Here is a 106209-nt window from a genome sequence, read left to right on the forward strand (position 1 = left end):
TACGGGCGGGATCTCGGCGACTTCGCCGCCCACCTCTCCGCCCGGGGCCTGACGCTGGCCGGGGCGGAGGAGGCGGACATCTCCGGCTACCTCGTCGCCTGCGAGGCCGCGGGGCTGGCGAAGACGACCCGCGCCCGCCGCCTCTCCGCCATCCGCCAGCTCTACCGCTTCGCCTACGAGGAAGGCTGGCGGGCGGACAATCCCTCCATCAAGCTCAAGGGCCCCGGCCGCTCCAAGCGCCTGCCGACCGTGCTGAGCGAGGCGGAGATGACGCGCCTGATCGAGGCCGCCTCCTCCGGCCGCGATGGCCTGCGCCGGGCCTGCCTCTTGGAGCTCGCCTACGCCACCGGCCTGCGGGTGACGGAGCTTGTCTCCCTGCCCCTGACCGCCGCGCGGGGCGAGCCGGCGATGCTGCTCGTGCGCGGCAAGGGCGGGCGCGAGCGGATGGTGCCGCTCGCCGGCCCCGCCCGCACCGCCCTCGCCGCCTGGGCGGCGGAGCGGGAGCGGCAGGAGGATCGCGCCCGCGCCGAGGGAAAGCCCGCCGCGAAGGCGCTCTTCCCCTCGCGCGGCAAGGCGGGGCACCTGACCCGGCAGGGGTTCTTCACCCTCCTGAAGGACCTCGCCGTGGAGGCCGGCGTCAGCCCGGACAAGGTGACGCCCCACGCGCTCCGCCATGCCTTCGCCACGCACCTCCTCGCCGGCGGGGCGGACCTGCGCTCCATCCAGCTGCTCCTCGGCCATGCGGACCTCTCCAGCACCGAGATCTACACCCATGTGCTCGACGAGAAGCTGAAAGAGCTCGTCCTCACCCACCATCCCATGGCCCGGCGCGGCGCTCAGGCTTGAAGCGCCGCCCCGACGGCCCCATAACTCCCAATCATCATTCACACATCGGACGCCATGCCCGCTTCCCTCGATGCCGCCTTCTGGATCACCTCGGCCGCGATCCTCCTCCTCCTCGTCTGCTCGGGCTTCTTCTCCGGCTCCGAGACCGCGCTGACCGCCGCCTCCCGGGGCAAGCTGCGGGCCCTTGCCGACAAGGGCTCCAAGGGCGCCGACCAGGCGCTGAAGGTGACGGAGGACAGCGAGCGGCTCATCGGCTCCATCCTCCTTGGCAACAACGTGGTGAACATCCTCGCCACGTCGCTCGCCACGGCCATGCTCACCCGGGTGATGGCCGGCGGCGGTGTCGGCGTCGCCACGCTGATCATGACGCTGCTCGTGCTGATCTTCGCCGAGGTGCTGCCGAAGACCTACGCCATCACCAATGCCGAGAAGACGGCCTCGGTCGTCGCGCGGCCCATCGCCGTGCTGGTGTTCATCTTCTCCCCCATCGTCAGCATCATCCGCGCCATCGTGCGCGGTGTCCTGCGGCTCTTCGGCGTGCGCCCCGACCCGGGCGCCGCCGTCCTCGCCGTGCGGGAAGAAATCGCCGGCGCGCTGCACCTCGGCCATTCGGAGGGCGTGGTGGAGAAGGAGGACCGCGACCGCATCCTCGGCGCGCTCGACCTCGCCGACCGCACGGTGGAGGAGATCATGCGCCACCGCTCGGGCATCGAGACCATCGATGCCGACCTGCCCGTCTCCGAGATCCTCTCCGTCGTGCTGGAGAGCCGCCACACCCGCCTGCCGCTCTGGCGGGGCGAGCAGGAGAACATCGTCGGCGTCCTCCATGCCAAGGACCTGCTGCGCGCCATGCACCGGATGCTGGGCGACGGGCAGATCACCTCTGCCGAGATGACGGCCTTCGACATCATGGACGTGGCGATGGAGCCCTACTTCATCCCCGAATACACGACGCTCGACGACCAGATGCGCCAGTTCCTGCGCCGCCACACGCATTTCGCGCTGGTGGTGGACGAGTACGGCGCCCTGCAGGGGCTGATCACGCTGGAGGACATCCTGGAGGAGATCGTGGGCGAGATCGCCGACGAGTTCGACGAGCCGGAGGACAAGCCCGCCGCCGTCTCGGCCGACGGCTCCTACGAGGTGGACGGCGCGATGACCATCCGCGACCTCAACCGGATGTACGACTGGCAGCTGCCGGACGAAGAGGCCAACACGGTGGCCGGACTGGTGATCCACGAGGCCCAGATCATCCCCGCCGAGGGGCAGGTCTTCTCCTTCCACGGCTTCCGCTTCGAAGTGGTGGAGAAGGAGGAGAACCGGCTCAGCCGGTTGAAGGTGACGCCGTTGGAGGGGGTTGGGGAGTAGGGAGGATTTTGTGTCTTAGCGATTTACCCGAAGAACTTTATATTATGCTTGGCTGAGCAATATCCTGTCGAATAATCTCTGACGAGAGTAAATATAGGAACTGGGCAGGTTGCCCCGTCACAAAGTCTTGGAACCTCGAGCCGTACTTTCCTGCCAAAATATCATCGTAGTCTTGGGGCCTATATCGTGTAACCGACCCAAGATAGTAGGTTAGCGCGTAAACCGAGAGTAGTTGCGGAAGTAGCGAACCTCGCTCCGGTTGCGGGCATAAATACGCATAGTATCTACGATAGGGTGGAACAGTTGCGACCGTCGCCCAAAGATTTTCTCGAAGGCTGTGGGCTAACTCCTCAAGCGAGTCGGCAGGGTGGTTAGCTTGATACTTAGTTACCTCAATCTCTTCAAAACAAAGCAACTTGCGACCATCAATCGAAGCATCCGACTCCACCTCGTGGAAGTTATTCTCAAGACCTGAGTCGGACAGAAATCGTTTATGGCTTATGCTCAAGCGTGAAAGATCATCCGCGAACACATAGATTCGGAGCCATATTTCTTGGTCGCCTCGGTTCCGCCAGAACTGAATATCCTGGATGGAAATGAAACGCTCCTGCTTTTCACTTGCGTGGGCCCAAAGTCGATGGCCTGGCAGAACCTGCGGCAGAATCTCTGCGATACGCAGATCCTTTTGCGTTTGCACGCCGGATCCGGTCAGTACTTCTAGGATTTCAGAGAAGTTCTGAAGCTTCCCTCTGTTCGGCGAGGGAAAGACCGTCAAGAAGTCATCTTCGAATAAGCTTTGGGAACGCTCCCAAATTCCATGCTGCGCGTTATTGAAACTATCTTCATCACCCCAGCTTAAGCAAAGCACCTTTGCGAGGTTCATGTAGCAGTAATACAGAGCAAGTGGCCGTGCAGCTTCAATGCCGGGTTCTGTTCCGACTTTGTAGAAATCGTGCGCCTGCCTGAGGCACGCCAGAGCTTCGAGCTTTTTAGAACCTTGAGTCCAATCATTGACTGATTTTTCGATTATGCCCCATGGCTCAAGTGCGAAGAGCTTAGTCTGAATCTTCGCGTGAGCCCTTAAACGCCGCGTAGGCCAAAAAGAAAACTCAGTAGGACGACCCTTGGTTTGCAGCCTTTCACCGTCGTATGGTTGCGGTAATCTTGGCATCCGACGAATCCTAAGCGCTGATTACCTAGATGATTGCTTGCAACCGGTCTTTGGTCAATTGCGCATGGCCAATTGGGGGTAACCCTCAAACCCGCCCACTCCCCGACAGCAGTACCGCGATCGGCCGGGTCTGGCGGATCTCCGCCAGCACCAGCACCAGGCTGGCCGTCATCGGAACCGCCAGCACGGCCCCGGGGAGGCCCCAGAGGGTGCTCCAGACCGCCAGCGCCAGAAGCACCACGAGGGGGGAGAGGTTGAAGGCGCGGCCCATCATCCGGGGCTCCAACCAGAAGCCGACGAGCAGCTGCGCCGCCGTCAGCGTCACCGCCAGCGCGATGGAGACGCCGAGGTTGCCGTATTGCGCGAGGCTCAGCACCACCGGGAAGATCACCCCCACCAGCGAGCCGATATAGGGCACGTAGTTGAGGAAGGCGATCAGCACCGCCCAGAAGAGCGCGAACTCGATCCCGAAGAGCAGGAGCAGCGCGAAGGAGAGAAGGCCGAGGATGACGTTCAGCGTCGTCTTCACCAGAAGGTAGCCGCCGATCCGCTCGTTGATCCGCTCCAGCAGGGTCAGCGTCTTCGCCCCCTCCTCCGCGCTGCCGCGCGCCATCACCACCTTCTGCGCCAGCCCCGTCCGCTCGGCCATGAAGAAGCCGGCATAGAGCACCATGAGGAAGAGGAACGTCCCCAGCCCCCGCAGCGACAAGAGCGCCGGCGTGATGAGCGAGCTCAGCTCGATCCGGTCGATGGTGGCGCGGCGCACGTTCTCCCACGTCGGCTCGTCCTCGATCCCCATGAGGCTGGCGGTCTGCGTCACCAGCGCCTCGAGGTTCGCCTCATACCGCGGCAGGGCGCCGGCGACCTGAGCGAGGTTGTTGATGATGAGGATGAAGAACAGCGCCACCGCCAGCGTGAACCCGGCGAGCACCAGGAGGTGATGCCCCCAGGGCGGCAGGCGGCGCAGCACCGGCAGGCGGGACATAGCCCGCGCCGCGGCAAGCAGGATGTAGACGGAGATGAGGGCGGCGATGATCGGCAGAAGCACCGGCCGCCCGACCCAGAGCAGCCAGCCGATCATCAGCGTCATGGCCGTGCCATAGGTGAGATTGCGCAGGTTGGGCTCTGACATGGCGCCGCGGGATATCCTGTTGAACACGCTCATGGGGGAGATGATGCCACCCGGCATCGCCACCGGCCACGCCCCTGCCGGAATTTCTGTGCCCGCGGCCGGCCCTGCCCGCCCGCGCGGCCCGGTTTTTCGGCAGCGACGGGGCTAGAGCCGCACGACGACGACCTGCCGCCCCTTGGCCGCCAGCGCCACCTCGCCGGCGCAGAGGCTCAGCGCCTCCTCCCCGAAGACCTCGCTGCGCCAGCCTGTGAGGCAGGGCAGATCACGGTCTCCGGCCGCCAGCGCGTCGAGCTCGGCCGAGTTGGCGATGAGCTTCTGCGCGACGTCCGACGCCTCGGCGCGGGCCTTGAGCAGCACGCGGAGGAGATCGGCGAGCGCCGGGTTCACCTGCCGCTGCTCGCGGGTCTTGTCGACGCGAGGCAGGTCCTCGGCCGGGCACTCCACCCCGCGGGTCACGGCGGCGAGGATGCCGTCGGCGATCTCGCCGCGCCGCGCCTCGCGCAGCAGCAGGCGCGAGCGGGAGAGATCCTTCTCGCTCCGCGGCTTGGTGGAGGCGAGCTCCACCAGCGCGTCGTCCTTGAAGACGCGGCTGCGCGGCACGTCCCGCTCCTGCGCGTAGGATTCGCGAAAGGCGGCCAGCTCCCGCACGATGGCGAGGAACTTGGGGCTGGTGGTGCGGGTCTTCACCCGCACCCAGGCCTCGTGAGGCTCCGTCCGGTAGGTGGCGGGATCGGTGAGAACGGCCATCTCCTCCTCAACCCAGGCCTTGCGGCCGGTCTTCTCCAGCCGCTCGGCGAGGCTCTCGTAGACGACGCGCAGGTGCGTGACATCGGCCAGCGCGTAGCGCTGCTGCGCCTCCGTCAGCGGGCGGCGCGACCAGTCGGTGAAGCGGGAGGATTTGTCGATCTCCGCCTTTGCGATCTTGCGCACCAGCGTCTCGTAGCCCACCTGCTCGCCGAAGCCGCAGACCATGGCGGCGACCTGCGTGTCGAAGAGCGGTGTCGGGATGATGCCGGCGGCGACGGAGAAGATCTCCAGATCCTGCCGGGCGGCGTGGAAGACCTTCACCACGCTCTCGTCGCGGAAGAGCTCGTAGACCGGCTCGAGGCTCAGCCCCTCGACCAGCGGGTCGACGAGCACGGCGCCCTCGTCCCCCTCGCCGGGATGGGCGAGCTGGAGAAGGCAGAGCTTGGAGTAATAGGTCCGCTCGCGCAGGAACTCCGTGTCGACGGTGACATAAGGGTGGGCGGCGGCGGCGGTGCAGAATTCCGCCAGATCCGCGGTGGTGGTGATAACGCGCATTCGGGTCCTGCCTTTGCTTGCCCAACGGCTTAGGCGAATTGCGGCGCATTGAAAAGCGCCGGGCGCCAACGCCTTGCCTCACAAACGCCAAGACTTCCCTTCCTGCGGCCACAATGCTTCTGAAATCATTCGCCACTAAAGGGCGGCCGGCCCGATGAGCGAGGATTGACAGACATGACGAGCAAGACGCTCTACCTGACCGGCAATCAGATCGGCACCTATGACAGCCTGAGCTCCGGCGGCAACGGCGACGACATGGCGGTCACGCTGAACGGCACCCGGCCGCTCGGCGGCGCAGAGGATGTGTATCGGCTGGAGATCATCCAGGTCGGCGAGGGCGTGGATGACTTCAGCAACGGGCAGTTCGTCTCGATCTACCCCTATCCGGAGAGTGACCCGCCGGCGGAGCCCATCGTCACCCGGCTCAACCCGCAGCATGACATGTTTCAGGGCCGCGCCTCCTCGGAAGAGCACCAGATCTTCACCTCGCCCGAGAACTACGTGATCGACCTCAACGGGGTCTCGTCCGGCTCGATGCAATACAGGCCCGGCCTTGAGCCGCCGCGCGCCGAGCAACTGCCCTTCTCCGGCCTGCCCTCGCAACCGCCGAGCGTGCCCTGCTTCGCCGCCGGCACCCTGATCGCGGCGGAGGGCGGCCTTCGCCCGGTGGAAGAGATCGCGGCGGGCGACCGGGTGATGACCCGCGATGCCGGCCTGCAGAGCGTGCGCTGGGCCGGGCAGGCCCGCCTGCCGGGCCGGGGCGCGCTGGCGCCGGTGGAGATTGCCGCTGGCGCACTGGGCAATACCCGAAGCTTGCGCGTCTCGCAGCAGCACCGGCTGCTGGTGACGGGCTGGCGGGCCGAGCTGCTCTTCGGCCAGCCGGAGGTGCTGGTGGCGGCGCGGCATCTGGTGAATGACCGGACGATCCGCATCTGCCCCTGCGACGAGATCACCTACGTGCATCTCGCGCTCGACAGCCACGCCGTGCTTGAGGCGGAAGGGCTGGGGGCGGAGAGCCTGTATCTCGGCCCCGGCGCCCTCGCCTCGATGCCGCATGCGGCCCGCGCGGAATTGCTGGCGATCTTCCCCGGGCTGGAGGAGGAGGGCCCCATGCCGCTGGCCCGCCCGGGCCTGCGCGGCTGGGAAGGCGCGCTCCTCGCCCCCTAGAGGCTGTGCGTCTCTTCCTCGCTCAGCAGAAGCGGGCTGCGCTGGCCGCTGACAAAGCGGCGCAGAACGGCCGGGTAGAGCCGGTGCTCCAGCGGCAGCACGCGGGCGGCGAGGCTGCCCGCGCTGTCCTCGGGGAGGATCGGCAGCCGCGCCTGGCCGAGGATGGGTCCGCCGTCGAGCTCCGCCGTGACCTCATGCACCGTGCAGCCATGCTCGGCATCGCCGGCGGCGAGGGCGCGGGCGTGGGTGTCGAGGCCCCGGTGCTTCGGCAGCAGCGAGGGGTGGATGTTGAGCATCCGCCCGCGCCAAGCATCGATGAAGGCCGGCGTCAGCACCCGCATGAAACCGGCGAGGCAGATGACATCGGGCTCCGCCGCCTCCAGCCGCTCGGTCAGCGCCGCCTCGAAGGCGGCGCGGTCACCAAGGAAGGGGCGGTGGTCGATGACGGCGGTGCGGATGCCTCGCGCCTCGGCCTTGGCGAGCCCGCCCGCCTCCGGCCGATTGGAGAGCACCATGACGGGGCGGGCGGGGTGGTCGCCGGTCATCGAGTCGGCCAGCGCCACCATGTTGGAGCCCGAGCCGGAGATGAGGATGGCGACCCGCCTCATGGGGCGAGCGAGCCGACGTAGCGCACGCCCTCGCCGGCGGTGACGCGGCCGAGGCGGTGGACGGCCTCCCCGGCTTCGGTGAGCGTCGCGGTGACGGCCTCGGCGGTCTCTTCGGCGACGACGACGACCATGCCGATGCCGCTGTTGAAGCTGCGCAGCATCTCCGCCTCCGCCACGCCGCCCTGCTCCATCAGCCAGGCGAAGACAGGCGGCAGGCGCCACGAGGCGAGGTCGATCTCGGCGCCGAAGCCGGGGGTGACGCGGGGCAGGTTCTCCGTCAGCCCGCCGCCGGTGATATGGGCGAAGGCATGGACGCCGCCAGCCTTCAGGGCCGCCAGCGCCGGCTTCACGTAAAGGCGCGTCGGCGTCAGCAGCGCCTCGCCGAGCGGGGCATCGGCGAAGGGCGCCGGGGCGTCCCAGCCGAGGCCCGTCTGCTCGACGATGCGGCGCACCAGCGAGTAGCCGTTGGAATGGACGCCATCAGAGGCGAGGCCGAGCAGCACGTCGCCCTCCGCCACGCCCTCGGGCAGACCCCTGCCCCGCTCCATCGCGCCGACGGCGAAGCCGGCGAGGTCGAAGTCGCCGCCCTGGTACATGCCCGGCATCTCGGCCGTCTCGCCGCCGATCAGCGCGCAGCCGGAGGCCTTGCAGCCCGCCGCGATGCCCTCGACGATGCGGGCGGCGCGCTCCACCTCCAGCTTGCCGGTGGCGAAGTAGTCGAGGAAGAACAGGGGCTCGGCGCCCTGACAGACGAGATCGTTGACGCACATGGCGACGAGATCGATGCCGATGCCGTCCACCAGCCCCGTCTCGATGGCGATCTTGAGCTTGGTGCCCACGCCATCCGTCGCCGCGACCAGCACCGGGTCGTCATAGCCGGCGGCCTTGAGATCGAAAAGCGCCCCGAAGCCGCCGAGCCCGGCCATCACGCCTGGGCGGTCGGTGGCCTTGGCGGCGGGCTTGATCCGCTCCACCAGCGCGTTGCCGGCATCGATATCCACACCCGCGTCGCGGTAGGACAGGCCGTTGCTGCGGTCCATCAGGCGCCCCCTAGTTCTTTGGGGCCGCGCCTACCCGATCCGGCGCCGCCGCGCAATCGGCGGGGCCCTGCCGATAGGCCGCCAGCATGCGGCCCACGTTGAGTTCCACGATCTCCGCCGTGGGGTGGATGCGATCCGGCCCGTAGGCGCGGGAGCGGTCGGTCAGCGTCACCGACTCGTAGCTGGGGAAGTAGTCGACGAACGCCAGCCGCTCGCGCGCCATCTCCGCCGCCACCCGCAGGAGCGACTTGGAGTAGCTGTTCGCCTCCAGCACGTCCTGCCCGGTGAAGCTGCGCACCATAGGCACGGGCGAGACGGTCAGCACCGTCCGCTGCCCCTTCGGCCCCGCGCGCCATGGATGAGGCGCAGGACCGCCTCCACCTGCGCGATCACCTCCGTCGGGGCGGGGCGGAAGAAGGTGAAGCGGCCGGGATGGGCGGCGACGAGCGGCGGCGGCGGCGCGATGGTCAGCACCCGGCCCGTCTCCTCGTCGAGCCAGCTCTCGATGAGGCCGAGCGTGACGATGGCGACGCGGCAGGAGCGCAGGGCATGGGCGAAGAGGGCGGAGATCTCCGCCCGCCGCGCCATCGCCCGCGCCTGAGAGACAGGGTAGCTGGCGTTCAGCGACAGGTCGATCCAGCCCTCGCCATGGGGCACGACGAACTCCTGCCCGCTGTCGCCGCCGTCGAGCGCCATGGTCAGCTCCTCCAGCATCGAGGCGGGAGTGTACTTGTTGAGCAGCCCCGCCGGCTGGCGGGCGGCGCCGAAGCGGGCCTGCTCCTCGGCCGGCAGTGCGAAGGAGAGCATGGGAGCCGGCTGCCCCGCCTCGGCCAGCGTCGCCTCGATATGCCGCGCGAAGCAGGAGCCGATGGCGAAGACCGGCTCATCCGGCGCGATGTGGAAGCTCGGGATGAAGACGGGCCGGCAATCGGGCGCCAGACGATCCTCTGCCGATGCCGGGGCGGGCCATCTGCTCTGCGGGCGGCCCCGGGCGAGGCGCAGGGCGTCGGGGGCGCTCATCGACAGGCGGGTCGGACTCATCATGCTCCTTCTGGCGCCGTGGCGCCGCTTGACCGCTCCCGCGCCGCTCCGTAGGCAAGGGCGGCGGGGGCCCGTAGCTCAATGGTTAGAGCAGACCGCTCATAACGGTTTGGTTGGGGGTTCGAGTCCCTCCGGGCCTACCACGCGCATCATAGAACCTGACCTAGGGTCATGTCTGCACCCGATGCAAGTTGCCATAGGGTCAGTTTCGCCTCGCGCCGCCGGAGGGCACATGACAGACCAGCCCCCCATGCGCACCTATGCCGACAGTGCCGGGACCTCCGGCATCGAGGCCTATGCCGTGGGCCCGGACCATATCGACATCGCCTTCCGGAGCGGCGGCACCTACCGCTACTCGCTGGACTCGGTGGGGGAGGAGCGGCTGGCGACGATGATCGAACTGGCCGAAGCCGGGAGCGGCCTCAACACCTACATCAACCAGCATGTGCGGGAGGATTACGAGGCGCGGCTGTCTTGAGAGCGCCCCTGAAGCAGTCCGCGGCTCAGGAGCCGAGGATCGCCACCACGTAGCCCTGCGTCTCCGCGTAGGGCGGGATGTCGCCGTAGCGCGCCACCGCCTCCGGCCCGGCATTGTAGGCGGCCAGAGCCAGCCGCCATGTGCCGAAGCGCTCGTATTGCCGGCGCAGGTAGCGGGCGCCGCCCTCGAGGTTCTCCGCCGGGTCCGCCGCGTCGACGCCGAGGAGGCGCGCGGTGTCGGGCATCAGCTGGGCGAGGCCCATGGCCCCCTTCACCGACAGCGCCCCGGCGTTCCACCCGCTCTCCTGCTGGACGAGCCGCAGGAACATGTCGGAGGGGATGCCGTGCCGCTGGGCGGCGGCGCGGGCGAGCGCGAGGTAGGGGCCGTTGTAGCTGCCGACGAAGGCGGGCGCGGCGGCCTCCTCGGCGATCTCCGGGCGGATCGGCTGCAGCCGCGTCGAGTCGCGGTACTGGTCCGCCGCGCGGCCATCGAGGACGGAGAGCTGGCTGGCCAGCAGATCGGCCCGCGACATGGTGGAGAGCGTTTCCGCCCCCGCAGGTCCCCCGGCAAGGAACGTCAGGGCAAGGGCGGCGGGCGCCAAAAGGCGTGTCATCGTCATCACGGCTCTGTCTGTAGCAGCCGCCGGGCCCTTCGCCAATTGGATTCAACTTTCTCGTTCCGCCCCGCCCCGCGGCGCCGGCGGCGTCCCGCCGAAGGGCGTTCGGGCGGCCCTCCCCCGAATTGGCCCTTTCCGCTGCCCCGCCTTTTTGCTGTAAGGTGCCCGAGACCGCGACCCGTAACAGCGACAAGGGGAGAGACATGGCCGGCAGCGTGAACAAGGTGATCCTCATCGGCAATCTCGGCCGCGACCCGGAGGCGCGGACCTTCCAGAACGGCGGCAAGGTCGTGAACCTGCGCATCGCCACCTCGGAGACCTGGAAGGACCGCAACACCGGCGAGCGCCGCGAGCGGACGGAGTGGCACTCCGTCGCCATCTTCTCCGAACCGCTGGCGCGGGTGGCGGAGCAGTACCTCAAGAAGGGCTCGAAGGTGTACATCGAGGGCCAGCTCGAGACGCGCAAATGGCAGGACCAGTCCGGCCAGGACCGCTACTCGACCGAGGTCGTCCTGCGCCCCTTCCGCAGCGAGCTGACGATGCTCGACGGCCGCGGCGAAGGCGGCGGCGGTGGCGGCCCCAGCTATGACGACCGTGGCGGCTCCGGCGGCAACTACGGTGGCAGCAGCGGTGGCGGCGGCGGCAGCGCCCAGAACTCCGGCGGCTACGGCAACGACATGGACGACGAGATCCCGTTCTGAGGGAGACGCGGGGCGCCACGGGCGCCCCGTTTCGTTTCTGGCGGGAGGGCCCGTAGGCCGGGCCTCAGCCCGGCTCTTTGGGCGCCACGGCGGAAACGAATCCTGCAGAGGGCCTGTGACGTCCGTGCTGAGCTGAAGCCCGGCCTATACCGTCGACTTCTGCTTCATCCTCAAAAACCCTGGCGCATCGCCGGCCAGAGGCCCCGAGGGCGACCGGCCCGCAGGCGCAGGGCGAGCCTGCCCGTGAGGTTGGCGCCTGCTCCATCTCCGCTGAAGCGCTTTATGCCAGCCAAGCCCCTCCCCGCACGCCGCTCGCCACCAAGCTCAGCCAAAGCGCCAGCCCGCCGGGACGGGCAGGCGCTTGCCCTGCGCCCTTGGCGCGTACCGGGCGGGGAGCAGCGGCACTGGTGCACGAAGGTGGGTTACAAACCCACCCCACGGATCGCACGCACCATAGGGTGGGTTTTCAACCCACCTTCCTCCACGCAAGGCCCTACCCTTCCGCCTTCTCCGCCAGCTCCAGCCATTCCTCCTCGGCGGAGGCCAGCGCCTCCTGCCGGGCGGTGAGCGCTTCGGTCGCCTTGCGGAACTTCACCGGCTCGCGGCTGAAGAGCTCCGGATCGGCCATCAGCGCCTCCAGCTTGGCGATCTCCGCCGTCAGCCGGTCGATCTCCGCCGGCAGGGCCTCCAGCCGGTGCTTCTCGGTGAAGGAGAGGCCATTCTTCTTCTCCGCCGGTGCCGCCGCAGCCGCAGCCGCCTTCGCGCCCTTGTTCCCCGTCGGCCCCGCCGCCTTCGCATCGCCCGCCCCGCCGGCCATCGGCGCGCCGCCCTGGGCGGCGATGTCGCTCCAGCCACCGGCGTAGAGCGTCGCCTTGCCGCCCTCCAGCGTCAGCGTCATGCTCGCGACCCGGTCGATAAAATCCCGGTCGTGGCTGACGAGGATCACGGTGCCCGGGTAGTCGCCCAGCACCTCCTGCAAAAGGTCCAGCGTCTCGATGTCGAGGTCGTTGGTCGGCTCGTCCAGCACCAGCACGTTCGATTCGCGCGCCATGATCCGCGCCAGCAGCAGCCGCGCCTTCTCCCCGCCCGAGAGCGAGCCCACCGGCGCACGCGCCTGCGCCTCATCGAAGAGGAAGTCCTTGAGATAGCTCACCACGTGCCGCGGCTGCCCCCGCACCATCACCTGGTCAGAGCGGCCGGAGACGCGCGACTCGCCGGTCGTCATCGCATCCCAGAGCGTCTCCTCGGGCTTCAGCGCCGCCCGGGCCTGATCGAAATGCGCCATCTCTAGGTTGGTGCCGTAGCGGATGCTCCCCTCGTCGGGCGCCTCCTCTCCCAAGAGCACCTTGAGCAGCGTCGTCTTGCCGGCCCCGTTCGGCCCGACCACCGCGAGGCAGTCGCCCCGCTGCAGCGTCAGGTCCAGCCCCTGGAAGAGCTGCCGCCCGCCATAGGCCTTCGCCAGCCCCTTCGCCTCGATGACCTTCTTGCCGGAGGTCCGCCCCTCGCTCAGCTCCATCGCCGCGGTGCCCTGCCGGCGGATCATGCCGGCCCGCTCGGCCCGCAGATCCCCCAGCGCCCGCACCCGGCCCATGTTGCGCTTGCGCCGGGCGGAGATGCCCTCGACGGCCCAGCGGGCCTCTTCCTTGATCTTCCGGTCGAGCTTGTGACGGGCGAGGTCCTCCTCCTCCCAGGCCTTCTCGCGCCACGCCTCGAAGCCGCCGAAGCCCGCCTCCTGCCGGCGCAGCACGCCGCGGTCGAGCCAGAGCGTCGCGCGGGTCAGCGCCGTCAGGAAGGCCCGGTCGTGCGAGATGAGGACGAAGGCGGCCCTGGTCGCCTTCAGCTCGTCCTCCAGCCAGCGGATGGCGTTGATGTCCAGGTGGTTGGTCGGCTCGTCGAGCAGCATCAGCTCCGGCTCCGACGCGAGCAGCTTGGCGAGCGCCGCCCGCCGCCGCTCGCCGCCCGAGGCGGCGGAGACGGGGCGATCGAGGTCGAAATCCAGCCCCTCAGCCACCTGCTCCACCTTGTAGCGCTCCGCCTCCTCGACGTCGCTCGCGGCGAAATCGCCGAGCGTCGCGAAGCCCTCCATCTGCGGGTCCTGCTCGAGATAGGCGACGGAGGTGCCGGGGCCGAGCGAGCGGGCGCCGCGGTCGGGCTCGATCCGCCCGGCCATGAGCTTCATCAGCGTCGACTTGCCGGAGCCGTTGCGCCCGACCAGAGCCACCCGGTCGCCCTCCTGCACGACGGCGGAGAGCCCGTCGAAGATCGGCTCGCCGCCGAAGGTGAGGGAGACATCGGTGAGTTGCAGAAGGGGTGCGCGTGCCATGCCCGGCAGCTAGCCCGCCCCCCTCGCCCCCGCAAGGCCCCCCTCTCTGCCCGCCCCTGTTTCATCTGGCCATAAATACCTTCGGCGGTCGCCATTGGCGGCGCCATAGGCCCCGATGGCGCGGGCAGCGCCCCTAGGCTCTCCCCTTATCCCGCCACCGCCCGCAGCGCCTTCACCCTTGCCGGCGGGATCGCCCCGATCTCCACCCCGGTGAAGACGTGCAGCGTGTCCATCTCGTGATCCACCACCGCGTGGTCGCTCACCCACCCGCCCATGGCGAGGTAGCTCTTCAGGAGCGGCGGCATCCGGCGCAGGCCCTGCCTGCGGTCCGGCTCCCTCCGCCGCAGCGTCTCGGCAAAGCGGAAGACATGCGGCGCCTTCACCCCCGGCCCCCAGCGGCGCGGGGCGAGGTGGCGCTCCCCCAGCATGGCGAAGGCGTCGAGATAGGCGCTCGAATCGGTGCCGGGGAAGGAGGAGCAGCCGAAGAGCATCTCGGCCCCCTCCGCCTCGACGATCCGCGTCACCGCGCCCCAGGCGATGCGCAGCACGTCGGGGTGGCCGGCCTCGGGGTGCACGCAGAAGCGCCCGACCTCCACCATCGGCCGGTCGAAGCCCGCGAGGGCGGAGAGGTCGTAGGAGCGGGCGGCGTAGCTGCGCCCGATCTGCCGGCCGTCCGGCAGAAGCAGCAGGCGGCAGCCGGCGACGAGCCTCTCGCCGCGCAGATCCTCCACCATCAGGTGGCGGCAGGCGGCATCGAAGGCGGCGTCATCCTCCTGCGCCCGAAAGCACAGGCTGCGCAGGCGCCGGCAGGCGTCGAGGTCGGCGGCGCTCTCCGCCAGCCGCGCCCGGTACCGGCCCCTGACCAACATCTCGTGATTCTCCCGCCGCCTCGCCGCCGAAGATAGGGCTCCGGCGGCACTGCGGTGCAGGATTTATTCCGATCCGACGAAGTCGCTGGCCTCGAAGCGGCCGATCCCGCCCACCAGCTGGGCGAGGAAGGAGACGTCGGAGAGGTTGTCGTCCGTCACCCGGCGCTCCAGCTCGACGACGCGGCCATCCTCCAGCGCCAGAAGCTCGATGTTGCGCAGGATGCCGGCGGAATCGAAATCCAGCACCAGCACCTGCCGCTGCACCTCCTCGGGCTCCAGCAGGCCGTAATGGCGGAAGCGGGAGGCGACGTAGTAATAGCTCTGCCCGCGGATCACGCCGCCCGTGGTGGGCGTGCCGACGCGCTCGGCGATCGTCTCCATCGTGTCCTGCCCGACGGCCAGGCTGGCCCGCGCCTGCGTGCTCGGGATGTAGCCGTGATCGCGGAACTGCGCCACGCAGGCGGACAGAAGACCCGCCGCCGCCAGCGCCACAGCGCTCTTCCACATCCCTGCCAAGCGCATGCTGTTCCCTCGCCTCAGGCCCCGGGCGAGCCGATCCGGCCCGCTTGCCGCCCCGCGCGCGATGGCCTAGGGCTTCCAAGAAGGGGGCTTACAACAGCGGGCGGCCCCTCTTCAAGAAGCGGTCCCGCCGCCTTGCCGCGAGGCCGCCTTGCCCGCCGCAGATACTGGAGCCTGGAAAGGACGCGCCCTGCCCTTCCTGAACCGCAGAATCGAGCAGCTCACCGGCCCCGCCGCCGGCCGCACCCCCCGCCCCGTCGAGCTGGTGGCCGAGCCGGCGGAACTCGCCGCGCTGGCCGAGGGGCTCGGCATCCTCGGCATCCGCAAGCTGCGCTTCACCGGCACGCTCAGCCCCACCGGCCAGCAGGACTGGCGGCTGGACGGCACGCTCGGCGCCACCGTCGTGCAGGAATGCGTGGCGACGATGGCCCCGGTGACCACCCGCATCGATGAGCCCGTCGCCCGCCGCTACATGGCCGACCTGCCGCCCCCGCCCCCCGGCGAGGTGGAGATGCCGCAGGACGAGACGATCGATCCCCTGCCCCAGCGGTTGAACCTCTCCGAGGTGGTGGAGGAGGCGCTCTCCCTCGCCCTGCCGCCCTGGCCCCGCGCCGACAGCGTCCCCCCGGTGGAGCTGCATGCCGGCGAGGGAGAGGACCCCGGCGAGGAGGAGCGGGAGAATCCCTTCGCCGCCCTTCAGTCCCTTCGCGACCGGATGGACGGCGAGAGCTGAGACGCGCCCGCAAGGGAGCGGCGAAGCGTCTCCCCTGCGACCGCTACCCCTTGCGTCTTTCGCCATCGCGGCTATTGTGCGCGCTCTTTCGGACAAGCGGCTCGACAAGGCGCGACTCGGCGGCTATGAGGCGCCGCACCGAACAAATACGGAATTTCTCGGGCCACGGCCCGCACGATCAGAGGTTGAGACATGGCCGTCCCACAGAATAAAGTTTCCAAGTCGCGCCGCGACATGCGCCGGTCGCACCACGCCCTCTCCGGTGCGAACCCGAACGAATGCCCGAACTGCGGCGAGCTGAAACGCCCCCACCACGTCTGCCCGTCCTGTGGCCACTATGCCGACCGTGAGGTCGTCGCCGCGGGCACCGAGATCGATCTCGACGACGACGCGGCCTGAGCCGCGCGTCCCCGGACAGATCCGCATGACGACCCAGAGCCCGGAGAGCTCCATGACGGCGCCTCCGGGCTCTGTTGTCCTCTCGGTGGATGCCATGGGCTCCGACGCCGGCCCCTCCATGGTGGTGGCCGGGCTCGCCAAGTTCCTCAAGGCAGACCCTGAGGTCCGCGTGCTCCTGCACGGGCCGAAGGCGGAGCTCACGCCCCTCCTCGCCCGTCGCAGGCTCGAGGGGCAAGTGACCCTCGTCGATGCCTCCGGCGTCGTCTCCATGCACGACAAGCCGAGCCAGGTGATGCGCCGCGGCAAGGGCACCTCAATGTGGTCCGCCCTCGATTCGGTGCGCGAGCGTGAGGCCGCCGTCTGCGTTTCCTGCGGCAATACTGGCGCGCTGATGGCGCTGGCCATGCTCCGCCTGCGCAAGGTGGAGGGGGTGAACCGCCCCGCCATCGCCGGGCTCTGGCCGTCGCGCAATCCCTCCGGCTACAACATCCTGCTCGACGCCGGCGCCGATATCCGCGCCGATCAGGATGACCTGCTCACCTATGCGCTCATGGGCACCTCCTATGCCCGCAACGGCCTCGGCATCGAGCGCCCGCGCGTCGGCCTGCTCAATGTCGGCGTCGAGGAGCACAAGGGCCGGGCGGAGCTGAAGGTCGCCCACGAGCTGATCTCCCGCGCCGCCCCGCGGGCGGAGTTCGAGTTCGTCGGCTTCGTCGAGGGTTCCGAGATGGCCTCCGAGCGCGTCGACGTCATCGTCACCGACGGCTTCACCGGCAACGTCGCGCTGAAAACGGGCGAAGGCACCGCACAGCTCCTCGGGGGCTTCATGCGCGAGGCCTTCATGAAGACGCCGCTGTCGCGCATCGCCTCGCTCCTCGCCTATACCTCCATCCGCCGCCTCCGGCAGCGGATGGACCCGCGCCGCGCCAATGGCGGCGTGTTCCTTGGCCTCAACGGAACGGTGGTGAAGAGCCACGGCTCCGCCGATGCCACCGCCATGGCGGCAGCGCTGCACCTCGCCGCCAAGCTCGCCCGCTCCGGCTTCGCCGACCGGCTGGCGGCGCGGGTTGCAAGTGCGGCGGCCCTGGCTCAGGATGCCGGGGAGGCAGAAGCGGCGCCGGACGAGCCCGCAACGAGCAAGGCAGACACATGACCGTCAGGGCAGTGGTGAGGGGCGTCGGGCATTACCTGCCCGAGCGGGTGGTGCCCAATGCCGAGTTCGAGAAGTCCCTCGACACCTCCGATGAATGGATTCGCAGCCGCTCCGGCATCGAGCGGCGCCATTTCGCCGCCGAGGGCGAGACGACCTCCTCGATGGCCACCGCCGCGGCTGAAAAGGCGCTCTCCGCCGCCGGGCTGACCGGGGCGGACATCGACGCGCTGATCCTCGCCACATCCACCGCCGATTTCACCTTCCCCTCCGCCGCCTCGATGGTTCAGGCGAACCTCGGCATGAAGGGCGGCTTCGCCTTCGACGTGCAGGCCGTCTGCGCCGGCTTCGTCTATGCCCTCTCCCAGGCCAACGCGCTGATCATCTCCGGCCAGGCCAGCCGGGTCCTGGTGATCGGCTCGGAGACCTTCTCCAAACTCATGGACTGGACGGACCGCTCCACCTGCGTGCTCTTCGGCGATGGCGCCGGCGCCTTGGTGCTTGAGGCGCAGGAGGGTGAGGGCGCCCCCTCCGACCGCGGCATCCTCGCGACCGATCTGCATTCCGACGGCAGCTACCGCGAGCTCCTCTACGTCGACGGCGGCGTCTCCACCGGCACGACCGGCCACCTGCGGATGCAGGGGCGCGAGGTCTTCCGCCACGCGGTGGAAAAGCTCGCCGCCACGGCCCATGCCGCGCTCGGCAAGGCCGGGCTCGGCGCCGACGACGTCGACTGGATCGTTCCCCACCAGGCCAACCTGCGCATCATCAGCGCCACCGCGCAGAAGATGGGCCTGTCCATGGACAAGGTGGTGGTGACCGTGCAGGACCACGGCAATACCTCCGCTGCCTCCATACCCCTCGCCCTTTCCGTCGGCGTCGAGCGCGGGCAGATCGCCGAGGGCGATGTCTGCGTGACAGAGGCGATCGGCGGCGGGCTGGCCTGGGGCGCGGTCGTCCTGCGCTGGTAGCGGCGAATCCCGCCTGCAAGGGGCGAGCCGCAAGCCATTGTATTGACTTTCTTTCATCCCGCACTCACTCTCCGGTGAAAACGGGGGAGTGATATGTCTGGTAAGACACTGACGCGGATGGATCTTGCCGAAGCCGTCCACAACGAGGTTGGCCTGTCCCGCAACGAGAGCGCGCAGATGGTCGAGACCGTTCTCGGCCACATCTCCGACGCGCTCGTTGAGGGCGAAAGCGTCAAGATTTCCTCTTTCGGCACCTTCTCGGTGCGCGACAAGGCGGCCCGCGTCGGCCGCAACCCCAAGACGGGGGAAGAGGTGCCGATTCACCCGCGGCGTGTGCTCACCTTCCGGGCGTCGCACCTGATGAAGGACCGGGTTGCCGACGGCAATCGCGGCTAGGGTCGTCAGGGGGCGGCATGGCAAAGTCGAAGGACGCCTTCCGCACCATCAGCGAGGTGGCAGACTGGCTGGAAACGCCGGCCCACGTGCTGCGATTCTGGGAGTCCAAGTTCACGCAGGTCCGCCCGGTCAAGCGCGCCGGCGGCCGCCGCTACTACCGGCCGGACGACATGGCCCTGCTTGGCGGCATCAAGGCGCTGCTCCACAACGAGGGCATGACGATCAAGGGCGTGCAGAAGCTGCTGCGCGAACGCGGCGTCGCCCACGTTGCCGCCCTCGCCCCGCCTCACCCCGGCGACGACGACATGGTGGACGTGCAGGCGCCCCGCCCCGACCTCAGGCTGGTGCATGACGAGACGGCCGAGGAGGCTCCTGCCCCCGAGGCGGAGATCGACGACGCCGAGCTTGTCCCGGAGATCGAGGCGGAGCTGCCCCCGGAGCCGGGCCCCGTTGCCGAAGAGGAACCGCCGGCAGACGAGCCCCCGGAGGAGCCCGCGTTCCAGCACCGCGCGGACCCTCTCCCGGAGGAGCCGCCCGTCGCCGAGGCCCCTCCCCCCGAGCCCCTTCCCGACCCCGCGCCTGAGCCGCCGCCCCCCGCCCCGCCGGAGGCGGAGCCGGAGCCGCAGCCCGTGGAGCCGCCCCCGGCCCTCGCACCCGTCACGCCCCTGCCCCGCCGGCAGGAGCATGTGCTGGGACGTCTCGCCCGCCTCACCGCCGCTCAGCTCGGCCCGCACAGGGGCGCGCTCGGCTCGCTCGCCGAGCGGCTGGCCACGCATCGCGAGGCGCTGGCACACGGCGGATGATCGGGCGGAAAATCGGGTGTGGTTTCGGCTTGCGTGGGGGCGGTTACTTGGTCATAAGGCCCCCGGTGTCGGGCTATAGCGCAGCCTGGTAGCGCGTCCGTCTGGGGGACGGAAGGTCGCAGGTTCAAGTCCTGCTAGCCCGACCAATCACCGCTCCGCCCTTGCTATCGGGGCTCCGGCCCGAGGAGGTTTGGATGAGCGGCGTTTTGCCCTGCCAGCACATCGAGGCGATGCTCGCCCGCGGCGAGATCGCCGCCGGCCGGCCCGTCCTTCCCGAACAGGTTCAACCCGCCAGCCTCGATCTGCGTTTGGGCACGAAAGCCTGGCGCCTGCGCGCCTCCTTCCTGCCCGGCGAGGGCCGGCGGGTTGAGGATCGGCTCGCGGACCTCGCCATGCACGAGATCGATCTGCGCCCCGGCGCCGTGCTGGAGAAGGGCTGCGTCTATCTCGTCCCGCTGATGGAGCGGCTGGCCCTGCCGGAGGGCATCTCCGCCGTCGCCAACGCCAAGAGCTCCACCGGCCGGCTCGACCTGCTCACCCGGGCGATCATCGATGGCGGGGCGGAATTCGACCGGATTCCAGCGGGTTATGATGGCCCGCTTTACGCAGAGATCTGCCCGCGCAGCTTCTCCGTCCTCGTGCGGCCGGGGATGCGGCTCAGCCAGATCCGCTTCCGCGAGGGCGAGGCGCGCCTGAGCGATGGCGAGCTGCGGGCGCTCCATGACCAGACGCCACTGGTGGACGGCGCGCCGCATATCGACGAGGGGCTCGGCTTCTCCGTCGATCTGCGCGGCAAGCTGGCCGGCTGGCGGGCCAAGCCGCATTCCGGCGTCATCGACCTCGACCGCATCGCCCACTACCCGCCGGAGGCGTTCTGGGAGCCGATCCGCCCCGAGCGGGAAGGCGCGCATGGCGCCGTCATCCTCGATCCCGGCGCCTTCTACATCCTCGTCAGCCGCGAGGCGGTGACGATCCCACCCAGCCACGCGGCGGAGATGGCGCCCTACCTCGCCATGGTCGGCGAGTTCCGCGTCCACTACGCCGGCTTCTTCGACCCGGGCTTCGGCCATTCGGAGGCCGGCGGCGCCGGCAGCCGCGGCGTGCTGGAGGTGCGCTGCCACGAGGCCCCCTTCGTGCTGGAGCATGGGCAAATCGTGGGGCGGCTGGTCTACGAGCGGATGGCAGCGCCGCCGGACCGCCTCTACGGGCGGGAGATCGCGTCGAACTACCAGGGCCAGGGCCTGCGGCTCGCCAAGCATTTCGCCGCGCCGGAGCTTTAGGGCCCAGGGCTCTTCGGCCCTGTCCACGCGCCGCCTGACCGACCGGTCTCGCCGGCCCCGCCCGCCGGAGCGAGGGCCACCTCCCCTGCCGCGGCCTCAGGCCGGCACCGTATCCGCAGGCTCCTCGGCGACGTTGGCCGGCACCTCGCCGCCAAGTCCCTCCTCCTGCACCGGCGCGGGCTCCACCCGGTTGCGACCGCCGTCCTTGGCCTTGTAGAGCGCTGTGTCGGCCCGGGCGAGCAGCTCGGTGAGCGACGTCGTCTCGCCGGTCATCTCGGCGCAGCCGAGCGAGGCGGTGACGGCGCTGCCGCAGGGCAGGAAGATCGACGTCTCCAGCGATTGCCGCAGTCGCTCCGCCGTGGCGAGGGCGCCGGCCAGCGCTGTCTCGGGGAGGATGAGCAGGAACTCCTCCCCGCCCCAGCGGGAGATGACGCTCGACGGGCGCAGGATCGACTGGAAGAGCTGCGCGACGTCGGCAAGGACCTCGTCACCCACATGATGGCCATGCGCGTCGTTCACGCACTTGAAGCCGTCGATGTCGATCATCACCACGCTCAGCGGGCGCGCATGCCGCTGGGCGGCGCGGAAGGTCGCCTCCGCGAAAGACTGCGCGGTGCGGCGGTTGGCGAGGCCGGTCAGCTCGTCGGTGGAGGAGAGCTGCTCCAGCCTCAGCAGGTGGCGCTGACGTTCCGCCTCCGCCGCCGCCAGCCGGCCGAAGGTGGAGCCGATGCCCAGCATTGCGGCCACGATCATCGCCGTCGCCACCAGCGGCCCCGGCTCCAGCCAGTCGGATGGCTTGATCCAGAGGACCAGCACCGCCAGCCCCCAGAGCCCGGCGAGCGAGAAGATCAGCTGCCGGCGCAGGATCAGCCCGGTCTCACCCTGCGAGCGCAGCAGGCGAATCATCGTGGGGCAGCCCTGCCGGCAGAGCGCCGCGATGGTCAGCAGCGCGGCGGCGGCGATGGTGGCGGGGGTCGTGTGCCCCAGCGACGGGACACCTTGGGCATATCCGACCAGCAGGCAGGTGATGAGCGACGCAGCACCAAGGGCGAAGCTGAGGCCGAAGGCCGAGCGGCGGCGATCCATGAGAGACATGGCCGTCAGCCCGAGCAGCAGCAGGGCGGGCGGCCCCGTCGCGGTGACATCCGGCACCTTGGCCCCCGCCCCGGCCGGCGCCGGCCAGAGGTGGCCGAGCAGCTCCATGGGATCGGTCAGGGGCGGGTAGAACAGGCCGAGGGCGCGCCACAGCAGAAGCGCGGTCACCGCGAGCGCAATCGCGCTGCGCAGGTGATACCCCTCCCCCAGGCGGCGGGGCAGAACCATGGCAAGGGCAAGGGCCGCGGCGCAAAGCATCGTGAAGGGGTGGGGCCCGCCTTCGGTGCCGAGCCCGGGCAGCGACAGATCGACGGCGTAGCCGACCAGCGAGAGGGCGGCGACCGCCAGCCCCATCGTTGCGAAATCGGGCCCAAGTCGCTCCAGCCCACGTGAGATGCGCAGGGCGCGCCGGACTTCACTGATCCCCCGGGTCGATCGCCGCCATGCCATCTTTTCGAGCATTCTGCCCTCCCTCTCGCGCCAACCGGCGCTCTATGGCGAGCATCGTGGACATGGCTTTCTTAAGAAAACGTCACCTGGCTCCTGAAATGACGGCGCTTCTTTCCGGACGATCCTCTGATTCCCGGGCCTTTAACTTTCGGGCCCGTCCTCGGCCTCCTCGCCGAACATGTCGCCCTGGCTGTCATCGGCCTGCGGCCCCTCCTCCGCCTCCGTCCCGGGCGGCGGGCGATTCTCCAGCAGGCCGGCGGCGCGCAGCTCCCGCAGGCCGGGCAGGTCGCGCGGCGTCTCGAGGCCGAAGTGATCGAGGAAGGCCGGCGTCACCACGAAGGTGACTGGCCGGCCGGGGGTCATCTTGCGGCGGCCGAGGCGGATCCAGTCGAGCTCCAGAAGCTGGTCGATCGTCCCGCGGGAGACGGAGACACCGCGGATCTCCTCGATCTCCGCCCGCGTCACCGGCTGGTGGTAGGCGATGATGGCCAGCGTCTCGATGGCGGCGCGGGAGAGCTTCTTCTGCTCCACCACCTCCTCGCGCATCAGGAAGCCGAGGTCGGGCGCCGTGCGGATCGCCCAGGCCTCTCCGACGCGCACCACCTGCACGCCGCGCCCCTCGTAGCGGCGGCGCAGGTGCTGGACAGCCTCCGCCGGCTCGGAGCCGTGGGGCATCCGCCCGATCATCTGCTGGATCGTGAGCGGCTCGGCGGAGGCGAAGAGCATCGCCTCCACCATCCGCTCCTGCTCGCCCATGGGCGGCGCCTCGAAGAGGCTCTGCTCGCGCTCAGCCATCGCGGCCGCTCTTGCCGCGCACCTCGATGGGGGCGAAGGTCTCGCCCTGCCGCAGCTCCGCGCGGCCCTCCTTCACCAGCTCCAGCATCGCCGCGAAGGTGGCGGCGGTGGCGGAGCGGCGCTTCTTCGGCTCCTCCGCCCATCCGGCGGGGAGGAAGCGGGAGATGTCGGACCAGCTGTGCTGGGCGCCGATGATGGGGCGCAGGTCGGCCAGCGCCTCCTCCATCGTGTAGATCGACTCGCGGTCGAGCACGAAGGGGCGGAACTCGCCCTTCGTCTGCAGCCGTGCATAGGCCTGCATGAGGTCGAGGAGGCTTGCCGTCCAGGTGATGCGGCGCACGCGGGTGACGTCCGCCGTGATGCCGCGGGCAAAGAACTCGCGGCCCCGCCGGTCGCGGGCCATGAGGTCCGCCGCGCGCTCGCGCATTGCCGCCAGCCGTTCCAGCTGGAAGGCGAGGTGCGCCGCCAGCTCCTCGCCCGAGGGCCCCTCCTCCGCCGGGTCGGGCGGCAGCAGAAGGCGGGATTTCAGGAAGGCCAGCCACGCCGCCATGACGAGGTAATCTGCCGCCAGCTCGATCCTGAGCGCCTTGGCCTCCTCAACGAAGGCGAGGTACTGCTCGGCGAGGGCAAGGATGGAGATCTGCCGCAGGTCGACCTTCTGGGTGCGCGAGAGCATGAGGAGCACGTCGAGCGGCCCCTCGTATCCCTCGACATCGACGATGAGCGCCTCGGCCGCGCGCCGCGCCTCGATGGATGTGACGTTGCTCTCTTCCATCCTACTCCAGACGAGCTACCCCAGAAGGTCGGCCAGCTCGGCCCTGAGGCCCGAGATATCCGCCGGCTCCGGCGCGTGGCGCTGCGCCAGCGCCGCCTCGCCCCGGGCCTCCGCCTCGGGACCCATGGCGCCGGCGGCGGCGATCACCTCTTCCATCTCCGTCATCCTGCCGTTGGAGTGGAGCACGAGGTCGCATCCGGCCGCAATGGCGTTGGCGCATCGCTCCGGCAGGGAGCCGGAGAGCGCCTCCATCGAGATGTCGTCGGTCATCAAGAGGCCGGTGAAGCCGATCTCCTCCCGGATCAGGGCGATGACATCGGGGGAGAGGGTGGCCGGGCGGCCCGCGTCGATGGCGTCGTAGATGGCGTGGGCGGTCATGCCGATGGCCATCCCGCGCAGCTCGCGGAAGGGCGCGAAATCCCGCGCCCGGAGCGCCTCGGCGGAGGCGGTGACGCGGGCCGGCTCGAGGTGAGAATCGACATTGGCGCGCCCGTAGCCGGGAATGTGCTTGAGCACCGGCAGCACGCCACCGGCCAGCAGCCCCTCCGCGGCGGCCTGGGCGGCGGCGACGACGGTGGGAATGTCGCCACCATAGAGGCGGTTGCGGAGGATCGGGTGGGTCTCCGGCTCCACCAGATCGGCCAGCGGGGCGCAATCGGTATCGATGCCGACGCTGTGGAGGTCATGGGCGATGAGGCGGTGGCGCAGCCACTGGGCGCGGAGCGGATCGGCGGCGCGGGCCATCTGGTCCAGCGCCGGCAGGTATTCCGGCCAGTGGGGCGCGCGCATCCGCTGCACGCGCCCGCCCTCCTGGTCGATCAGGATGGGGGCGTCGCGGCCGACGCTCTCCCTCAGTTCGCCGGTCAGCGCGGTCAGCTGCTCGGGCGTCTCGACGTTGCGGGCGAAGAGGATGAAGCCCCAGGGCTGGGTCTCGGCGAGGAAGCCGCGCTCCGCCCCGGTCAGCCTCGTGCCCTCGACGCCGAGGATCGCGGCGGCGGGCATCAATCCACCAGGTAGGGGATGCAGCCGGCGTCTTCGGCGGCGAGGGCGGAGCAGAAGCGGCGCGCGTCGCCGAGGGCGTCGAAGCCCTTCATGCGCAGGCGATAGAAGGTGGAGCCGCCGGCCTGCGCCGTCTGCACCACCGGCTCGCGCTCGCCGATCAGCTCTCCGAACTGGCTGGTGATCGCCGCCCAGGCGTCGTTGGCCAGCTCCGCCGAGGCGAAGGCGCCGAGCTGCACGAGAACGGTGCCGGCCGGCAGCGGCGTCTCGGCGACCTGCAGATCCTCCGTCTGGGCCGGGGCGGCCGGCGTGGCGGCAACGGCGGTGACGGTCGCGGGCCGCGATGGCGGGCGGAGGGAGCGGGCAACGCCGGGGACGGACGGGTCGACGAGCGCGACGACAGGCAGCTCCTCGGCATCGGGCACGGGCTGAAGCTCGCCGGGCTCGACCTCCTCCACCTGGACGGCGGCCCCGTCCGGGCCGGCGGTGATCTCGTCATCCTCGGGCGCGGCGGCGGCCACCTCCTCGGCCGGCAGGCCGGCCTCCTCGGCGCCCTCGGGCGCCGCGGCGAGGGCGGCGATGGCGTCGGCCATGGCGATGACGCCCTGGGCGTCGAGCGTCTCGCCCTCCTCAGCGGAGAGCGAGGTCAGAATCGGCGTCTCCGCCTCCTCCTTCTGCACGGCGCCGCGGGTGTCGTCCGCCTCGGCGGTCATGACGTGCTTGAGGTCCTCATCCGCCAGCGTCAGCGGCTGGGGGGCGAGGATAAGGGCGTCGGAATCGGGAGCGGCGGTGCCGAGCGCGGCGACCTCGTTGACGGAGAGGCCCATATGCGGGGCCACCTCGCCGCCGGGGCTCGCCGGCGCCTCTCGCATCGGGCCGGACATGGCGCGCACCACCGGCACCCCGGTCGCGTCGCGCAGCATCACCTTGTAGCCCCAGACGCCGATCCCGGCGACCAGCGCCAGCGAGAGCGTCGCCCCTGCAAGTTGCACCACCGCGCGGGGGCTCACCCCACCGCGCCCCGGCATCGTGCCATCGGGAATCGCCGCCATCTCTGCCTCACTGCCCCGGCGGTCTCGCGCCGCCGCTTGCCTGGTCTCTCTCCTCAAACCCCGGCGGATGCGGCGCGTTCTCGCGCTCTGGTCCGAGAGGCGCCCCTAGCGCATCTCCTCCACCGGAGTGACGCCGAGGATACCCAAACCGGCCGCAATGACAATCGCCGCCGCCCGGGCGAGGCCGATCTTCGCCTGCGCTGTTGCCATATCGTCCTGCAGGAAGCGCAGCGAGGGCTCGTCGTTGCCCCGGTTCCACAGCGCGTGAAAGTCGCTGGCGAGGTCGTAGAGGTAGAAGGCGATGCGGTGCGGCTCGTGCGTGCGCGCCGCGATCTCCACCAGCCGCGGCCATTCGGCGATGGAACGGGCGAGCTTCAGCTCCGCCTCGTGGCCGAGGGAGGAGAAATCGGCCCGTGCCAGCGCCTCCGGCGTCACCTCCACCCCCTGCTCGGCCGCCTTGCGGAGCACCGAGTGCACGCGGGCATGGGCGTATTGCACGTAGAAGACGGGGTTTTCCTTGCTCTGCTCGAGCACCTTGTCGAAGTCGAAATCGAGCGGCGCGTCGTTCTTGCGGGTAAGCATGTGGAAGCGCACGGCATCCTTGCCCACCTGCTCGACGAGGTCGGCCAGCGTGATGAAGGTGCCGGCCCGCTTGGACATCTTGAACGGCTCGCCGTTCTTGTAGAGCCGCACGATCTGGCAGAGCTTGACGTCGAGCGGCACCCGCTCCTCCGACAGGGCGGCGACGACGGCCTTCAGCCGCTTGACGTAGCCGCCGTGATCGGCGCCGAGCACGTCGATCAGCTGGTCGAAGCCGCGCTCGATCTTGTCGTAGTGATAGGCGATGTCGGGGGCGAAATAGGTCCATGCCCCGTCGGACTTGCGCACCGGCCGGTCCACGTCGTCGCCATGGGCGGTGGAGCGGAAGAGCGTCTGCTCGCGCGGCTCCCAGTCCTCCGGCATCTTGCCCTTCGGCGGCTCCAGCACGCCGCGGTAGATCAGGCCCTTGCCGTCCAGCTCCTCCAGCGCCGCCTCGATGCGGCCGGTGCCGTAGAGGGACTTCTCGGAGAAGTAGACATCCATCTCGATGCCCACGGCGGCGAGATCGGCGCGGATGAGATCCATCATCCGGTCGGTGGCGAAGGGGCGCACCAGCGGCAGCCACTGCTCCTCCGGCTGGCCGAGGAGGCTGTCGCCGTATTCGGCCTTCAGCGCCTCGCCGACGGGGATCAGGTACTCGCCCGGATAGAGCCCCTCGGCAATCTCCGGGCTCTGGCCGCAGGCCTCACGGTAGCGCTCGAAGACGGAGCGGGCGACGACGTCGACCTGCGCGCCGCCGTCGTTGATGTAGTATTCGCGCGTGACGTCATGGCCGGCATAGGCCAGCAGCTCGGCCAGCGCGTCGCCGTAGACGGCGCCGCGGGTGTGGCCGACATGGATGGGCCCCGTCGGGTTGGCGGAGACGTACTCGACGTTGACCTTCTGCCCCTGCCCCACGGTGGAGCGGCCGTAGCCCTCGCCCCCCAGCGCCGCGCGCAGGATGCCGTGCCACGCCTCGGGCGCCAGCCGCAGGTTGAGAAAGCCCGGCCCCGCCACCTCGGCGGCGGCGATGCGCCCGTCCTCGGCCAGCCGCGTCGCCAGCGCCTCGGCGATGTCGCGCGGCTTGCGCCCGGCCGGCTTGGCCAGAACCATGGCGGCATTGGTGGCCATGTCGCCGTGCCCCGCATCTCGCGGCGGCTCGACGGTCACGTTGGTCAGGTCCAGTCCGGCGGGCAGCTCGCCCGCCGCCATCATCGCCTCCAGCGCGTCGGTGACGGCGAGGCGGATATCGGCGAAGAGATTCATCGGGTGCTCCTTGTCGGGCAAACCCTCTGGCAGATGCGCCCTGCCCCGTCAACGCGGCGCCGCCCCGCCGGCCGCTCCGGGCGCGACGTCAGCCCCCCACCCCGGCTCTCGCTTTTCCCGAAGTATTCCTCGGGGGGGCTGGCGCAGCCAGCGGGGGGCAGACAGCCCCCCTCCGACATCCGCCATCCCGCGCCCCCGGCCCCGCGGCGCGCGGAAACCACATGGTTTCCGCCTGCGATTTCCATATGGAAATCGCCGCCCGGAACGGCCCTCAGGCGCGGCGTTCGGCGTCGCTCGCCCCGGCCTCCTGCTCGGCATCCTCCAGCTCCGCCTCGGCATCGGCGGCCTGCTCGGCGGCTTCCTCCTCGTCGGCGGAGCCCTCGGGGAGCGGCTCGCGCTCCTCGGCCTCCTTCTCCTCCTCGATCGCCGGTGCCGCGTCGGGGGGGACGAGGGCGACGAGGCGGGTGCCGTCGGTGGACTTCACCTCGTCCTCGGGGCCGAGGATCTTCAGCCCGTCGTCATTGATCACCGCGAAGACCAGCGCCTCCGGCTGGCGGGCGCGCCAGTCGTCGAAGGTGAACTCCTCGGTCAGCTTCGTGACGCGGGCGCGCCAGCCCTCGGCCATCATGCCCTCCAGCTCGCCGAGGCTCTTCTCGCCGAGCGGCGTGCGCCCGCCGAGGCTGGCCGGCAGCGCGTGGCGGGGGCTGTCCTCGCGGGCCCGGCGCAGCTGCCAGACATTCTCGCGGCCGAACTCGGGCGCGAGGTCCGTCGCCACCAGCGTGTTGTGCGCCTCGTTGTCGGAGGCGGCGAGGAGCGTGTTGTAGCGGATCAGCTCCACCCGGTGCTCGGCCGCCTCGGAGAGGATGTCGCCCGAATAGGTCTCCACCCCCGCCTGCCGCGCCGGGCCGAGGCGGTAATGGTTGGTGTCCGTCAGGATCACCGGCACCTCCGCCTTGGTCAGCGCCTCGGAGAGCGCCAGCGTGAAGCGGTTGGCGCCGAGGATCATCAGCCCCGGCACGGCGCGCGACAGGCCCAGCGCCTGCGCCAGCGGCTTCAGCGAGAAGCCGTGGATCACCACCGTCGCCGCGACGAGCAGGAAGGCCAGCGGGATGATGTCGTAGCCGTCGGCAACCCCCGCCTCCGTCAGCCGCTCGCCGAAGAGGCCGGCGACGGCCATCAGCACCACGCCGCGCGGGCCGGTGAAGGCGACGAGCACCCGCTCCTTCTGCGGGATGTCGGTGCCCAGCAGCGACAGGAACACCGCCGCCGGCCGCACCAGCAGGATCACCACCGCCACGAAGAGCGGCGCCCGCCAGTCCAGCCGCTCCAGCGCCGCGACATCGAAGCTCGCCGCCAGCAGGATGAAGACGCCGGAGACGAGCAGCACCGTCGCGTGCTCCTTGAAGCGCCGCACCTCCTGCAGCGAGGCGAGGCGCGAGTTGGCGAGGACGAGGCCGAGGATCGTCACCGTCAGCAGGCCGGATTCGTGGAGCAGCGCGTCGGAGAGGCTGAAGGCGCCGAGCACGGCGACGAAGATCACCGGCACCTTCATGTATTCCGGCACCCGCGCATTGCGGAAGGACCATGCCAGCCCCCGGCCCACGGCGAAGCCCAGCCCCGTGGCGAGGAGGATGCCGAGCACGAGGTCGCGGATCGCCGCCGGCGCCGTCTCCGCCGCGCGCGCGACGAGCACGATCTCGAAGGCCAGCACCGCCGCAAGCGCGCCGAGCGGATCGTTGGCGATGGCCTCCCATTGCAGCAGAGCCGCCGGGCGCCGGGCGAGCCGCGCCTGCCGCAGCAGCGGCGCGATCACCGTCGGCCCGGTGACGATCATGATGCCGCCGAAGACCCATGACGTCTCCCAGCTCAGCCCGGCGACGTAATGCAGCGCCAGCACCGAGAGGACCCAGCCCAGCACCGCGCCGGGGAAGATGAGGCGCCTGACCCCGCTGGCCGCGTCGCGCAGGCCCCGCAGGTTCAGCGTCAGCCCGCCCTCGAAGAGGATGATGGCGACGGCGAGCGAGATGATCGGCCCAGACAGGTCGCCGATCGTCTCCTGCGGGTTGAGCACGCCGAGGACGGGGCCGAAGATCAGGCCGACGATCAGCATCAGCACGATGGCGGGCAGCTGCATCCGCCACGCGATCCACTGCGCGCCGACGCCGGCGACACCGACGAGCCCGATGGCGCCGAGGGCCGTCAGCCCCTCACCGTGCATTCATCACCCCCGGGGCGACGACGGTGGGGCGGCCCGTGAGCCGCTGATGTTCCTGAATGGCGAACCGGTCTGTCATCCCGGCAATGTAGTCGCAAACGATCCGGGCCAGCGCCGTATCTCCTTCCGCCTCCGCGACATCCTTGCGCCATTGGCGGGGCAGGTTCTCGGGGGCCGCCATGTAGAGCGGGAACAACTCCTCGACCACCTGCGTCACCTGCTCGCGCATCTCGACGACGGCCGGGGCGCGGTACATGCGGTGGAAGAGGAAAGTGCGGATCACCTTCAGATCCTGCCACAGTGGCTCGGAGAATCGCACCACCATCTTCCCGGCATGGCGCACCTCGGCAACGTTCTGTGGCGAGAGATCTCCCAGCGTCTTCAGCGCCAGGTCGATGACGTCCTCGACGAGGATGCCGAAGAAGCGCCTCAGCGCCTCGTGCCGGCGGCGGTAGTAGTTGAGGTCGGGGTACGTCTTGTCCACCTCGGCGAAGCACTCCCGCAGCACCGGCAGCTCGGCCAGCTCGTCGGTGGAGAAGAGCTCCGCCCTCAGCCCGTCGTGCAGGTCGTGGTGCGAATAGGCGATATCGTCGGAGAGCGCCGCCGCCTGCGCCTCGGCGCTGGCATGGGTGGAAAGCTCGAGGCTCTGCAGCCGCTCGTAGGCCTCCAGCGCCCAGGGGAGCGGCGGCAGGACGGGGCCGTTGTGCTTGGCGATGCCCTCCAGCGTCTCCCATGTCAGGTTCAGCCCGTCCCACTCGGCATAGTGGCGCTCCAGGTGGGTGACGATCCGCAGCGCCTGGGCGTTGTGGTCGAAGCCGCCATAGGGGGCCATGAGCGCATCCAGCGCCTCCTCCCCCGTATGGCCGAAGGGCGGGTGGCCGAGATCGTGGGCGAGCGCCACCGCCTCCGCCAGCTCGGTGTTGAGGCCGAGGGCGGCGGCGATGGTGCGCGCGACCTGCGCGACCTCGATGGAATGCGTGAGGCGCGTGCGGAAGTAATCGCCCTCGTGCTCGATGAAGACCTGTGTCTTGTGCTTGAGCCGGCGGAAGGCGGAGGCATGGATGATGCGGTCGCGGTCGCGCTGGAAGGGCGAGCGGTAGCGGCTCTCCTCCTCGGCATGAAGCCGGCCGCGGCTCTCGGCCGGGTTGGTCGCGTAAGGCGCGGGGCCCTCGGGTCGCATACGGCGCTGCCTCGCCTTGGATGTCGGTGCCTGCGGCCTTATATGAATCGCATGTGCCGAGACACAAGCAGGCTTGCCAGATGCTGACCCTTCCGCCCGAAGTCACCCCCCGCGCCTACGAGCGCCTCTCCGAGATCGGTGCCGCCGCCTCCGGCAAGGCACTGCGCGTCGCCGTCGAGGGCGGCGGCTGCTCGGGGTTCCAGTACCAGATCACCCTGGACGATCCGGCCGAGGACGACCTCGTGCTGGAGAACGACGGCCAGAAGGTGGTGGTCGACTCGGTCTCCCTTCCCTTTCTGGCGGGTGCGAAGATCGACTTCACCGACGAGCTGATCGGCGCCCGCTTCGTGATCGACAACCCCAACGCGAGCTCCTCCTGCGGCTGCGGGACGTCGTTCTCGATGTGAGGTTGGGGCTGGTTCCGCCGGCCAGCGGCGCGTCCCCGGCGGCTTCCGGGTAGACCGGTTGAGCCCACCCGACGACGCACCGCCGCCGCTCTTACCCCCGCGCGGAATCAAGGCCGCAGGCCGCCGCGCGAGCGCCGGCCCGTCCCCGCGGGCTGGCGCTCTGGCTGGGCCTGGTGCTCCGCTCAGGGCTAGGAGGGGCGTGGCTGGCATAAAGCGCGCCGCACGAGCACCGGAGCGCCACCCCACGGGCCGGCGTGAGAGGACGGTGCCCGTGGCGGGCGGAGCAGGCACCCGGCCTGTCCGTCTTCCCCCGAGACCAACGTCCCCGCTCTACCCCCCGCGCGGAATCAAGCCGAAGGCGCCGCGCGAGCGCCGGCCCGTCCCCGCGGGCTGGCGCTCTGGTTGGGCTTGGAGCCTCGCTCGAAGCAGGGAGGGTCTTGGCAGGGATAAAGCGCGCCGCACCAACGTTGCAGCGCCACCCCACGGGCCGGCGTGTGAGGGCAGCGCGGATGGAGACGTCTCCCGAGCCCCCGCCCCTTTCCACGTGACCTCCCCGCCTCCGACGCTATGCTCCCTCCCGAACCACCACCGGAGAGCGGCATGCGACTGGCGACCTACAACATCAACGGCATCCGCGCCCGCTTCGAGACCGCCAGGACCTGGCTGGAGGAGCAGAAGCCCGACGTCGCCATGCTGCAGGAGATCAAGGCGCAGGACGAGAGCTTCCCGCGCGAGCTCTTCGAGGACATGGGCTACAACGTCGCCACCCACGGCCAGAAGAGCTTCAACGGCGTCGCCCTCCTCTCCCGCCTGCCGCTGGAGGATGTCACCCGCGGCCTGCCCGGCAATGCCGAGGACGACCATGCCCGCTGGATCGAGGCGACGGTCATGGGCGACGAGCAGGCGGTGCGCGTCTGCTGCCTCTACCTGCCCAACGGCAACCCCGCCCCGGGCCCGAAGTTCGACTACAAGCTCGGCTGGATGGCGCGGATGGAGGCGCGGGCGGAGGCGCTGCTGACGCTGGAAGCCCCGGTCGTCTTCGCCGGCGATTACAACGTCATCCCGCAGGCGGAAGATGTCGCCCGTCCCGACGACTGGCGCGAGGACGCGCTCTTCCGGCCGGAGAGCCGGGCCGCCTTCCGCCGGTTGCAGAACCTCGGCCTGACGGAAGCCTTCCGCACGCTGGAGCCGCGGCCCGGCTTCTACTCCTTCTGGGATTACCAGCGCGGATCGTGGCAACGCGACGACGGCATCCGCATCGACCACTTCCTGCTCTCGCCCGAGGCGGCGGACCTGATGAGCGGCTGCTGGATCGAGAAGGAGGCGCGGGGCAAGGACAAGCCGTCCGACCACGTCCCCGTCTGGCTGGAGCTCGCCGCCTGAGCCCCGACGGCGCGACCATATGCGGGCGCGGGCCCACCCGGGACGCCCCCGCCGCGATCAGCCCCGGGCCGCCGTCTCGTCGTGATCGTAGATCCAGCTCACCCGCCGACGCATGAGGCGCGGGGTGAGACTGCCGGAGGCGCGCAAGGCAATATGGGCGCCCGCCCGCGGCAACCCGCGCAGGTGGTAGAGCCCGGCCTGCCCGCGGGAGGCGGCAACGACCGCCGCCGCGCGGGGCTGCCGCCGGGCCTGGAAGCGCACCAGCGCCGCCTCGATATCCTCGCCCCGGCCCACCTCGTCCGCCAGCGCCCAGCCATCCTCGATGGCCATGTTGGCGCCCTGCGAGAGGAAGGGCAGCATCGGGTGCGCCGCGTCGCCGAGGATGACGGAGCGGCCGCGACGCCAGACCTGCGCCACGTCGTGGCGGAAGAGGCCCCAGAGGTGCACCTCCTCCACCCGCGCGAAGATCCGCTGCAGGTCGTCCGAGGCATCGGCGAAGGCACCCTGCAGGGCGCCCGGCGCGTCTCGGTGGTGCCAGCCCTCTCCCACCCAGGCCGCCTGCTCGCGCACGGCGACGAGGTTGGTCAGCTCCGGCCCCAGCGGGTAGCTGACGACATGGCGCCCCGGCAGCAGCCAGATCTGCGAGCGGGGCACCGACGGCCCGGGCAGGACGGCGCGCCACGCCACATTGCGGGTGAAGACCGGCGCCGTCTCCCCGTTCAGCTCCATCCGCGCGAGGGAATGGATGCCCTGCGCCCCGACGGCGAGGTCGGCGGCGACGGTGGCGCCCGATTGCAGCTCCACCCCGCCATCGGGCAGCAGGTGCCGGACCCCGCGGTCGAAGCGGATCTCGGCCCCCGCCGCCTCCGCCGCCTCGGCAAGGCCCTGCGTCAGGCGCGAGCGGTGGACGAAGCGGTAGGGGATGTCGCCGCCGATGGGCATGTGGAAGAGGGTGCGCCCCCTCAGCCCGTCGCGGGCGAGGACACCTTCGGAGCGTATGCCGATCTCGTCCAGCATCTCCTCCAGCCCCAGCGCGTGCAGCACCCGGGCTCCGTTGGGGGTGATCTGCAGGCCGCCGCCGGCATCGCGCAGCGCCGGGCTCTGCTCGCAGACCTCGACCTCGGCGCCCGCTCGGGCAAGGGCGAGGGCCGCGGTGAGGCCGCCCACACCGGCGCCGGCAATGATGACCTTCACGTCGCGGCTCCGCCCAGGGTCAGCCGCCCGGGCCGGCGTCGCCGCCGCCGGGCCGGGATCAATCGTCGCGGTGCACCTTCTCGCGCCGCTCATGCCGCTCCTGCGCCTCGAGGCTCATCGTGGCGATGGGGCGCGCGTCGAGCCGCTTGAGGGAGATGGGCTCGCCGGTGATCTCGCAATAGCCGTACTCGCCCTCCTCGATCCGCCGCAGCGCGGCATCGATCTTGGAGACCAGCTTGCGCTGGCGGTCGCGGGTGCGCAACTCCAGCGCCCGGTCCGTCTCTTCGCTGGCGCGGTCGGCGATGTCGGGGATGTTGCGGGTGGAGTCCTTCATCCCCGTGATCGTGTCGCGACTGTCGGAGAGAAGTTCGTTGCGCCATGTCAGCAGCTTCCTGCGGAAGTACTCGAGCTGGCGCTCGTTCATGAACGGTTCATCTTCGGCGGGACGATAATCGTCCGGCAGAAATGTCTCGGCCTTCATCGCTGCTCCCTCTGCGCGACCGTCGCCGGGTTCCTTGAGTTCCCCAAACATACGGTACCCCCTTCTGACTGCCGCTGCTTTACCCCGGTCCTTGAAATAAGTCACCCCTCTTAACCTGCCCTAAACCTATCGCCTGCCAGCGGAATGGGGCAGGTAGGGGAAAGGCCCCGCAAGGGCAGCAAGAAGGAGGCCCGCCTTGCGCTTCGACGGCACCGACGCCTATGTCGCCACCCCCGACCTGATGGTCGCCGTGAACGCCGCCATCACGCTGGAGCGGCCGCTCCTCGTGAAGGGCGAGCCGGGCACCGGCAAGACGGAGCTGGCCCGCCAGGTCGCCGCGGCGCTTGGCCTCCGCCTCATCGAGTGGCACGTGAAAAGCACCACCCGCGCCCAGCAGGGGCTCTACGAGTACGACGCCGTCAGCCGCCTGCGCGACAGCCAGCTCGGCGACGAGCGGGTCCACGACGTCGCCAACTACATCCGCCCCGGCAAGCTGTGGGAGGCCTTCGCCGCCCCCGAGCGCTGCGTCCTGCTCATCGACGAGGTCGACAAGGCGGATATCGAGTTCCCCAACGACCTGCTGCAGGAGCTCGATCGCATGGAGTTCCACGTCTACGAGACGGGGCAGACGATCCGCGCCGCGAGGCGGCCCATCGTCATCATCACCTCCAACAACGAGAAGGACCTGCCGGACGCCTTCCTGCGGCGCTGCTTCTTCCACTTCATCCGCTTCCCGGACATGGAGACGCTGCGCCGCATCGTCGCCGTCCACCACCCCGGCGTGAAGGAGGAGCTGCTGGCCATCGCGCTCACCCGCTTCTTCGAGCTGCGCGAGACGCCGGGCCTGCGCAAGAAGCCCTCCACCTCCGAGGTGCTCGACTGGCTGAAGCTGCTGCTGGCGGAGGATCTGACGGCGGCGGACCTGCGGGCCGACCCGAAGGAGGCCCTGCCGCGCCTCCACGGTGCCTTGCTGAAGAACGAGCAGGACGTCGCGCTCTTCGAGCGGCTCGCCTTCCTGAACCGCGGGCGCGAGTAGCGGGCGGGCGCGGCGCCGCGTCATTGCCTCAGCGCGTAGTCGTCGGGCCAGTCGAAGAAGGGGCGGCGGCCGCTGACGGCGGCCATGTCATCCTCGAAGCGGCGGCGGACGAGGCGGATGTCGTCGGCCAGCTCGGTCAGCGGCCTGTCCTCCGGGCACATCCACTTCGGGCCGATGCCGCCGCCGGTGACCACCATGATCTCGTCCATCAGCCACATCCCCTGCGCCCAGGACAGGGCGTGTTGTTCGAGCGTCACGCGGTCGGGAAAGCCCGTCTGAAGGAGCTGCAGCTCGGTGCCGCCGCTCGTCCGCTTCAGGGTGATGCTGATGATCGACATCAGCATCACCTCGTCGATCTGGTAGCTGAAGGCGAGCCGCTTGCCCGGCACCACCTCGTGGTAGGCGCCGTGGATCCGCGACAGCGGCTCCATCCCCGTGGCCGTGATCGCCCAGCGCCCGCCGACCTGCGGGGTCATGCGGCAGGTGGTCGCGGTCAGGCCGTGTGCGGCGCCGAACCAGGCGCTCACCAGCTCCGCCCGCGTCCAGTAGGCGAAGACCGCCTCCGGCGTGGCGGGTACGGTGCGCGAGATGCGCAAGGCGTTGTCGGGGTTGTCTGCGGGTTGCATGAAGCGTCCTCCTTGCCGAAAGAACAAGGCGCGCCCCTAGCAGCCGATCCATGAACAGGATGTTGATGCGCCCCGCGCCTCGCGCCTTTCAGGTCACGCCGCCGGTCAATCCTTTGTGCGGGGCCAGATTGTCCGTGCATGGGCGCCCCGCCCGTCGCATCATCGCCCAGTCGCCGGCCGGGCAGAGACTCGGGGAGCGGCCCGGGGACCGGACCAAGTGTCGGACCGGACCAAGTGACGAACCTGCAAGTGACGGGGCGGCATCGAGGGAGCGAACGTGAGCGACAGGCAAATGGTCATCCGCCCGCTTGAGGAGGCAGACGCGCCGGCCTGGCGCCAGCTCTGGCAGGGTTACCTGACCTTCTACGAGACCGAGCTGCCGGAGGAGATCTACGCCGCCACCTTCGCGCGCCTCATCGATCCCGCCGAGACGGCGATGCACGGGCTGCTGGCGCTCCAGGGCGACAGGCCGGTCGGGCTGGCCCATTACATCTTCCACCGCCACGGCTGGCGGCTCGATGATGTCTGCTACCTGCAGGATCTCTTCGCCGACCCCGCCGTCCGCGGCCAGGGCGTCGGCCGGGCACTGATCGAGGCGGTCTATGCCGCCGCCGACGCGGCCGGCGCGCCGCATGTCTACTGGATAACGCAGGACAGCAACGCGACCGCCCGCCGGCTCTATGACCGCATCGGCGAGCTCACGCCCTTCATCGAATACCAGCGCCCCGCATGATCCGCCCCCTCCTCACCAGCCTCGCCATCCTTCTGGCCTCCTGCGCACCCGTGCCCGATGCCGGCCCCGGCTCCAGCGGCGTCGCCGGCAGCGGGGGGGAGGTGTCGCGCAACATGCCCATCTCCTCCTCGCTGCCGCCGATGCGCACCTTCCCCGTGCGCGCCGCCGCCCCGCCGACGCGCAGCAATGCCCAGATGGCGGAGGATTTCCTCGATCTCGCCTTCAAGCTGGAGAGCGGGCGCAACCTGCCGATCCTCACCCGCTACGAGGGGCCGATCACCCTGCGCCTCGCCGGCGACGTGCCGCCGACGATGGCGACGGACCTCAGCGGCCTCCTCGCCCGGCTGCGCAACGAGGCCGGCATCCCCATCTCGCTGACGAGTGACGCCAACGCCTCCATCATCGTCGAGGCGGTGCCCCGCGCCGATCTCTCCGCTGCCGTGCCGCGCGCCGCCTGTTTCGTCGTGCCCCGCATCCAGGGCTGGCAGGATTTCCTCGCCAACCGCCGCTCCGCCGCGCTGGACTGGGCGACGCTGAATGTCCGCCAGCAGGCGTCGATCTTCATCCCCGCCGATGCCGCGCCGCAGGAGATCCGCAACTGCCTCCACGAGGAGCTGGCGCAGGCGCTGGGGCCGCTGAACGATCTCTTCCGGCTGACGGATTCCACCTTCAACGACGATGACATCCACGCCGTCCTCACCGGCTTCGACATGCTGATGCTGCGCGCCTTCTACGCGCCCGAGCTGCGCTCCGGCATGTCGCGGGCCGAGGTGGCGGCGCGTCTGCCCGCGCTCCTGGCGCGGCTCAACCCCGCCGGCCAGCGCGTGCCGGTCGCCGCGACGCCGGCGATCCCCCGCGACTGGCAGCGGCTGGTGGAGACCTCCCTCGCCTCGGCCGCCTCCCCCGGCGAGCGGCGCCGCTCCGCCGCCGCAGCCGTCAACCAGGCGCGGGCGCTCGGCCTCGGCCCGGCGCAGCAGGGCTTCGCGTGGTATGCGCTCGGCCGGCTGGAGCTGGGGCGCGACCGGGGGCGGGCGCTGACCGCCTTCCAGAACGCCGCCCTTCTCTTCGCCGCCGCGCCCGACACGCGCCTGCACGAGGCGCATGTCTCGCTGCAGCTTGCCGCCTTCGCCCTCTCCGACGGGGATGCGGAGGAGGTGCTGGCCCTCACCGGCCCGGCGATCGAGGTCGCCACGCGGGCCGAGAACGCCGCCCTCCTCGCCACGCTCATGCTCTTCCGCGCCGAGGCGCTGCGGCTCCTCGGGCGTGACGCTCAGGCAGATGCCCTCGTGGTGGACTCGCTCGGCTGGGCGCGCTACGGCTACGGCGCCGACGGCATCGTCCGGGCGCGGCAAAGAGAGATCGAGGGGCTGCGCCCCGACGTCAGCGGCTAACCAGCGGATCGTTTTCATGCTCTTTTCCCTCGCGGGTCTTCTCATCGGCGCCGCCCTCGGCGCATGGCGCGCCCGCGCTCGTGGCGGCGTCGGCAAGGACATCGCCCAATGGGCCGCCGTCTGGGGCATGATCGGGCTGGTGCTCGGCACCCTTCTCACGATCATCGTGGTGCGCACCGGGGGCTAGGCCCATGTTCCTCCCCTTCTTCGAGGCGTTGCGCGAAGCGGGGGTGCCGGTCAGCCTGCGCGAATTCCTGACCTGGCTCTCGGCCCTGCGCGCCGGCATCGCGCTTTATGACATCGACGGCTTCTACCACCTCGCCCGCGCGGCGCTGGTGAAGGACGAGCGGTACATCGACCGCTTCGACCGCGCCTTCGCCCGCAGCTTCGGCGGGTTGGAGGAGATCCCGGCCGCGGCAGTGCTCTCCGCCCTCGACCTGCCGGAGGACTGGCTGGAGAAGCGGGCCGAGCTCATCCTCAGCGAGGAGGAGCGGGCTCAGATCGAGGCCATGGGCGGCTTCGGCGCGCTGATGGAGACGCTGCGCCAGCGCCTCGCCGAGCAGCAGGGCCGCCACCAGGGCGGCAGCAAGTGGGTCGGCACCGCCGGCACCTCCCCCTTCGGCGCTTACGGCGACAACCCCGAGGGCGTGCGCATCGGGCAGGACAAGGGCCGCCGCGGCCGCGCCGTGAAGGTCTGGGACCGGCGCGAGTTCCGCGATCTCGACGGCGAAGTGGAGCTGGGCACCCGCGCCATCCAGGTCGCGCTCCGGCGCCTGCGCCGCTGGGCCCGCGACGGCGCGGCGGAGGAGCTCGACCTCCCCGGCACCATCGGCGCCACGGCGAAGCAGGGCTGGCTCGACGTCAGGACCCGGCCAGAGCGGCGCAACGCGGTCAAGGTGCTCCTCTTCCTCGATGTCGGCGGCTCGATGGATGCCCATGTCGGCCGGGTGTCGGAGCTCTTCTCCGCCGCCCGCGCCTCCTTCTCGTCGCTGGAGCAGTTCTATTTCCACAACTGCCTCTACGAGGGCGTGTGGCGCGACAATCGCCGCCGCTGGCATGAGCAGGTGCCGACGCAGGAGCTGCTGCGCACCTACGGGCCGGAGTGGCGGGCGATCTTCGTCGGCGATGCCTCCATGTCCCCCTACGAGATCGCGGTGCCGGGCGGCGCCAACGAGCACTGGAACGAGGAGGCGGGGGAGGTCTGGCTTCGCCGCGCCTTCGAGCACTGGCCGCAGAGCCTGTGGATCAACCCGGTGCGCGCCCCCGCCTGGCAGTACACGCAGAGCATCGGCATGGTGCGCGGCCTCATCGGCGCGGACCGGATGGTGCCGCTCACTCTCGACGGTCTCACGGATGGGATGGGACGGCTGGCGCGATAGCCCCGCCCACCCCATATTGGGGTCATGATCCGCGTGCTCCTTCCCCTTCTCATCGCCCTCGGCTGGGGGATCGTCGTCTGGCGATTCTCCGTCTGGAAGACGGCGAAGGATCTCGACCAGAAGTCCGTCGAGCTGGTGGACCCGGCGCTCCGTCCGGTGATGGAGCGGATGGCGCGGGCGCTCGATCTGCCGCGCGTGCGCGTCTACCTCTACGACGTGCCGCAGGTGAACGGCCTCGCGGCGCCCGACGGGCGGATCTTCATCACCCGCGGCTTTCACCGCGAGTTCCGCGCCGGCCGAGTCAGCGCCGAGGAGCTGGCCTCCGTCATCGCGCACGAGCTCGGCCACGTGGCGCTCGGCCACGGGCGGCGGCGACAGATCACGTTCGCGGTGGAGAACGCCCTGCGCGCCGGGCTGGCGCTGACGATCGGGCGGTTCATCCCCCGCTTCGGCGGCATGATCGCCGGCTTCCTGACGAGCCTCGTCACCTCCCGCCTCTCCCGCGGGGCGGAGTTCGAGGCCGATGCCTACGCGACGGCCCTGCTGGCGAAGGCGGGCATCGGGGCGGAGCCGCAGAAGAGCCTCTTCGCCAAGCTGGAGAAGCTGACGGGCACCGCCGGCACCCCCGCCGGCGCCATGCCCGCCTGGATGATGAGCCACCCGAAGACCTCGGAGCGCATCAAGGCTATCGAGGCGAACCAGCGGAAATGGGGGATCGAGGGGTAGCCCTGGATCGACCGCGCCGCCGGTCGCCGCCGCCGCATCCTCGCCCGCCAGCCCGCTTCGTAGGGTGGGGTTTCACCCCACCGTCCAATGCGCCGTCCCTCCTCCGCCAACGCCACGTCCTCCGGGAGACGTTTCCGCCTGGCAACCCCGCCTCACGCCGGCCCGTGGGGTGGCGCTCCGACGCCTCCGCGGCGCGCTTTATGCCCGCCACGCCCCTCCCCGCTCTGAACGAGGCACCAAGCCCAGCCAGAGCGCCAGCCCGCGGGGACGGGCCGGCGCTCGCGCGGCGGCCTGCGGCCTTGATTCCGCGCGAGGGGATAGAGCGGCGACGTTGGTCTCAGGGGAAGACTGATACGCCGGGTGCCTGCTGCCCCGCAAAGAGAGCTGCCCTCGCACGCCGGCCCGTGGGGTGGCGCCCCGACCTAGCCTCCGGCGCGCTTTATGCCCGCCACGCCCCTCCCCGCCCTGAGCGAGGCACCCAGCCCAACCACAGCGCCAGCCCGCCGGGACGGGCCGGCGCTCGCGCGGCGGCCTGCGGCCTTGATTCCGCGCGGGGGGAAAAGCGGCGACGTCCGTCTCCGGCTTGATTCCGCTCCGGGCGACACTCCCGAACCGGCCCTCAACCGCGGAGGGCATCCAGCCGCAGGCCGGGCGTCAGCCCGGCCCCCCCGGCCCCGCCCTCAGGCGATCCCCAGCTTCGCCAGCCGGTTTGCCCGCAGCCGGGCGAAATCGTCGCCGGCGTGGTAGCTCGAGCGGGTCAGCGGCGTGGCGGAGACCATCAGGAACCCCTTGCCATAGGCCGTCCGCTCGTAGGCGGCGAAGGCCTCCGGCGTCACGTAGTCATGCACCGCATGGTGCTTGGCGCTCGGCTGCAGGTATTGCCCGATGGTCAGGAAATCGACGCCGGCGGCGCGCATGTCGTCCATCACCTGGTGGACCTCCTCTCGCCGCTCCCCGAGGCCGACCATGAGGCCGGATTTGGTGAACATCGCCGGGTCCAGCTCCTTCACCCGCTGCAGCAGGCGCAGGGAGTGGAAGTAGCGCGCCCCAGGGCGGACGGAGGTGTAGAGCCCCGGCACCGTCTCGAGGTTGTGGTTGAAGACGTCCGGCTTGGCGGCGACGACCACCTCCAGCGCCTCCGGCCCGCAGCGCAGGAAGTCGGGCGTCAGGATCTCGATCGTCGTGCCCGGCGCCTGCCGGCGGACGGCGCGGATCGTCTGGGCGAAATGCTCGGCGCCGCCGTCATCGACATCGTCGCGGTCGACGGAGGTGATGACGACGTGGTTCAGTCCCAGCTTCTTGACCGCATCGGCGACACGGCCCGGCTCGAAGACATCCAGCGCGTCGGGGCGTCCGGTGGCGACGTTGCAGAAGGTGCAGCCGCGCGTGCAGATCTCGCCCATGATCATCATGGTGGCGTGGCCCTGGGACCAGCACTCGCCGACATTGGGGCAGCCCGCCTCCTCGCAGACGGTGGAGAGCCGGTGCTCGCGCATGATGTCCCGCGTCTGGCGGTAGCCCTCGGAGCTGGGCGCCTTCACGCGGATCCATGCCGGCTTCTTGGGCTGCGGCTGGTCGGGGCGGTGCGCCTTTTCCGGATGGCGCTGGCCGGGAATCTTCAGATCGCGCAAAGCGGGTCTCCTCCTGCCTGTCCCCCGATCTAAGCCCTTGCGACGCCAATGTCCAAGCACCCTGCCCGCAAGGCGGCCATGCACGACGGGGGACGGAGGGGGTGGACCTCGGGAGCTTGGCCTCGCCTGCCACAGCTACCGTCCTCTCACGCCGGCCCGTGGGGTGGCGCCGCAACGCACCCGCTCTGCGCTTTATACCCGCCACGCCCCTCCCCGCGGCCCGCTCAGCGCTTACGGCAACCAGAGCGCCAGCCCGCGGGGACGGGCCGGCGCTCGCGCGGCGCCTGCGGCTTGATTCCGCGCGAGGGGAAGAGCGGCGGCCGGGTCACCTCGCGCCTGCCACCGAGCTGGTCCCGTAGGGTGGGTTTCCAACCCACCGCTCCCGGTTTCCCCCGGCTGACGCATCCGCCGCACACCGGCCCGCCATAAGCACCACCCTCGCACGCCGGCCCGTGGGGTGGCGCTCCGACCGCGCCGCTGCTCGCTTTATGTCAGCCACATCCCTCCGTGCGGCCCGCTCAGCGCCAAGCTCAGCCAGAGCGCCAGCCCGCCGGGACGGGCCGGCGCTCGCGCGGCGCCTGCGGCTTGATTCCGCGCGGGGGAGAGAGCGGAGGCCGGGTCTACTCGCGCCTGCGACTGAGCTCGTCCCGTAGGGTGGGTTTCTAACCCATCGTCCCCGGTTTCCGCTGGCTGACGCGTCCGCCCCACACCGGCCCTCCACAAGCACCACCCTCGCACGCCGACCCGTGGGGTGGCGCTCCGACCTCGCCGCGGCGCGCTTTATGCCCGCCAAACCCCTCCCCGCGGCCCGCTGAGCACCAGGCCCAGCCAGAGCGCCAGCCCGCCGGGACGGGCCGGCGCTCGCGCGGCGCCTGCGGCTTGATTCCGCGCGGGGGGACCCAACGGCAGCCCGCCTACCCCCGCACCTCCACCGTCACGTGGCCGATGCCGAACTCCTGCTCCATCACCCGCTTGATGCCGTCTCTCACCTTCTCGGACTCCGCCCCCTCGGCGAGGTCGGCCTCCAGCGTCGCCATCAGCCGCTCCTCGCTGATGCACCAGGCGTGCAGGTGGTGGATGCAGGCCACGCCCGGCACCGCCTCCGCCAGCCGCTCCTTCGCGGCCGCCGGGTCGAAGCCTCCGGGGGTGCCCTCCAGCAGGATGTGGCCGCTCTCTCCCAGCACGCGCCACGCCGAGCGCAGGATCAGCAGGGTCACGAAGACGGAGAGGATCGGGTCGATGGGTGTCCAGCCCGTCGCCATGATGATCAGCGCCGCCGCGATAGCGCCGACGGAGCCGAGGAGATCCCCCATCACGTGCAGCGCCGCGGCGCGGGTGTTCAGCCCGCCCTCGGCGCCGTGCAGGATGCGGAAGGCGATGATGTTCACCACCAGCCCCGCGACGGCGACCCAGAGCATCAGCCCGCCCATGACCTCTCCGGGGTCGAGGAAGCGCTGTACGGCCTCGACCGTGATCCAGATGGCGATGACGAAGAGCGCCAGCCCGTTGACGAAGGCGGCGAGCACGGAGACGCGGTCGAAGCCGTAGCTCCTCTGTGCATCCGCCGGCCGCTGCGCCATGCGCACGGCGAAGAAGGCGAGCAGCAGCGAGGCGAGATCGGTCGCCATGTGCCCGGCATCGGCCAGCAGCGCGAGGGAGCCGGAGACGAGGCCGCCCGCCACCTCCGCCAGCATGAACAGACCGGTCAGTCCGGCGGCGAGGCCCAGCGCCTTCGCGCCCCCCGGATGATCCGGCTTGGGCCCGTGAGAATGCCCGTGATGCCCGTGGGCGTGGCCGTGGCCGCCCGCGTGCTCATGGTCATGCCCGTGACCGCTGCTCTCCTGATCGTCCGAAATCTCCGCCTCCCTGCTTGCCGCCGGCCGCCCGGGCCAGCCCTACGGGTGCGCCGCCTCGAAGAGCGCCGCGTCCAGCGCCGCCAGCCGCTCGTCGGGCGGGCAGTCGTTGTGCAGCACCACCACGACCCAGCCGTTGCCATAGCTGGCGAAGTAGCTGCCGTCGCCCCGCCCGTCCCAGCAGAGCTGGCCGAAGCCCCAGTAGAGGCGCCGCCCCTCTAGCTCTCGCGAGAGCGCCCCGCCCAAAGTCGCGAAACCATCGCCGAGGTCGAGCATCGGGGCGCTGGCCGGGTCGACGCTGCCCTCCGGCCCGAAGGTCGCCTCCACGAAGCGGGCGTAATCGGCGGCGGACATCTGCCAGCCGCCCCACGGCCCCTGCCCGACCCATGGCCCGGTCAGCGCCGCGCTCTGCAGCCCGAGCGGCGCCATCAGCGCGGCGTCGCAGGCCTCGGCGTAGCTCTCACCCGTCGCCGCCTCGATCATGGCACCGACCAGCGCGTAATTCTCGTTGTTGTAGGCGTAGCTGCCGGGCTCGCCCTCCTGCTCCGCCCTCGCCAGCGCCACCCGGGCCACCTCGCCCGTCATCGGCTCTTCGGAGAGGACGATGGCGGCGTTGCCCTGCGTGGCATCCGGCCAGATGCCGGCGCTGTGGGTGAGGAGCGCGCCCAGCTCCGCCTCCGCCGCCGTCCCCTTGCCGCCGAGCAGGCTGCCCACTTTGGTCTGCGCCGTCAGCTCCGGCAGGGCCAGCGCGCAGGCAGCGGTCAGCGGCTTGGAGAGGCTGGCGAGCGGCAGGGCGGCATCCGCCCCGGCGCCGAGGCCCTCCTCCACCACCAGCTCCCCGTCGTGGAGCACGGCGAGGGTGGCGACCTCGGTCCCCCCCTCCTCCACCCAGCCGCGCCAGGCCTCCTGCAGGCGGGCGCCGATATCCTGCGCCTCGGCGGCGGGGGCGGTAAGGCAGAGCGAGATGGCGAGCGGGCGCAGCATGGCATCCTCCGGGGGTGTCTGTGGGCTCTCAGGCAACACGGGTCACAGGAACACAGGTCTCAGGCAACACGGGTCTCACGCAACACGGGCATGGTCGGCGCGGGCCCCGTCGATCAGCTCCGCCGCCGCCTCCTCAAGTAGCGCCCCCAGCTCCTCCATCCAACCGGTATCGCTGGAGCTTTCGCGCCGCACCAGCGCCAGCTCTCGCGCCGGCTCCGGCGCCGCGAAGCGCAGGAGGGCGAGCTGCGGGGCGGCGGCGCTCTCCATCCGGACCGCCAGCTCCGGCAGGAGCGTCACGCCGTAGCCCTCCGCCACCAGCCCGACGAGGGTGGAGAGGGAGGAGGCGCCGAGATCCACCTGCCGGCGCGACGACAGGCCGCAGACCTCCAGCGCCTGATCGGCGAGGCAATGCCCCTCGTCGAGGAGGAGCAACTGGTCCGGCGTCAGCGCCTTCGGCCGCAGCGCCTCGGCGCCGGCGGCCATGGCGGCAAGGCGGCTGCGGGAGCCGGCGAGGAGGAAGCGGTCGGTGGCGATGGGCCGGGCGACGAGGCCGGGCGCCGGCAGCGGCAACGCCATCACGGCGGCGTCGAGCCGGCCGCGCCGGAGCTCCTCCACCAGCCGCTCCGTCTGCGCCTCTCGCACCCGCAGCTCCATCGTCAGATCGCGGGAGCGGATGCGGGTGAGCGCCAGAGGCAGAAGATAGGGGGCAACCGTGGGGATGACGCCGAGGTTGAGCCGCCGCGCCAGCCCCTCCCGCCAGCGCACCGCCTGCGCGAGCTCGCCGACCTCCGAGAGGATGTGCCGCGCCCGGCCGAGCACCTCGTGCCCCGCCGGCGTCAGCAGAACCTCGCGCGGCAGCCGCTCCACCAGCCGGGCGCCGAGGCTCTCCTCCAGCGCACGGATCTGCTGGGAGAGCGCCGGCTGGGTGACATGCACCGCCTCCGCCGCCCGCCCGAAGCCGCCCTCCTCCGCCAGGGCGACGAAGTAGCGCAACTGTCTGAGGGAGAGGCTGTCCATAAGGCAGACTTATCGCACGGCGCCCGCTTTGCCATGCCCCCCGGCGCGCGCCCTGTCGCCGCAGGCAGGGCCCCCTCAGCAGGCGCTGCCGATGACCATCACGTAGTAGCCCTCCGCGTCGGCCAGGCCGTAATAATCCGTCCCCTGCGCCAGGATGTTCGCCCGGTGCAGTGGCGACTGCAGCCAGCCGGCCGCGGCGGCGTCGGCACTCTGCTGGCCATAGGCGAGGTTCTCGCCCACCGGGCCGCCCATGCAGAAGCCCGCGCCGCGCACCCGGTCGCCCAGAGTGTTGCCGCCCGGCCCGGTGTGGGAGAACTGGCCGGTGGAGACGACATGCGACAGCTGCGTCTGCGCCGCCGACATCAGCTCGGCACTGCCGGTCAGCGGCACCAGCCCCGCCTCGGCGCGGGCGGCGTTCATCGTCGACAGCGCGGAGGCATAGCCGGCGGGCGTCGCCACGGGGGTGTTCTCCCCCGATTCCGCCGAGACGGTGTACCTGACGGTGCAGGCTGTCAGAGCGGTGGCCGCCAGAACGGCGAGAACGACATGGCGCATGCGATTCCTCCCTTTGGGTGACGTGACCTTAGGGACGCTCGCGCCGCTGTCAAAGCCCCGTGATCGCCCGGCAAGGACGAGCGGGCCGATCACGCGCCTCACTGCCCGCGTGCCAGCGCCCCGGCCAGCCGGCGCTGGTGCTCCAGCACCCGCGGCAGGTCGAGCGTCGCCAGCTCGCCGCCCCGCACCACCTGCCGCCCCTCGACGATCAGATCGCGCACCCGGCGGGGGCCGGCCAGCAGCAGCGCCGCCGGGTCCCACGAGCCGGCGGCCTCGACGCCGCGCGTGTCCCAGATGGCAAGGTCGGCGCGGTAGCCTTGGCGGATCTGCCCCAGCTCCCTGCCGCGCCCCAGCACCTCCGCCCCGCCGCGGGTGGCGAGCATCAGCGCCTCGCGCGGGCTCATCGCATCGGCGCCGGAGCGCACCCGCTGGAGGAGCATCGCCATCCGCGCCTCGCCGATCAGGTTGCCCTCGTCGTTGGAGGCGGAGCCATCCACCCCCAGCCCGACGCGCACCCCGGCATCCCGCATCGCCCGCACAGGCGCGATGCCCGAGCCGAGGCGGCAATTGGAACAGGGGCAATGGGCGACGCCGGTGCCGCTTCTGGCAAAGAGATCAATCTCCTGCCCGTCGAGCTTCACGCAATGGGCGTGCCAGACATCCTCCCCCGTCCAGCCGAGATCCTCGGCATACTGGCCGGGGCGGCAGCCGAACTTTTCCAGGCTGTAGGCGATGTCCTCGTCGTTCTCGGCGAGGTGGGTGTGCAGCATCACCCCCTTGTCGCGGGCGAGGAGCGCCGCGTCCCGCATCAGCTCCCGGCTGACGGAGAAGGGCGAGCAGGGCGCGATGCCGATGCGCAGCATCGAGGCAGGGGAGGCGTCGTGGTAGCGGTCGATGAGGCGGATCGCGTCGTCCAGTACCTCCGCCTCGCGCTCCACGAGGCTGTCGGGCGGCAGGCCGCCGTCGCTCTCGCCGATGCTCATCGCCCCGCGCGTCGGGTGAAAGCGCAGGCCCACCTCCGCCGCCGCCTCGATCGTGTCGTCCAGCCGGGCGCCGTTCGGGTAGAGATAGAGGTGGTCGCTCGACATCGTGCAGCCCGACAGCGCCAGCTCCGCCAGCCCCGTCTGGGCGGAGACGCGCATCTCCTCCGGCCCGAAGCGCGCCCAGATGGGGTAAAGCACCTGCAGCCAGCCGAAGAGCAGCGCGTTCTGCGCCTGCGGCACGGCGCGGGTGAGGCTCTGGTAGAGATGGTGGTGCGTGTTGACGAGGCCGGGCGTGACGACACAGCCCGCCGCCTCGATCACCTCCGCCCCCTCCGCCGCCAGCCCCTGCCCCAGCGCGGCGATCTCGCCGCCGCGGATGCGGATATCCGCGGGCTCCTCGGTGCCGGCATCGTCCATCGTCAGGACGGTGTCGGCGCCGCGGATGAGGAGGTCAGCCACCCTGCCCCCGCAGGATCGCCAGCGCCTCGGCGTGGATCTGCGGGTTCGCCGCCGCCAGCACCTGCCCGCCGCCATGCGCCGGGCCGCCCTGCCAGTTCGTCACCACCCCGCCCGCCGCCTCGATGACGGCGATCGGAGCGACGATGTCATAGGCGTTGAGGCCCGCCTCGATGACGAGGTCGACATGCCCCGCCGCGACGAGCGCATAGGCGTAGCAATCCATCCCGTGGCGCGTCAGCTTGGCGCGGGCCGAGACGGCCTCGAAGGCCAGCCGCTCCGCCTCGGTGCCGACACCGGGGAAGGTGGTGAAGAGGATCGCCTCGCCCAGCGGCCGGGGCGCGCGGGTCGCCAGCGTGCCGGCGCCCTGCGGCCCCTCCATGCGGGCAAGGCCCGGGCCGCCTTCGAAGCGCTCGCCGATATAGGGCTGGTCGATGATGCCGAGGACAGGCCCCTGCCCGTCCGTCACGCCGATCAGCACGCCCCATGTCGGGGTGCCGGCGATGAAGCCGCGCGTGCCGTCGATCGGGTCGAGCACCCAGGTCAGGCCGGTGCTGCCCTCCTCCACCCCGAATTCCTCGCCGAGGATCGCGTCATCGGGCCGCCGCTCCGCGAGGATGGCGCGCATCGCCGTCTCGGCGGCGCGGTCGGCCACGGTGACGGGGTCGAACCCCTCCTCCGCCTTGTTCTCCGCCGTCATGTCGCTGCGGAAATGCGGCAGCACCGCCGCCCGCGCCGCATCGGCAAGGGCGCGCGCCGTGGCGATCAGCTCATCGGCCAGCTTCGGGTCCATCCGCTCCATGGCCTCCGGGGTAAGGAGCGGCGGGAGGGCGGTCAAGCTCAGGCCGCCGCCGAGAGGACGCGGGCCAGCTCGAAGAGCCGGCGGCGCTGATGCTCGGGGATGGCGTAGTAGGAGCGCAGCAGCTCCAGCGCCTCGCGGTCGGAGAAGATGTCCGCCGGCAGGCCGCCGGCCGCCTGCGCCGTCTCCCCCTCGCCCTCCTCCAGCCCCTCGAAGAAGAAGGAGATGGGCACGCCCAGCGTCTGCGAGATCTCCCACAGCCGGGAGGCGGAGACGCGGTTCATCCCCGTCTCGTACTTCTGGATCTGCTGGAACTTGATGCCCACCTTCTCGGCGAGCTGCTGCTGTGTCGTGCCGTTGAGCCAGCGGCGGTGGCGAATTCGTTTCCCGACATGAACATCGACCGGGTGCTTCATGGTAAAACCTATCTGCGTCCTGCGCGCACCAACATGGGCCGCGAACGGCCGCCTCCGGTGCTTCCCCGTTACTGTGCCGGCGACGGCGGTGAGGACGCCGCCCCCGGTAGTCATGCTCGCATCAGACACGTCTCGGTTGCGGGAGTCATCCTGACCTTTTGGATAGGTCGGCAATGGCTCGCCACCGCCTCGCGCCGCCTCCTCCCGCGTCCATGGCGGGCCCGGCCGTCATCCCGGCCCCGCCCGGCGACGCGCGTCAGGAGAGGTCGAGCGCCAGTGCGTGGATGCGCCCCATCACCTCCGGCCCGAGGGCGGCGTGCACGGCGCGGTGGCGCTGCAGGCGGCTCATCCCCTCCAGCTCCGGCGCCGCGAGAACGACGCGCCAGTGGCTCTCGCCCGAGCCGTCGTCGCCGGCATGGCCCGCGTGGTGGGCGCTCTCATTGACGATCTCCAGCCGCGTCGGCGTGAAGGCGCCCCTCAGGCGCGTTTCCATCTCGTCTGCCATCGCCATTTTTCGCGAAGCTCCTTCCATCTGCCGTCCAAGGGGCTACACTCTCGCCTCCGAGTCGGAAAGGAGCCCTCACATGCCCAAGGCTGACCCTTTCGGTTTCGACATATCCGTGTCGGCCTCCAAGAAGAAAAACCCCCGCGGGCGGCGCGGCATGTCGGGCGCTTTCGAGACCTCGACGCGGGTCTGCGACCATCCCGGCTGCCAGGAGGCGGGCAAGTACCGCGCACCGAAGAGCCCGGACTCGCTCGACGACTTCTTCTGGTTCTGCAAGGACCACGTGCGCGAGTACAATCTGAAGTGGAACTTCTTCGAAGGCACCACGGAGGAGGATTTCGAGCATCAGGTCGACGCCGATCGCGTCTGGGGCCGGGGCACCAAGCCCTTCACGAAGGAAGAGCAGCGCGCCTGGGCCCGGCTCGGCGTCGATGACCCGCACCAGGTGCTGGGCCAGAACGCCACGCGCAACCCCGGCAAGGCCGTCACCGGCCAGCGCCGCCTGCCCCCGACGGAGCGCAAGGCGGTCGAGATCCTCGAGGTGAAGGACACCGCCAGCCGGACGGAGATCCGCAAGGCCTACAAGTCCCTCATCAAGGTGCTCCACCCCGACATGAACGGCGGGGACCGCAGCCACGAAGAGCAGCTGGCCGAGGTCGTCTGGGCCTGGGATCAGCTCAAGGGCAGCCGCAACTTCCGCGACGATTGAACCGCGCTCCCCGGGCTCAGGCCCGGGGCCGCCACGCGAACAGGCTGTCCCGCTCGCGCCGCCAGTCGATCATGGATCGGTGGAAGCGGGCGAAGGCCAGCAGCCAGAGCAGCGCCAGCGCCGGCGCCCCGGCCAGAGCCGTGAGCAGCGCGAAGGGGCCGAACATGGTGCCGTAGAGCGGCAGCACCAGCGTCCCCGCCAGCAGCGCCGCGACGACACTGCCCATCACCAGCCCCCAGCCGAAGCGCAGCGCGCCCCGCGCCCCCGAATGCCCGTAGTGCCTCCGCACGACCCAGAGCCCGCTCGCCGCCCCGATGCCGCCGGCCGTCGCCACCCAGAGGCCGTAGCCCGGGCGCAGCGGCTCGAACCCGTTGAGCTGCACGGCCACCCGCAGGGCGACAGCGGCGCCGACCGCGGCGAGCGTCGCCAGCGCCAGCGCCACGCGCCGCTCTCCGCCCGTCTCGGGCGCCATCAGCCAATGGGGGCGGCGCATCACCCTTCGCCTCTCGTCAAGCACGCCCGCCTCTCTGGCCCGCCGGAAAGGCGGGGATGTGGCGCCCCGTCCCCGGATCGTGAACATTGCGTCTCCGAAGCGGAAACGGCGGCGAAGCGGCCGGTCGCCTCTCACGACCGACCGCTTCGGTGGGCCAGACGCTAGGCAGGGCGGCCGGCCATCGTGGCGTGCAGCGCGAAGCCGCTGGCCACGAGCCCCAGCGCGATGCGCAGCACGTGCAGCTGCAGCCACGTCGTCAGCGCCGCCGGCACCTCCTCCGGCGGCACCGCGCCGGAGGCGAAGGCGGCGTTGGCCGGCAGGTGATGCACCCCGGTGACCACCCCGAGACCGACCATTGCCAGCACGGCAGTGATCCACGCCCAGCGGGACCGCGTGTCCCGCCGCGCGATCCAGAGGGAGCCGATGAGCCCGATCAGGGCGGGGCCGGCAACCACGGGGATGGTCCGCGAGATGAAGCCGTTGTTCGCCGCGAACCAGGTGAGGAAGGCCTCCGGCGACAGGCTCGTCCAGTAGCCGCCGAAGGCGAGGCCGATGCAGATCATCGTGCCGACGAAGGCCGCCGAGCCGAGGACCGCGAGGTAGGCAAACAGCGCTCTCATGCCGCAGCCCTCCGCGCGTTTCTCTCCAGGCGCCGCCCGCGCATCCGCAAGCCGGTGCGCATGTTGAGCCCGAGGAGGACGATGTTCGTCGCCCCCGCCACCAGCTCGACCAGCTGAACCGTGGTGAAGGTGGTATCCAGGCTGCCGGCATTCGCCTTCCAGCCGAGGAAGATCGCCGAGGGGACGAGCACGAGCACCCCGATCCCGGCGGCGACTTTCATCCGCGTCCGCTTCGCCTCCACCTCCGGCGCCCGGGAGCGGCCGGCGAGCCTGAAGCCGCTGGCCCCCGCCCCCGCCAGCGCGATGACCAGAACGGGCAGCACGAAGAGGATGGCGGTGCGGACAGAGACGATCCCGTCATGGCCAAGGAAGAGCTCGGCAATGGTCGCCGACAGCCAGAAGCTGAGGATGGTCAGAAGCGCGATCGAGGACGAGACCGCGTGTAGCGTGACGAGACGTGAGCGTGGCATGGCATGATCCTTTGCATAGCTTGCTATCAAATCGCAGGTAGCATTGCATTGCGTGCTATGCAAGTGTACCTGCCCCGCATGACCACGCCTACCAGCACCTTCGACCGCACCCGCTCCACCGGTTATCTGGCCAACCACATGGCGCGGCTCTTCGCGCAGCGCCTGCATGAGCGCATCCGCCCGCTCGGCCTCGCGCCCGCGCAGTTCATGAGCCTGCTGGAGTTGTGGGAGAATGACGGCCTGACCCAGCGCGAGCTGGTCGAGCGGCTCGATGTCGAGCAGGCCACCATGGCCAACACGCTCTCGCGCATGGAGCGTGACGGCCTCATCGAGCGCCGCGCCCACGAGAGCGACGCCCGGGCGAAGCGCATCCACCTGACCGACCGCGCCCGCGCCCTCCGCGCGCCCGCCGAGGCCGCCGCCCGCGAGGTCAACGCGCTTGCGCTGGGGCAGATGAGCGCGGAGGAGCGCGATCAGTTTGTCGGGTGGATCAAGCGCGCCATCGCGGGGCTGCAGGAGGGCGACGAGGGCGAAGAACCGGCCGGCCGGTAGCTACCGCGCCGGATGGGAGACCGTCCCAGCGGCGTCGATGACGACGGACGCTCGTCGCAGGCGCGAAAGCCCCCGCCTAGCCGCCAGCCCCCGCCTCGCCCACCGGCGTCCCCGTCACCAGCATCTCGTCCTCCGGCGACGGCCCCGCGCTCACGCCCAGCTCCGCCCCGACGGGCCAGAGGTCGCCCGGCAGCTGCAGCACCACCTCTCCGCCCGGCCGCAACGCGCCGAGCGGCTGCGGCGGCTGGCCCTCGGGGAGGAGCCAGAGCCAGTAGCTCTCCGCCTCCGCGCCCGTCTCGCCCAACGCCGCCGTCAGCCGGCCCTCCGTGACGTCGGCGGCGAGCGTCAGCCCGGCCGGCTCCTCGGCCACCACCGGCGCCGGCGGCTCGCCCATGCCGGGCACGAGGCCCGTCCGCACCGCCACGATCAGCACCAGCGCCGCGATGGCGCCGCCCGCGATGGCGGGCACGATGCCGAGCCGGCGCCAGAGCGGCCCCCGCTCCTCCCCGAAGAGCCGGCCGAGGAGCCGGGCGCGCAAAGCCGGATCGGGCGGGACGGGCGGCAGATCCTCGGCGAAGAGCGTGAAATGCGCCGCCCAGTCCGCCTCCTCGTCGGCCAGCTCGGGCATCACCCCCTCCGCCTCTCGGTAGGCCTCGCTCTCCTCCTGCGACAAAAGGCCCAGCGCCTCCTCGGCGGCGAGGATCTGGTACTCCGCGAAATCGTCGAACGCCTCGCCCCGCTCGTCGTCCCGCATCAGGGCGAGGTTGTCTCGCAGCCACGCCCGCACGCCCATCAGCGCCATCGCGTGCTCCTTGGCGAGCCGGTCGTAGCCGGCGCCGAAGAGCCACGCCTGCCGGATGGCGATCAGCGCGTCCTCGTCGAGGCTCTCGGCCGCCGGGTTGAGCGCGAGGTACCGCTCCGGCTCCGGCAACTCCGGCAGCTTGCCCGGCGGCTCCTGCCTCGCGGCGGCCTCCCGGTGCAGTCGCATGAGCAGGAAGGCCCGCGCCGTCCGCCCCGAGGCGGGGAACCCTGCCCCCTCCTGCCATGCCGAGCGGAACGCCGCCTCCATCGCCTCCGCCGCCGCCTCGCCCTCCCCCAGCATGGCGCGGGCGAGGCCGTTGAGGCGCGGCGCCGCCTCGGCGAAGAGCCGCGAGAGCGCCTCCCGGTCGCCATCGGCCACCCGCCGCATCGCCTCTGTCAGCGCGTCCTCCGCCATACCGTCCTTCCTCCGGGCTTCTCTCTTTTTCGCTCTGCGGACAGGATGATGGCGCAACCGGCCCAAAACGCAAGCGACGCGCCGTTTCGTGCGCAATCCCGCCCCTCCTCGGCTTGCGCTTGGCGCCGAGGCGTTGCAGGAGAGGCAGGACCTGACAGACGGGAGGATCGACATGGCCGAGCAGGACCTCGACAGCAAGATGACGCCCACCGAGGAGCTTTCGGTGCGCGAGGTCTTCGGCATCGAGACCGACATGAAGGTGCGCGGCTTCGCCGATGCGAGCGATCGCGTGCCGGCCATCGACCCGACCTACAAGTTCGACCCGGACACGACGCTCGCCATCCTCGCCGGCTTCTCCCACAACCGCCGCGTGATGATCCAAGGGTATCACGGCACGGGCAAATCGACCCATATCGAGCAGGTCGCCGCCCGCCTCAACTGGCCGACGGTGCGCGTCAACCTCGACAGCCACATCTCCCGGATCGACCTGATCGGGAAGGATGCGATCAAGCTGCGCGACGGCAAGCAGGTGACGGAATTCCACGAGGGCATCCTGCCCTGGGCGCTGCGCAACCCCGTCGCCATCGTCTTCGACGAATACGACGCCGGCCGCGCCGACGTGATGTTCGTCATCCAGCGCGTCCTAGAGCATGACGGCAAGCTGACGCTGCTCGACCAGAACGAGATCATCACGCCGAACAAGTATTTCCGCCTCTTCGCCACGGCGAACACGGTGGGCCTCGGCGACACGACGGGCCTCTACCACGGCACCCAGCAGATCAACCAGGCGCAGATGGACCGCTGGTCCCTCGTCGCCACGCTGAACTACCTCAGCCACGATGCGGAAGCCGCGATCGTGCTGGCGAAGTGCCCGCACTACAACACCGAGAAGGGCCGCGACCAGATCAACCAGATGGTGACGGTCGCCGACCTGACGCGGACGGCCTTCATGAACGGCGACCTGTCGACGGTCATGTCCCCCCGCACGGTGATCAACTGGGCGCAGAACGCCGAGATCTTCCGCAACATCGGCTACGCCTTCCGCCTGTCGTTCCTCAACAAGTGCGACGAGCTGGAGCGGCAGACGGTCGCCGAGTTCTACCAGCGCTGCTTCGACGACGAGCTGCCGGAGAGCGCGGTGAGCATGGCCGCCGGCTGACGTTGGGAGCGGCGAGGGCCCATTGCCCCGCCACTGTCCGTCTCGGCGACCGGTTCGCTCGCCTCCCTTTCAGACACTACATCCCTCCGCCCGGGGCGCTCATCTGCGCCCCGGGCGCGCCCCTTCCGGCGCCGAGGTCGGCCGCTTAGCCGCCCCGCCTGACGCACCGCAGCATCCTTCGGGTGCCCCCTGCAACTTTCGTCTCCCGCCCGGCGTTCTCTGAGCTCAATTCCTCGGAGACATCATGAACCACGTCGACACGCTTTTCGCGACGATCACCGGTGCGGCGGAGAGCTCCGGGCTGGCAGACGACGGTCCGGCTCCGGTGCGGATCGGCATCGTCGGCGGTGGCCCGACGTCAGTCTATACGCTCCTGCATCTCATCCGCTCCCAGGTGCCGCTTCAGATCACGATCTACGAGCGCGAGGGCTCCGCCGGGCCGGGGATGCCCTACCGCGAGGGCACCAACGACGCCATCATGCTGTCGAACATCGATTCCCGCGAGGTGCCGCCCGTCACGCGCACCCTCGTCGGCTTCCTGCGCTCGCTCGATAGCGAACAGCTCAGGGCCTACGAGGTGACGCGGAGCGAGATCGACGAATCGACCTTCTACCCGCGCCTCGTGCTCGGGGCCTTCTACACGGCCGAGCTGGCGGAGGTTGTCGCCCGCGGCCGCAGCTCCGGCCATTCCATCGAGATCGCCACGCGCCATCACGTGGCGGATATCGCGCCGGGCCCGGACGGCACCATCGTCACGGCCCGCACGACGGAGGGGCTGGAGCACCGCCTGCACGATCACGTCGTCATCGCGACGGGCCACGACTGGCCCGACCAGGTGATGTCCAACGGCGTCGCACTCCGCAGCCCCTGGCCTGCTCACAGCCTGCGCCCGCTGGCGCGGCAGCGGGTGGCGATCCTCGGCTCCTCCCTCTCCGCCATCGACGTGGTGGTGACGCTGGCGACCGCCGCCGGCGCCTTCGTGGAAGAGGGCGAGGGCCTCGTCTGGGAGCCAGAGGGCGACGCGCAGGAGATGGACGTCACGCTCCTCTCCAGGAAGGGCCTGCTGCCGGAGGCCGACTGGTACTACCCGCTCCCCCTGCCGGAGCTTGAGCACATGACGCCCGAGGCCGTCGCGAAGGAGGCGAAGGCCGGGCAATCGGGCCTCCTGACCCGCATTTTCGCCCTTCTCGCCGCCGAGATGAAGGCGGCGGACCCGGCCTATGCCGCCCGCGTCTCGCTTGCCGAGGTCGAAGGCTTCGCCGAGCGGCACTTCGCAGAGCGGCTGGCGAGTGATCCCTGGGACTGGGCGCGCGCCAACCTCGCCGAGGCGGCGGCCAACCGGCGCAGCGAGACAATCGTTCAATGGCGGCGCGTGCTCGTCACCGCGCACGAGGTGCTGGAGGAGGTGACGCCGCGCCTGTCTGACGCCGATCTGGAGCGCTTCCACAAACATCTGAAGCCGGTCTTCACCGACGGCTATGCCAGCGTCCCGCACCGCTCCATCAAGCGGCTGCTCGCGCTGCACGATGCCGGTCGCCTGCACCTTGAGCGCGTCGGCAGCGAGACCCTGCCGGAGGCAGATGGCCACGCTGTCCGCTTCGATCTGGAGAGCGGCCCGCTGATCGTGGACGCGGTGGTCGACGCCCGGGGCCAGCGCGCCACCACGCTGGAGCAGCTGGGCTTCCGCAGCCTGACGCGTGCGACGCAGTCAGACGCCTTCCCCCCGAGCGAAGGCTACAATGTCCCGCTCGCGGCGGAGCAGCCGGGCAGCGTGCAATGCCTCGCCCTCCCCGTCCTCCTGCGCAGCCGGCCCTTCGTCCAAGGGCTCGTCAACGCCGCCGACATGGGCGAGCACGCCGCGGCCGAGATCCTGAGCCACCTGCCGGCCGCCGCAGAGAGCCCCGCACGGCAGACTGCGTGACGGATCAGGCCGGGGGGCTTGGCGTTTGTGACCCGTAAGTCGCGCCGCCCTCGGCGCTCGGCCGCTTCTTCAGCAAGCGTCGTTCCTCGCCCTCACGCGACGCTTCAACAGCGTGGCGGAGGCGGCTCCCATGTTCGAGCCGACCTCCCCCGTCCACACGAGCCCCGGCGGCGAAACCGGCGCACGCGCGGTGCACGCCCGGTGCACGCGCAGCGCACCGCCCAAAACGGCCTATCCCTCCAGCACGTCCCGCCACGAATGCTGCGGATCGAAGCCGACCAGCTTCTTGGCCTTGGCGTTGGAATAGAACGTCTCGTGCTCCCCCATCTCCCCCTTCATCGGCACGCCGTCGTAGAAGCGCTCCATGATCTCGGCCGTGGAAATCCCCACCGACGCATCGTCGTTGGAGACGTTGAACACCTCGTATCCCAGCCCGTCAGTGGCGAGGCAGCAGTTCACCATCCGCCCCAGATCGCGCGCGTCGATATAGGCGAAGATGTTGCGGCGGCGGAGTGACGGGTCTTCCATGAACGCCGGGAACATCTCAGCATATTCATGGGGTTCGATGACGTTGTTGATCCGCAGCCCGTAGATGTCCGCCCCCGTCCGGGCCTGGAAGCTGCGCGCCGTGACCTCGTTCGCCACCTTGGACATGGCGTAGGAATCCTCCGGCACCGTCGGGTGCTCCTCGTCCACCGGAACGTAATCCGGCTTGCGCTCGCCTTGCGCGAAGCACACCCCGTAGGTCGTCTCGGAGGAGGCGAAGATCACCTTGCGGATGCCCAGCCGCGTCGCCGCCTCCAGCACGTTGTAGGTGGCCAGCACGTTGATCCGGTAGGTCTCGCTGTCCGGCTTCAGCAGGATCCGCGGAATGGCCGCGAAATGCACCACCGCATCATACCTCGGCACCCCCGGCGCCTCATCCAGATCGGCGAAGCTCGCCGCCTGCGCCATCGAGGAATAGACCTGCCCCGCATCCGTCAGCTCGACGTCGAGGTTGTTCACGCCCTCGAGGTCCAGCGGCGTGTGATCGACGTTCGTCACCTCGTGGCCGGCCTTGATCAGCTCGGGGATCGCATGGCGCCCGGCCTTGCCCGCTCCGCCCGTGAAATAAACCCGCATCGCTCTCTCCCTCTTTCTGCAAAGACCCTCGCCCAACGCGCCGGGGGCCTCAAGAGGTTCCACCCTAATTCGTAACTCTTCCGGTTACAAACTCTTGCGCTGGCGGAATGTCATGCACTATATGAAGTTACGAAACTTGCCCGAAAGGATCCCCCATGCCCAGCCCCGCTCCCGCCGACGTGCTCATCATCGGCGGCTCCTATGCCGGCCTCTCCGCAGCCCTGCAGCTCCTCCGCCCCGGCCGGCGCGTCACGATCATCGATGCCGGCCAGCGCCGGAACCGCTTCGCCGCCCATGCCCACAACCTCATCGGCTTCGACGGTGTCCCGCCGGGTGAGATCGCGGCCCGCGCCCGGGCCGATGTGATGGCCTATCCGACGCTCACCTGGGTGGAGGGCTTGGCCGAGAGCGTCAGCCGAGGCCCCGAGGGCTTCACCGCGACCCTCACCGATGGCAGCCGCCAGTCCGGCGCGCAGCTCATCCTCGCCACCGGCGTTGCCGACGAGCTGCCGGGCACGCCCGGCCTCGCGCCGCTTTGGGGCAGCCATGTCTTTCACTGCCCCTATTGCCACGGTACCGAGCTTGGCGGCCGACGCGCCGCGGTGCTGGCGAGCGCGCCCGTCTCCCGCCATCAGGCGCAGATGGTGCGCGACTGGGGGCCCGTCACCTACCTGGCGAACGGCGCCGATCCGCTCGATGAGGCGACCCTCGCCGATTTCGCCGCCCGCGACGTCGCCATCGAGACCGCCCCCGTCACCTCCGTCGCCGCGGCGGGCGCCGATATCGAGACCCGCCTCGCCGATGGCCGCGCTCTCACCTTTGCCGGCCTCTTCATCGCGCCCGCCCAGCGCCCCGCCTCGCCCATCGCCGCCCAGCTCGGCTGCGACACCGAAGAGACGCCCTTCGGCAGCGGCCTCCGCGTCGGCCCGATGCAGGAAACCTCGGTGCCCGGCGTCTTCGCCTGCGGCGACCTCGCCGCCGGCCCCCAATCGCTCGCCGCCGCCATCGGCCGCGGCCAGATGGCCGGCGCCGGCGCCCACCGCGCCCTCCTCTTCCCCTGATCCGATCTTCGACAGCCAGATATCCTCGGGGGGACTGCCAACGGCAGCGGGGGCATCTCGCCCTCCGGCTGCGCGCTCCTGCCCCGCGCGGCATTGCCGAAGCCGCCCTGCCCTGTCACAATGGCGCCACAGGCAACATAACGAGAACATGAGCGGTATGCCCGACGACCTCCTCTCCGGGGCGGAGCCCGGCACCTACGACGCCTCCTCCATCGAAGTCCTCGAAGGGCTCGAGCCGGTCCGCAAGCGGCCCGGCATGTATATCGGCGGCACTGACGAGCGGGCCCTGCACCACCTCGTCGCCGAGGTGCTCGACAACTCGATGGACGAGGCCGTCGCCGGCCATGCCAACCGCATCGAGGTGGAGCTGCAGGCCGACGGATCGGTCATGATCCGCGACAATGGCCGCGGCATGCCCTTCGATCCGCACCCCAAGTTCCCCGGCAAGTCGGCGCTGGAGGTGATCCTCTGCACGCTGCACGCGGGCGGCAAGTTCTCCGGCAAGAGCTACGAGACGTCGGGCGGCCTGCACGGCGTCGGCGCCTCGGTCGTCAACGCCCTCTCCGACTCGATGGTCGTGCAGGTGGCGCGGGACCGCAAGCTGGTGGAGCAGCGTTTCGCCCGCGGCGTGCCCCTCGGCCCGGTGGAGGAGATCGGCGCCGCCCCCAACCGGCGCGGCACCACCACCACCTTCCACCCGGATGCGGAGATCTTCGGCCACCACCAGTTCAAGCCGGCGCGCCTGCTCGCCATGGTGCGCTCCAAGGCCTACCTCTTCTCGGGCGTCGAGATCCGCTGGAAGAGCGAGATCGACGATGGCGAGACGCCGACGGAGGCCGTCTTCCACTTCCCCGGCGGCCTCGCCGACTACCTCGGCGAGACGCTGGGCAACTCCACCACCTATTCCGAGAAGCCCTTCGCCGGGAACGTTTCCTTCAAGGAGAAGTTCGGCGAGCCGGGCAAGGTCGAATGGGCCATCAACTGGACGCCGAGCCGCGACGGCTTCATCCAGTCCTACTGCAACACCGTGCCGACGCCCGAGGGCGGCACGCATGAGGCCGGCTTCTGGGCCGCCATCCTCAAGGGCATCCGCGCCTATGGGGAGCTGGTGGGCAGCAAGAAGGCCAGCCAGATCACGCGGGAGGATCTCACCTCCGGCGGCTGCGCCCTCGTCTCCTGCTTCATCCGCGAGCCGGCCTTCGTGGGTCAGACGAAGGACCGCCTCTCCTCCGAGAGCGCCCAGAAGATGACGGAAGGCGCCGTCCGCGACCATTTCGACAACTGGCTGGCCGGCGACACCAAGTCGGCCAATGCCATCCTCGACTTCCTCGTCCTGCGCGCGGAGGAGCGCCTGCGCCGCCGGCAGGAGAAGGAGACCGCCCGCAAGAGCGCCACCAAGAAGCTGCGCCTGCCGGGCAAGCTGGTCGACTGCTCCAACTCCGCCCGCGAGGGGACGGAGCTCTTCATTGTGGAAGGCGACAGCGCCGGCGGCTCGGGCAAGGCCGCCCGCAACCGCAAGACGCAAGCCATGCTGCCCTTGCGCGGCAAGATCCTCAACGTGCTCGGCGCCGCCTCGTCCAAGATCAGCACCAATGCCGAGATCAAGGATCTCACCGACGCCCTCGGCACCGGCATGGGCACCCGCTTCAACCTCGACGACCTGCGCTACGAGAAGGTCATCATCATGACGGACGCCGATGTCGACGGCGCCCACATCGCCTCGCTGCTGATGACGTTCTTCTTCACGCAGATGCGGCCCCTGATCGACGCAGGCCATCTGTTCCTCGCCTGCCCGCCCCTCTACCGGCTCACGCAGGGGGCCAAGCGTGTCTATTGCGCGAGCGAGGCGGAGCGGGATGCCTGGCTGGCCAAGGGCCTCGGCGGCAAGGGCAAGATCGACACCTCCCGCTTCAAGGGCCTCGGCGAGATGGACGCGAAGGACCTGAAAGAAACCACGATGGACCCGGCGACGCGCCGGCTGATCAAGGTGAGTTTGGTGGATGATTTCGCGGGGGAGACGGCGGACCTCGTGGAGCGGCTGATGGGCAAGAAGCCGGAGCTGCGCTTCCAGTATATCCAGGAGAACGCGCGGTTCGTGGAGGAGCTGGATTTGTGAGTGGTACAGAGTGGGAGTCGCTGAGCGATGTAAAATCTCGCGAGCTGCTACGAATGACGGGTTGGCTTTCCGAAGTAGAAAAAGACCCGCTCGCTGGATTCCTACACCTGATTTCCGCCGAGAAAAGCGCCCAAGGCGAACTCACTAAACTCTCTTTAGCTGTTCTTGCAATTTACTTTCTGCTTGCCTCTGTAGGGGACGTTTCAGAGGTATCCTTCACTTTTCAGTCAATATCAGCAGAGCTGCCCATTTACCTTCTTACTTTAGTTGCCTCTACCACGCTGTTCTTTTGGTGCCAACAGGCGCAAGCTTGCTATACACTTTCTAACGCTCGTGGCCTTACCTCAGCAGAACTTCACGCTTACGGGATCCCTGCCGATGCGCTCTCACTGATGAAGCAGCACAGTACTTTTTTTGCTTCTTTCCCGACCCCCCTAGATGCCGGCAATAAGACAGTAAAGAACCTAATCCGAATTGTCTGCGCCTTCTGCATCTTCCTATTCACCCTACCCATCCCTTACATCTACTTCTTCCTTCTCAAATCCCAAATCCTACACGTCATTGGAAGCGACTGGGGATTTGATAGTATTTGTGCGATTATTGGAGCTACTGTGCTAGCCGCCTCGCTGCTCTACTTGTTACTATTCAATCTACCTTTTCCACGGACAGAACCCGCGCCGCAAAGGTGACTTTGGCGAGTGAAATGATCTCTAACCCATTCTTCTACGGCCCGGACCTGACCTTGGCAGCGCTCCGCCTCCGTAGCACTATCGACGAGGAGCAGCCGCATTCCGTAGTTGACCCTGGCGAGGCGTAGACATCGGACCTACCCGTAGCGAACCGCGACTACGATCCACACTGATCCTAGATCCGTTCTCCTCACCCGCACAAAGGACACCCCCCATGCGCAGCACCCTCCTCCTGATCCTGGCCCTCAGCGGCTGCTCGGAGCTGACCGGCGGCATGGGGGGCGGGCCGGACCTGCCGACCGTCGCGGTGGAGATCGACCTGCAGGACGTCGACATCTCCATCGAGAGCCTCAAGCTGAGGCTGCTGCTGACGCCCGAGGAGCTGCGTAGCCTGCAGGAGGCGCTCCGGTCCGGCGGCTGACGCCGCCTCAGCCCCCCTGTCAGACCGCCGCCTCAGACCGCCGCCAGCTCCTCGCGCTGCCGCTGCATCAGGCGGAACGCGGCGTAGTCGTGGCCGTAGCCCTCCGCGCGGGTGGCGTCGGGGGTGAAGCTCTCCACGGCGCCGGCCATGGCGCGGGCGGCGGTGGTGAGGTCGGGTTGCAGGCCGGCCGCCACCGCGCCCGCCATGGCCGTGCCGAGGAGCACGCTGTCGCGCACCTCCGGGCGGTGGATGGCGAGGCCCGTGGCATCCGCGTAGAGCTGCGAGATCAGCGGAGAGCGGGTGAGGCCGCCGACGATGGCCAGCCGGTCCGCCGCCAGCCCCGCGTCTCCCATGTGACCGAGGATCTGCCGGGCGCCCAGGGCCAGCCCCACGGCGGCGCGCCAGTAGAGGGCGCAGAGCCCGTCGAAGCTGCGGTCGAGCGTCAGGCCGGAGATCACACCCCGGCTGCCGGCATCGGCGAGGGGCGAGCGGTTGCCGCGGAAATCGGGTAGCACATGGATCGGCCGGCCGAAGGCGGGGCCATGCCGCTCCAGCAGGATCTCGATCCGGTCGAGCACCGCGTCATGCGTCGGGTGCGAGGCGGCCGAGTGTCCGGGCCAGAGGTCGAGCACGTAGTCGAGCAGCGCCCCGGCGGCGGACTGCCCGCCCTCGGAGCACCAGAGCCCCGGCAGCACAGCGTCGCGGAACGGGCCCCAGATGCCCGGCGCGAAGACCGGCGCCTCCGTCACCGCCATGAGGCTGATTGATGTGCCGGCGATCAGCGTCAGGCCGCGCCCGTCCTCCCCCGCGGCGCCGAGGCAGCCGAGGGCGCCGGCATAGGCGTCCACCAGCCCGACCGCGACGGGCGTGCCGACCGCGAGGCGGAGGGAGGCGGCGGCAGCGCCGGTGAGTGTGCCGGCGACGGCGCCCACCGGGGCGGCGACCTCTGGCAAAGCGGCGCGGGCGCGCAGATCCTCCAGCCCGACGGCGGCGAGGAAATCATCCTGCCAGCCGCCCGCCTCCGGCAGGTAGGGCCATTTCGCGGCGAGGGTGCAGGCGGAGGCGACGCGCTGCCCCGTCGCCCGCCAGGCGAGATGGTCCGTCAGGTCGCGCGCGGCGCCGAGATGCGCCCAGAGCTCCGGGCGGTGGCGCTTGAGCCAGAGGAGCTTCGGCGTCTGCATCTCGGGGGACATGGCCCCGCCATGGTGGCGGATCAGCGCGTGGCCGGAGGCGGAGACCTCCGCCGCCTCGGCCGTGGCGCGATGGTCGAACCAGGCGATGGTGTCGCGCCCGCCGGGGCCGAGGGCGAGGGGCACGCCGTCACTGTCCTGCAGCACGAGGCTGCAGGTGGCGTCGAAGGCCAGCGCCTTCACCTCTGGCGCCGGCACCCCGGCGCGCTCACGCACCTGCCGGACGGCGGCGCAGACGGAGGCCCAGATTTCCTCGGAGGCATATTCGGCCCGCTCCGGCCCGTCCTCGTAGGTGCGGAAGGCCGCCACCTCTCGGGCGAGCATCCGGCCGGAGGCGTCGAAGAGGCCGGCGCGGGCGCTCCGCGTCCCCACGTCCACGGCACAGATATAGCCTGACATTCCCCCTCCCCGCCCGTCTCTTGGGCGTCAGCCGCCCGTGCCCAGGCAGGCGGGCAGGTCGGCCATGGCGGAGATGATGGCGTCGGGGGCGGAATTTGCAACCGCCTCCGCGAGGTTTGCAGGCCCCGCATGCGCGCCGCCGGTGAACCCGATGACCCGCATCCCCGCCGCCCGGGCCGCCGCGATGCCCGCGGGGCTGTCCTCGATGACCACGCAGGCCTCCGCCGGGGCGCCCATCTGCGCGGCGGCGTGGAGGAAGAGATCCGGCGCCGGCTTGCCGCGCGACACCATGCTGGCGGAGAAGATATGCGGCTCGAAGAGCGGCAGCAGGCCCGCGAGCTCGAGGCTCAGGCGGATGCGGTCCGGCTGGGAGGAGGACGCGACGCAGACGGGCCAGGGCAGCGCCCCTACCGCCTCGGCCACGCCAGGAACGGGGCGTAGCTCCTCCCGGAAGCGGGCGATGAGGCGGGAGCGCATGGCGGAGAGGTGATCCTGCGTGAGCGTCACGCCATGCTCCTCCTCCGCCCATGTGGCGATGGTGGTGAGCGAACGTCCGAGGAGCTGGTCGTAGCCCTCGCGCGGGGTCATCGGCAGGCCGGCCTCGGCCAGCATGTCCAGCGTCACGGCGAGCGAGATGGGCTCGCTGTCCACCAGCACGCCGTCGCAATCGAAGACGACGAGGGCGGGGGCCGGGCCGGCGAGCCGGCCGGTCGCGGGCCCGCTCCGGGCGGCCCCGCTCATGTCGGCCCCCGGTTGCTCAGCCACTGCCGAGATAGGCGCGCAGGGTCGCCTCCGTCCCCTCCGCCCAGAGGTGGCGGAGCCAGCGGGCGAAGGCCTCCGCGAAGCGCGGATCCGCCCCCAGCTCGCCGTAGATGCCCTTCATCTCCAGCCACGCCTCGGGCCGCTCCTTCGCTTCCAGCGCCCAGGGCACGAGCCTGTCCCAGGCAGGATCGTTGGGCGCGATCTCGGCGCCGCTGTCCGTCGTCCCGGCACAGTAGCGGCACCAGAGCGCGGATTCGAGCGCCAATCCCTCGATGGAGCCGCCCTGCTTCAGTGCGTCGCGGAGCGTCGGCACGATGAACTTCGGCTGCCGGTTGGAGCCGTCGAGGCAGAGCCGGCGGATGGTGTCGCCGATCTTGGGGTTGGAGAAGCGCGTCTCGATCAGATCGAAATACTCGTGCAGGTCGGTGTCCGGCACGGGCGGGACCATCGGGATGATCTCCTCCTCCTCCAGCTTGCGCAGGAAGGCGCGGATGAGATCGTTCTCCATCGCCTCGTGGACGAAGTGGATGTCCATCAGCCCGCCCGGGTAGGCGATGGTGGCGTGGCCGCCGTTGAGGATGCGCAGCTTCATCAGCTCGAAGGGGGCGACGTCGGGCACGAACTGCACGCCGACCTCCTCGAAGGCCGGGCGGCCGAGGGGGAAGTCATCCTCCAGCACCCATTGCACGAAGCCCTCGCAGAAGACGGGCCAGCCGTCCTCCACCCCGAAGTCCTCGGCGAGGATCCTGCGCTCGCGGTCGCCAGTGCCGGGGGTGATGCGGTCGACCATGCCGTTCGGGAAGGCGACATTCTCCTCCACCCATTGCGCGAAGGCGGCATCGCTCAGCCGGGCGAGGCCGGTGAGGGTGCGGCGGGTGACGGCGCCGTTGTGGGGGATGTTGTCGCAGCACATGACGGTGAAGGGGGCGAGGCCCTTGTCGCGGCGGGCGCGCAGGCCGGCGAGGATCATGCCGAAGACGGTCTTCGGCTGCTCCGGGGTCGCGGCATCGGCGGCGATGTCGGGATGTGTCGGGTCGAAGTTGTCATCGGAATCGAGGAAGTAGCCGCCCTCGGTGATGGTGAGCGAGACGATGCGGATATCGGGCTCGGCCATGCGGGCGATGATCGCCGCGCTGTCCGCCGGCTCCACGAACTCGACCATGGAGCCGATGACGCGCGCCTCGCTCGCATCCGCCTCCTGCTCGACCAGCGTCGTCAGCCAGTCCTGCTCCTGCAGGACGGCCCGGCCCTTCTGCTCGCCCGCGAAGACCCCGGCGCCGACGATGGCCCAGTCGCGACTCTGGCCGGCGTTGAACAGCCGGTCGAGATACATCGCCTGGTGGGCGCGGTGGAAATTGCCGACGCCGAAATGCAGGATGCCGGCGGAGAGGTCCGCCCGCGCATAGGCGGGGCGGGAGACCTCGCCCGGCAGGGCATCGAGGGTGGACAAGGAGAGCTTCACCGACATGGGGGGTCTTCCTGGTGGCAAGAGAATTGGCCCGGGCCGCCAGGAGGAAGCGGCGGCCCGGGGGCAGGCTCAGGCGATCCGCAGATCGTCGGGCCCGAACCGGTGCATGTGCTCTTCCTGCGGCGTCAGGTAGATCGTGTCGCCGTGGTGCAGGTCGACCTCGCCGCCTGCCCGCACGGTGACCGGCTCCTCGCGCCCGTCGAGATGCACATGGAAGAAGGTGTCGCTGCCCAGATGCTCGGACACGCCGATGCGTCCCTGCCACGCGCCCTCTGTCGTCGAGGCGGTGATGTGCTCGGGCCGGATGCCGATGGTCTTGGCACCGCGCTTCTCGGCCTCGGGTCCGGTGATCAGGTTCATCTTCGGGCTGCCGATGAAGCCGGCGACGAAGAGGTTGCGGGGCGCGCGGTAGAGTTCCAGCGGCGAGCCGACCTGCTCGATCTTGCCCGCCTGCAGCACGACGATCTTGTCGGCCATGGTCATGGCTTCGACCTGGTCGTGGGTGACGTAGATCATCGTCGTCTCGAGCCGCTTGTGCAGCTCGGAGATCTCCAGCCGCATCCCGACGCGCAGCGCGGCGTCGAGGTTCGACAGAGGCTCGTCGAAGAGGAAGGCCGCCGGCTCACGCACGATGGCGCGGCCGATGGCGACGCGCTGGCGCTGGCCGCCCGAGAGCTGGCCGGGGCGCCGGTCGAGATAGGCCTTGAGGTTGAGCACCTCGGCGGCGGCGCTGACGCGGCGCTCCTGCTCCGCCTGGTCCATCTTGGCCATGCGCAGCGGGAAGGCGATGTTCTTGCGCACGGACATGTGCGGGTAGAGCGCGTAGCTCTGGAAGACCATCGCCAGCCGCCGCTTGGCGGGCGGCACCTGCGTGGCATCGTCGCCGTCGATGACGATGGCCCCGGAGGAGACATCCTCCAGCCCCGCGATCAGGCGCAGCAGCGTGGACTTGCCGCAGCCCGAGGGCCCGACGAAGACGACGAACTCGCCGTCGTCGATATCGAGGTCCAGCGGCGGGATCACCTCGACGTCGCCGAAGGTCTTGCGGACCTGCTTGAGTTGAATGCGTCCCATCTGTCCTATTCCTTGTCCCGGCCGTGGCCCGCTTGGAGGCTCCGGCCCCTCCCCCGGATGTTGTCGATCTCGCTCATTTCACCGCCCCGAAGGTCAGGCCGCGCACCAGCTGCTTCTGGCTGAACCAGCCGAGGATCAGGATGGGCGCGATGGCCATGGTGGAGGCGGCGGAGAGCTTGGCGAAGAAGAGCCCCTCCGGCGACGAGTAGCTGGCGATGAAGGCCGTCAGCGGCGCCGCGTTCACGGCGGTGAGGTTCAGCGTCCAGAACGCCTCGTTCCAGGCGAGGATGAAGTTGAGCAGCAGCGTCGAGGCGATGCCCGGCACGGCCATGGGCGTGAGGATGTAGAGGATCTCCTCCCTCAGGCCGGCGCCGTCCATCCGCCCGGCTTCGAGGATCTCGCCGGGAATCTCGCGGAAGTAGGTGTAGAGCATCCACACGATGATCGGCAGGTTGATGAGCATCAAGATGACGATCAGCGCGATCTTGCTGTCGAGCAGCCCCAGCTGGATGCAGATCAGGTAGATGGGGAAGAGCACCCCCACCGCCGGCAGCATCTTGGTGGAGAGCATCCACATCAGGATGTTCTTCGTCGCCTTGCTCGGCACGAAGGCCATCGACCACGCCGCGGGCACCGCGACGATGAGGCCGAGGATCGTCGAGCCGCCGGCGATGGCGATCGAGTTCCACAGGTAGCGCATGTAGTTGGAGCGCTCCTGCACCGTCTCGTAGTTCTCCAGCGTCCAGTCGAAGAAGAGCAGGACGGGCGGATTGGCGATCGCGGTGCCTTCCGTCTTGAAGCTGGTCAGGATCGTCCAGAGGATCGGGAAGAAGATCGTCAGCCCGATCGCCCAGGCGAAGATGGTGTTCAGCGTCTTGCGCTGTGGTGTGACGGCACGTGCCACGGGCTCCCCCTCAGGTATCCAGGTTCTTGCCGACGATCCGCATCAGGAAGATCGCGACGATGTTGGCGAGGATGACGGCGATGATGCCGCCGGCGGAGCCGAGCCCGACGTTCTGGCTCTCCAGCACGCGCTGGTAGATCAGGTAGGTCAGCGTGCGGGTTCCGAAGGACCCTTGGGTGGTCACGAAGATCTCGGCGAAGATCGACAGCAGGAAGATCGTCTGGATCAGGATCACCACGGTGATCGCCCGGCTGAGGTGCGGCAGGATGATGTACCAGAACCGCTTGAGCGTGGGCGCGCCGTCCATCTCGGAGGCCTCGAGCTGCTCGCTGTCGAGCGACTGGATGGCGGTGAGCAGGATGAGCGTCGCGAAGGGCAGCCACTGCCAGCTGACGATCAGGATGATCGAGAAGAGCGGCGCCTGTGACAGCCAGTCCACCGGCGCCATCCCGAAGGCGCGCCACAGGTGGGCGAGGACGCCGTTCACCGGGTCCATGAACATGTTCTTCCACACCAGCGCCGAGACGGTTGGCATGACGAAAAAGGGCGCGATCACGAGGATCCGCACGATCCCCTGCCCCCACATCGGCTGGTCGAGCAAGATCGCCAGAAGGATGCCGCCGATCACGGTGATGGCGAGGATGCCGCCCACCATGATGAGCGTGGTCAGGACGCTGTCGAGGAAGGCCGAGGAGGTGACGAAGCGCTCGTAATTCTCGAAGCCGACGCAGCAGTCGAAGATGCCCCGCAGGGGGCGGTAATCGGTGAAGGAGAAGTAGAGCGTCATGATAAGCGGCACGAGCATCCAGCCGAGAAGCAGGACGACGGCGGGCGTCATCATCAGACGTGCGGCGGAGCGTGAGTGCTGGGTCGCCATGGCGCGGTGTCCTCCCCTTGGGCTCGAACCGGCCACACCACGAGGGGCCGGGAGCGGTGCCGGGGGGCGGGCACGCCGCCCCCCGGTGATCTTCTGGTTCTCCGGCGGGCGGGCATGCCGCCCCCCGGGTCTGCTATTGGCGTGGGGGGCGGGCGCGCCGCCCCCCGGGAGCTCGTCGGAGCCTGCGGCTTAGTAGCCGGCGGCCTCGATCTCGTCGGTGGTCAGCGCCTGGGCGTTGGCAAGGGCTTCTTCAGCCGATTGCTGGCCCGCGAGCGCGGCCGACATTTCCTGGCCGACCTGGGTGCCGATGCCCGCGAATTCCGGGATCGCCACGAACTGGCCACCCGTGTAGGGCGTCTCCATCACGGACTGGTTGATCGTGTCCGCCGCGTTCATGGCGTTCAGCGTCATCTCGGCGAAGGGCGCGGCCTCCTGGTACTCCGCGTTCTCGTAGAGCGAGGTGCGGGTGCCCGGAGGGGCGGATCGCCAGCCCTCTTCGCTCGCCACCAGCTCGGTGTAGCCCTGACCCGTGGCCCAGGAGATGAAGGCTTTCGCCGCATCCTGCTGCTCGGAGGAGGCCGGGATGGCCAGCGACCAGGCCCAGAGCCAGTTGCCGTGGTTGTCCACGCCTTCCTTGTTCGGGAACACCGCGTAGCCGACGCTGTCGGCGACCGTGGAATCCTCGGGGTCGGTCACGAAGGAGGCGGCGACGGTGGCGTCGATCCACATGCCGCACTTGCCCTGCTGGAAGAGCGAGAGGTTCTCGTTGAAGCCGTTGTTCGCGGCGCCCGGAGGACCGTAGTTCTCCATCATCATCAGGTAGTCGGAGACGGCGGACTGCCACGGCTCGCTTTCGAACTGGGCTTCCCAGTCGTTGTTGAACCAGGCGCCACCGTAGGAGTTCGCCATGGCCGTCAGGAAGGCCATGTTCTCACCCCAGCCGGCCTTGCCGCGCAGGCAGATGCCGTAGATCTCGTTGTCACGGTCGGTCATCGCCTCGGCGGCGGCCATGATGTCCGTCCAGGTGGGCTCTTCCGGGATCGTCACGCCGGCTTCTTCGGCCAGATCGGTGCGGTACATCACCATGGCGCTCTCGCCGTAGAACGGCGCGGCATAGAGCGTGCCGTCGACGGAGAGCGCGTCGCGGATGGCGGGCAGCAGATCGTCGGCGTTGTAGTCTTCCGGCATGTCGTCGAGCGGCACCAGCCACTCCTGGTTGGCCCAGATCGGAACCTCGTAGGTGCCGATGGTCAGCACGTCGAACTGGCCGCCACCGGTGGCGATGTCCTGCGTCACGCGCTGACGCAGCACGTTCTCTTCCAGCGTGACCCATTCGAGGGCGATGCCCGGGTTCTGGTTGGTGAAGTCCTGCGTGAGGCCCTGCATGCGGATCATGTCACCGTTGTTCACGGTGGCGATGGTCAGCGTGGTGTCCTGCGCGGTGGCGGAAAGGCCGATGGCGGACAGCGCGGTGGCGCCCAGAAGGGCGCGAATGGTGGTGGTCATGTGATCCTCCCAAAGGTGGGTGAGCAATTGCTACGCTCGCGGGCTTTTTCTCAGACGCGGACGTGACCGGTCAACAGCAATTCGTCGCCGCGGCGCAGCGCGCGGGTGAAGAACGGCTTGTAAGGTGTTGTTAAATTTGACGAGCTACGCGCAGAGTTCCGCGGCGGTCGCCTCGTCCGTCACCAGCCCGCTGACGAGCCGCCCCGCCAGCGCGGCGCGAATCGCGGGCACCTTGTCGGGCCCCTGCGCTGCGGCGATCACCGGGGTCTCGGGCGCCGGCGTGATGGCCGCGGAGGAGACGCGGGCGTTGACCTCGTCGTCGATCAGCCGCCCCTCGGCATCGAAGACGAAGCCGATGATCTCGCCCGCCGCGCCCTTGCGCCGGAGCCGCTGCTGATCCTCCGCCGTGATGAACCCGTCGAGCCTCAGCGGCGCCTTCTCCCCCAGCGTGCCGACGCCGACGAAGCGCACGTCGGTCTTCGCCGCCAGCGCCCGCGTCGTCGCCAACATCTCCTGCCCCAGCAGCGCCTCCCGCTCCTCGGCGGAGGAGGTGATGACCGGCAGCGGCATCGGGTAGGTGGGGGCGGTCACCTTGTCGGTGATGGTGAAGAGGACGTTGTAATAGGCCGTGGAGCCATCCGGGGCGATGTTGCCCGTCAGCGAGACGACCTTGTGCTGCGCGCAGTCGAGATGCGGCAGATGCTCGATGGCGCCGCGCAAAGTGCGCCCGGTGCCGAGACCGATGATCATCGGATCGGGGCGCAGGAGCCAGCCCTCGAGCAGGTCCCCTGTCGCCTGCGCGACGGCGACGAGGCTGGCCTCGGGCGAGGGCAGCGTCGGCACGACTTCGCAGGTGCTGAGGCCGAAGCGCTCCGTCAGCGTCGCCGCCAGCTCCTGGCAGCGGGCGATGGGGTGGTCGATGCGCACCTTCACCAGCCCCGCCGCCTGCGCCTGGCTGATCAGGCGCTGCGCCGACTGGCGCGAGATGCCCATGATCTGCGCGATCTCGTCCTGCTTCTTGCCGGCGATGTAGGAGAGCCACGCCGCGCGGGCGGCATCATCCAGTCGTCTGTCGGCAAAATCCATGGCGGCGCCCTCCCCGGCCCCATCGTGAAAAGGATCGGGCGCGAAGGCAAGGCGCGCGTTTATTCCGTGTTCACCGGATGATAGCAGGCGGCCTGAGTACCGTCGCCCATGTCGAAGAGCTCCGGCGTCACCTGCCGGCACTTCTCGCTCGCGCGGGGGCAGCGGGCGTGGAAGGCGCAGCCCGAGGGCGGGTCGATGGGGTTGGGCAGCTCGGTGCCCTTCGCCTCCGGCGCCGTTAGCGGGCGGCCGACGACGGGGGCGCTGTCGGCGAGGAGCTTGGTGTAGGGGTGGTGCGGGCGCGCGAAGATGCGCTCCGCCGGCCCCAGCTCCACCACCGAGCCGAAGTAGAGCACCGCCACGCGGTCGCTCACCGCCTCCACCACCGCGAGATCGTGGGAGATGAAGAGGTAGGTGAGGCCGAACTCGGTCTTCAGGTCCGCCAGCAGGTTGAGCACCTGCGCCTGCACGGAGACGTCGAGCGCCGAGACCGGTTCGTCGAGGATGAGGATGCGCGCCTGCGCCGCCAGCGCCCGGGCGATGCCGATCCGCTGCGCCTGCCCGCCGGAGAACTCGTGCGGATATCGCTCGAGGAACTCCTCGCGCAGGTTCACGGCGGCGAAGATCTCGGAGATGCGGGCCGCGCGCTGCTCCGCCCCCATCTTGTGGAGGTGCTTCAGAGGCGCCTCCATGATCTGGCGGATGGTCTTGCGCGGGTTGAGCGAGGAGATCGGGTCCTGGAAGACATACTGGATCTTGCGCCCGAAGGCCGCGGGATCGGCGCGAGAGAGCGGCTCCCCCTCGATCTCGATGGCGCCGGAGGTGGGCGGCAGCAGGCCGACGAGCATCCGCGCCAGCGTCGACTTGCCGCAGCCGCTCTCGCCGACGATGCCCAGCGTCTCCCCCTGCCGGACCTCCAGCGAGGTGGGGTTCACCGCATGGACATGGCCGCGCGGGCCGCCGAAGAGGCCGCCCTTCAAGGGGAAGGTCTTCTCCAGCTCTGTCAGGCGCAGGGCGAGGGTCATTCGGCGGCCTCCCGGGCGGCGGCGTCATTTTCTGGATGGATGCAGCGCACGGCGCGCGTGCCAGCGAAGGGCATCAGCTCGATGGGCGGCTCGGTGCAGGCCGGCGTCGCCTTGGCGCAGCGGGGCGCGAAGGCGCAGCCGGGCGGCAGATCGTCCACCGGCGGCGGCAGGCCGGGGATGGCGGCGAGCTTGCGGCGCCCCTCCCCCAGCTCCGGCACGCAGGCGATGAGCCGCTTGGTGTAGGGGTGCGCGGGGGTGGCCAGCACCTCCGCCGTCGGCCCCTCCTCCACGATGCGGCCGGCATACATGACGGCGACCCGGTCGCAGAGCTGGGCGACGACGCCGAAATCGTGGGTGATGAAGATGATCGCCAGCCCGCGGCTGCGGCGGAGATCATCGAGCAGCGACAGGATCTGCGCCTGCACGGTCACGTCGAGCGCCGTCGTCGGCTCGTCGGCGATGATGACCTCGGGGTCGTTGGCCAGCGCCATGGCGATGCCCGCCCGCTGGCGCATCCCGCCGGACATCTCGTGCGGGTAGCTGTCGATCCGCTTCTCGGCATTGGGGATGCGGACGGACTTCAGAAGCTCGATGGCCTTCTGGCGCGCCCCCTCCTTCGGGGCGCGACCATGCGCCGTCATCGCCTCGATCAGCTGGTCACCGACCTTGTAGAGCGGGTGCAGCGTCGCCAGCGGGTCCTGAAAGATATAGGCGATCTCCCGGCCGCGAAGGGTGCGCAGCTGCTCGTAGCGGGCGCCGATCAGGTCCGTCCCCTTGTAGTCCACCCGGCCCCCGGTGATCACCCCCGGCGGCGAGGCGACGAGGCCCATGACGGAGAGCGCGGTGACCGACTTGCCCGAGCCGCTCTCGCCGATGAGGCCGAGGCACTCGCCGGGCTTCACCTCCAGATCCACCCCGCCGACGGCGCGGTACACCCGCTTCTTGACGTGGAACTGCGTCTGCAATTCGCGGATATCCAGCAGCGCCCCCTCCCGCGCCTCGGGCACCGGGCCGTCGCGGCGCACGGTGGTCGCCGCCATTGGCCGCGTCAGCGCGCCGGAGCGCAGGCGCGGGTCCAGCGCGTCGCGGATGCCGTCGCCGAGGAGGTTGATGGCCATGACGATGATCAGGATCATCACGCCCGGCACGACGGAGGTGTGCGGGTTGGTGATCAGCGCCGAGCGCGCCTCCCCCAGCATCGAGCCGAGGTCGGCCACCGGCGGCTGCGAGCCGAGACCGAGGAAGCTGAGCCCCGCCGTCTCGAGGATCATCCAGCCCACAGTGGTGGACATGGCGATGACGATGACCGGGATGACGTTCGGCAGCACCTCCCCCAGCATGATGCGCATGTCGCCCATGCCGGAGAGGCGGGCGGCATCCACGAACTCCTTGTGCGCGATGCCGACGGTGATGCCGCGGATGTTCCTCGCGAAGAAGGGGATGTTGACGGCGGCCACGGCGACGAGCGCGTTGAGCAGGCCCGGCCCGAGGGCGGCGACGATGGCGAGGGCGAGCAGGATGTAGGGAAAGGCCATCAGCATGTCGACGCCGCGCATGATGACGTTGTCCGTCCGCCCGCCGTAATAGCCGGCGAGGATGCCGATGGCAGCGCCGAGCACCGCGGCGATGACTGCGGCGGCGAAGCCCACGGCCAGCGACAGGCGGGTGCCGTACATCAGCCGCGAGAAGAGGTCCCGCCCGAGGTGATCGGTGCCGAGGAGGTGCCCTTCGGTGAAGGGCGGCAGGAAGCGGTCGCCGGTGTTGGTGACGTTCGGCGCCTGCAGAGGCAGGAGCGGCGTCACCAGCGCCAGCAGCACCACGGCGGAGAGGACGATCAGCCCGGCCAGCGCCAGCTGGTTGCGGGCGAGGAGGCGCAGGAAATCTCTCATGTCTTGATCCTCGGATCGAGCAGGCTCTGAGCCACGTCCACCGCGATGTTGAAGAGCACGTAGCAGGCGGCGACGAAGACCACCCCGCCCTGCACGAGCAGGATGTCGCGGGTGAGGATCGCGTCCACCAGCATCCGCCCGACGCCGGGCCACTGGAAGACGATCTCGATATAGACGGCGCCCGAGAGGACGAACCCCGCCTGGATGCCGAGCACCGGGATGATGGAGACCATGGCGGCCCTGAGCGCATGGCGCCAGATGACGCTGCGCTCATGCACCCCCTTGGCACGAGCGGTGCGGATGTAATCCTGCCGCAGCACCTCCAGCATGGCCGAGCGGGCGAGCCGGGCGATGACGCCGGTGGCGACGACGGCGAGCGCGAGGGCCGGCATGATCAGGTGGTCGAGCAGCGACCAGAGGGTCCGCCCCCCGTAGATCGGCCACATGCCGGAGACGGGGAACCAGCGCAGGTTCACGGCGAAGATGAGGATCATCATCATGCCGAGGAAGAAGGATGGGATGGAGATGCCGATGAGCACGACGAAGGTGATCGCCTTGTCGGCGAAGCCGTATTGCCGTGCCGCGGAGACGACGCCGGCGGCCACCCCGAGGATCGAGCAGAGCACGAAGGCGGTGCCGGCGAGGATCATCGTGGCGCCGAAGCGGTCGAGCACCTCGTCGAGGACGGGGCGGTTGAGCGAGAAGCTCCTCCCGAAGTCACCGGTCAGCATGTTGCCGAGCCAGATGAAGTAGCGCGCCACCAGCGGCTGATCGAGCCCGAGGTCGCGGTTGATGCGGGCGACGTTCTCCGGCGTGGCGTAGGAGCCGAGGATGGCCGTGGCCGGATCGCCCGGGATCATCGCCATGATCAGGAAGACGATGACGGAGATGCCGAGCAGCACCGGGATCGCCGAGAGCAGGCGCTTGAGGATGTAGCTTCCCATCTTGCGCCTCCATCTGGGCGGGGAGCGATTTCCATATGGAAATCGTGGTCGAATTCCATGTGGAATTCGAGGCCTGGCGGGGGCCGGCGGTCACCGGCCCCCGCGATGCATCAGTCCTTGCTGACGTCGCCCAGCTCCAGCAGGAAGCTCGGCTGCAGCGAGAAGCCTTCCACCCGCTCGTTCGAGACGGCGTTCTGCTTCCAGTTCGCCACGAAGACCCAGGGCGCGTCCTCCTGCACGATCTGCTGCACCTCGCGGTAGAGCTCGGCGCGCTCGTCCTGGCTGGTGGCGACGCGGGCCTGGTCGAGCAGCGCGTCGACCTCCTCGTTGGAGTAGTAGCCCGAGTTGAAGCCGCCCTCTTCCGGCCAGGCGGCCGTGCGGAGCGTCAGGAAGGGCAACGTGTCGGGATCGTTGGTCATCCACGCCATCTCGGCCATGTCGGCCTTGCCCTCGAGCCCGGGGTTCACCTCGCCGAGGAAGGTGTTCCACTCGTAGGTCTCGATGGTGACGTCGAAGCCGACCGCCTCCAGATCCGCCTGGATGGCGGTGCCCATGGCGACGGGGTCGAGCATGCCGGAGCCGCCTTCGGTGACGAAGAAAGTCACCTCGGGGTTCTCGACGCCCGCCTCGGCGAGCAGCTCGCGCGCCCGGTCGGGATCGTAGGGATAGGGCTCCAGCTCTTCGTTGTACGCCCAGTTGAAGGCCGGCGGGATCGGGCCGGCGGAGACGGCGGCCGTCCCTTCCAGCACATCCTCCACCAGCGCCGTCTTGTTGACGGCGTAGTTGGCGGCCTGCCGGACGAGTTGGTCCGTGAACGGCCCCTCGCGCAGGTTCAGGATCAGGAACCACACGTGCGGCCCGGCCTGCTCGTAGATCTGGTAGGCGTCCGTCTCCTCGAACTCGGAGAGCGCGACGGGCGGCACCTCGACCATCAGGTCGATGCCGCCGGCCAGCATCTCGGCCGTGCGGGTGTTGGCATCGGTGATCGGGCGGAAGACGACGGCCTCAAGCTCCGGCGCGTCGCCCCAGTAATCGGGGTTGGCCTCGACGACCACGGCCTCGTTGGAGCGCCACTCGCCGAACCGGAAGGGCCCGGTGCCGGACGGGTTGCGGCCGAAATCCTGCCCGTGCTCCATCACAGCCGCGGGCGAGACGATCAGCCCCGTCGGGTAGGCGAGGTTGGAGAGGAACGGCGCGAAGGGCTCCGACAGCGTGAACTTCACCGTGTACTCGTCCACCGCCTCGACCGTGTCGATGGCCGAGAAGTTGAAGGAAAGCGGGAAGGGGCCGGTGTCGTAGTAGGGGTGATCTTCGTTGAGCATCCGCTCGAAGTTGAAGACCACCGCCTCGGCGTTGAAGGCCGACCCGTCGTGGAAGGTGACGTCATCGCGCAGGTTGAACGTGTACTCGGTGCCGTCCTCGGAAATCTCCCAGTCCGTCGCCAGCGCCGGGGCGACCTCCAGCGTGCCGTCGGCATACTGCACGAGGCCGTCGTAGATGTTCACGAGGATGCGGAAGTCGTTCACCGCCGTCACGGCGGCGGGGTCGAGCGCCTGCGGCTCGGCGATCTGGCCGACGATCAGCACGCCGGGGGGTGTCTGGGCGGCGGCGGGGGCCGCGAAGGCCAGCGCCCCGGCCGTGCCGGCGGCGAGCAGGGCGCGCCGCGTCAGGGTCGTGAAACTCATGGGACTTACCTCTCCGTTGCACCCCGCGAGGGGCGTGAATTTTTCATTATCAATTGAGGGTGGACAAATTCTCATGATAAATTCAACCCTGTTGTCGCACCAACGGGGGCTGAATGACCTTTTCCATTCTCGCGCATGACGAAAAATCGGGCGCCTTCATGGGCGCCGCGGCAACCGGAAGCCTCTGCGTCGGCGGCTGGGTGCTGCGCGGCGACATCGATTCGGGGCTCGTCGCCAGCCAGGGCACCGCGCCCTCCACCTTCTGGCGGGACGAGGCGCTGCGGCGGCTGAATGCCGGCCAGGGCGCCTCGGAGGCGGTGCTGGATCTCACCGGAGCTGACAGCGGCCGCGGCCACCGCCAGCTCGCCGCCATCGACCGGCAGGGGAGCACCGGCGCCTTCACGGGCGCGGCTTCCGTCGAATACGCGGGGCACCATGCCGAGCCGGGGCTCGTCGTCTCCGGCAACATGCTGGCGGGGGCGGAGGTGCTGGATGCCCTCCTCGAGGTCGCCCGCACCTCCGTCGAGGACCCGGCGGCGCGGATGATCACCGCGCTGCGCGCTGCCGAGGCGGCGGGCAGCGACGTCCGGGGCCTGCGCTCCGCCGCGCTGCTGGTGCTGCATCCCGACTTCCCGCCGCTCGACCTGCGCATCGATCAGGCGGCGGACCCGGTGGGGGCGCTCGCGACCCTCCTCGGCGAGGTTCGCATGCCCCCCTATGCCGACTGGCTGGACGTGGTGCCCGTGCAGCGCGACCGCTTCCGCGCGCCAGAGGAGCAGCCGAAGGTCGAGCCGCTGGAGGAGCCGCCGGTGGACCCGCACCACCGCGCCATCCGCTAGGCTTGCCGCCCCGGGCGCCGCCGGGTCTACTGGCGGGTGACCCGGCAGGAGAGCGCATATGTCACTGGTGATCATCGGCTCCGAGGGCGGGATCGGCCGGCGTTTGCGCCGCGCCTTCCCCGATGCCATCGGCGTCGACCGCGCGCCGGGCGCGGACATCGAGATCGATCTCGCCACGGCCGACGTCACCGCCGGCCCCCTCGGCGCCGCGCTGAGCGAGGCGGAGGCGGCGATCTACCTCGCCACCCCCGCCGATCCCGAGGCGCCGGAGGCCGCGCATTTCGCGGCGCTTCAGACCTGCACCCGCTTCGTCTCCGCCTGCGCGCTGCTGGGGGTCCCCCGTCTCGTCCTGCCCTCCTCGGGCTGGGCGGCGCCGGCGCCGCCGATGCAGATCAACGCCTATGGCCACAGCAAGCGGGTGATCGAGGCGCTGGCGGAGATGTACTCCTGCCACCCCACCCGCCGCGCCGTGGCCCTGCGCTTCGGCTGGGTGCCCGCCGATGACGCCGACGTGGCCGGCGCGGCGGACTGGCTGCAGGCCGTTCACTGGCCGCAGGCGCGGCTGGTGGCGGAGGTCTCCCGGGCGCTGGGGCGCGCGCCCACCTAGCCGATGAAGCGGCGCAGCACCCGCGCCTCCTGCTGGTTCATCAGCGTCTCCGCCCCTTCCATGTGCGAGCGCATGATGGCCCGCGCCTCCTCCGCCCGGCCGGCCCCCAGCGCCTCGACGAGATCGAGCTGGTGGCGGCGCCCCCGCTCCCACAGCTGGCGGTTGGGCGGCTCGTAGAGGCGGCGATAGACGGTGAGGTCCGTCAGGATCCGCGCCATGAAGGAGATGATGAAGCCGAGGAGCCGGTTGCCCGAGAAATCCGCCAGCCGGGCGTGGAAGGCGAGCGAGGCGATGTGCTGCTCGCGCTCCTCCTCGGCATCGGCGGCGGGCGCGTCGTAGCGGCTGGCGATGGCCCGAAGCTCGGCGAGCTGCGCCTCGGAGAGGTGCCCCGCGAGGGAGGCCGCCAGCTCCGGCTCCAGCGCCCGGCGGACCTGGTAGATGTCTGAGACGGAGAGCTCCTGGAAATAGAAGTAGTTGGCCAGCAGCTCCTTGGCGCGCTCCGCCGTCACCTCGCCGACGAAGCTGCCGCCCCCGGGGCCGGTGCGGGTGACGATCAGCCCCTGCGCCTCGAGGATACGCATCGCCTCGCGCACGGTGCCCTTGGAGACGCCGAAGCGGGTGATCATCTCCGTCTCGCTGGGCAGCTTGTCGCCCCGACGCAGGTCATGCGCGACGACCCAGCCCTTGATCTCCTCGGCCACCCGCACGGGGCGGGAGCGGCGCGGCGGGCGCGCGGATTTGTCGGCGGATTTGTCGGTCGTGCCGTCCATGCCCTCACTCTCTGGCTCGCCGGCAAGAGACCACATGGGGCCGGCTTCGGAAAGGCCGGCCGGGAATCGCGGGCGGCAGGGCACTGGCGGCAAGGCTCTGGAAACCATGGGGAACGGTTCCGGGTGCACCGGCCGATAAACTTGTACCGACCTCTTTACCGTGCTCCGCCGGGAGCATTGGATACGAATTTCCTCGCCAGATCAGCCCCCTACCCCGGCATATTCCGCCACCGGGCCTCCGCCCCGTGGCGCCCCCGCAAGCGGAATCAGGCCGAAGCATGGCAGGCCCGAAGGCGGTCCTTGATTCCGCCCTTGTTCCACCGGATAGGCGCCAGCATCCGCAGACTGACTCAAGAGGCAGTGACGGATGCGGCAGGCCCCCCTGCCTGCCGCGCAACTGAGGACGAGTAGATGAGTAACCAGACCCCCCAGCCCAAGACCCCGCAGCCCGCGCCCAAGCCGGCGCCGCAACCCGCGCCGGTGATGTTCCGCGACTACGCGAGCATCTAGGCGCAGCCAGACGCGACCCGCGGGGCGGCCACGCCGCCCCGCGCCCCGGCCCCCAACCCAGGCCCCGCCCCTCATGGGCGGAGAGGCGCCGATCCCCTCCCCCCGGTCTGGAAATGCCCCGCCGCGTCACTAAGGTGCGGCCATGCGGGCGATCTCCACGATACCGAATCTCGGCCCGGCCTCTGAGGCCGACTACCGCGACGCCGGGTTCTCCTCTGCCGAAGAGATCGAGGCGGCCGGCGCGGATGTCGCCTACCTTCGTCTCCTCGCCGCCGGCAAACGTCCGCATTTCATCGGCTATTACGCCCTCGTCCTCGGCCTGCAGGGCCGCCCGTGGCACAGCTGCACGAAGGACGAGAAGGCCGTGCTCCGCCAGCGCTACGACGCGCTGATGGCGCAGGCCCGCGATCAGGGCGCGCCCAGCGCGGGGCTGGCCGCCTTCCTTCACGACATGGGTTTCTCCGAAAGGTCCGCTCAATGAAATGGTCCGCTCTCGCCGTCGCCGCGGCGCTTGCCCTCTCCGCCTGCGCCACCACCGACAGCGAGCCGGAGGTGACGCGTACCGCCCCGGCGCTCTACCCCGGCGAGACGCCGCAGATGCGGGCCCTGATCCGCACCTATGCCCGGGCGCTGGAGATCCCCGAGGAGCTTCTGCACCGCGTCATCCAGCGCGAGAGCGACTACAACCCCGCCGCCCGCAACGGCCCCTATTACGGGCTGATGCAGATCCTCCCGCAGACTGCCGGGACGATGGGCTACGACGGCCCGCCGTCGGGCCTTCTCGACCCGGAGGTGAACCTCACCTACGCCGGCCGCTACCTGCGCGGCGCCTGGCTGGTCTCCGACGGTGACATCGACGAGGCCATCGGCTGGTATGCCCGCGGCTACTACTACGAGGCCCGCGACCGCTGCCTGCTGGTCGCGACCGGCCTCAACTCCCGCGAGCTCTGCTAGGCGGCGCGCCTAGCCCTGCCAGCCCGATGACGTCGTGCCCGCCGTAGAGCATCTTGCGGATGGCGGGCCCCGTCAGCGACGATGAGAAGCTCTCCTCTGGTGCGCTGACGGCGTTCAGCCGCTCCATCTGGTCCTCGCTGAGCCGAAGCTCCGTCGCCGCGATGTTGCTCTCGATCTGGCGCGCGGTCCGCGCCCCGACGAGCGTGGAGGCGACGCCAGGCCGCGCCACGGCCCAGGCCAGCGCCGCCTGAGCGGGCGCGCAGTCCAGCTCGGCAGCGACCTCCTTCAGCGCATCGAGGATCTTCCAGTTGCGCTCGGTGAACTTGCTGTCACCGAAGGGATTGGCCCCGCTGAGGCGCCCCTTGTCGCTGGTGTCCTCGCGGCCATACTTGCCGGTGAGGAAGCCCCCGGCGAGCGGGCTCCACGGCATGACGCCCATGCCCGCCTCGCGGGCGGCGGGGAAATGCTCCGCCTCGACGCCGCGGGCGACGAGGGAATATTCCAGCTGCATCGCGATCGGCCCCGGCACCCGGCGCTCGCTGGCGATCGTCGCGGCCTTCATCGCCACCCAGGCCGGCATGTCCGAGAAGGCGTAGTGGCGGATCTTGCCGGCGCGCACGAGGTCGCCCAGCGTCTGCACGATCTCCTCGACCGGGGTCACCCCATCCCAGATGTGCATCCAGTAGAGGTCGATGTAATCCGTCCCGAGCCGCTTGAGGGAGCCCTCCAGCGCGCGATGGATGTTCTTCGACCCCGCCCCGCCGGCATGCGGGTTGCCGCCGCCTTCCGGCGAGGCGGTGAGCGGGCTGGAGGAATCGTTGAACCCGAATTTCGTGGCCAGCACGATTTCGTCCCGCGCCCCGGCCTCCTTGATGAACCGGCCCACGAGCTCCTCACTGGCGCCGCCGGAGTAGATGTCCGCCGTGTCGACGAAGTTGCCGCCGGCCTCCCGGTAGGCGCGGAAGATCTCGCGCGAGGTCGCCTCATCCGCCCCCCACTCGCCGGGGCCGAAGGTCATGGTGCCGAGGCAGAGCGGGCTGACGACGAGACCGCTGCGCCCGAGGGCGCGGTATTGGCTGAGAGACATGGGCTGCTCCTTTTCATATCGATCGTTACAGATGTAATTGGGGCCTTGAGGCGGTGGGTCAACCTTTTTATAGTGATCAATATGGAAATGGCTCACATACCCCCCCGCAGGAAGGGCCGACCGGCCTCCTTCGACCGGGATGCCGTGCTGGAAAAGGCGATGCTGGCCTTCTGGGCGAGTGGCTACGAGACGACGTCGATCAGCGACCTCACCGGCGCGATGGGCATCTCGGCGCCGAGCCTCTACGCGGCGTTCGGCGACAAGAAGGGCCTGTTTCTGGAGGCGATGCACCGCTACGCGGGCGACCCGTCCGATCTCGCGGCCTCGCTGGACGAAGCTCCCACGGCACGGGAGGCCGTAGCAGGGATGCTGGAGGAATCCGCGGCGCTGTTCACGGGCGAGACGACGCCGAGGGGGTGCCTCCTGGCCAGCGCCGCGGCGACCGGCACGAAGGACGCAGCCGATGTGCGGGCGGCGATGGCGCAGGTGCGCGGGGCGATCCGGGCGGTTGTCGCGATGCGGATCGAGCGGGATGTGGAGGACGGGCTGCTGCCGGCGGAAACGAATGCTGGAGCCCTGGCCGATCTCGCCGTCGCGGTGATCCAGGGCCTGTCCGTGCTGGCCCGGGACGGCGCCGAACGGGGCACGCTCATCGCCGTCGCGCGGGCGTCGATGACGGGCTGGCCGGGGGCATGCGCCGGGGCGGTGGAGCGGCATCCCGGCTGAGCCTGCCAGTCCCCGCCACAGTTTCTTACCGACAAAAAAGAGCACGCCCGGCTCGCCGCCGCGCGTGCTCCTCAATCTCAGCTCATGGGAGGCGTGCCGGGCACGCCCGCCCTCAGCCGACCAGTTCGAGGCCGGAGAAGTAGAAGGCGATCTCTTCGGCAGCCGTCTCCGGCGCGTCGGAGCCGTGGACGGAGTTCTCGCCGACGCTCTCGGCGAACTCGGCGCGGATGGTGCCCGGCGCGGCGTCGGACGGGTTGGTGGCACCCATCACTTCGCGGTTCTTGGAGATGGCGCCCTCGCCTTCCAGCACCTGCACGACGACGGGGCCGGAGGCCATGAAGGAGACGAGCTCACCGAAGAAGGGGCGCTCCTTGTGGACGGCGTAGAACTCGCCGGCCTGGGCCTCGGAGAGGAGGATGCGCTTCTGGGCGACGATGCGCAGGCCGGCATCCTCGAACTTCTTGTTGATGGCACCGGTCAGGTTGCGGCGGGTGGCGTCGGGCTTGATGATGGAGAGCGTGCGTTCGATAGCCATGGGGCGAGCCTCTTTCATAAGGTTGAAGCCGGCATCCGGCGCCGGCCGCTGGGTCGCGGCGCGGTTAGCATGACCGCCGGGTGGAGTGAAGGCGCGATTGCCCGATGGCGGGGGGAGAGGTTAAGCTGGGGCCGACAAGGGAGGCCTGCATGCCCGTTCACGCCATTGGCGGTGTCTTCTTCCGCGCCCGCGACCCCGATGTCCTCGCCGACTGGTACGCCCGCCACCTCGGCGTCGGACCCGGCCTCTCGCCCACCGGCCCCACGGAGGACCGCTGGGCCTGGCAGACGGAAGGCGGCCCGGTCGTCTTCGCCCCCTTCCGGACGACATCGGATTACTTCGGCCCCGAGCAGAGCGTGATGCTCAACTTCCGGGTCAGCGATCTGGACGGGATGATGACCCGCCTCGCCGACGCCGGCATCGCGGTGGAGACGCGCCCGGAGTGGAACGACCCCCAGACCGGCCGCTTCGCCCGCATCCAGGACCCGGAGGGCAACGCCATCGAACTCTGGGAACCCCCGCCCCCCACCGCCGCCCCGTAGGCCGGGCTTCACCCCGGCCCCCGCCTCCGCCCGTCCCCGGCCCGTAGGTTGGGTTTCCAACCCACCTTCCCCTCTCCATCCCGCGCTCCGCCCGCAGGCGGAGGGCGAGCGCCTGCCCGTGGGGTGGCGCCGCAACGGCACCGCGACGCACTTTATGCCAGCCAAGCCCCTCCTCGCTCCGAGCGGGACACCAGGCTTCACCAGAGCGCCAGCCCGCCGGGACGGGCAGGCGCTCGCCCTGCGCCTTTGGCGCGTACCGGGAGGGGGCACAGCTCCAGCCGGGCACTTGCGGCCGGTGACGGGACCAAGGCCCTGAGAGAGACCCTGCGCCCGCTCTCGTAGGGTGGGTTTCAACCCACCTTCCCCGCTCGCCACCCCGCGCTCCGCCCGCAGGCGCGGGGCGGGCGCCGGCCCGTGGGGTGGCGCCCCGACGAATCCGCGGGTGTGCTTTATGGTGCCACCACCTCCCCGCCCCGATGTCCGCGCTTACGTCACCGGAGCGCCAGCCCGTGGGACGGGCCGGCGCTCGCCCTGCGCCTTTGGCGCGTACCGGGCGGGGGAGCAGCTTCGGCCGGGCACGAACGGCGTCGAAACGCCCCGGGACTTCACCCCTGCCCTACCCGGGCAACCCTCCGCCCACGCCCGCCCCGCCAAACACCGCCCGCCCTTGCCGCCGCCCCCGCTTTGCGGCAAGGCGGCGGCCATGCTGCGCATCGAAAACGTCTCCTACTCCGTCGCCGGCCGGCCGCTCCTCGAAGGGGCCTCCGCCACCATTCCCGAGGGCCACAAGGTCGGCCTCGTCGGCCGCAACGGCACGGGCAAGACCACGCTCTTCCGCCTCATCCGGGGAGAGCTCGTCCTCGACGGCGGGGATATCTCCTTCCCCCGGGCCTGGCGCGTCGGCGGCGTGGCGCAGGAGGTGCCCGGCAACGAGGTCTCGCTGCTCGACACCGTGCTCGCCGCCGATACCGAGCGGGCCTCGCTCATGGCCGAGCAGGCGACCGACCCTTCGCGCATCGCCGAGATCCAGACCCGCCTCGCCGATATCGACGCGTGGAGCGCCGAGGCTCGGGCCGCGACCATCCTCAAGGGCCTCGGCTTCACCGATGCCGAGATGCACCAGCCCTGCTCCGCCTTCTCCGGCGGCTGGCGAATGCGTGTAGCTCTCGCGGGCGTGCTCTTTTCCGAGCCTGACCTCCTCCTCCTCGACGAGCCGACCAACTACCTCGACCTCGAGGGCGCGCTCTGGCTGGAGAGCTACATCGCCCGCTACCCGCACACGGTTCTCATCGTCTCGCACGACCGGGAGCTGCTCAACCGCTCCGTCACCGGCATCCTGCATCTGGAGAACAAGGGCCTGACCTACTGGACGGGCACCTACGACCAGTTCGCCAAGGCCCGCGCCGCCAAGCGGGCCCTGCTGGCGGCGGAGGCCAAGAAGCAGGACGCGCGGCGCGCCCACCTGCAAAGCTTCGTCGACCGCTTCAAGGCCAAGGCCTCGAAGGCGCGGCAGGCGCAGAGCCGCGTCAAGATGCTGGAGAAGATGGAGACGATCCGCCTGCCGGAGGATGCCGCCCGCACAGTCTTCACCTTCCCCGAGCCGGAGGAGCTGTCGCCCCCCATCGTCGCGACCGAGGGCGCCTCGGTCGGCTATGACGGGCAGGCGGTGCTCACGAAGCTCGACCTGAGGATCGACCAGGACGACCGCATCGCGCTGCTGGGCCGCAACGGCGAGGGCAAGTCGACGCTGGCGAAGCTGCTGTCAGACCGGCTGCCGGCGATGGGCGGGCAGATCACCAAGAGCGCCAAGCTGCGCGTCGGCTTCTTCGCCCAGCACCAGGTGGACGAGCTGCGCCCCGAGGAGACGCCGCTGCAGCACGTCGCCCGCGCCCTGCCCGACATGGCGCCGCCGAAGCTGCGCGCCCGGCTCGCCGGCTTCGGCCTCGGCGAGGCGCAGGCGGATACCGAGGTCGCGCGCCTCTCCGGCGGGCAGAAGGCGCGGCTGTCGCTGCTGCTGGCGACCTACCACGCGCCGCACCTCCTCATCCTCGACGAGCCGACCAACCACCTCGACATCGAGAGCCGCGAGGCGCTGATGGAGGCGCTGACCGCCTATTCCGGCGCCGTCATCCTCGTCTCCCACGACATGCACCTGCTCTCGATGGTCGCCGACCGGCTCTGGCTGGTGAAGGACGGCCGCGTCTCGCCCTATGACGAGGATCTCTCCGCCTACCGCAAGATGCTCCTCGGGCAGGACAAGCCGGCGAAGGAGGCCAAGGAGAAGCCGGGCAAGACGAAGCCGAAGCCCGCCGACATCGCGGCGCTGCGCAGCGAGGTGAAGACCTGCGAGGCGCGGGTGACGAAGATCGAGCAGATGCGCGACAAGCTGGCCAAGAAGCTGGCGGACCCGGAGCTCTACGAGGATGGCCGCGCCGGCGAGCTGGAGACGTGGAACAAGAAATATGCCGAGGTGATGGACGGGCTGCGCCGCGCCGAGGCGATGTGGATGGCGGCGCTGGAGAAGCTGGAGGCGGCGCAGAAGGCATGAGCGGCGTGACGAGCCCGGTGGCGCCCCCCGTGACGATCCGCCCGGCGACCGACGCCGACTGGCCCCGCCTCTGGCCCATCGTGCGCGAGGTCATCCGCGCCGGTGACACCTACACGGTCGAGCCGGGGCTGGACGAGGCCGCCGCCCGCGCCTTCTGGACGGGCCCGCCCTCGACCATCGTCACGCTGGCGGAGGCGGAGGGCGAGGTGCTCGGCACCGCCCACATGGGCCCCAACCGCGCCGGGCCGGGCGCCCATGTCGCCAATGCCAGCTACATGGTCTCCGCCGCCGCCCGCGGCCGCGGTGTCGGCCGGCTGCTGGTCGAGGATTCCCTCCGCCGCCTTGCCGCCGCCGGTTTTCAGGGCCTGCAGTTCAACGCCGTCGCCGCGAGCAACCGCGGCGCCGTCGCCCTTTACGAGGATCTCGGCTTCACGATCATCGGCACCGTCCCCGCCGGCTTCCGCCACCCGCGCGAGGGCGACGTCGGCCTGCACGTGATGTACCGCCCCCTCCCCTGAGCCCGCGCCGGCCCCTCGCCCTTCGCCGAGAAATCCGACAAGGCGCTCCCCCAAAGGTCTCGCCCGAGACAACGCGCAGCGCCTGCCAGCCTCGCGCCCTCCCTCGAACCGGCCCTCTTGCTCTCGCCCTTTTCGAAATACCTCCGGGGGGTCCGGGGGCTGGCCCCCGGTCCCGCCCTCTCCACCCCCACACCACCCGCAACCCGCGCGCAACCGGGCCGCACGACCCTCGCAAGCGGCCCACCCGCCCCCTCCTCACCGCATCGCGCACCGCCTGCCCTTGCCCCGGTCCGCCGGAGCGGCCACATCTTGGGCCATGATCGAGCCGGCGGCCCTCATCACCGTCTTCACGACGTTGTTCGTGATCATCGACCCGCCCGGGCTCGTGCCGGTGTTCATCGCGCTGACCAGCGGGATGGACCCGCGCCATCGCCGGACGCTGGCGCTGCGGGCCATCGCCGTCTCCGCCGTGCTGATGGCGGCGTTCCTCCTGCTCGGCGAGGCGGTGCTCGGCTTCGTCGGCATCACCCTGCCGGCCTTCCGCATCGCCGGCGGCGTGCTGCTCTTCCTCACCGCGCTCGACATGCTCTTCGAGCGCCGGCAGGACAGGCGCCGCGGGCAGGCGGAGGGGGAGGTGGCGGCGCCGGATCATGACCCGTCGGTCTTCCCGCTGGCGCTGCCGCTGATCGTCGGGCCCGGCGCCATCACCACGCTGATCCTCTTCGCGGGTCAGTCAGACGGGCCGGGTGACCTTCTTGCCGTGGCGGCCGTGGCGGGCGCGATCCTCGGCATCGTGTTCCTCGCCTTCCTCGCCGCGCCGTCGATCGAGCGGCTGCTCGGCGCCGTCGGCATCAACGTGGTGACGCGGGTGCTCGGCATGCTGCTCGCCGCCCTCTCCGTCCAGTTCATCCTGGACGGTCTGCGCCTGTCGGGAGTGGGGTCATGACCGGAGCGCTCGGCACCGACGAGATGATGCGCCTCGTCTACCTGGGGCTGCTCGGCGCCGCCATCCTCGGCTGGTTCATCATGTCCAACCGCGGGCGGCTCGGCCGCGCCGCCAGCCAGGCGGCGGTCTGGGGGCTGATCTTCCTCGGCGCCATCGCCGCCTATGGCCTCTGGGACGATATCCAGAGTGAGATCCGCCCCACGGCGACCGTCCTCGGCGACGGGCGGATGGTGATCCCCCGTGGGCGGGACGGGCATTACCACGTCACCGCGCTGGTCAACGGCTCGCCGGTGCCGATGATCGTCGACACCGGGGCCTCCGGCGTCGTCCTCAGCCGCGACGATGCCGAGCGGGCGGGGCTGGAGCCGGAGCGGCTCGCCTACGTCAACAGCGCCCAGACGGCGAGCGGCATGGTCGCCATCGCGCAGGTCCGGCTGGACCAGCTGCAGATCGGCGACTTCGTGGATGACGGGCTCTTCGCCTCGGTCACGGAAGGGGACCAGGGGCTGTCGCTCCTCGGGATGGACTACCTCTCCCGCCTCTCCCACATCGAGATCACGGGCGGAGAGATGATCCTCACCCGCTAGTCGTGATCGGGATGCTGCCGGTTGGAGGCGGCGATGGCCGGCGCGTCCTCCATCTGCTCCTCCGTGCTGTGCCGGGGCAGGCCGGAGAGCTGGGCGACATGCGGCAGCCGTCCCTCGCAGCCGGCCTCCTCCACCAACGGCGGCAGGGTCGCCGGATCGTCGAATGTGCCCATCATCAGCGAGACGTGCCCGCTTGGCCGGTAGCGGTAGAAGAGCGGCGTGCCGCAGGCGGCGCAGAAGCCGCGATCGACATGATCGGAGGAGCGGAACGTCGCGGGGGTGCCCCGCGTGAAGGTCAGGGCGCCGGGGGCGGTGCCGACGAGCGCCGCGAAGAGGTTTCCGGTGGCCTTCTGGCACATGCGGCAATGGCAGACATGCGCGTCGTCCTTCAGCGCGGTGACGACGTAGCGCACCGCGCCGCACTGGCAGCCGCCGGAGCGGCTCAGCTCTCCGCCTTCTTCTGCCATCGCCCGCCCTCCTGCGCCCAGTACTGCGCCTTGGTTCCGGCGCGGGTCAGCGCCTTCCACTGCCCCCGCGCATGCTGGACGGCCGCCTCGTCGGAGCCGTCGAAGAGCACGCAGGCCCGGGAGAGCGCCGCCACCTCCTCCGCCGAGACCTCCGCGCCACCGACGCTCATCAGGCAGGCCGGCGCATTGGCCGCCCCCTCCCCGGCGGTGAGGAGCACCGGCTGGCGGGCGTCATGCGCGCCCCCGGCGCGGCCATGGGGCAGGAAGCTCTCCTCCGCCCCCAGCCACAGCGCCTGGTCGAGCCGGTCCATCGCCGCCGCCTCCCGCCCGCGCAGCTCCACGCGCCAGCCGGCCTCCAGCGCCTTGCCGAGCAGCGGCGGCAGCGCCCTCTCCAGCGGGCTCTCGGTGAGGTGATAGAAGAAGACGTCGCCCATGAGCCCTTCGCCCGATTCCCGCCGGCCATCCTAGCGATCTGGCAGCGGATGTCCCGCAGGTATGGGCTTATACGCGGGCCCTGTCGCCTCGTAGGGTGGGTTTCCAACCCACCTCCCCCTCTCCCCACCGCGCAACGGTTGCAGGCGCGGGGCGAGCGCCTGCCCGTGGGGTGGCGCCTCAACGGCCCCGCTGATGCGCTTTATGCCAGCCAAGCCCCTCCCCGGCCCGAGCAGAGCACCAAGCTTCACCAGAGCGCCAGCCCGCCGGGACGGGCCCCCGCTCGCCCTGCGCCTTTGGCGCGTACCGGGCGGGGGCACAACTCGAAACGGGCGCCCGCAGCCCCGCCCCGCCCTCACGCCTCGAAGTCGTCCCGCACCAGCCGGTCCAGCGCCAGGACGCCCCAGCCGGTCGCGCCCTTGGGCGCCAGCTCCGTGCCGCTCTTCGACCAGGCCGTGCCGGCGATGTCGAGGTGGATCCACGGCACCCCCTCGCCCACGAAGTTGTTGAGGAAGCGCGCCGCGATCACCGCGCCTCCGGGCCGGCCGCCGACGTTCTTGAGATCCGCCACGCGGCTCTTCAGCAGCTTGTCGTAGGCCGGCGTCAGCGGCATGTGCCAGGCACCCTCGCCCTCCGCCTCCGCCGCCTTCATGAAGCGGCCCGTGAAGGCGTCATCATTGCCGAAGACGCCCGCATGGTCATGGCCCAGCGCCACGATGATGGCGCCCGTCAGCGTCGCCAGATCGACGATGGCCGCCGGCTTGAACCGCTCCTGCGCGTACCAGAGCACGTCGGCCAGGACGAGCCGGCCCTCGGCGTCGGTGTTGATGTTCTCCACCGTGTCGCCCTTCATCGAGCGGACCACGTCGCCCGGGCGCGTGGCGGAGCCGGACGGCATGTTCTCCACGAGGCCGACCAGCCCCACGACATTCGCCTTCGCCCGCCGCAGCGCCAGCGCCCGCATGACGCCGGCGACGGTGCCGGCGCCGCCCATGTCCATCACCATGTCTTCCATGCCGGCCCCGGGTTTCAGCGAGATGCCCCCGGTGTCGAAGACCACGCCCTTGCCGACGAGCGCCAGCGGCGCCTCCTCGCCGCCGCCCTGCCAGCGCATGACCACAACCTTGGACGGGCTGTCGGAGCCCTGGCCGACGGAGAGGAGCAGCCGCAGCCCGAGCTTGGCCAGCTCCTCCTCCTCGAGGATCTCCACCTCCAGCCCGATCTCCTGCATCGCGGCGAGGCGGGCGGCGAAATCGTCCGTCGTCAGGACGTTGGCGGGCGTGTTGACGAGATCGCGCGTGAAGAAGACCCCCTCGGCCAGCGCCGCCATAGGGCCGGAGGCCTCGGCCACCGCCTCGGGATCGTCGCACATCACCTCCACCTGCGGGGCGGCCGGCGCCTCGCCGCTGCGGAAATCGCGAAAGTCGTAGGCCCGCAGCGCGTAGCCGAAGGCGAGCTCCGCCGTCCGCGCGAAGCAGGCGGCGGCGATCGTCACCCGCCCCTCCCCGGCCGCCGCCGCGATGGCGGCGCCGGCCTTGCGCGCGGCGGCCATGTCGGCGCCTTCGCCCAGCTTGACCGCGCAGAGCCGCTCGGCCGCCAGCCCGGCCGGCATCGCCAGCTCCACCAGCTCGCCCTCGCCGAGCTTGCCCCAGCGGGCGCTCCTGGCGAGCCGGGCCAGCGCCTCGCCGGCGGCGCTGTTGACCTGCCCGGTGGCGGCGTCCATCTCCCCCTCCGGGCCGAGGATCACGGCCACCGTTCCCTCCCGCTCCAGAAGCGCGGCGGCGTCGGTCTCGGCGAAGGTGACGGGCACGGGGGCGGTCATTCAGCTCTCCTCAAAGTTGATCAGTCGAGCCTAGCCAGCGCCGCGCCGATTGGCCAGAAACGAGTTCAAAGCCGACGCCGCGTCGGCTAATTTGCCGCGGGCCGGGCCATCCCCCGGCGGCGCGAGGCGAAGGAGCAGCATGGGCCGGTTCGACCGTTATCTTCTGGGCCACCTGCTCACGCATTTCGGCTTCTTCGCGCTGGTGCTGGTGCTCGTCTACTGGATCAACCGCGCCGTGACGCTCTTCGACCAGCTCATCGGCGACGGGCAGAGCATCGGCGTCTTCCTCGAGCTGACGGCGCTCTCCCTGCCCGGCCTTATCCGCATCACGCTGCCCATCGCCGCCTTCGCCGCCGCCGTCTCCGTCACCAACCGCCTCTCGGGCGACAGCGAGCTGGTGGCGGCGCAGGCGACCGGCCTCTCGCCCTGGCGGCTGGCGCGGCCGGTCGCCACCTTCGGCCTGCTGGTGATGCTGATCGTCTGGACGCTGACGCACATCCTCTCCCCCATGGCGCAGGCCCGCCTCGGCGAGCGCCGGGCGGAGATCGCCGAGAGCGTCGCTGCCGCGCTCCTGCAGGAGGGGCAGTTCGTCACGCCAACGGCGGGCGTCACCTTCTATGTCCGCGAGATCACGCCGGAGGGGGAGCTGCAGGACATCTTCCTCTCCGACGACCGCGCGACGAGCCAGTCGATCACCTACACCGCCACCCGCGCCTATCTCGTGCGCGGCGAGACGGGGCTGCAGCTGGTGATGATCGACGGCATGGCGCAGACGCTCCGCAAGGGGCCGGGGACGCTGGGCGTCACCGCCTTCGACGATCTGGCCTACGACATCGGCGCCCTCGTCGGCGCCAGCTCGCAATCGCGCCCCGCCCTCAACACGCTGCCGACGCCCCGGCTGCTTACGGCCGATGCCGCCTTCGCCGAGGAGACGGGGCGCAGCATCGGCGCGTTGGTGGCCGAGGGGCATGACCGCTTCGCGCAGGGCATCCTCGGCTTCGTCGGCCCGCTGATCGGCTTCGGCACGCTGCTCGTCGGCGGGTTCTCGCGCTTCGGCATCTGGCGGCAGATCCTCGCGGCGGTGGGGCTGATCATCCTCGTGAAGGTGGTGGAATCGGCCGTCACCGGGCTGGTGCGCACCACCCCCGCCGCCTGGCCGGCGCTCTACCTGCCGGGGCTGACCGGCCTCGCCCTCGCCTGGGGGACGCTCTTCCTCGCCGCCCGGCCCCACCTCTTCCGCCGGCGCCCACGCGCGCCGGCAGGAGAGCCCGCATGATCCTGCACCGCTACATCGCCCGCCGCTTCGCCGCCGCCTTCCTCGCGATCCTGGCGACGTTCTTCCTGCTCACCTTCTTCATCGAGCTGATCGAGCAGGCGCGCCGTCACAGCGACGAGGCGGGCTTCGTGGCGCTGGTGGAGCTGTCGCTGCTCGCCCTGCCGGGCACGCTCTACGAGCTGCTGCCCATCGTCGCCATCCTCGCCACGGTGACGCTCTTCATCGGCCTCGCCCGCTCGTCGGAGCTGGTCGTCACGCGCGCCTCCGGCCGCTCGGCGCTCCGGGCGCTGGTGGCGCCTGTGCTGGTGACGCTGGTCCTCGGCGCCGCGGCGCTCGCCGTGCTCAACCCGCTCTCCGCCGCCACGGCGCGGGAATACGAGGCGCGCACCATGGCGCTGACCGGAACCACCCCCGTGCAGGCGCTGGCCGAGGGCGGGCTCTGGCTGCGGCAAGGCGGAGCAGAGGGGCAGAGCGTCATCCACGCCGGGCGCGCCTCGCTCGACGGCACCGAGCTCTCCGATGTCTCCTTCCTCACCTACGCCGCCGGCGACCGCCCGGTGGAGCGGCTGCGTGCGGAGGAGGCCCGCCTCGTCCCCGGCGCGTGGGAGCTGGCGGGGGTGAAGCGCTGGCCGCTGGATGCGCCCAACCCCGAGGCGGCGTCCGAGGTGCTCGCGACCCTTTCCCTGCCCTCCAGCCTGACGGCGGATTCCATCCGCGACAGCTTCGGCACCCCCGCCTCGATCCCGATCTGGGAGTTGCCGCGCTTCATCTCGGAGCTTCGGGCCGCCGGCTTCTCGGCCCGCCGCCACCTCGTGCACCTGCAGTTGGAGCTGGCGACGCCGCTCTTCCTCGTCGCCATGGTGCTCATCGGCGCGCTCTTCACGATGCGCCACCAGCGCGGCGGGCGGACGGGGATGATGATCCTCTTCGCCATCCTGCTCGGCTTTGCGACCTACTTCGTGCGCAACTTCGCCCGTGTCCTCGGCGAGAGCGGCGACATCCCCGCCGGCCTCGCCGCCTGGGCGCCGCCGGCCGCCGCCATCGCCCTCGCCCTCGGCTTCATCCTGCACCTGGAGGATGGCTGATGCCCCGTCTTCACCGCCCCACGCTCGACCACACCGGGCACCTGCCCCTCCTGTCCCCGGCGCCCCTCTCGCCCTTATCCAAATACTTCGGGGGGGCCGCAGGCGGGGGGCAGCGCCCCCCTCCGCCTTCTCAGCCCGCCCAGGCCCCGGGTCAGCGCACAAACAGCGCCGGCCCCGCCGGGGTGGGTGGGCGGGAGGCGGGGCCGGCGCTGCGCCCCCGCCACCTCCGCGCGTGGCTCCTGCGTGCCGCCCTGCTCCTCTTCGCCCTCCTGCCGCTGCCCGCCCTCGCCCAGGGGCTCCCCTCCCTCGTCGCCGACAGCCTGACGGTCGAGGGGCAGACGCTGATCGTCGAGGGCAATGTCGAGGTGCTCTACGACGGCACCCGCCTCTCCGCCGCCCGGCTCACCTATGACCAGCGGACGGACCAGCTCGCCATCACCGGCCCGATCTTCATCGAGACGCCGGAGGGGGACATCTTCACCGCCACCCGCGCCGAGCTGTCGTCCAGCCTCGAGCGCGGCCTCCTCCTCGGCGCCCGGCTGGTGCTCGACCGCCGCCTGCAGCTCGCCGCCGCCGCCATCCGCCGCGAGGGCGAGCTGACGGAACTGACGCGCGCCGTCGCCACCTCCTGCCAGGTCTGCGCCGGCCGTGCGCCCCTGTGGGAGATCCGCGCCGCCCGCGTCACCCATGACGAGGTGGCCCACCAGCTCTGGTTCGAGGAGGCCACCTTCCACGTCCGCGGCCTGCCGATCCTCTACATCCCGCGCCTGCGCCTGCCCGACCCCTCGGTCGACCGCGCCACGGGCCTGCTGATCCCCGACATCAAGAGCTCCGACCGGCTCGGCTTCGGCCTGAAGTTCCCCTATTTCATCACCCTCGGGCAGAGCCGCGACCTCACCCTCACCCCCTACCTCTCGGCCCTCACCCGCACGCTGGAGGCGCGCTACCGGCAGGCCTTCTTCGCGGGAGACCTCACGATCCTCGGCGCCGTCAGCGACGACGAGCTGGCGCCGGGGGACCCGCGCGGCTTCGTCTTCGCCGATGCCGGCTTCGATCTCGGCGGCGGCTACGCCCTGCAGATGGACCTGCGCCTTGCCTCCGACCGCGCCTACCTCGCCACCTACGGCTATTCCGACGAGGACCTGCTGACCTCAGCCATTCGCCTCACCGGCGTGACGGAGGGCAGCCTCACCGAGGCGGACCTGAGCTACTACACCACCCTCCGCGACGGCGAGAGCCAGGACGACCTGCCCCCCCTCGCCCTGCGGTGGGAGCGGCAGCGCCGTCTCGCCCTCGGCCCCGCGGCGCGGCTGGACTTCGGCACCTCCATCGACGCCTTTGCCCGCCCCGGCGACGGGCGCGACCTCTCCCGTGTTGGCGCCTGGGCGGGGCTGGGGACGAGCCGCATCCTGCCCGGCGGGCTGGTGGCGGAGGTGGAGGGGCGCGTGACGGCCGATCTCTACCAGATCGCCGACGACCCGCGCGCCGGCCCCCTCGCCCGGCTGGAGCCGGCGGCCATCGCCACGCTGCGCTGGCCTTTCGTGCGCCCCGGCGCCGTCACCCAGACGCTGGAGCCCATCGCCGCCCTCGCCTGGTCGGAGGCGGTCGGCGGCGGCCCGCCGAACGAGGACAGCCCCCTCGCCGAGCTCGACGAGGGCAACCTCTTCGCCCTCTCGCGCTTTCCCGGCGAGGATGCGCGCGAGGAGGGCTTGCGCGCCGCCGCCGGCCTCGCCTGGACGGGGCGGACGCCGGAGGGCGCGCAGCTCCGCCTCACCTTCGGCCGGCTCTTCCGCGCCGAGGCGGATGCGCGCTTCTCCGATTCCTCGGGCCTTTCCGGCACCGCCTCCGACCTGCTGCTCGCCAGCCAGCTGGAATTTCCCGGCGGCCTCACCTTCACCGCCCGCACGCTCTATGACCCCGAGGACGGCGTCGGCAAGACGGGGGCGGAGGTCAACTGGACGAGCCCGCGCATCGACCTCGGCGCCGCCTATGTCTGGCTGCCGGAGGATGACGACGAGGGTAGGGATGACCCTGTCGCCGAATGGTCCGTCGAGGCGGATTATCGCATCAACGAGCGCTGGCGCCTCGGGCTCGACGGGCGCTATGACGTCGCCAGCGACCAGGCCGCCCGCGCCGGCATCGGCATCGGCTGGCGCAACGAATGCGTGAGTGTGGATTTTTCCCTGTCGCGCCGCTACACAACGGCAACCGCCGGCCCGCCGGTGACCGACCTCGGCCTCTCCGTCTCGCTGGAAGGCTTCAGCGCCGGCGCGGCCAGCCCGGTCGCCGCCCGGTCCTGCAGCCGATAGCGGCGGGCGGCCCGGGCGCGCGTGACCGGGCGGGGCCGGGGAATTGAGCAGACAAGGCCGCGTCAGTCGGCCAATGGAGGGTGGGCCATGCCGGCCATTCGCAGCATATTTCTCTCGGCCGCGCTCGGCGTCGCCGCCTTCGGCGCGCTGCCGGCCCCGGCCACGGCGCAGGGGCTCTTCGCGCCCATCGTCACCGTCGGTGACCGGGTGGTGACCAATTACGAGCTGCAGCAGCGCATCCTGCTGCTGGAGCTCTTCCGCTCCCCGGGTGACATCAACCAGATGGCGCTGACGCAGCTGGTGGACGAGCGCGTCAAGCAGGCAGCGCTGGAGCGGGCGGGCCTCGCCCTCACCGACGACGGCCTGCGCGACGCGATGTCCGACATCGCCGCCAATGCCAACCTCGAGCTCGACGCGTTCCTGGCGCGCCTCGCCCAGAACGGTGTCGAGGAGCAGACCTTCCGCGACTACGTCTCCGTCAACATCGCCTGGCGCGACTACATCCGCCTGCGCTACGGCGACGCGGTGACGATCACCGAAGCGGATGTCGACCGCGCCCTGCAGGCGACGGAGCCGAACTCCGCCGGCGTCGAGCTGCTGCTGGGCGAGATCATCCTGCCCGCCCCGCCGGACCGCGCCGCCGAGGCCCAGCGGGTGGCCGAGCAGATCGCCGGCATCACCAGCTTCGCCGCCTTCGAGGCGGCGGCGCGCGAGGTCTCCGCCTCGCGCAGCCGCGAGCAGTCGGGCCGCCTGCCCTGGGCCCCGCTGAGCAATTATCCCCCCGCGCTGCACCCCGTCTTCCTGGGGCTGGAGCCGGGGGAGGTGACGGCGCCGATCCCGATCACCAATGGCATCGTGCTCTTCCAGCTGCGCGACGTGCGAGAGGTGGCCGCCGCCCCCGCCGCGCCGGCGCAGCTCGACTACATGATCTTCCTCGTCCCGAACGGCGAGGGAAGCCTCGCCGAGGCCGCCGGCATCGCCGCCCGGCTCGACAGCTGCCAGGATCTCTACGGCGTCGCCGCCGGCCTGCCGGAGGAGCGGCTCATCGTCGAGAGCCGCGCCCCCGGAGAGGTGCCGCAGGACATCGCGCTGGAACTGGCCAAGCTCGATGCCGACGAGACCTCCGTCTCCCTCACCAGCGGTGACGGGCAGTGGCGCTACCTGCTGATGCTCTGCGACCGGTTCCGCGAGGGCGGGGCGGAGGCCGACCGCGAGGTGGTGCGCGGCAACCTGCGCTCGCAGCAGCTCGCCGGCTATGCCGATGCCCTGCTGGCCGACCTGACGGCCGGCACGCCGATCACCTACGAATGAGCCTCGTCGTCTCCTGCGGGGAGCCGGCGGGCATCGGCCCCGAGGTCGCCGCGAAGGCCTGGGCGGCGCTCGGCGCCACCCTGCCCTTTGCCTGGATCGGTGATCCGGCCCACCTGCCCCCCGGCTTCCCCTGGCAAGAGGTCTCGGCGCCCGGCGAGGCCGAGGGCGTGGCGGACGGCGCCCTGCCCGTCCTACACTTGCCCTTCGGCTCCCCGGCCGTACCCGGCACCCCGCAGCCGGGCCACGCGGCGCATGTGGTGGAGGCGATCTCCCGCGGCGCCGCCCTCGCCGCCTCCGGCGAGGCGAGCGCGCTGGTGACGGCGCCCATCTCCAAGGCGGCGCTGATCGGCGGCGCCGGCTTCGCCTTCCCCGGCCATACGGAGTACCTCGCCCACCTCGCCGGACAGGTGCCGGTGGCGATGATGCTCGCCTGCCCGGAGCTGCGCGTCGTGCCCGCCACGATCCACATCCCCCTTTCCGCCGTGCCCGAGGCGCTCACCGAGGCGGGGCTGGAGGAGACCATCCGCCTCACCCACGCCGCCCTGCAGCGCGACTTCGGCCTCGACACGCCGCGCATCGCGGTCACCGGGCTGAACCCCCATGCGGGCGAGGAGGGGCGGATGGGCAGCGAGGAGATCGCCTTCATCACCCCGCTCATCGACCGTCTACGCGGCGAGGGCCTCGCCCTCACCGGCCCACATCCGGCGGACACGATGTTCCACGCCGCCGCCCGCGCCCGCTACGATGCGGCCATCGCGATGTACCACGACCAGGCTTTGATCCCGATCAAGACGATCGATTTCGCCGGCGGCGTCAACATCACGCTCGGCCTGCCCTTCATCCGCACCTCGCCCGATCACGGCACCGCCTTCGACATCGCCGGCCAGGACCGCGCCGACCCGACCTCCATGATCGCCGCCCTCCACATGGCCGCCGACATGGCGAGGTCTCGCTCTTGATCTCGCTTTTCCTGAAATATCCCGGGGGGGCCGCAAAGCGGCGGGGGGCAGCGCCCCCCTCCCCCGTCTCGACCCGCGCCGGCCGATGAGCCAGATCGACACCCTCCCGCCGCTGCGCGAGGTCATCGCCACGCACGGCCTCTCGGCCCGCAAGTCGCTCGGCCAGAACTTCCTCCTCGATCTCAACCTGACGGCCAAGATCGCCCGCGCCGCCGGCGACCTCACCGGCGCCGACATCCTCGAGGTCGGCCCGGGACCCGGCGGCCTGACGCGCGGCCTCCTCGCGCAGGGGGCGCGCCGCGTGGTGGCGGTGGAGAAGGACAGCCGCTGCATCCCGGCGCTGGAGGAGATCGCCGCCGCCTATCCCGGCCGGCTGGAGGTGGTGCAGGGCGACGCGCTGAGCGTCGACCTCGCCGGAAAGCTTTCGGCGCCGGTGAAGATCGCCGCCAACCTGCCCTACAACGTCGGCACCGAGCTGCTGGTGCGCTGGCTGACGCCCCCCACATGGCCGCCCTTCTGGCAGTCGCTGACGCTGATGTTCCAGCGCGAGGTCGCCCAGCGTATCGTCGCCACGCCCGGCTCGAAGGCCTATGGCCGCCTCGCGCTGCTGGCGAGCTGGCGCACGGACGCGCGCATCGTGATGGACCTGCCGCCCTCGGCCTTCACGCCGCCGCCGAAAGTCTCCTCCGCCGTGGTGCACCTGACGGCCCTGCCGGAGCCGCGCTACCCCGCCGAGCCGGCGAAGCTGGAGCGGGTGGTGGCGATGGCCTTCAACCAGCGCCGCAAGATGCTGCGCGCGGCTCTGAAGGGCCTCGGCCCCGACGTCGAGGACAAGCTCCACGCCGCAGCCATCCCCCCGACCGCCCGCGCCGAGGAGATCGAGCTGGAGCGCTTCTGCGCTCTTGCGAGGCTGGTTTAGGAGGGCGCCGGAGGTGGCGCCTGCCACCAGGGGCCACTTATCACGCCGGCCCGTGGGGTGGCGCCGCAACATCCGAGGGGCGCGTTTTATGCCAGCCACGCCCCTCCCCGCGGCCCGCCAAGTGCTTACGTCAGCCAGAGCGCCAGCCCGCGGGGACGGGCCGGCGCTCGCGCGGCGGCCTGCGGCCTTGATTCCGCGCTGGGGCAAAAGCGGCGGCCTGGTCTCCGGAGCCCTCGCCCCGAGCGAGCCCCCGTAGGGTGGGGTTCCAACCCACCTTCCCGGCTTCTGTTGGAGTGAGGCTCCCTCCCACACCACCCGCCAAATGCACTGCCCTCGCACGCCGGCCCGTGGGGTGGCGCTACAACGGCTGTGCGGCGCGATTTATGTCAGCCAAGCCCCTCCCCGCGGCTTGCTGAGTGCTAACGTCAGCCAGAGCGCCAGCCCGCGGGGACGGGCCGGCGCTCGCGCGGCGCCTGCGGCTTGATTCCGCGCGGGGGGAAGCAGCGGCGACGTCTGGCCTGCGAGGGCGAGTAGGCGGCCGAAGCTGCGATGCCCTCGGGCACCGAGAGCCCGACCTTACCCCAAGGCGTATCCCGAGCCCCTCACCGTGCGGATCGGATCGTCGCCGCCGGTCTTCCCGAGCACCTTGCGCAGGCGGCCGACATGGACGTCCACCGTGCGGGTGTCGACGTAGATGTCCCGGCCCCAGACACGGTCGAGCAGCTGTTCGCGGCTCCAGACGCGGCCGGGCTTTTCCATGAACGTCGCCAGCAGGCGAAACTCCGTCGGCCCGAGGCGGAGGAGCTCGCCACCGCGGTGGACCCGGTGCGTCTCCGCGTCCAGCATGATGTCCTCGAATTCGAGCACCTGCCCCATGGCGGACGGCCTCACGCGGCGCAGCTGGGTGCGCACGCGGGCGAGGAGCTCGGAGAGGGAGTAGGGCTTGACGACGTAATCGTCCGCCCCCGTCTCCAGCCCCCGCACCCGGTCGACCTCTTCGGAGCGGGCGGAGAGCATGATGATCGGCACGCCCTTCGTCTCCGCCCTGGCCTTGAGGCGGCGGCAGATCTCGATGCCCGAGACGCTCGGCAGCATCCAGTCGAGCACGATGACGTCCGGCATCTCCTCGCTGACCAGCGTCAGCGCCTCGTCGCCATCGGCGGCGGCGTTGGTGCGGAAGCCCTCCGCCTGCAGGTTGTAGCTGAGAACCTCGCGCTGCGCCGGCTCGTCCTCGACGACCAGCACCAGCGGCGCCTGGCCGTGCGCGCTCATCAGGCGCCTCCCGCCGGGCCGGCATCCGGCCCGTGCAGCGCCGTCAGATCCTCCTTCGGACGCTCGGCGCGGGGGATCTCGCCGGTGGCGACGTAGATCACCTGCTCGGCCATGTTGGTCACCAGGTCCCCCATCCGCTCGATGTTCTTGGCGATGAAATGCAGGTGCATGCAGGAGGTGATGTTGCGCGGATCCTCCATCATGAAGGTCAGGAACTCGCGGAAGAGCGCGTTGTACATCTGGTCGACGTCGAGGTCGCGCTGGATGACATCCTCCGCCAGCGCCTTGTCGCGCTGCACGAAGGCGTCGAGCGTATCCTTCAGCATCGCCTGCACCTCGCGCGCCATGCGGCGGAGGGTGACGTCCGAGCCCGTCATCGGGTTCGTGCCGGAGAGGATCGTCGTGCGCTTGGCAATGTTCTTGGCGTAATCGCCCAGCCGCTCCAGCGCGGCGGAAAGGCGCAGGACGGAGAGGACGATGCGCAGGTCCGTCGCGATGGGCGAGCGGATGGCGATGCAGCGCGCCGCCTCTTCGTTGATCTGGTCCTCCAGCGCGTCGATGGCGGCGTCGCCATCACGGACCTTCTCGGCCAGCTCGGTATCGCGGCTCTCCAGCGCGCGGGCGCCGTCGAGGATGGCGCTTTCCACCAGCCCGCCCATCTTGATGACCATCGCCTGGATGGCCTCCAGATCGCGGTCGAAGGCGGAGACGATGTGCTGATCGTTCATGGCTTGGTCCTTCCTCAGCCGATCCGGCCGGAGATGTAGCTCTCCGTGCGCGGGTCCTGCGGGTTGGTGAAGATCTTGCCGGTCTCGTCGTATTCAACGAGGTTGCCGAGGTGGAAGAAGGCCGTCTTCTGGCTGACGCGGGCGGCCTGCTGCATCGAGTGGGTGACGATCACCACCGAGTAGTTGGAGCGCAGCTCGTCGATCAGCTCCTCCACCTGCCCCGTCGCGATGGGGTCGAGCGCCGAGCAGGGCTCGTCCATCAGCAGCACCTCCGGCTCCGTCGCGATGGCCCGCGCGATGCACAGGCGCTGCTGCTGACCGCCCGAGAGGCCGGTGCCGGGCTTGTCGAGCCGGTCCTTGGCCTCGTTCCAGAGCGCGGCGCGGCGGAGGGCCTGCTCGACGATGTTGTCGAGATCCCCCTTGGTCTTGGCGAGGCCGTGGATGCGCGGCCCGTAGGCGACGTTGTCGTAGATCGACTTGGGGAAGGGGTTGGGCTTCTGGAAGACCATCCCCACCTTGGCGCGCAGCTGCACGGGATCGACACGGGCGTCGTAGATATCCTCGCCGTCGATGCGGATGTCGCCCTCGACGCGGGCCGCGTCGATGGTGTCGTTCATCCGGTTGAGGCAGCGCAGGAAGGTGGACTTGCCGCAACCCGACGGGCCGATGAAGGCCGTCACGGTCTTGTCGGCGATCTCCACGTCCACGTCCTTGATGGCGTGCGTGTCCCCGTAGAAGACCTGCACACCGTGCGCGCTGATCTTGATATCCTGCATGTCGACTTCCCGATCGGTAAGACGCTGATCTTTCATGGTCCGGCTCCCTTACCAGCGACGCTCGAAGCGGCGGCGGAGTAGAATGGCGATGATGTTGAGCGCGAACAGCAGCGCCAGCATGACGATGATGGCCGCCTGCGCCAATCCCTCGCGCACCGGCAGATCCTGGTTCTGCGCGAAGAGATAGACGACGGTCGGCATCGATTGGGCCTGCTCCAGAAGGCCGCCCGTGAAGGGCGAGGAGAGGATGGAGGCCCCGGTGGAGACGCTGAGGCCGATGAGCAGCAAGGGTGCCGTCTCGCCCAGCGCCTGCGCGATGCCGATGATGGTGCCCGTCAGGATGCCCGGCATGGCCAGCGGCAACGTGTGGTGGAAGACCGTCTGCAGCTTGGAGGCGCCGACACCCAGCGCCGCATCGCGGATCGAGGGCGGCACCGCCTTCAGCGCCGAGCGGGTGGCGATGACGATGGTGGGCAGCGTCATCAGGGAGAGGACGATGCCGCCGAGGAGCGCCGTGCCGCGGATGGAGGAGCCGAAGCCCAGGTCTCCCAGCGTCAGCAGGATCGCGGCGCCGAGGATGCCGAAGACGATGGAGGGCACGGCGGCGAGGTTCGCGATATTGATCTCGATGAAGTCGGTGAACTTGTTCTTCGGCGCGAACTCCTCGAGATAGATCGAGGCGGCGACGCCGAAGACGAGGGAGAAGACCAGCACCACGAGCATCATGTAGGCCGAGCCCATCAGCGCGGGGCCAATGCCCGCCACCTCGCCCGACTGGCTGTATTCGTTGGTGAAGAAGCCCCAGTTGAAGTTGCGGTCCACCAGCCCGGCGGCCACCATCTGGTCGATGAGGTCGAGCTGCTCGCGGTTGAAGCCGGGCGGCATGCCCGAGGTGCCCTCACCGGACAGCCCGCCCGTGAGGTAGCGTGTGATATTGAGCGAGATGGGCACGCCCACCGTCACCGTCTGCCCGACGAGATCGGGGTCGGCCACCAGCTCGTCACGCACGTCGCGGCGGTTGGCGGCGTAGATCAGGGCGGAGAGGTCGCCATCATCGAAGGCGGCGGTGTCGATGCCGCTGTCCTCCAGCGTCCGCCGCAGGGACTGGGCGAAGATGCCGCGCTCGAGGTCGGAGCGCAGGGAGAGCTCGCCCAGCGCCTCCGGCCCGGTGCCGTCGGCCTCCAGGATCTCCGGATCGTAGTAGAGCTGGATCTCGGCCTGGTACTGGAAGAAGGCCGGAATGCCGCGCGACAGGATGGACCAGAGCAGGACGCAGAGGAAGAAGAGCACCAGCCCGATGGCGCCGAGGCCGAGGTACTTCAGCACCGAGCCGCGGCGGTAGCGTCGGCGAACGTTGTCTGTCCGCGTGAAGAGCGACTGGGCGGCGCGCGGGGTCGCTTCGGGAGTCATGTCGGTCATTCGTACTGCTCCCGATAGCGGCGGACGATCCGCTGGGCGAGGAGGTTCAGCGCCAGCGTGATGAAGAAGAGGGTGAAGGCGAGGGCGAAGACGGCGAGCACGTCGATGGAGTCAAAGCCCGAGGCCTCTCCGGTGAGCACCGCGACGATCCGCGTGGTGACGGTGACGACGGCGCCGAAGGGGTTCGGCTCCAGCCCCTGCACGTTGGAAAGGGCGCCGGCGGCCAGCACCACGATCATCGTCTCGCCGATGGCGCGGGAGGCGGCCAGCACCACGGCGCCGACGATCCCCGGCAGGGCGGCGGGCAGGATCACCTTGGTGATCGTCTCCGACGGCGTGGCGCCGAGGCCGAGCGAGCCGTCGCGCATCGCCTGGGGGACGGCGTTGATCACGTCGTCCGACAAGGAGGAGACGAAGGGCACCAGCATCATCCCCATGACCACGCCGGCCGTCATGACGGAGACGGTGTTGGGCATGATCGTCGTGCCCACCACGGCCTGCAGGAAGGGGCCGATGGTGACGAGGGCGAAGAGGCCGTAGACGATGGTCGGCACGCCCGCCAGCACCTCCAGCGCCGGCTTCACCCAGGCGCGGACCCGCCGGTCGGCGAATTCCGAGAGGTAGATGGCGGCGAGGAGGCCAAGGGGCGTCGCGACGAGCAGCGCCACGAGGGAGATGTAGAGCGTCCCCCAGATCAGCGGCAGGAAGCCGAGGAGGCTCTCGTACTCGCCGCCCGGCCCTTCCGGCACGCCCACGGTATCGCCCGCCGGTGCCCAGGTGAGGCCGAAGAGGAAGTCGAAGAGCCCGTATTCGCGGAAGAAGGTGATGGAGGGGAAGGTGACGGCGGCAAGGATCGCCAGCGTCGTCAGGATGGCGACGGTGGACGCGAAGATGAGCAGCCCCATCACCCAGCGCTCCACCACGTTGCGGGCGCGGAAGTCACCGTCGATGCGGCTGAGCGCCCAGATGAAGCCGATGGCGGCGAGCAGCATCACCAGAAGCGGGCCGATGGCGGAGAGGGTGCGCTCGAAGCCGTAGAGCTTCAGCGCCGCCTCCTGCATCGCCGGGGTCACGCCGATGGGCGCGATCTGCCCGGCGCTGCGCAACTCGCCGCCCACGTCGGTCTCGGCGGCGTCCCAGGCCTCGATCTCGGGCAGGGAGATGACGTCGGAGGAGATGGCGCCGTAGATGGCCTCGTTCAGCACGCGCACGTTGCCGAGGAACAGCTCTCGCCGCGCGCCCTCGCGCACCGCGATCTCCTCGTCCTCCAGCCCCTCGCGCTGGCTCTCAGGCAGCGCCAGCTCCGGCAGGTCGTCGGCCACCGTGGTGCCCAGGTAGACGCTGGAGACGAGCCCCTGCAGGAAGGCCCAGAGGACCAGCACCGCGAAGGAGGGGATCAGCGTCGCCATCACCACGTGCCAGCCATGGTGGACCGGCCGGGAATGCAGCGCCCGGGTGTCGCCCTTGACCCGCCCCACGGCGCGGCGGCGGCCCAGCAGGTAACCTGCGATGCACAGCACCAGCACGACAAGCAATGCCAGCGGGAAGGTCAGAAGGCCGCTCATGGGGGGTCCTTTATCATCAGGCGGGCGGCCGGAAGCCCCGGCCGCCCGTGATCTCGATCAGGCCGGTCGGCCGATCACATGGTCTCTTCGTTGGCGACCATGTCCTGCGTGGCGGCGAGTTCCGGGTCGGGCACGAGGCCGTACTCGGAGAGCGGGCCGCCCGGGCCGGCCATGTCGTCGGAGACGAAGAACTCGGCATATTCCTTCAGGCCGGGGATGACGCCGATGTGGGCACCCTTGACGTAGAAGTAGAGCGGACGGGAGACCGGGTACTCGCCGGAGGCGATGGTGTCCGTCGAGGGCTCGATGCCGGACATGGTGGCGACCTGCAGACGGTCGGTGTTGTTCTCGTAGAAGGACAGGCCGAAGACACCGATGCCGTTGGGCGTGGAGTCGAGGTTGGCCAGCGTCTGCGTGTAGTCGCCTTCGATGTCGACCGAGGCACCGTCGGTGCGGATGGTCATGCAGGCTTCTTCGGCGGCATCTTCGTCCATGCCCATGTCCATCATGGCCTGCATGGCGCCCGATTCCTCGCAGCCGGCGAGGATCACGTTCTCTTCGAAGACTTCACGGGTGCCGTGGTTGGTGCCCGGGATGAAGGTGTTGATTTCCTGGTCCGGCAGGTCGGCGTTGACCTCGTTCCAGTTGGTGTTCGGGTTGGCGACCATCTCGCCATCCATCGGCAGCTCGGCGGCCAGGGCGTTGTACCAGTCGGCCGGGGTGAAGGCGAACTCGGGGCCGTTGATGTCGGAGGCGAAGACGATGCCGTCATAGCCGAAGCGGACCTGGATGATGTCGGTCACGCCGTTGGCGGCACAGGTCTCGATCTCGGAGTCGCGGATGGCGCGGGAGGCGTCGGCGACGTCGATCGTGCCTTCACCCACGCCTTCGCAGAAGCGGGACAGGCCGGTGGAGGAGCCGCCACCCTCGACGACGGGCGTCGGGAAGTCGGTCTCGGCGCCGAAGGCCTCGGCCACGATGTTGGCGTAGGGCAGCACGGTGGAAGAACCGGCAACCTGAACGGTGTCGCGCGTCTGGGCCACGGCAGCGGTCGTGAAGGCAGCGGCGATCGCCATGGAGGAGGCGGTCAGTTTCACGAGGGACATGTGGGTCTCCTGTCAGTGTTAAGGCCCGGTGAACGCCGGACCGTGTGCCGCCCTGCTAGGGGTGCTGGACTATGCTTTTGTGACAGGAATGTAAGAGTTTTGTGACAGTGGGGGGGGGGGGGGGGGGGGGGGGGGGGGGGGGGGGGCACGGGGGGCCCCGCCCCAGCCACCCCCCCCCCCGGGGGCCCCGGGGGGCCGGCCCCCCCCCCGCCCCCCCCCCCCCCCCCCCCCGCCCCCCCCCCCCCCCCCCCCGCGGCCCGGGCGCGCGGGGGGGGGGGGGGGGGAGGCGCGCCCGGGCAGCGGCCCGCCCCTCGCGCCCCGCCTCCCCTCCTCACAACCCGGCGCATGTCCGGCGCCCGGCGTTG

Annotated in this window: 104 protein-coding genes and 2 tRNA genes (1 of these 106 running past the window's edge); 46 read left to right on the top strand and 60 right to left on the bottom strand. The window is 70.3% G+C overall.

What is annotated here, in order from left to right; all coding sequences use genetic code 11:
• Window positions 1-846 carry the 3' portion of a tyrosine recombinase gene (locus tag GY170_RS11230; RefSeq protein WP_163893564.1) on the top strand. It extends 93 nt beyond the left edge of the window, so 846 of the gene's 939 nt are visible here — the last part of the coding sequence; its start codon lies beyond the left edge, outside the window; its stop codon occupies window positions 844-846.
• Between the two features lie 54 nt (window positions 847-900).
• Window positions 901-2214 carry an HlyC/CorC family transporter gene (locus GY170_RS11235; RefSeq protein ID WP_163893566.1) on the top strand — a complete coding sequence of 438 codons (1314 nt, stop codon included), beginning with the start codon at window positions 901-903 and terminating at the stop codon, window positions 2212-2214.
• Window positions 2215-2251: 37 nt separating this feature from the next.
• Here GY170_RS11235 and GY170_RS11240 read toward each other — a convergent pair whose 3' ends face one another.
• From GY170_RS11240 to rnd, 3 genes are all read right to left on the bottom strand, one after another.
• Entirely contained in the window at window positions 2252-3385 is a 1134-nt protein-coding gene (locus tag GY170_RS11240) for a YaaC family protein (protein ID WP_163893567.1), read from the bottom strand.
• Between the two features lie 85 nt (window positions 3386-3470).
• Window positions 3471-4517, bottom strand: coding sequence for an AI-2E family transporter (locus tag GY170_RS11245; protein ID WP_163893570.1), 1047 nt, complete (start codon window positions 4515-4517; stop codon window positions 3471-3473).
• A gap of 144 nt (window positions 4518-4661) precedes the next feature.
• Window positions 4662-5819: a ribonuclease D gene (gene rnd / locus GY170_RS11250; protein WP_163893572.1), complete on the bottom strand. Its 1158-nt coding sequence runs from the start codon at window positions 5817-5819 to the stop codon at window positions 4662-4664.
• Window positions 5820-5993: 174 nt separating this feature from the next.
• Between rnd and GY170_RS11255 the strand changes: the two genes are divergently transcribed.
• The gene (locus GY170_RS11255) at window positions 5994-6986 is read left to right on the top strand and encodes a Hint domain-containing protein (RefSeq protein WP_163893574.1); all 993 of its coding nucleotides are present in this window, start codon (window positions 5994-5996) and stop codon (window positions 6984-6986) included.
• Here GY170_RS11255 and purN read toward each other — a convergent pair.
• Genes purN through GY170_RS11275 form a run of 4 tightly spaced genes read right to left on the bottom strand, consistent with a single transcriptional unit; the run spans window position 6983 to window position 9675 of the window.
• Window positions 6983-7594: a phosphoribosylglycinamide formyltransferase gene (gene purN, locus GY170_RS11260; protein WP_163893576.1), complete on the bottom strand. Its 612-nt coding sequence runs from the start codon at window positions 7592-7594 to the stop codon at window positions 6983-6985. The two genes, GY170_RS11255 and purN, sit on opposite strands and share 4 nt — an antisense overlap.
• Window positions 7591-8634, bottom strand: a complete 1044-nt coding sequence (gene purM / locus GY170_RS11265; RefSeq protein WP_163893578.1) for a phosphoribosylformylglycinamidine cyclo-ligase — start codon at window positions 8632-8634, stop codon at window positions 7591-7593. Before purM ends, purN begins: the two co-directional genes overlap by 4 nt.
• A gap of 10 nt (window positions 8635-8644) precedes the next feature.
• A complete protein-coding gene (locus tag GY170_RS18610; protein ID WP_203531257.1) occupies window positions 8645-8959 on the bottom strand; it encodes a GSCFA domain-containing protein in 315 nt (104 codons plus the stop codon).
• Window positions 8953-9675: a GSCFA domain-containing protein gene (locus GY170_RS11275; protein WP_163893579.1), complete on the bottom strand. Its 723-nt coding sequence runs from the start codon at window positions 9673-9675 to the stop codon at window positions 8953-8955. Before GY170_RS11275 ends, GY170_RS18610 begins: the two co-directional genes overlap by 7 nt.
• A gap of 67 nt (window positions 9676-9742) precedes the next feature.
• Here GY170_RS11275 and GY170_RS11280 point away from each other — a divergent pair.
• Window positions 9743-9818 (top strand) — tRNA-Ile (locus GY170_RS11280).
• A gap of 89 nt (window positions 9819-9907) precedes the next feature.
• Window positions 9908-10153 carry a hypothetical protein gene (locus GY170_RS11285; protein WP_163893581.1) on the top strand — a complete coding sequence of 82 codons (246 nt, stop codon included), beginning with the start codon at window positions 9908-9910 and terminating at the stop codon, window positions 10151-10153.
• Between the two features lie 25 nt (window positions 10154-10178).
• Here the strand turns inward: GY170_RS11285 and GY170_RS11290 are convergent, their stop codons facing one another.
• A complete protein-coding gene (locus tag GY170_RS11290) occupies window positions 10179-10766 on the bottom strand; it encodes a lytic transglycosylase domain-containing protein (protein ID WP_163893860.1) in 588 nt (195 codons plus the stop codon).
• Between the two features lie 206 nt (window positions 10767-10972).
• On the opposite strand from GY170_RS11290, the gene ssb reads away from it, so the two are divergent.
• A complete protein-coding gene (ssb, locus tag GY170_RS11295; protein WP_163893583.1) occupies window positions 10973-11470 on the top strand; it encodes a single-stranded DNA-binding protein in 498 nt (165 codons plus the stop codon).
• Between the two features lie 493 nt (window positions 11471-11963).
• Here ssb and GY170_RS11300 read toward each other — a convergent pair whose 3' ends face one another.
• The 3 genes from GY170_RS11300 to bamE form a co-directional block, all read right to left on the bottom strand.
• The gene (locus GY170_RS11300; protein ID WP_163893585.1) at window positions 11964-13793 is read right to left on the bottom strand and encodes an ABC-F family ATP-binding cassette domain-containing protein; all 1830 of its coding nucleotides are present in this window, start codon (window positions 13791-13793) and stop codon (window positions 11964-11966) included.
• Window positions 13794-13939: 146 nt separating this feature from the next.
• Entirely contained in the window at window positions 13940-14662 is a 723-nt protein-coding gene (locus GY170_RS11305) for a GNAT family N-acetyltransferase (RefSeq protein WP_163893587.1), read from the bottom strand.
• Window positions 14663-14725: 63 nt separating this feature from the next.
• Entirely contained in the window at window positions 14726-15184 is a 459-nt protein-coding gene (gene bamE / locus GY170_RS11310) for an outer membrane protein assembly factor BamE domain-containing protein (RefSeq protein WP_163893589.1), read from the bottom strand.
• Window positions 15185-15332: 148 nt separating this feature from the next.
• Here bamE and GY170_RS11315 point away from each other — a divergent pair, with 148 nt between their 5' ends.
• The 8 genes from GY170_RS11315 (at window position 15333) to GY170_RS11350 (ending at window position 20913) form a co-directional block, all read left to right on the top strand.
• Window positions 15333-15914 carry a YceD family protein gene (locus GY170_RS11315; protein ID WP_235924101.1) on the top strand — a complete coding sequence of 194 codons (582 nt, stop codon included), beginning with the start codon at window positions 15333-15335 and terminating at the stop codon, window positions 15912-15914.
• A gap of 192 nt (window positions 15915-16106) precedes the next feature.
• A complete protein-coding gene (gene rpmF / locus GY170_RS11320) occupies window positions 16107-16313 on the top strand; it encodes a 50S ribosomal protein L32 (RefSeq protein ID WP_163893591.1) in 207 nt (68 codons plus the stop codon).
• A 25-nt stretch (window positions 16314-16338) separates the two neighbouring features.
• Window positions 16339-17466 carry a phosphate acyltransferase PlsX gene (plsX, locus tag GY170_RS11325; protein ID WP_163893593.1) on the top strand — a complete coding sequence of 376 codons (1128 nt, stop codon included), beginning with the start codon at window positions 16339-16341 and terminating at the stop codon, window positions 17464-17466.
• Window positions 17463-18434, top strand: coding sequence for a beta-ketoacyl-ACP synthase III (locus GY170_RS11330; protein ID WP_163893595.1), 972 nt, complete (start codon window positions 17463-17465; stop codon window positions 18432-18434). Before plsX ends, GY170_RS11330 begins: the two co-directional genes overlap by 4 nt.
• Before the next feature lie 93 nt (window positions 18435-18527).
• The gene (gene ihfA / locus GY170_RS11335) at window positions 18528-18830 is read left to right on the top strand and encodes an integration host factor subunit alpha (protein WP_163893596.1); all 303 of its coding nucleotides are present in this window, start codon (window positions 18528-18530) and stop codon (window positions 18828-18830) included.
• 17 nt (window positions 18831-18847) lie between these two features.
• Complete coding sequence (locus tag GY170_RS11340) at window positions 18848-19633, top strand: MerR family transcriptional regulator (RefSeq protein WP_163893598.1); 786 nt, start codon at window positions 18848-18850, stop codon at window positions 19631-19633.
• 69 nt (window positions 19634-19702) lie between these two features.
• A tRNA-Pro gene (locus GY170_RS11345) sits at window positions 19703-19779 on the top strand.
• 48 nt (window positions 19780-19827) lie between these two features.
• Window positions 19828-20913 carry a 2'-deoxycytidine 5'-triphosphate deaminase gene (locus GY170_RS11350; protein WP_163893600.1) on the top strand — a complete coding sequence of 362 codons (1086 nt, stop codon included), beginning with the start codon at window positions 19828-19830 and terminating at the stop codon, window positions 20911-20913.
• Window positions 20914-21009: 96 nt separating this feature from the next.
• On the opposite strand, the gene GY170_RS11355 is transcribed toward GY170_RS11350, so the two are convergent.
• From GY170_RS11355 to GY170_RS11390, 8 genes are all read right to left on the bottom strand, one after another.
• Window positions 21010-22470 (bottom strand): GGDEF domain-containing protein, encoded by a 1461-nt coding sequence (locus tag GY170_RS11355; protein ID WP_163893602.1) that lies wholly within the window; start codon window positions 22468-22470, stop codon window positions 21010-21012.
• A gap of 129 nt (window positions 22471-22599) precedes the next feature.
• Window positions 22600-23253, bottom strand: a complete 654-nt coding sequence (gene scpB, locus GY170_RS11360; RefSeq protein ID WP_163893604.1) for an SMC-Scp complex subunit ScpB — start codon at window positions 23251-23253, stop codon at window positions 22600-22602.
• Window positions 23246-24028: a segregation and condensation protein A gene (locus tag GY170_RS11365; RefSeq protein ID WP_163893606.1), complete on the bottom strand. Its 783-nt coding sequence runs from the start codon at window positions 24026-24028 to the stop codon at window positions 23246-23248. Before GY170_RS11365 ends, scpB begins: the two co-directional genes overlap by 8 nt.
• Window positions 24029-24043: 15 nt before the next feature.
• Complete coding sequence (locus GY170_RS11370) at window positions 24044-25030, bottom strand: glycoside hydrolase family 3 protein (RefSeq protein ID WP_163893608.1); 987 nt, start codon at window positions 25028-25030, stop codon at window positions 24044-24046.
• Window positions 25030-26079: an SPOR domain-containing protein gene (locus GY170_RS11375; protein WP_235924102.1), complete on the bottom strand. Its 1050-nt coding sequence runs from the start codon at window positions 26077-26079 to the stop codon at window positions 25030-25032. The genes GY170_RS11370 and GY170_RS11375 overlap by 1 nt, the downstream gene beginning before the upstream one ends.
• A 105-nt stretch (window positions 26080-26184) precedes the next feature.
• Window positions 26185-27924, bottom strand: a complete 1740-nt coding sequence (argS, locus tag GY170_RS11380) for an arginine--tRNA ligase (protein ID WP_163893610.1) — start codon at window positions 27922-27924, stop codon at window positions 26185-26187.
• Between the two features lie 271 nt (window positions 27925-28195).
• Window positions 28196-30142, bottom strand: coding sequence for a cation:proton antiporter (locus GY170_RS11385; protein ID WP_163893612.1), 1947 nt, complete (start codon window positions 30140-30142; stop codon window positions 28196-28198).
• The gene (locus GY170_RS11390) at window positions 30132-31319 is read right to left on the bottom strand and encodes a deoxyguanosinetriphosphate triphosphohydrolase (RefSeq protein ID WP_163893614.1); all 1188 of its coding nucleotides are present in this window, start codon (window positions 31317-31319) and stop codon (window positions 30132-30134) included. The genes GY170_RS11385 and GY170_RS11390 overlap by 11 nt, the downstream gene beginning before the upstream one ends.
• 80 nt (window positions 31320-31399) lie before the next feature.
• Between GY170_RS11390 and GY170_RS11395 the strand changes: the two genes are divergently transcribed.
• Together GY170_RS11395 and xth are read left to right on the top strand one after the other, a co-directional pair.
• Window positions 31400-31726 carry a HesB/IscA family protein gene (locus GY170_RS11395; protein ID WP_163893616.1) on the top strand — a complete coding sequence of 109 codons (327 nt, stop codon included), beginning with the start codon at window positions 31400-31402 and terminating at the stop codon, window positions 31724-31726.
• A gap of 600 nt (window positions 31727-32326) precedes the next feature.
• A complete protein-coding gene (gene xth / locus GY170_RS11400) occupies window positions 32327-33109 on the top strand; it encodes an exodeoxyribonuclease III (RefSeq protein WP_163893618.1) in 783 nt (260 codons plus the stop codon).
• A 57-nt stretch (window positions 33110-33166) separates the two neighbouring features.
• On the opposite strand, the gene GY170_RS11405 is transcribed toward xth, so the two are convergent.
• Both GY170_RS11405 and dksA read right to left on the bottom strand, forming a co-directional pair.
• The gene (locus GY170_RS11405) at window positions 33167-34303 is read right to left on the bottom strand and encodes an FAD-dependent monooxygenase (protein ID WP_235937836.1); all 1137 of its coding nucleotides are present in this window, start codon (window positions 34301-34303) and stop codon (window positions 33167-33169) included.
• A 58-nt stretch (window positions 34304-34361) separates the two neighbouring features.
• Complete coding sequence (gene dksA, locus GY170_RS11410) at window positions 34362-34784, bottom strand: RNA polymerase-binding protein DksA (protein ID WP_163893622.1); 423 nt, start codon at window positions 34782-34784, stop codon at window positions 34362-34364.
• A gap of 196 nt (window positions 34785-34980) precedes the next feature.
• On the opposite strand from dksA, the gene GY170_RS11415 reads away from it, so the two are divergent.
• On the top strand, window positions 34981-35820 hold the full coding sequence (locus GY170_RS11415; protein ID WP_163893625.1) for an AAA family ATPase: 840 nt from the start codon (window positions 34981-34983) through the stop codon (window positions 35818-35820).
• A gap of 20 nt (window positions 35821-35840) precedes the next feature.
• On the opposite strand, the gene GY170_RS11420 is transcribed toward GY170_RS11415, so the two are convergent.
• Window positions 35841-36446, bottom strand: a complete 606-nt coding sequence (locus tag GY170_RS11420; RefSeq protein ID WP_163893627.1) for an SRPBCC family protein — start codon at window positions 36444-36446, stop codon at window positions 35841-35843.
• 292 nt (window positions 36447-36738) lie between these two features.
• Here GY170_RS11420 and GY170_RS11425 point away from each other — a divergent pair, with 292 nt between their 5' ends.
• Genes GY170_RS11425 through GY170_RS11445 form a run of 5 tightly spaced genes read left to right on the top strand, consistent with a single transcriptional unit; the run spans window position 36739 to window position 40675 of the window.
• Window positions 36739-37179 carry a GNAT family N-acetyltransferase gene (locus GY170_RS11425; RefSeq protein ID WP_163893865.1) on the top strand — a complete coding sequence of 147 codons (441 nt, stop codon included), beginning with the start codon at window positions 36739-36741 and terminating at the stop codon, window positions 37177-37179.
• Complete coding sequence (locus tag GY170_RS11430) at window positions 37176-38570, top strand: DUF2927 domain-containing protein (protein WP_163893629.1); 1395 nt, start codon at window positions 37176-37178, stop codon at window positions 38568-38570. The genes GY170_RS11425 and GY170_RS11430 overlap by 4 nt, the downstream gene beginning before the upstream one ends.
• Before the next feature lie 16 nt (window positions 38571-38586).
• A complete protein-coding gene (locus tag GY170_RS11435; RefSeq protein ID WP_167803315.1) occupies window positions 38587-38757 on the top strand; it encodes a hypothetical protein in 171 nt (56 codons plus the stop codon).
• A 4-nt stretch (window positions 38758-38761) separates the two neighbouring features.
• On the top strand, window positions 38762-39949 hold the full coding sequence (locus tag GY170_RS11440; RefSeq protein WP_163893631.1) for a vWA domain-containing protein: 1188 nt from the start codon (window positions 38762-38764) through the stop codon (window positions 39947-39949).
• 24 nt (window positions 39950-39973) lie between these two features.
• On the top strand, window positions 39974-40675 hold the full coding sequence (locus GY170_RS11445) for a M48 family metallopeptidase (RefSeq protein ID WP_163893633.1): 702 nt from the start codon (window positions 39974-39976) through the stop codon (window positions 40673-40675).
• Between the two features lie 680 nt (window positions 40676-41355).
• On the opposite strand, the gene lipA is transcribed toward GY170_RS11445, so the two are convergent.
• From lipA to GY170_RS11490, 9 genes are all read right to left on the bottom strand, one after another.
• Window positions 41356-42306 carry a lipoyl synthase gene (gene lipA, locus GY170_RS11450; RefSeq protein ID WP_163893635.1) on the bottom strand — a complete coding sequence of 317 codons (951 nt, stop codon included), beginning with the start codon at window positions 42304-42306 and terminating at the stop codon, window positions 41356-41358.
• Window positions 42307-43220: 914 nt separating this feature from the next.
• Entirely contained in the window at window positions 43221-44162 is a 942-nt protein-coding gene (locus tag GY170_RS11455) for a cation diffusion facilitator family transporter (protein WP_163893867.1), read from the bottom strand.
• 39 nt (window positions 44163-44201) lie between these two features.
• Window positions 44202-45143, bottom strand: coding sequence for a serine hydrolase domain-containing protein (locus GY170_RS11460; RefSeq protein ID WP_163893637.1), 942 nt, complete (start codon window positions 45141-45143; stop codon window positions 44202-44204).
• A 75-nt stretch (window positions 45144-45218) separates the two neighbouring features.
• Window positions 45219-46160, bottom strand: coding sequence for a hydrogen peroxide-inducible genes activator (locus tag GY170_RS11465; protein ID WP_163893639.1), 942 nt, complete (start codon window positions 46158-46160; stop codon window positions 45219-45221).
• A gap of 75 nt (window positions 46161-46235) precedes the next feature.
• Entirely contained in the window at window positions 46236-46715 is a 480-nt protein-coding gene (locus tag GY170_RS11470; protein WP_163893641.1) for a CAP domain-containing protein, read from the bottom strand.
• A gap of 98 nt (window positions 46716-46813) precedes the next feature.
• Entirely contained in the window at window positions 46814-48157 is a 1344-nt protein-coding gene (locus tag GY170_RS11475; RefSeq protein WP_163893643.1) for an 8-oxoguanine deaminase, read from the bottom strand.
• Window positions 48150-48947, bottom strand: a complete 798-nt coding sequence (locus tag GY170_RS11480; protein ID WP_163893869.1) for an inositol monophosphatase family protein — start codon at window positions 48945-48947, stop codon at window positions 48150-48152. Before GY170_RS11480 ends, GY170_RS11475 begins: the two co-directional genes overlap by 8 nt.
• Window positions 48948-48994: 47 nt before the next feature.
• Window positions 48995-49369: a helix-turn-helix domain-containing protein gene (locus GY170_RS11485; RefSeq protein WP_163893645.1), complete on the bottom strand. Its 375-nt coding sequence runs from the start codon at window positions 49367-49369 to the stop codon at window positions 48995-48997.
• 256 nt (window positions 49370-49625) lie between these two features.
• Window positions 49626-49880 carry a BolA family protein gene (locus GY170_RS11490; protein WP_163893647.1) on the bottom strand — a complete coding sequence of 85 codons (255 nt, stop codon included), beginning with the start codon at window positions 49878-49880 and terminating at the stop codon, window positions 49626-49628.
• A gap of 73 nt (window positions 49881-49953) precedes the next feature.
• On the opposite strand from GY170_RS11490, the gene GY170_RS11495 reads away from it, so the two are divergent.
• Window positions 49954-50583 (top strand): J domain-containing protein, encoded by a 630-nt coding sequence (locus GY170_RS11495; RefSeq protein WP_163893649.1) that lies wholly within the window; start codon window positions 49954-49956, stop codon window positions 50581-50583.
• A 16-nt stretch (window positions 50584-50599) separates the two neighbouring features.
• Here the strand turns inward: GY170_RS11495 and GY170_RS11500 are convergent, their stop codons facing one another.
• The 3 genes from GY170_RS11500 to GY170_RS11510 all read right to left on the bottom strand — a co-directional run bounded on the left by GY170_RS11500 (window position 50600) and on the right by GY170_RS11510 (window position 52166).
• Entirely contained in the window at window positions 50600-51076 is a 477-nt protein-coding gene (locus GY170_RS11500; RefSeq protein WP_163893651.1) for a hypothetical protein, read from the bottom strand.
• A 161-nt stretch (window positions 51077-51237) separates the two neighbouring features.
• Window positions 51238-51696: a DUF1772 domain-containing protein gene (locus tag GY170_RS11505; protein WP_163893654.1), complete on the bottom strand. Its 459-nt coding sequence runs from the start codon at window positions 51694-51696 to the stop codon at window positions 51238-51240.
• Window positions 51693-52166, bottom strand: a complete 474-nt coding sequence (locus GY170_RS11510) for a hypothetical protein (RefSeq protein WP_163893656.1) — start codon at window positions 52164-52166, stop codon at window positions 51693-51695. The genes GY170_RS11505 and GY170_RS11510 overlap by 4 nt, the downstream gene beginning before the upstream one ends.
• Before the next feature lie 78 nt (window positions 52167-52244).
• Here GY170_RS11510 and GY170_RS11515 point away from each other — a divergent pair, with 78 nt between their 5' ends.
• Window positions 52245-52718, top strand: coding sequence for a MarR family winged helix-turn-helix transcriptional regulator (locus GY170_RS11515; RefSeq protein WP_163893658.1), 474 nt, complete (start codon window positions 52245-52247; stop codon window positions 52716-52718).
• A gap of 76 nt (window positions 52719-52794) precedes the next feature.
• Here GY170_RS11515 and GY170_RS11520 read toward each other — a convergent pair whose 3' ends face one another.
• Window positions 52795-53934, bottom strand: coding sequence for a hypothetical protein (locus tag GY170_RS11520; RefSeq protein WP_163893660.1), 1140 nt, complete (start codon window positions 53932-53934; stop codon window positions 52795-52797).
• Between the two features lie 172 nt (window positions 53935-54106).
• Here GY170_RS11520 and cobS point away from each other — a divergent pair, with 172 nt between their 5' ends.
• Window positions 54107-55093: a cobaltochelatase subunit CobS gene (gene cobS, locus GY170_RS11525; protein ID WP_163893662.1), complete on the top strand. Its 987-nt coding sequence runs from the start codon at window positions 54107-54109 to the stop codon at window positions 55091-55093.
• A 244-nt stretch (window positions 55094-55337) separates the two neighbouring features.
• A complete protein-coding gene (locus tag GY170_RS11530) occupies window positions 55338-57014 on the top strand; it encodes an FAD/NAD(P)-binding protein (RefSeq protein WP_163893664.1) in 1677 nt (558 codons plus the stop codon).
• Between the two features lie 231 nt (window positions 57015-57245).
• Here GY170_RS11530 and GY170_RS11535 read toward each other — a convergent pair whose 3' ends face one another.
• Window positions 57246-58136, bottom strand: a complete 891-nt coding sequence (locus GY170_RS11535; protein WP_163893666.1) for an NAD-dependent epimerase/dehydratase family protein — start codon at window positions 58134-58136, stop codon at window positions 57246-57248.
• A gap of 155 nt (window positions 58137-58291) precedes the next feature.
• Between GY170_RS11535 and GY170_RS11540 the strand changes: the two genes are divergently transcribed.
• From GY170_RS11540 to GY170_RS11555, 4 genes are all read left to right on the top strand, one after another.
• On the top strand, window positions 58292-59197 hold the full coding sequence (locus GY170_RS11540; RefSeq protein WP_163893668.1) for an NAD(P)/FAD-dependent oxidoreductase: 906 nt from the start codon (window positions 58292-58294) through the stop codon (window positions 59195-59197).
• A gap of 157 nt (window positions 59198-59354) precedes the next feature.
• Entirely contained in the window at window positions 59355-61313 is a 1959-nt protein-coding gene (gene parE / locus GY170_RS11545; protein WP_163893872.1) for a DNA topoisomerase IV subunit B, read from the top strand.
• Window positions 61310-62002, top strand: a complete 693-nt coding sequence (locus GY170_RS11550; RefSeq protein ID WP_163893670.1) for a hypothetical protein — start codon at window positions 61310-61312, stop codon at window positions 62000-62002. The genes parE and GY170_RS11550 overlap by 4 nt, the downstream gene beginning before the upstream one ends.
• Before the next feature lie 214 nt (window positions 62003-62216).
• Window positions 62217-62423 (top strand): hypothetical protein, encoded by a 207-nt coding sequence (locus GY170_RS11555; RefSeq protein WP_163893672.1) that lies wholly within the window; start codon window positions 62217-62219, stop codon window positions 62421-62423.
• Window positions 62424-62455: 32 nt separating this feature from the next.
• On the opposite strand, the gene GY170_RS11560 is transcribed toward GY170_RS11555, so the two are convergent.
• The 12 genes from GY170_RS11560 to GY170_RS11615 all read right to left on the bottom strand — a co-directional run bounded on the left by GY170_RS11560 (window position 62456) and on the right by GY170_RS11615 (window position 77229).
• Window positions 62456-64012, bottom strand: a complete 1557-nt coding sequence (locus GY170_RS11560; protein WP_163893674.1) for an FGGY family pentulose kinase — start codon at window positions 64010-64012, stop codon at window positions 62456-62458.
• A gap of 27 nt (window positions 64013-64039) precedes the next feature.
• A complete protein-coding gene (locus GY170_RS11565) occupies window positions 64040-64753 on the bottom strand; it encodes an HAD family hydrolase (protein ID WP_163893676.1) in 714 nt (237 codons plus the stop codon).
• A gap of 16 nt (window positions 64754-64769) precedes the next feature.
• Entirely contained in the window at window positions 64770-66242 is a 1473-nt protein-coding gene (locus GY170_RS11570; RefSeq protein ID WP_163893678.1) for a mannitol dehydrogenase family protein, read from the bottom strand.
• A 69-nt stretch (window positions 66243-66311) separates the two neighbouring features.
• A complete protein-coding gene (locus GY170_RS11575) occupies window positions 66312-67316 on the bottom strand; it encodes an ABC transporter ATP-binding protein (protein WP_163893680.1) in 1005 nt (334 codons plus the stop codon).
• 73 nt (window positions 67317-67389) lie between these two features.
• Window positions 67390-68220: a carbohydrate ABC transporter permease gene (locus GY170_RS11580; protein ID WP_163893681.1), complete on the bottom strand. Its 831-nt coding sequence runs from the start codon at window positions 68218-68220 to the stop codon at window positions 67390-67392.
• A 10-nt stretch (window positions 68221-68230) separates the two neighbouring features.
• Window positions 68231-69097 (bottom strand): carbohydrate ABC transporter permease, encoded by an 867-nt coding sequence (locus tag GY170_RS11585; RefSeq protein ID WP_163893682.1) that lies wholly within the window; start codon window positions 69095-69097, stop codon window positions 68231-68233.
• 189 nt (window positions 69098-69286) lie between these two features.
• Window positions 69287-70603 carry an ABC transporter substrate-binding protein gene (locus tag GY170_RS11590; RefSeq protein WP_163893683.1) on the bottom strand — a complete coding sequence of 439 codons (1317 nt, stop codon included), beginning with the start codon at window positions 70601-70603 and terminating at the stop codon, window positions 69287-69289.
• Window positions 70604-70747: 144 nt separating this feature from the next.
• Entirely contained in the window at window positions 70748-71689 is a 942-nt protein-coding gene (locus tag GY170_RS11595; protein ID WP_163893684.1) for a sugar-binding transcriptional regulator, read from the bottom strand.
• Window positions 71690-71748: 59 nt separating this feature from the next.
• On the bottom strand, window positions 71749-72711 hold the full coding sequence (locus GY170_RS11600; protein ID WP_163893685.1) for an ABC transporter ATP-binding protein: 963 nt from the start codon (window positions 72709-72711) through the stop codon (window positions 71749-71751).
• Window positions 72708-74600 carry a dipeptide/oligopeptide/nickel ABC transporter permease/ATP-binding protein gene (locus tag GY170_RS11605; RefSeq protein WP_163893686.1) on the bottom strand — a complete coding sequence of 631 codons (1893 nt, stop codon included), beginning with the start codon at window positions 74598-74600 and terminating at the stop codon, window positions 72708-72710. Before GY170_RS11605 ends, GY170_RS11600 begins: the two co-directional genes overlap by 4 nt.
• Entirely contained in the window at window positions 74597-75544 is a 948-nt protein-coding gene (locus GY170_RS11610) for an ABC transporter permease (protein WP_163893687.1), read from the bottom strand. Before GY170_RS11610 ends, GY170_RS11605 begins: the two co-directional genes overlap by 4 nt.
• Window positions 75545-75654: 110 nt before the next feature.
• Window positions 75655-77229, bottom strand: a complete 1575-nt coding sequence (locus tag GY170_RS11615; protein ID WP_163893688.1) for an ABC transporter substrate-binding protein — start codon at window positions 77227-77229, stop codon at window positions 75655-75657.
• A 113-nt stretch (window positions 77230-77342) separates the two neighbouring features.
• Here GY170_RS11615 and GY170_RS11620 point away from each other — a divergent pair, with 113 nt between their 5' ends.
• Window positions 77343-78068 (top strand): DUF1028 domain-containing protein, encoded by a 726-nt coding sequence (locus GY170_RS11620; protein WP_163893689.1) that lies wholly within the window; start codon window positions 77343-77345, stop codon window positions 78066-78068.
• Window positions 78069-78126: 58 nt separating this feature from the next.
• Window positions 78127-78675: an NAD(P)-dependent oxidoreductase gene (locus GY170_RS11625; RefSeq protein ID WP_163893690.1), complete on the top strand. Its 549-nt coding sequence runs from the start codon at window positions 78127-78129 to the stop codon at window positions 78673-78675.
• Here GY170_RS11625 and GY170_RS11630 read toward each other — a convergent pair.
• Window positions 78672-79445, bottom strand: coding sequence for a FadR/GntR family transcriptional regulator (locus GY170_RS11630; protein WP_163893691.1), 774 nt, complete (start codon window positions 79443-79445; stop codon window positions 78672-78674). The genes GY170_RS11625 and GY170_RS11630 overlap by 4 nt on opposite strands.
• A gap of 652 nt (window positions 79446-80097) precedes the next feature.
• On the opposite strand from GY170_RS11630, the gene GY170_RS11635 reads away from it, so the two are divergent.
• Window positions 80098-80436 (top strand): TfoX/Sxy family DNA transformation protein, encoded by a 339-nt coding sequence (locus GY170_RS11635; RefSeq protein ID WP_163893692.1) that lies wholly within the window; start codon window positions 80098-80100, stop codon window positions 80434-80436.
• Window positions 80433-80909, top strand: a complete 477-nt coding sequence (locus tag GY170_RS11640) for a lytic transglycosylase domain-containing protein (RefSeq protein WP_163893693.1) — start codon at window positions 80433-80435, stop codon at window positions 80907-80909. Before GY170_RS11635 ends, GY170_RS11640 begins: the two co-directional genes overlap by 4 nt.
• On the opposite strand, the gene GY170_RS11645 is transcribed toward GY170_RS11640, so the two are convergent.
• A complete protein-coding gene (locus GY170_RS11645; RefSeq protein WP_163893694.1) occupies window positions 80887-81996 on the bottom strand; it encodes an aldo/keto reductase in 1110 nt (369 codons plus the stop codon). The genes GY170_RS11640 and GY170_RS11645 overlap by 23 nt on opposite strands.
• 87 nt (window positions 81997-82083) lie before the next feature.
• Here GY170_RS11645 and GY170_RS11650 point away from each other — a divergent pair, with 87 nt between their 5' ends.
• Window positions 82084-82722, top strand: a complete 639-nt coding sequence (locus GY170_RS11650; protein WP_203531259.1) for a TetR/AcrR family transcriptional regulator — start codon at window positions 82084-82086, stop codon at window positions 82720-82722.
• A 112-nt stretch (window positions 82723-82834) separates the two neighbouring features.
• Here GY170_RS11650 and ndk read toward each other — a convergent pair whose 3' ends face one another.
• Window positions 82835-83257: a nucleoside-diphosphate kinase gene (gene ndk, locus GY170_RS11655; RefSeq protein ID WP_163893696.1), complete on the bottom strand. Its 423-nt coding sequence runs from the start codon at window positions 83255-83257 to the stop codon at window positions 82835-82837.
• Window positions 83258-83406: 149 nt separating this feature from the next.
• Between ndk and GY170_RS11660 the strand changes: the two genes are divergently transcribed.
• The 5 genes from GY170_RS11660 to GY170_RS11680 all read left to right on the top strand — a co-directional run bounded on the left by GY170_RS11660 (window position 83407) and on the right by GY170_RS11680 (window position 88398).
• A complete protein-coding gene (locus GY170_RS11660; protein ID WP_163893697.1) occupies window positions 83407-83799 on the top strand; it encodes a VOC family protein in 393 nt (130 codons plus the stop codon).
• 703 nt (window positions 83800-84502) lie between these two features.
• On the top strand, window positions 84503-86347 hold the full coding sequence (locus tag GY170_RS11665) for an ABC-F family ATP-binding cassette domain-containing protein (protein ID WP_163893698.1): 1845 nt from the start codon (window positions 84503-84505) through the stop codon (window positions 86345-86347).
• Window positions 86344-86865, top strand: a complete 522-nt coding sequence (locus GY170_RS11670) for a GNAT family N-acetyltransferase (protein ID WP_203531260.1) — start codon at window positions 86344-86346, stop codon at window positions 86863-86865. The genes GY170_RS11665 and GY170_RS11670 overlap by 4 nt, the downstream gene beginning before the upstream one ends.
• Before the next feature lie 316 nt (window positions 86866-87181).
• Complete coding sequence (locus GY170_RS11675) at window positions 87182-87811, top strand: MarC family protein (protein WP_163893699.1); 630 nt, start codon at window positions 87182-87184, stop codon at window positions 87809-87811.
• Window positions 87808-88398 carry a retropepsin-like aspartic protease family protein gene (locus tag GY170_RS11680; RefSeq protein ID WP_163893700.1) on the top strand — a complete coding sequence of 197 codons (591 nt, stop codon included), beginning with the start codon at window positions 87808-87810 and terminating at the stop codon, window positions 88396-88398. Before GY170_RS11675 ends, GY170_RS11680 begins: the two co-directional genes overlap by 4 nt.
• On the opposite strand, the gene GY170_RS11685 is transcribed toward GY170_RS11680, so the two are convergent.
• The 3 genes from GY170_RS11685 to GY170_RS11695 form a co-directional block, all read right to left on the bottom strand.
• On the bottom strand, window positions 88395-88865 hold the full coding sequence (locus GY170_RS11685; RefSeq protein WP_163893701.1) for a GFA family protein: 471 nt from the start codon (window positions 88863-88865) through the stop codon (window positions 88395-88397). The genes GY170_RS11680 and GY170_RS11685 overlap by 4 nt on opposite strands.
• Window positions 88841-89299 carry a DNA polymerase III subunit chi gene (locus GY170_RS11690; RefSeq protein ID WP_163893704.1) on the bottom strand — a complete coding sequence of 153 codons (459 nt, stop codon included), beginning with the start codon at window positions 89297-89299 and terminating at the stop codon, window positions 88841-88843. Before GY170_RS11690 ends, GY170_RS11685 begins: the two co-directional genes overlap by 25 nt.
• Window positions 89300-89652: 353 nt before the next feature.
• Window positions 89653-91119, bottom strand: coding sequence for a leucyl aminopeptidase (locus GY170_RS11695; RefSeq protein WP_163893706.1), 1467 nt, complete (start codon window positions 91117-91119; stop codon window positions 89653-89655).
• A gap of 139 nt (window positions 91120-91258) precedes the next feature.
• Between GY170_RS11695 and lptF the strand changes: the two genes are divergently transcribed.
• The 6 genes from lptF to rsmA all read left to right on the top strand — a co-directional run bounded on the left by lptF (window position 91259) and on the right by rsmA (window position 98978).
• The gene (lptF, locus tag GY170_RS11700) at window positions 91259-92395 is read left to right on the top strand and encodes an LPS export ABC transporter permease LptF (protein ID WP_163893708.1); all 1137 of its coding nucleotides are present in this window, start codon (window positions 91259-91261) and stop codon (window positions 92393-92395) included.
• Entirely contained in the window at window positions 92392-93480 is a 1089-nt protein-coding gene (lptG, locus tag GY170_RS11705; protein ID WP_163893710.1) for an LPS export ABC transporter permease LptG, read from the top strand. Before lptF ends, lptG begins: the two co-directional genes overlap by 4 nt.
• A gap of 182 nt (window positions 93481-93662) precedes the next feature.
• A complete protein-coding gene (locus tag GY170_RS11710) occupies window positions 93663-95789 on the top strand; it encodes an LPS-assembly protein LptD (protein WP_235937837.1) in 2127 nt (708 codons plus the stop codon).
• A gap of 87 nt (window positions 95790-95876) precedes the next feature.
• Window positions 95877-97100 carry a peptidyl-prolyl cis-trans isomerase gene (locus GY170_RS11715; RefSeq protein WP_163893714.1) on the top strand — a complete coding sequence of 408 codons (1224 nt, stop codon included), beginning with the start codon at window positions 95877-95879 and terminating at the stop codon, window positions 97098-97100.
• Window positions 97097-98059: a 4-hydroxythreonine-4-phosphate dehydrogenase PdxA gene (gene pdxA / locus GY170_RS11720; protein ID WP_163893715.1), complete on the top strand. Its 963-nt coding sequence runs from the start codon at window positions 97097-97099 to the stop codon at window positions 98057-98059. Before GY170_RS11715 ends, pdxA begins: the two co-directional genes overlap by 4 nt.
• An 85-nt stretch (window positions 98060-98144) precedes the next feature.
• Window positions 98145-98978: a 16S rRNA (adenine(1518)-N(6)/adenine(1519)-N(6))-dimethyltransferase RsmA gene (gene rsmA / locus GY170_RS11725; RefSeq protein ID WP_163893717.1), complete on the top strand. Its 834-nt coding sequence runs from the start codon at window positions 98145-98147 to the stop codon at window positions 98976-98978.
• Between the two features lie 576 nt (window positions 98979-99554).
• Here rsmA and phoB read toward each other — a convergent pair.
• From phoB to GY170_RS11755, 6 genes are all read right to left on the bottom strand, one after another.
• Window positions 99555-100250 carry a phosphate regulon transcriptional regulator PhoB gene (gene phoB, locus GY170_RS11730; protein WP_163893719.1) on the bottom strand — a complete coding sequence of 232 codons (696 nt, stop codon included), beginning with the start codon at window positions 100248-100250 and terminating at the stop codon, window positions 99555-99557.
• Entirely contained in the window at window positions 100250-100978 is a 729-nt protein-coding gene (gene phoU, locus GY170_RS11735) for a phosphate signaling complex protein PhoU (RefSeq protein ID WP_163893721.1), read from the bottom strand. The genes phoB and phoU overlap by 1 nt, the downstream gene beginning before the upstream one ends.
• Before the next feature lie 14 nt (window positions 100979-100992).
• Window positions 100993-101790, bottom strand: a complete 798-nt coding sequence (gene pstB, locus GY170_RS11740) for a phosphate ABC transporter ATP-binding protein PstB (protein WP_163893722.1) — start codon at window positions 101788-101790, stop codon at window positions 100993-100995.
• 12 nt (window positions 101791-101802) lie between these two features.
• Entirely contained in the window at window positions 101803-103173 is a 1371-nt protein-coding gene (pstA, locus tag GY170_RS11745; protein ID WP_163893724.1) for a phosphate ABC transporter permease PstA, read from the bottom strand.
• Window positions 103170-104738: a phosphate ABC transporter permease subunit PstC gene (gene pstC, locus GY170_RS11750; RefSeq protein WP_163893726.1), complete on the bottom strand. Its 1569-nt coding sequence runs from the start codon at window positions 104736-104738 to the stop codon at window positions 103170-103172. Before pstC ends, pstA begins: the two co-directional genes overlap by 4 nt.
• A gap of 74 nt (window positions 104739-104812) precedes the next feature.
• The gene (locus GY170_RS11755; RefSeq protein ID WP_163893728.1) at window positions 104813-105844 is read right to left on the bottom strand and encodes a PstS family phosphate ABC transporter substrate-binding protein; all 1032 of its coding nucleotides are present in this window, start codon (window positions 105842-105844) and stop codon (window positions 104813-104815) included.
• Window positions 105845-106209: the final 365 nt, after the last annotated feature.

Source organism: Pseudoroseicyclus tamaricis (assembly GCF_012070395.1).
Lineage (GTDB): Bacteria > Pseudomonadota > Alphaproteobacteria > Rhodobacterales > Rhodobacteraceae > Pseudoroseicyclus_A > Pseudoroseicyclus_A tamaricis.

Bases quoted from the DNA above. Each gene is read 5' to 3' on its own strand.
- GY170_RS11235 (WP_163893566.1), top strand. From the start codon at position 901: ATGCCCGCTTCCCTCGATGCCGCCTTCTGGATCACCTCGGCCGCGATC.
- GY170_RS11240 (WP_163893567.1), bottom strand. From the start codon at position 3,385: ATGCCAAGATTACCGCAACCATACGACGGTGAAAGGCTGCAAACCAAG.
- GY170_RS11245 (WP_163893570.1), bottom strand. From the start codon at position 4,517: ATGTCAGAGCCCAACCTGCGCAATCTCACCTATGGCACGGCCATGACG.
- rnd (WP_163893572.1), bottom strand. From the start codon at position 5,819: ATGCGCGTTATCACCACCACCGCGGATCTGGCGGAATTCTGCACCGCC.
- GY170_RS11255 (WP_163893574.1), top strand. From the start codon at position 5,994: ATGACGAGCAAGACGCTCTACCTGACCGGCAATCAGATCGGCACCTAT.
- purN (WP_163893576.1), bottom strand. From the start codon at position 7,594: ATGAGGCGGGTCGCCATCCTCATCTCCGGCTCGGGCTCCAACATGGTG.
- purM (WP_163893578.1), bottom strand. From the start codon at position 8,634: ATGGACCGCAGCAACGGCCTGTCCTACCGCGACGCGGGTGTGGATATC.
- GY170_RS11275 (WP_163893579.1), bottom strand. From the start codon at position 9,675: ATGAGTCCGACCCGCCTGTCGATGAGCGCCCCCGACGCCCTGCGCCTC.
- GY170_RS11285 (WP_163893581.1), top strand. From the start codon at position 9,908: ATGACAGACCAGCCCCCCATGCGCACCTATGCCGACAGTGCCGGGACC.
- GY170_RS11290 (WP_163893860.1), bottom strand. From the start codon at position 10,766: ATGACACGCCTTTTGGCGCCCGCCGCCCTTGCCCTGACGTTCCTTGCC.
- ssb (WP_163893583.1), top strand. From the start codon at position 10,973: ATGGCCGGCAGCGTGAACAAGGTGATCCTCATCGGCAATCTCGGCCGC.
- GY170_RS11300 (WP_163893585.1), bottom strand. From the start codon at position 13,793: ATGGCACGCGCACCCCTTCTGCAACTCACCGATGTCTCCCTCACCTTC.
- GY170_RS11305 (WP_163893587.1), bottom strand. From the start codon at position 14,662: ATGTTGGTCAGGGGCCGGTACCGGGCGCGGCTGGCGGAGAGCGCCGCC.
- bamE (WP_163893589.1), bottom strand. From the start codon at position 15,184: ATGCGCTTGGCAGGGATGTGGAAGAGCGCTGTGGCGCTGGCGGCGGCG.
- rpmF (WP_163893591.1), top strand. From the start codon at position 16,107: ATGGCCGTCCCACAGAATAAAGTTTCCAAGTCGCGCCGCGACATGCGC.
- plsX (WP_163893593.1), top strand. From the start codon at position 16,339: ATGACGACCCAGAGCCCGGAGAGCTCCATGACGGCGCCTCCGGGCTCT.
- GY170_RS11330 (WP_163893595.1), top strand. From the start codon at position 17,463: ATGACCGTCAGGGCAGTGGTGAGGGGCGTCGGGCATTACCTGCCCGAG.
- ihfA (WP_163893596.1), top strand. From the start codon at position 18,528: ATGTCTGGTAAGACACTGACGCGGATGGATCTTGCCGAAGCCGTCCAC.
- GY170_RS11340 (WP_163893598.1), top strand. From the start codon at position 18,848: ATGGCAAAGTCGAAGGACGCCTTCCGCACCATCAGCGAGGTGGCAGAC.
- GY170_RS11350 (WP_163893600.1), top strand. From the start codon at position 19,828: ATGAGCGGCGTTTTGCCCTGCCAGCACATCGAGGCGATGCTCGCCCGC.
- GY170_RS11355 (WP_163893602.1), bottom strand. From the start codon at position 22,470: ATGCTCGAAAAGATGGCATGGCGGCGATCGACCCGGGGGATCAGTGAA.
- scpB (WP_163893604.1), bottom strand. From the start codon at position 23,253: ATGGCTGAGCGCGAGCAGAGCCTCTTCGAGGCGCCGCCCATGGGCGAG.
- GY170_RS11365 (WP_163893606.1), bottom strand. From the start codon at position 24,028: ATGGAAGAGAGCAACGTCACATCCATCGAGGCGCGGCGCGCGGCCGAG.
- GY170_RS11370 (WP_163893608.1), bottom strand. From the start codon at position 25,030: ATGCCCGCCGCCGCGATCCTCGGCGTCGAGGGCACGAGGCTGACCGGG.
- GY170_RS11375 (WP_235924102.1), bottom strand. From the start codon at position 26,079: ATGGCGGCGATTCCCGATGGCACGATGCCGGGGCGCGGTGGGGTGAGC.
- argS (WP_163893610.1), bottom strand. From the start codon at position 27,924: ATGAATCTCTTCGCCGATATCCGCCTCGCCGTCACCGACGCGCTGGAG.
- GY170_RS11385 (WP_163893612.1), bottom strand. From the start codon at position 30,142: ATGCACGGTGAGGGGCTGACGGCCCTCGGCGCCATCGGGCTCGTCGGT.
- GY170_RS11390 (WP_163893614.1), bottom strand. From the start codon at position 31,319: ATGCGACCCGAGGGCCCCGCGCCTTACGCGACCAACCCGGCCGAGAGC.
- GY170_RS11395 (WP_163893616.1), top strand. From the start codon at position 31,400: ATGCTGACCCTTCCGCCCGAAGTCACCCCCCGCGCCTACGAGCGCCTC.
- xth (WP_163893618.1), top strand. From the start codon at position 32,327: ATGCGACTGGCGACCTACAACATCAACGGCATCCGCGCCCGCTTCGAG.
- dksA (WP_163893622.1), bottom strand. From the start codon at position 34,784: ATGAAGGCCGAGACATTTCTGCCGGACGATTATCGTCCCGCCGAAGAT.
- GY170_RS11420 (WP_163893627.1), bottom strand. From the start codon at position 36,446: ATGCAACCCGCAGACAACCCCGACAACGCCTTGCGCATCTCGCGCACC.
- GY170_RS11425 (WP_163893865.1), top strand. From the start codon at position 36,739: ATGGTCATCCGCCCGCTTGAGGAGGCAGACGCGCCGGCCTGGCGCCAG.
- GY170_RS11430 (WP_163893629.1), top strand. From the start codon at position 37,176: ATGATCCGCCCCCTCCTCACCAGCCTCGCCATCCTTCTGGCCTCCTGC.
- GY170_RS11435 (WP_167803315.1), top strand. From the start codon at position 38,587: ATGCTCTTTTCCCTCGCGGGTCTTCTCATCGGCGCCGCCCTCGGCGCA.
- GY170_RS11440 (WP_163893631.1), top strand. From the start codon at position 38,762: ATGTTCCTCCCCTTCTTCGAGGCGTTGCGCGAAGCGGGGGTGCCGGTC.
- GY170_RS11445 (WP_163893633.1), top strand. From the start codon at position 39,974: ATGATCCGCGTGCTCCTTCCCCTTCTCATCGCCCTCGGCTGGGGGATC.
- GY170_RS11460 (WP_163893637.1), bottom strand. From the start codon at position 45,143: ATGCTGCGCCCGCTCGCCATCTCGCTCTGCCTTACCGCCCCCGCCGCC.
- GY170_RS11465 (WP_163893639.1), bottom strand. From the start codon at position 46,160: ATGGACAGCCTCTCCCTCAGACAGTTGCGCTACTTCGTCGCCCTGGCG.
- GY170_RS11470 (WP_163893641.1), bottom strand. From the start codon at position 46,715: ATGCGCCATGTCGTTCTCGCCGTTCTGGCGGCCACCGCTCTGACAGCC.
- GY170_RS11480 (WP_163893869.1), bottom strand. From the start codon at position 48,947: ATGGACCCGAAGCTGGCCGATGAGCTGATCGCCACGGCGCGCGCCCTT.
- GY170_RS11485 (WP_163893645.1), bottom strand. From the start codon at position 49,369: ATGAAGCACCCGGTCGATGTTCATGTCGGGAAACGAATTCGCCACCGC.
- GY170_RS11490 (WP_163893647.1), bottom strand. From the start codon at position 49,880: ATGGCGATGGCAGACGAGATGGAAACGCGCCTGAGGGGCGCCTTCACG.
- GY170_RS11495 (WP_163893649.1), top strand. From the start codon at position 49,954: ATGCCCAAGGCTGACCCTTTCGGTTTCGACATATCCGTGTCGGCCTCC.
- GY170_RS11500 (WP_163893651.1), bottom strand. From the start codon at position 51,076: ATGCGCCGCCCCCATTGGCTGATGGCGCCCGAGACGGGCGGAGAGCGG.
- GY170_RS11505 (WP_163893654.1), bottom strand. From the start codon at position 51,696: ATGAGAGCGCTGTTTGCCTACCTCGCGGTCCTCGGCTCGGCGGCCTTC.
- GY170_RS11510 (WP_163893656.1), bottom strand. From the start codon at position 52,166: ATGCCACGCTCACGTCTCGTCACGCTACACGCGGTCTCGTCCTCGATC.
- GY170_RS11515 (WP_163893658.1), top strand. From the start codon at position 52,245: ATGACCACGCCTACCAGCACCTTCGACCGCACCCGCTCCACCGGTTAT.
- GY170_RS11520 (WP_163893660.1), bottom strand. From the start codon at position 53,934: ATGGCGGAGGACGCGCTGACAGAGGCGATGCGGCGGGTGGCCGATGGC.
- cobS (WP_163893662.1), top strand. From the start codon at position 54,107: ATGGCCGAGCAGGACCTCGACAGCAAGATGACGCCCACCGAGGAGCTT.
- GY170_RS11530 (WP_163893664.1), top strand. From the start codon at position 55,338: ATGAACCACGTCGACACGCTTTTCGCGACGATCACCGGTGCGGCGGAG.
- GY170_RS11535 (WP_163893666.1), bottom strand. From the start codon at position 58,136: ATGCGGGTTTATTTCACGGGCGGAGCGGGCAAGGCCGGGCGCCATGCG.
- GY170_RS11540 (WP_163893668.1), top strand. From the start codon at position 58,292: ATGCCCAGCCCCGCTCCCGCCGACGTGCTCATCATCGGCGGCTCCTAT.
- parE (WP_163893872.1), top strand. From the start codon at position 59,355: ATGCCCGACGACCTCCTCTCCGGGGCGGAGCCCGGCACCTACGACGCC.
- GY170_RS11555 (WP_163893672.1), top strand. From the start codon at position 62,217: ATGCGCAGCACCCTCCTCCTGATCCTGGCCCTCAGCGGCTGCTCGGAG.
- GY170_RS11560 (WP_163893674.1), bottom strand. From the start codon at position 64,012: ATGTCAGGCTATATCTGTGCCGTGGACGTGGGGACGCGGAGCGCCCGC.
- GY170_RS11565 (WP_163893676.1), bottom strand. From the start codon at position 64,753: ATGAGCGGGGCCGCCCGGAGCGGGCCCGCGACCGGCCGGCTCGCCGGC.
- GY170_RS11570 (WP_163893678.1), bottom strand. From the start codon at position 66,242: ATGTCGGTGAAGCTCTCCTTGTCCACCCTCGATGCCCTGCCGGGCGAG.
- GY170_RS11575 (WP_163893680.1), bottom strand. From the start codon at position 67,316: ATGGGACGCATTCAACTCAAGCAGGTCCGCAAGACCTTCGGCGACGTC.
- GY170_RS11585 (WP_163893682.1), bottom strand. From the start codon at position 69,097: ATGGCGACCCAGCACTCACGCTCCGCCGCACGTCTGATGATGACGCCC.
- GY170_RS11590 (WP_163893683.1), bottom strand. From the start codon at position 70,603: ATGACCACCACCATTCGCGCCCTTCTGGGCGCCACCGCGCTGTCCGCC.
- GY170_RS11595 (WP_163893684.1), bottom strand. From the start codon at position 71,689: ATGGATTTTGCCGACAGACGACTGGATGATGCCGCCCGCGCGGCGTGG.
- GY170_RS11600 (WP_163893685.1), bottom strand. From the start codon at position 72,711: ATGACCCTCGCCCTGCGCCTGACAGAGCTGGAGAAGACCTTCCCCTTG.
- GY170_RS11605 (WP_163893686.1), bottom strand. From the start codon at position 74,600: ATGAGAGATTTCCTGCGCCTCCTCGCCCGCAACCAGCTGGCGCTGGCC.
- GY170_RS11610 (WP_163893687.1), bottom strand. From the start codon at position 75,544: ATGGGAAGCTACATCCTCAAGCGCCTGCTCTCGGCGATCCCGGTGCTG.
- GY170_RS11615 (WP_163893688.1), bottom strand. From the start codon at position 77,229: ATGAGTTTCACGACCCTGACGCGGCGCGCCCTGCTCGCCGCCGGCACG.
- GY170_RS11620 (WP_163893689.1), top strand. From the start codon at position 77,343: ATGACCTTTTCCATTCTCGCGCATGACGAAAAATCGGGCGCCTTCATG.
- GY170_RS11625 (WP_163893690.1), top strand. From the start codon at position 78,127: ATGTCACTGGTGATCATCGGCTCCGAGGGCGGGATCGGCCGGCGTTTG.
- GY170_RS11630 (WP_163893691.1), bottom strand. From the start codon at position 79,445: ATGGACGGCACGACCGACAAATCCGCCGACAAATCCGCGCGCCCGCCG.
- GY170_RS11635 (WP_163893692.1), top strand. From the start codon at position 80,098: ATGCGGGCGATCTCCACGATACCGAATCTCGGCCCGGCCTCTGAGGCC.
- GY170_RS11640 (WP_163893693.1), top strand. From the start codon at position 80,433: ATGAAATGGTCCGCTCTCGCCGTCGCCGCGGCGCTTGCCCTCTCCGCC.
- GY170_RS11645 (WP_163893694.1), bottom strand. From the start codon at position 81,996: ATGTCTCTCAGCCAATACCGCGCCCTCGGGCGCAGCGGTCTCGTCGTC.
- GY170_RS11650 (WP_203531259.1), top strand. From the start codon at position 82,084: ATGGCTCACATACCCCCCCGCAGGAAGGGCCGACCGGCCTCCTTCGAC.
- ndk (WP_163893696.1), bottom strand. From the start codon at position 83,257: ATGGCTATCGAACGCACGCTCTCCATCATCAAGCCCGACGCCACCCGC.
- GY170_RS11660 (WP_163893697.1), top strand. From the start codon at position 83,407: ATGCCCGTTCACGCCATTGGCGGTGTCTTCTTCCGCGCCCGCGACCCC.
- GY170_RS11665 (WP_163893698.1), top strand. From the start codon at position 84,503: ATGCTGCGCATCGAAAACGTCTCCTACTCCGTCGCCGGCCGGCCGCTC.
- GY170_RS11670 (WP_203531260.1), top strand. From the start codon at position 86,344: ATGAGCGGCGTGACGAGCCCGGTGGCGCCCCCCGTGACGATCCGCCCG.
- GY170_RS11675 (WP_163893699.1), top strand. From the start codon at position 87,182: ATGATCGAGCCGGCGGCCCTCATCACCGTCTTCACGACGTTGTTCGTG.
- GY170_RS11680 (WP_163893700.1), top strand. From the start codon at position 87,808: ATGACCGGAGCGCTCGGCACCGACGAGATGATGCGCCTCGTCTACCTG.
- GY170_RS11685 (WP_163893701.1), bottom strand. From the start codon at position 88,865: ATGGCAGAAGAAGGCGGAGAGCTGAGCCGCTCCGGCGGCTGCCAGTGC.
- GY170_RS11690 (WP_163893704.1), bottom strand. From the start codon at position 89,299: ATGGGCGACGTCTTCTTCTATCACCTCACCGAGAGCCCGCTGGAGAGG.
- GY170_RS11695 (WP_163893706.1), bottom strand. From the start codon at position 91,119: ATGACCGCCCCCGTGCCCGTCACCTTCGCCGAGACCGACGCCGCCGCG.
- lptF (WP_163893708.1), top strand. From the start codon at position 91,259: ATGGGCCGGTTCGACCGTTATCTTCTGGGCCACCTGCTCACGCATTTC.
- lptG (WP_163893710.1), top strand. From the start codon at position 92,392: ATGATCCTGCACCGCTACATCGCCCGCCGCTTCGCCGCCGCCTTCCTC.
- GY170_RS11715 (WP_163893714.1), top strand. From the start codon at position 95,877: ATGCCGGCCATTCGCAGCATATTTCTCTCGGCCGCGCTCGGCGTCGCC.
- pdxA (WP_163893715.1), top strand. From the start codon at position 97,097: ATGAGCCTCGTCGTCTCCTGCGGGGAGCCGGCGGGCATCGGCCCCGAG.
- rsmA (WP_163893717.1), top strand. From the start codon at position 98,145: ATGAGCCAGATCGACACCCTCCCGCCGCTGCGCGAGGTCATCGCCACG.
- phoB (WP_163893719.1), bottom strand. From the start codon at position 100,250: ATGAGCGCGCACGGCCAGGCGCCGCTGGTGCTGGTCGTCGAGGACGAG.
- phoU (WP_163893721.1), bottom strand. From the start codon at position 100,978: ATGAACGATCAGCACATCGTCTCCGCCTTCGACCGCGATCTGGAGGCC.
- pstB (WP_163893722.1), bottom strand. From the start codon at position 101,790: ATGAAAGATCAGCGTCTTACCGATCGGGAAGTCGACATGCAGGATATC.
- pstA (WP_163893724.1), bottom strand. From the start codon at position 103,173: ATGACCGACATGACTCCCGAAGCGACCCCGCGCGCCGCCCAGTCGCTC.
- pstC (WP_163893726.1), bottom strand. From the start codon at position 104,738: ATGAGCGGCCTTCTGACCTTCCCGCTGGCATTGCTTGTCGTGCTGGTG.
- GY170_RS11755 (WP_163893728.1), bottom strand. From the start codon at position 105,844: ATGTCCCTCGTGAAACTGACCGCCTCCTCCATGGCGATCGCCGCTGCC.